This window comes from Streptomyces sp. NBC_00358 (assembly GCF_036099295.1).
In the GTDB taxonomy this organism is placed as follows: domain Bacteria; phylum Actinomycetota; class Actinomycetes; order Streptomycetales; family Streptomycetaceae; genus Streptomyces.
Map to the genome: position 1 here is coordinate 1,261,728 of NZ_CP107976.1, position 115,343 is coordinate 1,377,070.

Annotated in this window: 91 protein-coding genes and 5 pseudogenes (1 of these 96 only partly in view); 52 read left to right on the top strand and 44 right to left on the bottom strand. The window is 71.3% G+C overall.

The genetic code is table 11. From position 1 onward, the window contains the following. Positions 1–67: 67 nt before the first annotated feature. The 3 genes from OHT01_RS05305 to OHT01_RS05315 are packed head-to-tail and all read left to right on the top strand — an operon-like array spanning position 68 to position 5,926. Positions 68–877, top strand: a complete 810-nt coding sequence (locus OHT01_RS05305) for an HlyD family efflux transporter periplasmic adaptor subunit (RefSeq protein ID WP_328551945.1) — start codon at positions 68–70, stop codon at positions 875–877. Continuing rightward, positions 874–3,096: an NHLP family bacteriocin export ABC transporter peptidase/permease/ATPase subunit gene (locus OHT01_RS05310; RefSeq protein WP_328551946.1), complete on the top strand. Its 2,223-nt coding sequence runs from the start codon at positions 874–876 to the stop codon at positions 3,094–3,096. Before OHT01_RS05305 ends, OHT01_RS05310 begins: the two co-directional genes overlap by 4 nt. Position 3,097: 1 nt before the next feature. After that, entirely contained in the window at positions 3,098–5,926 is a 2,829-nt protein-coding gene (locus OHT01_RS05315; RefSeq protein ID WP_328551947.1) for an NHLP bacteriocin export ABC transporter permease/ATPase subunit, read from the top strand. Positions 5,927–5,930: 4 nt separating this feature from the next. Here OHT01_RS05315 and OHT01_RS05320 read toward each other — a convergent pair whose 3' ends face one another. Together OHT01_RS05320 and OHT01_RS05325 are read right to left on the bottom strand one after the other, a co-directional pair. Then, complete coding sequence (locus tag OHT01_RS05320; protein WP_328551948.1) at positions 5,931–6,467, bottom strand: SRPBCC family protein; 537 nt, start codon at positions 6,465–6,467, stop codon at positions 5,931–5,933. 90 nt (positions 6,468–6,557) lie between these two features. Then, a pseudogene (locus OHT01_RS05325) lies at positions 6,558–6,908 on the bottom strand (ArsR/SmtB family transcription factor); the annotation flags it as partial. A 183-nt stretch (positions 6,909–7,091) separates the two neighbouring features. Here OHT01_RS05325 and OHT01_RS05330 point away from each other — a divergent pair. After that, entirely contained in the window at positions 7,092–8,594 is a 1,503-nt protein-coding gene (locus OHT01_RS05330) for an MFS transporter (RefSeq protein ID WP_328551950.1), read from the top strand. Between the two features lie 63 nt (positions 8,595–8,657). Here the strand turns inward: OHT01_RS05330 and OHT01_RS05335 are convergent, their stop codons facing one another. Together OHT01_RS05335 and OHT01_RS05340 are read right to left on the bottom strand one after the other, a co-directional pair. Continuing rightward, entirely contained in the window at positions 8,658–10,142 is a 1,485-nt protein-coding gene (locus tag OHT01_RS05335) for a phosphatase PAP2 family protein (protein WP_328551951.1), read from the bottom strand. Between the two features lie 501 nt (positions 10,143–10,643). After that, positions 10,644–11,078, bottom strand: a complete 435-nt coding sequence (locus OHT01_RS05340; protein ID WP_328551952.1) for a protease inhibitor — start codon at positions 11,076–11,078, stop codon at positions 10,644–10,646. Positions 11,079–11,418: 340 nt separating this feature from the next. Between OHT01_RS05340 and OHT01_RS05345 the strand changes: the two genes are divergently transcribed. Then, the gene (locus tag OHT01_RS05345) at positions 11,419–11,970 is read left to right on the top strand and encodes a hypothetical protein (protein WP_328551953.1); all 552 of its coding nucleotides are present in this window, start codon (positions 11,419–11,421) and stop codon (positions 11,968–11,970) included. A gap of 98 nt (positions 11,971–12,068) precedes the next feature. Beyond that, entirely contained in the window at positions 12,069–12,524 is a 456-nt protein-coding gene (locus tag OHT01_RS05350; protein ID WP_443043355.1) for a TIGR03668 family PPOX class F420-dependent oxidoreductase, read from the top strand. Between the two features lie 116 nt (positions 12,525–12,640). Here OHT01_RS05350 and OHT01_RS05355 read toward each other — a convergent pair whose 3' ends face one another. Further along, entirely contained in the window at positions 12,641–13,819 is a 1,179-nt protein-coding gene (locus OHT01_RS05355) for a PucR family transcriptional regulator (RefSeq protein ID WP_328551955.1), read from the bottom strand. A gap of 113 nt (positions 13,820–13,932) precedes the next feature. Between OHT01_RS05355 and OHT01_RS05360 the strand changes: the two genes are divergently transcribed. Together OHT01_RS05360 and OHT01_RS05365 are read left to right on the top strand one after the other, a co-directional pair. Continuing rightward, positions 13,933–15,102, top strand: a complete 1,170-nt coding sequence (locus OHT01_RS05360) for a lactate 2-monooxygenase (RefSeq protein WP_328551956.1) — start codon at positions 13,933–13,935, stop codon at positions 15,100–15,102. Then, positions 15,099–16,073, top strand: a complete 975-nt coding sequence (locus tag OHT01_RS05365) for a 2-hydroxyacid dehydrogenase (protein ID WP_328551957.1) — start codon at positions 15,099–15,101, stop codon at positions 16,071–16,073. Before OHT01_RS05360 ends, OHT01_RS05365 begins: the two co-directional genes overlap by 4 nt. 231 nt (positions 16,074–16,304) lie before the next feature. Here the strand turns inward: OHT01_RS05365 and OHT01_RS05370 are convergent, their stop codons facing one another. From OHT01_RS05370 to OHT01_RS05380, 3 genes are all read right to left on the bottom strand, one after another. Next, a complete protein-coding gene (locus tag OHT01_RS05370; protein ID WP_328551958.1) occupies positions 16,305–18,215 on the bottom strand; it encodes an RICIN domain-containing protein in 1,911 nt (636 codons plus the stop codon). A gap of 607 nt (positions 18,216–18,822) precedes the next feature. After that, positions 18,823–19,431, bottom strand: coding sequence for a hemerythrin domain-containing protein (locus tag OHT01_RS05375; protein WP_328551959.1), 609 nt, complete (start codon positions 19,429–19,431; stop codon positions 18,823–18,825). Then, a complete protein-coding gene (locus OHT01_RS05380; RefSeq protein ID WP_328551960.1) occupies positions 19,428–21,041 on the bottom strand; it encodes an MFS transporter in 1,614 nt (537 codons plus the stop codon). The genes OHT01_RS05375 and OHT01_RS05380 overlap by 4 nt, the downstream gene beginning before the upstream one ends. Positions 21,042–21,230: 189 nt before the next feature. Between OHT01_RS05380 and OHT01_RS05385 the strand changes: the two genes are divergently transcribed. Continuing rightward, on the top strand, positions 21,231–22,205 hold the full coding sequence (locus OHT01_RS05385) for a sigma-70 family RNA polymerase sigma factor (RefSeq protein ID WP_328551961.1): 975 nt from the start codon (positions 21,231–21,233) through the stop codon (positions 22,203–22,205). Beyond that, positions 22,202–23,929, top strand: a complete 1,728-nt coding sequence (qcrB, locus tag OHT01_RS05390) for a cytochrome bc1 complex cytochrome b subunit (protein ID WP_328551962.1) — start codon at positions 22,202–22,204, stop codon at positions 23,927–23,929. The genes OHT01_RS05385 and qcrB overlap by 4 nt, the downstream gene beginning before the upstream one ends. Here the strand turns inward: qcrB and OHT01_RS05395 are convergent. After that, a complete protein-coding gene (locus tag OHT01_RS05395) occupies positions 23,840–26,935 on the bottom strand; it encodes a glycoside hydrolase family 2 TIM barrel-domain containing protein (RefSeq protein WP_328551963.1) in 3,096 nt (1,031 codons plus the stop codon). The two genes, qcrB and OHT01_RS05395, sit on opposite strands and share 90 nt — an antisense overlap. A gap of 256 nt (positions 26,936–27,191) precedes the next feature. Between OHT01_RS05395 and OHT01_RS05400 the strand changes: the two genes are divergently transcribed. The 10 genes from OHT01_RS05400 (at position 27,192) to OHT01_RS05445 (ending at position 39,115) form a co-directional block, all read left to right on the top strand. Further along, positions 27,192–29,567, top strand: coding sequence for a SpoIIE family protein phosphatase (locus OHT01_RS05400; RefSeq protein WP_328551964.1), 2,376 nt, complete (start codon positions 27,192–27,194; stop codon positions 29,565–29,567). Between the two features lie 368 nt (positions 29,568–29,935). Further along, positions 29,936–31,216: an arsenic transporter gene (locus OHT01_RS05405; RefSeq protein ID WP_328551965.1), complete on the top strand. Its 1,281-nt coding sequence runs from the start codon at positions 29,936–29,938 to the stop codon at positions 31,214–31,216. A 5-nt stretch (positions 31,217–31,221) separates the two neighbouring features. Beyond that, positions 31,222–31,734, top strand: a complete 513-nt coding sequence (locus OHT01_RS05410; protein ID WP_328551966.1) for a universal stress protein — start codon at positions 31,222–31,224, stop codon at positions 31,732–31,734. Between the two features lie 311 nt (positions 31,735–32,045). Further along, positions 32,046–32,903 carry an endo alpha-1,4 polygalactosaminidase gene (locus OHT01_RS05415; protein WP_328551967.1) on the top strand — a complete coding sequence of 286 codons (858 nt, stop codon included), beginning with the start codon at positions 32,046–32,048 and terminating at the stop codon, positions 32,901–32,903. Between the two features lie 12 nt (positions 32,904–32,915). Further along, positions 32,916–34,208, top strand: a complete 1,293-nt coding sequence (locus OHT01_RS05420; protein WP_328551968.1) for an ABC transporter substrate-binding protein — start codon at positions 32,916–32,918, stop codon at positions 34,206–34,208. A gap of 48 nt (positions 34,209–34,256) precedes the next feature. After that, the gene (locus OHT01_RS05425; protein WP_328551969.1) at positions 34,257–35,219 is read left to right on the top strand and encodes a carbohydrate ABC transporter permease; all 963 of its coding nucleotides are present in this window, start codon (positions 34,257–34,259) and stop codon (positions 35,217–35,219) included. Next, a complete protein-coding gene (locus OHT01_RS05430; protein ID WP_328551970.1) occupies positions 35,216–36,046 on the top strand; it encodes a carbohydrate ABC transporter permease in 831 nt (276 codons plus the stop codon). Before OHT01_RS05425 ends, OHT01_RS05430 begins: the two co-directional genes overlap by 4 nt. A gap of 3 nt (positions 36,047–36,049) precedes the next feature. Continuing rightward, positions 36,050–37,138: a carbohydrate kinase family protein gene (locus tag OHT01_RS05435; RefSeq protein WP_328551971.1), complete on the top strand. Its 1,089-nt coding sequence runs from the start codon at positions 36,050–36,052 to the stop codon at positions 37,136–37,138. Between the two features lie 5 nt (positions 37,139–37,143). Beyond that, positions 37,144–38,454: an alpha-glucosidase/alpha-galactosidase gene (locus OHT01_RS05440; protein WP_328558032.1), complete on the top strand. Its 1,311-nt coding sequence runs from the start codon at positions 37,144–37,146 to the stop codon at positions 38,452–38,454. 241 nt (positions 38,455–38,695) lie between these two features. Beyond that, positions 38,696–39,115: a DUF7144 family membrane protein gene (locus OHT01_RS05445; RefSeq protein WP_328551972.1), complete on the top strand. Its 420-nt coding sequence runs from the start codon at positions 38,696–38,698 to the stop codon at positions 39,113–39,115. A 43-nt stretch (positions 39,116–39,158) separates the two neighbouring features. On the opposite strand, the gene OHT01_RS05450 is transcribed toward OHT01_RS05445, so the two are convergent. Continuing rightward, complete coding sequence (locus tag OHT01_RS05450) at positions 39,159–41,813, bottom strand: LuxR C-terminal-related transcriptional regulator (RefSeq protein ID WP_328551973.1); 2,655 nt, start codon at positions 41,811–41,813, stop codon at positions 39,159–39,161. A 257-nt stretch (positions 41,814–42,070) separates the two neighbouring features. On the opposite strand from OHT01_RS05450, the gene OHT01_RS05455 reads away from it, so the two are divergent. From OHT01_RS05455 to OHT01_RS05470, 4 genes are all read left to right on the top strand, one after another. Next, on the top strand, positions 42,071–43,696 hold the full coding sequence (locus tag OHT01_RS05455) for an MFS transporter (protein ID WP_328551974.1): 1,626 nt from the start codon (positions 42,071–42,073) through the stop codon (positions 43,694–43,696). Between the two features lie 141 nt (positions 43,697–43,837). Then, the gene (locus OHT01_RS05460; protein ID WP_328551975.1) at positions 43,838–44,041 is read left to right on the top strand and encodes a hypothetical protein; all 204 of its coding nucleotides are present in this window, start codon (positions 43,838–43,840) and stop codon (positions 44,039–44,041) included. Between the two features lie 120 nt (positions 44,042–44,161). Next, a complete protein-coding gene (locus tag OHT01_RS05465) occupies positions 44,162–44,824 on the top strand; it encodes an HdeD family acid-resistance protein (RefSeq protein ID WP_328551976.1) in 663 nt (220 codons plus the stop codon). 205 nt (positions 44,825–45,029) lie between these two features. Next, a complete protein-coding gene (locus OHT01_RS05470; RefSeq protein ID WP_405915324.1) occupies positions 45,030–46,757 on the top strand; it encodes an ArnT family glycosyltransferase in 1,728 nt (575 codons plus the stop codon). Positions 46,758–46,866: 109 nt separating this feature from the next. Here OHT01_RS05470 and OHT01_RS05475 read toward each other — a convergent pair whose 3' ends face one another. Continuing rightward, positions 46,867–47,400 (bottom strand): flavoprotein, encoded by a 534-nt coding sequence (locus OHT01_RS05475; protein WP_328551977.1) that lies wholly within the window; start codon positions 47,398–47,400, stop codon positions 46,867–46,869. Positions 47,401–47,662: 262 nt separating this feature from the next. Between OHT01_RS05475 and OHT01_RS05480 the strand changes: the two genes are divergently transcribed. Continuing rightward, positions 47,663–48,295: a LysE family transporter gene (locus tag OHT01_RS05480; protein WP_328551978.1), complete on the top strand. Its 633-nt coding sequence runs from the start codon at positions 47,663–47,665 to the stop codon at positions 48,293–48,295. Positions 48,296–48,343: 48 nt separating this feature from the next. Here OHT01_RS05480 and OHT01_RS05485 read toward each other — a convergent pair whose 3' ends face one another. Further along, positions 48,344–48,961: a TetR/AcrR family transcriptional regulator gene (locus tag OHT01_RS05485; protein WP_328551979.1), complete on the bottom strand. Its 618-nt coding sequence runs from the start codon at positions 48,959–48,961 to the stop codon at positions 48,344–48,346. 171 nt (positions 48,962–49,132) lie between these two features. On the opposite strand from OHT01_RS05485, the gene OHT01_RS05490 reads away from it, so the two are divergent. Further along, positions 49,133–50,281 carry an FAD-dependent oxidoreductase gene (locus OHT01_RS05490; RefSeq protein WP_328551980.1) on the top strand — a complete coding sequence of 383 codons (1,149 nt, stop codon included), beginning with the start codon at positions 49,133–49,135 and terminating at the stop codon, positions 50,279–50,281. A gap of 167 nt (positions 50,282–50,448) precedes the next feature. Then, complete coding sequence (locus OHT01_RS05495; RefSeq protein ID WP_328551981.1) at positions 50,449–50,892, top strand: nitroreductase family deazaflavin-dependent oxidoreductase; 444 nt, start codon at positions 50,449–50,451, stop codon at positions 50,890–50,892. A gap of 221 nt (positions 50,893–51,113) precedes the next feature. On the opposite strand, the gene OHT01_RS05500 is transcribed toward OHT01_RS05495, so the two are convergent. After that, positions 51,114–52,184 carry a cation diffusion facilitator family transporter gene (locus tag OHT01_RS05500; RefSeq protein ID WP_443043357.1) on the bottom strand — a complete coding sequence of 357 codons (1,071 nt, stop codon included), beginning with the start codon at positions 52,182–52,184 and terminating at the stop codon, positions 51,114–51,116. A gap of 204 nt (positions 52,185–52,388) precedes the next feature. Here OHT01_RS05500 and OHT01_RS05505 point away from each other — a divergent pair, with 204 nt between their 5' ends. Further along, positions 52,389–52,694 carry a DUF4235 domain-containing protein gene (locus OHT01_RS05505; protein WP_328551982.1) on the top strand — a complete coding sequence of 102 codons (306 nt, stop codon included), beginning with the start codon at positions 52,389–52,391 and terminating at the stop codon, positions 52,692–52,694. Between the two features lie 43 nt (positions 52,695–52,737). On the opposite strand, the gene OHT01_RS05510 is transcribed toward OHT01_RS05505, so the two are convergent. Both OHT01_RS05510 and OHT01_RS05515 read right to left on the bottom strand, forming a co-directional pair. Further along, positions 52,738–53,130, bottom strand: coding sequence for a VOC family protein (locus tag OHT01_RS05510; protein WP_328551983.1), 393 nt, complete (start codon positions 53,128–53,130; stop codon positions 52,738–52,740). Positions 53,131–53,215: 85 nt separating this feature from the next. After that, entirely contained in the window at positions 53,216–53,962 is a 747-nt protein-coding gene (locus tag OHT01_RS05515; protein ID WP_328551984.1) for a TetR/AcrR family transcriptional regulator, read from the bottom strand. Positions 53,963–54,079: 117 nt separating this feature from the next. Between OHT01_RS05515 and OHT01_RS05520 the strand changes: the two genes are divergently transcribed. The 4 genes from OHT01_RS05520 to OHT01_RS05535 all read left to right on the top strand — a co-directional run bounded on the left by OHT01_RS05520 (position 54,080) and on the right by OHT01_RS05535 (position 58,251). Further along, positions 54,080–55,573, top strand: coding sequence for an APC family permease (locus OHT01_RS05520; protein ID WP_328551985.1), 1,494 nt, complete (start codon positions 54,080–54,082; stop codon positions 55,571–55,573). A gap of 44 nt (positions 55,574–55,617) precedes the next feature. Beyond that, entirely contained in the window at positions 55,618–57,249 is a 1,632-nt protein-coding gene (locus OHT01_RS05525; RefSeq protein WP_328551986.1) for an amidohydrolase, read from the top strand. 88 nt (positions 57,250–57,337) lie between these two features. Further along, positions 57,338–57,700 (top strand): DUF1304 domain-containing protein, encoded by a 363-nt coding sequence (locus OHT01_RS05530; protein WP_328551987.1) that lies wholly within the window; start codon positions 57,338–57,340, stop codon positions 57,698–57,700. Then, the gene (locus tag OHT01_RS05535) at positions 57,697–58,251 is read left to right on the top strand and encodes a TetR/AcrR family transcriptional regulator (protein WP_328551988.1); all 555 of its coding nucleotides are present in this window, start codon (positions 57,697–57,699) and stop codon (positions 58,249–58,251) included. Before OHT01_RS05530 ends, OHT01_RS05535 begins: the two co-directional genes overlap by 4 nt. 126 nt (positions 58,252–58,377) lie before the next feature. Here OHT01_RS05535 and OHT01_RS05540 read toward each other — a convergent pair whose 3' ends face one another. Together OHT01_RS05540 and OHT01_RS05545 are read right to left on the bottom strand one after the other, a co-directional pair. Then, a complete protein-coding gene (locus tag OHT01_RS05540; protein ID WP_328551989.1) occupies positions 58,378–59,232 on the bottom strand; it encodes a hypothetical protein in 855 nt (284 codons plus the stop codon). Positions 59,233–59,363: 131 nt separating this feature from the next. Beyond that, positions 59,364–60,311: a GlxA family transcriptional regulator gene (locus tag OHT01_RS05545; RefSeq protein ID WP_328551990.1), complete on the bottom strand. Its 948-nt coding sequence runs from the start codon at positions 60,309–60,311 to the stop codon at positions 59,364–59,366. A 71-nt stretch (positions 60,312–60,382) separates the two neighbouring features. Between OHT01_RS05545 and OHT01_RS05550 the strand changes: the two genes are divergently transcribed. Together OHT01_RS05550 and OHT01_RS05555 are read left to right on the top strand one after the other, a co-directional pair. Next, the gene (locus OHT01_RS05550; protein WP_328551991.1) at positions 60,383–61,333 is read left to right on the top strand and encodes an NADP-dependent oxidoreductase; all 951 of its coding nucleotides are present in this window, start codon (positions 60,383–60,385) and stop codon (positions 61,331–61,333) included. Positions 61,334–61,572: 239 nt separating this feature from the next. Further along, a complete protein-coding gene (locus OHT01_RS05555; RefSeq protein ID WP_328551992.1) occupies positions 61,573–61,953 on the top strand; it encodes an anti-sigma factor antagonist in 381 nt (126 codons plus the stop codon). 21 nt (positions 61,954–61,974) lie between these two features. On the opposite strand, the gene tuf is transcribed toward OHT01_RS05555, so the two are convergent. After that, positions 61,975–63,168: an elongation factor Tu gene (gene tuf, locus OHT01_RS05560; protein ID WP_328551993.1), complete on the bottom strand. Its 1,194-nt coding sequence runs from the start codon at positions 63,166–63,168 to the stop codon at positions 61,975–61,977. A gap of 116 nt (positions 63,169–63,284) precedes the next feature. Further along, a complete protein-coding gene (locus tag OHT01_RS05565; protein ID WP_328551994.1) occupies positions 63,285–64,238 on the bottom strand; it encodes a ribose-phosphate diphosphokinase in 954 nt (317 codons plus the stop codon). A 421-nt stretch (positions 64,239–64,659) separates the two neighbouring features. Between OHT01_RS05565 and OHT01_RS05570 the strand changes: the two genes are divergently transcribed. From OHT01_RS05570 to OHT01_RS05580, 3 genes are all read left to right on the top strand, one after another. Further along, positions 64,660–65,310 (top strand): DUF4230 domain-containing protein, encoded by a 651-nt coding sequence (locus tag OHT01_RS05570; protein WP_328551995.1) that lies wholly within the window; start codon positions 64,660–64,662, stop codon positions 65,308–65,310. A 296-nt stretch (positions 65,311–65,606) separates the two neighbouring features. Next, on the top strand, positions 65,607–66,275 hold the full coding sequence (locus OHT01_RS05575; RefSeq protein ID WP_328551996.1) for a VanZ family protein: 669 nt from the start codon (positions 65,607–65,609) through the stop codon (positions 66,273–66,275). Between the two features lie 137 nt (positions 66,276–66,412). Next, positions 66,413–67,660, top strand: a complete 1,248-nt coding sequence (locus tag OHT01_RS05580) for a ricin-type beta-trefoil lectin domain protein (RefSeq protein ID WP_328558034.1) — start codon at positions 66,413–66,415, stop codon at positions 67,658–67,660. A gap of 222 nt (positions 67,661–67,882) precedes the next feature. Here OHT01_RS05580 and mgtA read toward each other — a convergent pair whose 3' ends face one another. Continuing rightward, entirely contained in the window at positions 67,883–70,543 is a 2,661-nt protein-coding gene (gene mgtA / locus OHT01_RS05585; RefSeq protein WP_328551997.1) for a magnesium-translocating P-type ATPase, read from the bottom strand. Between the two features lie 478 nt (positions 70,544–71,021). Here mgtA and OHT01_RS05590 point away from each other — a divergent pair, with 478 nt between their 5' ends. Beyond that, entirely contained in the window at positions 71,022–71,540 is a 519-nt protein-coding gene (locus tag OHT01_RS05590) for a DUF2231 domain-containing protein (RefSeq protein ID WP_328551998.1), read from the top strand. A 136-nt stretch (positions 71,541–71,676) separates the two neighbouring features. Here OHT01_RS05590 and OHT01_RS05595 read toward each other — a convergent pair whose 3' ends face one another. The 4 genes from OHT01_RS05595 to OHT01_RS05610 form a co-directional block, all read right to left on the bottom strand. Further along, entirely contained in the window at positions 71,677–71,883 is a 207-nt protein-coding gene (locus tag OHT01_RS05595) for a DUF5988 family protein (protein WP_328551999.1), read from the bottom strand. Between the two features lie 203 nt (positions 71,884–72,086). Continuing rightward, positions 72,087–72,653, bottom strand: coding sequence for an Rv1733c family protein (locus tag OHT01_RS05600; protein WP_328552000.1), 567 nt, complete (start codon positions 72,651–72,653; stop codon positions 72,087–72,089). Positions 72,654–72,697: 44 nt separating this feature from the next. Then, positions 72,698–73,432: a CBS domain-containing protein gene (locus OHT01_RS05605; RefSeq protein WP_328552001.1), complete on the bottom strand. Its 735-nt coding sequence runs from the start codon at positions 73,430–73,432 to the stop codon at positions 72,698–72,700. Between the two features lie 142 nt (positions 73,433–73,574). After that, positions 73,575–75,296, bottom strand: a complete 1,722-nt coding sequence (locus OHT01_RS05610) for a sensor histidine kinase (protein ID WP_328552002.1) — start codon at positions 75,294–75,296, stop codon at positions 73,575–73,577. 296 nt (positions 75,297–75,592) lie between these two features. Here OHT01_RS05610 and OHT01_RS05615 point away from each other — a divergent pair, with 296 nt between their 5' ends. Then, the gene (locus OHT01_RS05615) at positions 75,593–77,428 is read left to right on the top strand and encodes an oleate hydratase (protein WP_328552003.1); all 1,836 of its coding nucleotides are present in this window, start codon (positions 75,593–75,595) and stop codon (positions 77,426–77,428) included. A 91-nt stretch (positions 77,429–77,519) separates the two neighbouring features. Here OHT01_RS05615 and OHT01_RS05620 read toward each other — a convergent pair whose 3' ends face one another. Both OHT01_RS05620 and OHT01_RS05625 read right to left on the bottom strand, forming a co-directional pair. Beyond that, the gene (locus OHT01_RS05620; RefSeq protein WP_328552004.1) at positions 77,520–78,350 is read right to left on the bottom strand and encodes a universal stress protein; all 831 of its coding nucleotides are present in this window, start codon (positions 78,348–78,350) and stop codon (positions 77,520–77,522) included. Between the two features lie 212 nt (positions 78,351–78,562). Then, positions 78,563–79,237, bottom strand: a complete 675-nt coding sequence (locus OHT01_RS05625; RefSeq protein ID WP_328552005.1) for a helix-turn-helix domain-containing protein — start codon at positions 79,235–79,237, stop codon at positions 78,563–78,565. Positions 79,238–79,809: 572 nt separating this feature from the next. Here OHT01_RS05625 and OHT01_RS05630 point away from each other — a divergent pair. Further along, a complete protein-coding gene (locus OHT01_RS05630) occupies positions 79,810–80,277 on the top strand; it encodes an Rv1733c family protein (protein WP_328552006.1) in 468 nt (155 codons plus the stop codon). Between the two features lie 164 nt (positions 80,278–80,441). Here OHT01_RS05630 and OHT01_RS05635 read toward each other — a convergent pair whose 3' ends face one another. The 11 genes and pseudogenes from OHT01_RS05635 to OHT01_RS05685 form a co-directional block, all read right to left on the bottom strand. After that, the gene (locus tag OHT01_RS05635) at positions 80,442–81,314 is read right to left on the bottom strand and encodes a universal stress protein (RefSeq protein ID WP_328552007.1); all 873 of its coding nucleotides are present in this window, start codon (positions 81,312–81,314) and stop codon (positions 80,442–80,444) included. A gap of 5 nt (positions 81,315–81,319) precedes the next feature. Beyond that, positions 81,320–81,466 carry a hypothetical protein gene (locus OHT01_RS05640; RefSeq protein WP_328552008.1) on the bottom strand — a complete coding sequence of 49 codons (147 nt, stop codon included), beginning with the start codon at positions 81,464–81,466 and terminating at the stop codon, positions 81,320–81,322. 23 nt (positions 81,467–81,489) lie between these two features. Beyond that, entirely contained in the window at positions 81,490–82,434 is a 945-nt protein-coding gene (locus tag OHT01_RS05645) for a universal stress protein (RefSeq protein ID WP_328552009.1), read from the bottom strand. A gap of 152 nt (positions 82,435–82,586) precedes the next feature. Further along, a complete protein-coding gene (locus tag OHT01_RS05650) occupies positions 82,587–83,216 on the bottom strand; it encodes a hypothetical protein (protein WP_328552010.1) in 630 nt (209 codons plus the stop codon). Positions 83,217–83,395: 179 nt separating this feature from the next. After that, positions 83,396–84,319 carry a carbamate kinase gene (locus tag OHT01_RS05655; protein ID WP_328552011.1) on the bottom strand — a complete coding sequence of 308 codons (924 nt, stop codon included), beginning with the start codon at positions 84,317–84,319 and terminating at the stop codon, positions 83,396–83,398. Between the two features lie 209 nt (positions 84,320–84,528). After that, complete coding sequence (gene pflA, locus OHT01_RS05660) at positions 84,529–85,257, bottom strand: pyruvate formate-lyase-activating protein (RefSeq protein ID WP_328552012.1); 729 nt, start codon at positions 85,255–85,257, stop codon at positions 84,529–84,531. A gap of 5 nt (positions 85,258–85,262) precedes the next feature. After that, positions 85,263–87,521 (bottom strand): formate C-acetyltransferase, encoded by a 2,259-nt coding sequence (pflB, locus tag OHT01_RS05665; protein WP_328552013.1) that lies wholly within the window; start codon positions 87,519–87,521, stop codon positions 85,263–85,265. Positions 87,522–87,654: 133 nt separating this feature from the next. After that, positions 87,655–87,864, bottom strand: a pseudogene (locus tag OHT01_RS05670) (pyridoxamine 5'-phosphate oxidase family protein); the annotation flags it as partial. A gap of 79 nt (positions 87,865–87,943) precedes the next feature. Then, positions 87,944–89,014 carry a zinc-dependent alcohol dehydrogenase family protein gene (locus OHT01_RS05675; RefSeq protein ID WP_328552014.1) on the bottom strand — a complete coding sequence of 357 codons (1,071 nt, stop codon included), beginning with the start codon at positions 89,012–89,014 and terminating at the stop codon, positions 87,944–87,946. 208 nt (positions 89,015–89,222) lie between these two features. Next, positions 89,223–91,853, bottom strand: coding sequence for a pyruvate, phosphate dikinase (gene ppdK, locus OHT01_RS05680; RefSeq protein WP_328552015.1), 2,631 nt, complete (start codon positions 91,851–91,853; stop codon positions 89,223–89,225). Positions 91,854–91,875: 22 nt separating this feature from the next. Beyond that, entirely contained in the window at positions 91,876–92,016 is a 141-nt protein-coding gene (locus OHT01_RS05685; protein WP_405915347.1) for a universal stress protein, read from the bottom strand. 333 nt (positions 92,017–92,349) lie between these two features. On the opposite strand from OHT01_RS05685, the gene OHT01_RS05690 reads away from it, so the two are divergent. From OHT01_RS05690 to OHT01_RS05700, 3 genes are all read left to right on the top strand, one after another. Then, positions 92,350–92,814, top strand: coding sequence for a Crp/Fnr family transcriptional regulator (locus tag OHT01_RS05690; protein ID WP_328552016.1), 465 nt, complete (start codon positions 92,350–92,352; stop codon positions 92,812–92,814). A 32-nt stretch (positions 92,815–92,846) separates the two neighbouring features. After that, on the top strand, positions 92,847–93,509 hold the full coding sequence (locus tag OHT01_RS05695) for a CBS domain-containing protein (RefSeq protein WP_328552017.1): 663 nt from the start codon (positions 92,847–92,849) through the stop codon (positions 93,507–93,509). A gap of 229 nt (positions 93,510–93,738) precedes the next feature. Next, positions 93,739–94,443: a response regulator transcription factor gene (locus OHT01_RS05700; protein ID WP_328552018.1), complete on the top strand. Its 705-nt coding sequence runs from the start codon at positions 93,739–93,741 to the stop codon at positions 94,441–94,443. 118 nt (positions 94,444–94,561) lie between these two features. Here the strand turns inward: OHT01_RS05700 and OHT01_RS05705 are convergent, their stop codons facing one another. The 4 genes and pseudogenes from OHT01_RS05705 to OHT01_RS05720 all read right to left on the bottom strand — a co-directional run bounded on the left by OHT01_RS05705 (position 94,562) and on the right by OHT01_RS05720 (position 101,007). Next, a complete protein-coding gene (locus tag OHT01_RS05705; RefSeq protein WP_328552019.1) occupies positions 94,562–97,255 on the bottom strand; it encodes a bifunctional acetate--CoA ligase family protein/GNAT family N-acetyltransferase in 2,694 nt (897 codons plus the stop codon). A gap of 278 nt (positions 97,256–97,533) precedes the next feature. Beyond that, positions 97,534–97,731 (bottom strand): annotated as a pseudogene (locus OHT01_RS05710) (glyceraldehyde 3-phosphate dehydrogenase NAD-binding domain-containing protein); the annotation flags it as partial. Next, positions 97,728–98,672 carry a universal stress protein gene (locus OHT01_RS05715; RefSeq protein ID WP_328552020.1) on the bottom strand — a complete coding sequence of 315 codons (945 nt, stop codon included), beginning with the start codon at positions 98,670–98,672 and terminating at the stop codon, positions 97,728–97,730. The gene OHT01_RS05715 and the pseudogene OHT01_RS05710, both read right to left, overlap by 4 nt. A gap of 349 nt (positions 98,673–99,021) precedes the next feature. Beyond that, positions 99,022–101,007, bottom strand: a complete 1,986-nt coding sequence (locus OHT01_RS05720) for a hypothetical protein (protein WP_328552021.1) — start codon at positions 101,005–101,007, stop codon at positions 99,022–99,024. A 405-nt stretch (positions 101,008–101,412) separates the two neighbouring features. On the opposite strand from OHT01_RS05720, the gene OHT01_RS05725 reads away from it, so the two are divergent. Together OHT01_RS05725 and OHT01_RS05730 are read left to right on the top strand one after the other, a co-directional pair. Then, positions 101,413–103,170 carry a cation:proton antiporter gene (locus tag OHT01_RS05725; protein ID WP_328552022.1) on the top strand — a complete coding sequence of 586 codons (1,758 nt, stop codon included), beginning with the start codon at positions 101,413–101,415 and terminating at the stop codon, positions 103,168–103,170. Beyond that, complete coding sequence (locus OHT01_RS05730; RefSeq protein ID WP_328552023.1) at positions 103,167–104,480, top strand: DUF2254 domain-containing protein; 1,314 nt, start codon at positions 103,167–103,169, stop codon at positions 104,478–104,480. Before OHT01_RS05725 ends, OHT01_RS05730 begins: the two co-directional genes overlap by 4 nt. 24 nt (positions 104,481–104,504) lie before the next feature. Here OHT01_RS05730 and OHT01_RS05735 read toward each other — a convergent pair whose 3' ends face one another. Continuing rightward, positions 104,505–106,328, bottom strand: a complete 1,824-nt coding sequence (locus tag OHT01_RS05735; protein WP_328552024.1) for a glycoside hydrolase family 15 protein — start codon at positions 106,326–106,328, stop codon at positions 104,505–104,507. 322 nt (positions 106,329–106,650) lie between these two features. On the opposite strand from OHT01_RS05735, the gene OHT01_RS05740 reads away from it, so the two are divergent. Beyond that, positions 106,651–106,977, top strand: a complete 327-nt coding sequence (locus OHT01_RS05740) for a carboxymuconolactone decarboxylase family protein (protein ID WP_328552025.1) — start codon at positions 106,651–106,653, stop codon at positions 106,975–106,977. Positions 106,978–107,098: 121 nt separating this feature from the next. After that, positions 107,099–107,671, top strand: a pseudogene (locus OHT01_RS05745) (DUF2252 family protein); the annotation flags it as partial. A gap of 29 nt (positions 107,672–107,700) precedes the next feature. On the opposite strand, the gene OHT01_RS05750 reads toward OHT01_RS05745, so the two are convergent. After that, a complete protein-coding gene (locus tag OHT01_RS05750; RefSeq protein WP_328557994.1) occupies positions 107,701–108,375 on the bottom strand; it encodes an alpha/beta hydrolase in 675 nt (224 codons plus the stop codon). Positions 108,376–108,579: 204 nt separating this feature from the next. Here OHT01_RS05750 and OHT01_RS05755 point away from each other — a divergent pair, with 204 nt between their 5' ends. Genes OHT01_RS05755 through OHT01_RS05765 form a run of 3 tightly spaced genes read left to right on the top strand, consistent with a single transcriptional unit; the run spans position 108,580 to position 112,522 of the window. Further along, positions 108,580–109,650, top strand: a complete 1,071-nt coding sequence (locus OHT01_RS05755; protein WP_328551034.1) for a tyrosine-type recombinase/integrase — start codon at positions 108,580–108,582, stop codon at positions 109,648–109,650. After that, complete coding sequence (locus tag OHT01_RS05760; protein WP_328551033.1) at positions 109,647–111,986, top strand: tyrosine-type recombinase/integrase; 2,340 nt, start codon at positions 109,647–109,649, stop codon at positions 111,984–111,986. Before OHT01_RS05755 ends, OHT01_RS05760 begins: the two co-directional genes overlap by 4 nt. Before the next feature lie 44 nt (positions 111,987–112,030). After that, a complete protein-coding gene (locus OHT01_RS05765; RefSeq protein WP_328551032.1) occupies positions 112,031–112,522 on the top strand; it encodes a hypothetical protein in 492 nt (163 codons plus the stop codon). Here OHT01_RS05765 and OHT01_RS05770 read toward each other — a convergent pair. Then, positions 112,489–114,069 carry an ISL3 family transposase gene (locus tag OHT01_RS05770; RefSeq protein WP_328551266.1) on the bottom strand — a complete coding sequence of 527 codons (1,581 nt, stop codon included), beginning with the start codon at positions 114,067–114,069 and terminating at the stop codon, positions 112,489–112,491. The genes OHT01_RS05765 and OHT01_RS05770 overlap by 34 nt on opposite strands. Positions 114,070–114,191: 122 nt before the next feature. On the opposite strand from OHT01_RS05770, the pseudogene OHT01_RS05775 reads away from it, so the two are divergent. Both OHT01_RS05775 and OHT01_RS05780 read left to right on the top strand, forming a co-directional pair. Further along, positions 114,192–115,052 (top strand): annotated as a pseudogene (locus OHT01_RS05775) (DUF2252 domain-containing protein); the annotation flags it as partial. A 136-nt stretch (positions 115,053–115,188) separates the two neighbouring features. After that, positions 115,189–115,343, top strand: the beginning of a protein-coding gene (locus OHT01_RS05780; protein WP_328552026.1) for a hypothetical protein. 544 nt of this gene lie beyond the right edge of the window; only the first 155 of its 699 coding nucleotides appear in the window; it begins with the start codon at positions 115,189–115,191; the stop codon falls past the right edge of the window.

The window sequence follows — 115,343 nt, forward strand, 5'->3', positions numbered from 1 at the left end:
GGAACCGCCCCACCGGTTCCGGGACTCTCGGGTGCCGTGAGCCTCTCGAACAGGTGAGAAGAGAACCGTGCAGTTCCGCCAACAGGCCCTCGCCAAGCTGCGATCGCCGGAAGAGCTCGACCTTCCGGTGCGCTTCGCCCGCCCGCAGGGCTGGCTCGTCCTGTCCGTGACGGTCGTCGCCATGGCCGCGGCGTCCGTCTGGGCCGTGACCGGCACCGTCGCCTCCACGGTCGGCGCGCCCGCCGTTCTCACCTACGCGGAGGGCAGTTACATCCTGCAGAGCCCGGTCGCGGGACAGGTCACGGCGGTCCTCGCGAAGGAGGGCGAACGGCTCCCCGTGAACGCCCCCGTACTCAAGGTCCGTACGGCGCAAGGCCGGTCGGCCGTCGTCCGCACCATCGCCGCGGGCCGTGTCACCGCGCTCGCCGCCACCATCGGCGCGATCATCCCGACCGGCGCGAACGTGGCCGCCGTGGAGAAGGTCGCCCACTCCGACGACCCGCTGTACGCGACGGTGTACGTCCCCGCCGCGAGCGCCGCCACGATTCCCGCCGGGGCCGCCGTCGATCTGGCCGTCCAGTCGGTGCCGGCCCAGCAGTACGGGGTGCTGCGCGGACATGTGCGGACGGTGGGCCGGAGCGCGCAGACCCGGCAGCAGATCGCCGCCTACCTGGGCGACAGCCAACTGGGCGAGCAGTTCACCCGGAAGGGCAGGCCGGTGGCCGTCCTGGTCCGGCTCGACCGTTCGTCCGGCACCGGGAGCGGCCTGAAGTGGTCCTCCGCCGACGGGCCGCCGTACGCGCTCGCCTCCATGACCCTCGCCACGGCCTCGATCCGGCTGGCCGGACAGCGCCCCGTCGATTGGCTCCTGCCGTGACCAGCGCACCGGACACCCGAAGCAGACGGCGCGCCGCGCCGCCCCGGCGCAGCGTGCCCAGGAGCCGGGCCGGGCGTGTCCGCACCCCCACCGTGCTCCAGATGGAGGCCGTGGAGTGCGGTGCGGCCTCCCTCGCCATGGTGCTCGGCCACTACGGCCGGCACATCCCGCTCGAAGAGCTCCGCATCGCGTGCGGTGTCTCCCGTGACGGCTCGCGCGCCAGCAATCTGCTGAAGGCGGCGCGCAGTTACGGTCTGACCGCCAAGGGCATGCAGATGGACACGGCCGCGCTCGCCGAGGTGCGCGGGCCCGCGATCCTGTTCTGGGAGTTCAACCACTACGTCGTGTACGACGGCATGGGACGCCGCCTCGGGCGCCGGGGCGTGTACGTCAACGACCCGGGCAAGGGCCGCCGTTTCGTGCCGATGGAGGATTTCGACACCGGCTTCACCGGAGTCGTGCTGGTCATGGAGCCCGGCTCCGGGTTCCGCAGGGGCGGCCGCAGACCGGGGGTGCTGGGTGCCATGCCGGCCCGGCTGCGCGGCACTTCGGGCACGATGCCCGCCGCCGTGCTGGCGAGTCTGCTGCTGGTGGTGGTCGGCGCGGCGGTGCCCGCGCTCAGCCGGACGTTCATCGACCAGTATCTGATCGGCGGCCGCAGTTCGCTGCTCGGCGTGCTGTTCGCGTCGATGGGCGCCTCCGTTCTGCTCACGGTGGTGCTGACCTGGTTGCAGCAGGCGAATCTGCTGCGCGGCCGCATCATCTCCTCGACGCTCTCCAGCGCCCGTTTCCTGCGCCACCTGCTGCGGCTCCCGGTCACCTTCTTCTCCCAGCGCAGCCCGGCCGACCTGGTGCAGCGGCTCCAGTCGAACGACGCGGTGGCCGAGACGCTGGCCCGCGATCTGGCCGCCGCGGGTGTGGACGCGGTCGTCGTCGTCCTCTACGCCGTGCTGCTGTACACGTACGACCCGCAGCTGACGGCCGTCGGCATCGGTGTCGCCCTGCTCAACGTGGTGGCGATGCGGGTGGTGATCCGGCTGCGCGCGACCCGTACCGCCAAGCTGCGCGCCGATACCGCCCGGCTGACCAACACCGCTTACACCGGGCTCCAGTTGATCGAGACGATGAAGGCCACCGGCGGTGAGGACGGCTACTTCCGCAAGTGGGCCGGGCAGCACGCCACCACGCTGGAGGAGCAGCAGCGCCTCGGGGTGCCGAGCGCCTGGCTGGGGGTGGTCGCTCCGACGCTCGCGACGCTCAACAGCGCGCTGATCCTGTGGATCGGCGGCCTGCGGGCGGTCGAGGGTCATGTCTCCGTGGGGCTGCTGGTCGCGTTCCAGGCGCTGGTCACCCGGTTCACCGCGCCGGTCACCCGGCTCAACGGCGTCGCGGGCCGCATCCAGGACTTCGCCGCCGACGTGGCGCGTCTGAAGGACGTCGAGAACTTCCGGGCCGACCCGCTCTACGCCCGCTCGGGAACCGGCGAGTCGACCCGGCGGCTGCGGGGTCGGGTGGAGCTGGAGAACGTCACGTTCGGCTACAGCCCGCTCGACAAGCCGCTGCTCACCGGGTTCTCGCTGACGGTCGGGCCGGGTCAGCAGGTCGCGCTGGTCGGCGGTTCGGGCAGCGGCAAGTCGACTGTCTCCCGGCTGATCTCGGGACTGTACGCGCCGTGGGAGGGCTCGATCCGGATCGACGGCCGGCGGCTGGAGGACATCCCGCGGGGCGCGCTCGCGGCCTCGGTCTCCTTCGTCGACCAGGACGTCTTCCTGTTCGAGGGGACGGTCCGCGACAACGTGGCGCTGTGGGACCCCTCGATCCCGGACGACGCGGTGGTCGCCGCGCTTCAGGACGCCTCGCTGTACGAGGTCGTGACGCGTCGTCCCGGCGGGATCCACAGCCGGGTCGAGCAGGACGGACGCAATTTCTCCGGCGGTCAGCGGCAACGCCTGGAGATCGCGCGGGCGTTGGTGCGCAGGCCCAGCATCCTGGTGCTCGACGAGGTGACCAGCGCCCTGGACGCCGAGACGGAGCAGACCGTCATGGACAACCTGCGCCGGCGCGGCTGCGCCTGTGTGGTGATCGCCCACCGGCTCAGCACCGTGCGGGACAGCGACGAGATCGTCGTACTCGACCACGGCTCGGTCGTGGAACGCGGGCGGCACGAGGCACTGGTGGCGGCCGGCGGTCCGTACGCCGCTCTGGTCAGGGAGCGTTGAGATGACCACGGTTCACGAGGGCGTCCATGAGCAGGACGTGGTGCTCGGCGCGCTCGGCGGCATGGGCACTCCGGTCGGCTGCGCGGGGCTGAGCCGTCTCGATCTGGAGGGTCCGCAGGTCCTGTGGCTGGTGACCGCGGGCGCCATGGACCTGTTCGCGGTCGACGCCGCGGAGCAGGGGCACTGGCATCACCTCGGCCGGCTCGAAGCGGGCTCGTTGCTGCTCGGTCCGGTGACGGGCCCTCAGCACACGCTGGTCGGGCGGCCGTTGCGCGACTGCGAGGTGCGCCGGATCGGGTTGCGGGAGCTGTATCAGCAGGCCGACACGGCGACCTGGTCGTACGACGCCTACGGCAACCCGCAGTACGTGCCGCCGACGGAGAGTCCGCTGGAGCACGCGCTCGCCCTCGGCGTCGGACGCAGTCTGTCCATCCTCATCCAGGCTCCGACGGCGGCCGGGAACGCGGCGGCGCCCACCGACGACGATGTCTTCTGGATGCGGGTCCCGCCGGGGAGCGTGCGGTACGGCTCCCTGTACGGGGCCGAGGCGGCGGCCGAGCTGCTGATGGACTCCGGGCTCTGGCAGAGCATGGTCGACCAGCAGTACCGGCTGCTGGCCACCCTCGACCGCTGGATCGAGGAGCTGGAGACCGGTCACGAGGACCGTACGGCGGCGGGCATCAAGGCCGGCGAGGACGTCCGCGCCCAGGCCGACCGTACGCTGCTCGCGTCGATCGGCAGACCGTCGGGGAAGCGTCCCACCGCGGCCGAGGCGGACGCCACGTACGCGGCCTGCCAGTTGGTCGCCCGCGCCGCCGGGATCACCCTCGCCGAGCGGGCGCAGAGCGGCACGGAGAGCGACCGGCTCGACCCGGTCGAGCGGATCGCGCTCGCCTCACGGGTCCGGGCCCGCGCGGTGCGTCTCGACGGGCGCTGGTGGCGCGACGACATCGGCCCGCTGGTCGGTCACCGGGCGGTGTCCGGGGCTCCGGTCGCGCTGCTGTGGCGGCGCGGCGGATATGTGGCCGTGCAGCCGTCGTCCGGGCGGGAGACGCCGGTCGAGAAGGCCAACGCGGCGGAGTTCGAGGCTCGGGCGGTGATGTTCTACCGTCCGCTGCCCGAGCGGAGGCTGAGCCCGCTGCGGCTGCTGCGGTTCTGTCTCACGGGCACCGGCGGCGATCTGCGCAACCTCGCGATCAGCTCCCTGGTGACCGTGGCGATCGGCGCGCTGGTGCCGATCGCGACCGGCAGGGTGCTCGGCGAGTACGTCCCGAAGGCCGAGCACGGGCTGATCGTGCAGGTCTGTCTCGCGCTCATGGTCACCAGCGTCGTGTCGGCCGCGTTCATGCTGTTGCAGAACCTCACGCTGCTGCGGATGGAGGGCCGGATCGAGGCGAGTCTCCAACCGGCCGTCTGGGACCGGCTGCTGCGGCTGCCGACGGCGTTCTTCGCGGCCCGCTCGACCGGGGAGCTGGCGAGTGCCGCGATGGGAGTCAGCGCGATCCGCCGGCTGCTCGCGGGAGTCGGGCCGACGCTCGCGCAGGCGGCCACGGTCGCCGCGATGAACCTGGGCCTGCTGCTCTGGTTCAGTGTGCCGATGGCGCTGGCCGCGATCGGCATGCTGGTGGTGATCGCGGCCGTGTTCCTCGGTCTCGGTCTGTGGCAGGTGCGCGGCCAGCGTCGTCTGGTGGTGCTGGGCAACAAGCTCAACAACCAGGCCTTCCAGACGTTGCGCGGTCTGCCCAAGCTGCGGGTCGCGGCGGCTGAGAACTACGCGTACGCGGCCTGGGCGGGCGAGTTCGCCCGCAGCCGTGAGCTCCAGCAGCAGGTCGGCCGCGTCAAGAACCTGACGGCGGTGCTGGGCGCGGTGTATCTGCCGCTGTGCTCCCTGCTGATGTTCATGCTGCTGGCGGGCCCGGCACACGGCTCGCTGTCTGCGGCGGACTTCCTCACCTTCAACACGTCGATGACGATGCTGCTGACCTCGGTCACCCAGATCACCGGCGCGTTCGTCTCCGCGGCGGCGGCGCTGCCCATGTTCGAGGAGATCAGGCCGGTGCTGGACGCGACACCCGAGGTGCGGGTGGCGAGCACCCGTCCGGGTGTCCTGTCGGGCGCGATCGAGGCGCGGCGGCTGTCGTTCCGGTACGCCGACGACGGTCCGCTCGTCCTCGACGACGTGTCGTTCGCGATCCGGCCGGGCGAGTTCGTGGCGATCGTCGGACCGAGCGGCTGCGGGAAGTCCACCCTGCTGCGGCTGCTGATCGGCTTCGACAGGCCGGTGTCGGGCAGCGTGCTCTACGACGGCCAGGACCTGGGGGCGCTCGACCAGTCCGCGGTACGCCGTCAGTGCGGTGTCGTGCTCCAGCACGCGCAGCCGTTCACCGGGTCGGTCCTCGACTGCATCTGCGGCACCGAGCCGTACACGCCGGACGAGGCGATGGAGGCGGCCGAGATGGCGGGTCTGGCCGAGGACATCAGGCGGATGCCCATGGGGCTCCACACCCTCGTCGCGGGGAGCGGCGCGATCTCGGGCGGCCAGCGCCAGCGGCTGATGATCGCCCAGGCGCTGATCCGGCGGCCGCGCATCCTCTTCTTCGACGAGGCGACGAGCGCCCTCGACAACGCGACGCAGCGCACGGTGATCGAGAGCACCAAGGCGTTGAACGCCACCCGGGTGGTGATCGCGCACCGGCTGTCGACCGTGCTGGACGCGGACCGCGTCATCGTGATGGAGAACGGCCGGGTCGCCGAGCAGGGCCCGCCCGCGCGACTGTTGGCGGACACGGGCGGACGGTTGCACGAGCTGGTGCGGCGGCAACTGGCCTGAACGCTCAGTCCGTCCCCGGGACGGGGGCGCCGGAGGGGACTCCCGCCTCGACGTAGGCCTCGTAGATCTCCTTCCAGGCCGCGATCCCGCCGGCGTGCGGGCCCTCGGACCGTTCACCCGCCGCCGTCGCGTCGAGGGCGGTGAGGCACACCTCCCAGCCGGCGCCGTTGCGGGCTGCCGTGTTCCGTTCGGCGAGCACGTTGGTGAGCGTGAAGCGGGTGCGCCGGTCGTCGAGGGCTTCGAGGTCGAAGCGCAGTTCGTCGCCGCCCCACTCGAAGGAGAGATGGCGGGGCGGGTCGACGGCGAGGACGCGGCCCGTCGACTCCGGCATGTGCGGATCGCCCCTGAACGTGATCGTGCCGCCGGGGCGCAGTTCCATCTCGGCGCGGGAGGGGAACCACGCGGCGAGTTCGACGGGGTCGGTCACGAACCGCCAGACGCGGTCGACGGGGTGGTCGTAGGTGCGGCTGAAGCGGACGGCGGGGCGGCCGTCGTCCAGGGTCAGGTAGGTCCCGGTGTGGGCGGTGGCTTCGGCGGACATGGCTCAGTCCTTCGGTGAGGGTGCTTCCGATGACGGTGCGTCCCGTGGGGGTACTTCGGCGTTCGGCTGCCTTCGGTCGTGCGGGAACGGCTCTTCGGGGTGGTCCGGCGGCTCGCCCGCCAGGCGGTCCCCGTCCCCGTCCAGCCGGCGGCCGAGGGCGTCCAGGCTCTCGTTCCACAGCGTGCGGTACGGGGTGAGCCAGGCGTCGAGTGCGGCGATCGGGGCCGGGTCGAGGGCGTAGACGCGGCGTTGCGCCTCCTGCCGCACCCGGACGAGCCCCGCGTCGCGCAGCACCCGCAGATGCTTCGAGGTGCCCGGCTGGCTGAGCCCGCACGCCTCGACGATCTCACCGACGGCCCGGGGACGCTCCAGCAGGAGCGCGACGATGGCCCGCCGGTGGGGGTCGGCGAGGGCGGCCCAGAGGGGGGCGTCGTCGGACATGCGACCAATATGCCTCGACAGTCATATGACCGTCAAGGAATGAATGGGACGGACATCACACCCGGTCACTTAGCGAAACGTTGCCGTTTCGATCGAAGGGAGTCTAAGGTCGGAACGTCGATGTGTACGAAACCGTTTCGTTTACGTGCACGTAACGAGCAACTTCCCTGGAGTGCTTCCCCCATGTCCCAGACACTGACCAAAGGCACCGGCGCGGGTGCCGCGGAGACGACGTCCGCACCCCCGTCGAAGCGACGGTGGTGGATCCTGTCGATCATCGGCATCGCGCAGCTGATGGTGGTCCTCGACGCCACCATCGTGAACATCGCCCTGCCCTCCGCCCAGGCGGACCTCGGCTTCTCCGACGGCAACCGGCAGTGGATCGTCACCGCCTACTCGCTGGCCTTCGCCTCCCTGCTGCTGCTCGGCGGGCGCATCGCGGACCTCTTCGGACGCAAGCCCGCCTTCCTCGTGGGTGTCGCCGGATTCGCCGGCGCGTCCGTCCTGGGCGGCGCCTCGACCGGCTTCGGGATGCTGGTCACCGCCCGCGCCCTGCAGGGTGTGTTCGGTGCCCTCCTCGCCCCGGCCGCCCTCTCCCTGCTCAACACGACGTTCACCGACGCCAAGGAGCGCGCCAAGGCGTTCAGCGTGTACGGCGCCATCGCCGGTGCCGGTGGCGCGGTGGGCCTGCTGCTCGGCGGCGTCCTGACCGACGCGCTCGACTGGCGCTGGACGCTGTTCGTCAACCTCGTCTTCGCGGTCGTCGCCTTCGCGGGCGGCTGGGTCCTGCTGAGCGGTCACCGTGACGCGGCCGGCTCCAAGCTCGACCTGCCCGGCACGCTGCTGGTCTCCACCGGTCTGTTCGCCGTGGTCTTCGGTTTCTCCAACGCCGAGACACACGACTGGAGTTCACCGGCCACCTGGGGCTTCCTCGTCGCGGGCGGAATCCTGCTGAGCGCGTTCACCTGGTGGCAGACCCGGGCGAAGCACCCGCTGCTGCCGATGCGCGTCCTGCTCGACCGCAACCGGGCCGCCTCGTTCCTGACGGTGCTGATCACCGGCGCGGGCATGTTCGGCGTGTTCCTCTTCCTCACCTACTACCTTCAGCTCAACCTCGGCTTCAGCCCCACCAGGACGGGTGTGGCGTTCCTGCCGATGATGGCGGCCCTGATGGTCATGGCCCAGGTCTCCACCACCGTGCTGGTGCCCAGGATCGGGCCGAAGGCGGTCATCCCCGCCGGATTCGCGGTCGCCGCGGTCGGCATGGCCTGGCTGACCGGCATCGGCGTCGGCTCGTCCTTCTCGACCGACGTGCTGCCGCAGTTGCTGCTGATCGGCGCGGGCCTCGGCATGGTGATGCCGCCCGCGATGTCACTGGCCACCGGCGGGATCGCGCCCGAGGACGCGGGCGTGGCCTCCGCGACCGTCAACACCATGCAGCAGGTGGGCGGTTCGATCGGTACGGCCCTGCTGAGCACGCTCGCCGCGAGCGCCTCGACCAGCTATCTCGCGGGCAAGGACCCGACGGACAAGCTGGTCCGGGCCCAGTCGACGATCGAGAGCTACACCACCGCCTTCTGGTGGTCGGCCGGCTTCTTCGCCGCCGGAGCACTCGTCACGCTCGTGCTCTACCGCCGCGGCAAGCCGGTCCAGGACCCGGACGCCGCGCCGGCCGTCCACATGTGACCGGATCCTGACCCGGTCACCGCCGGGCCGGGGGGCCGCCGTCCGCAGGGAGACGGCGGCCCCTCATCCGTCGGCGCCCGCGGGCCGGTACACGACCAGCGCCCGGCGCTCCTTCTCCAGCCTCAACCCGGCCGCGCCGGGGTGGACTTCACCGTCGTACGCCAGGGTGTCCGCGCCCGGGATCCCGTCCAGTTCCACCCAGGGGACCCGCTCGTCGCCGTAGACGCGTGAATGCCGCAGGGTCCCGAGCAACGTGGCGGCGACGAGGCGGGTACGGGCGAGGCGGTGATCGGCGTCCGCGAGGCGCAGGTCGAGCAGCCCGTCGTCCAGGCGCGGCCGGAAGTCGGGGGCGAGGCCCTCGGGGACGTAGCCGCCGTTGCCCGCGAGGAGCAGCCACAGGCGGCGGGGCCGGCCGTTGACGTCGAGCTCGATGGGCCGCGCGGTGCTCAGCACCCGGAGCAGAGCGGCGGCCGCCGCCGTCCGGCTGCCCCAGCGCGGCTCCAACCGCTCGTGGAAACGCATGAGTTCGGGGTACGGCCCGATGCTGAACGCGTTGAGGAACGGCATGTCCGGTCCCGTCCCGGAGCGGGCGACGCCGAGGTCCACCGTCACCGCCTGGCCCGCGGCGACCGCGGCGGAGGTGTCCTCGAAGTTCCGGGCGCCCACGTCCCGCGCGAAGCGGTTGAGGGCGCCGCCGGGGAACACGGCCAGCGCCAGCCCCCGTTCGGCGGCCGCGAGGGCGGCCGCGTTGACACTGCCGTCGCCGCCGCAGACACCGAGCGCGCCGCCGGTCCTCGCGGCCCGGTCGGCCGCGGTGGCGAGCAGCTCCGTGAGGTCGTCACCGGGGCCGCGCTCGATCAGCTCGGCCTCGGGCAGCAGCGCACGCAGCCGCGCGGCGGGCGACAGCGCCGACGCCGACGACACTCCGGCGCCGGCCAGGTCGTTGACGAAGACGACCAGGCCCTTGCCGCTCGGCAGTGCCGGTGCCCGCGCCCCGGGCCGCGCCCGCTCCGGTACGACCGTGCGCGGCGGCCACCAGCGGCAGGTGAGGGCGGCCGCGCTCGCGCCGATGGCCACTCCGGCGAGCACGTCTCCCGGGTAGTGCACCCCGACGTAGACCCGTGAGAAGGCGACGGCGGCGGCCACCGGCGCGACCAGAGCGCCGTAGCGCGTGGACTCCAGGGCGACCGCGGTGGCGAAGGCCGCGGCGGAGGCGGAGTGTCCGGAGGGGAAGGACGTGGTGTGCGGCTGACGGGCCAGGCGCCGGATCGAGGGCACGCCTTCCAGCAGCGGGCGGGGGCGCCGCGCGCTCCATTTCACCAGCGTGTTGACGGTGAACGAGGCCAGCGCCAGCGAGCCCAGGCCGCGCAGTGCCGCCCGGCGTCCCGTCGGTCCGCCGACCAGGCCGATCCCCGCGGCCGTGCCGAGCCACAGCCGTCCGTGGTTGGCCGCGTGACTGAGCCGCCGCAGCGCCGGATCGGCTCCGGGTACCCGCGCCCCGGCCACCCGTGTGAACAGCCGCTGGTCCCATTCGCCGAGTGCACCCATGCTCCACGGCTACGCCGCCTCGGCCGTACCGGCATCCCGAGTGACCCGGAACGGTGACGCGGGTGGGCCGTGCGGCGGAGGACCGGACCGGTCGAGGGGGCCGGTACCGACACGGCACCTCCTGGAGAGCCGGGTCTCCGGCGGGGCCCGACGAGGCCCGGAGATGCCCGGCGGGCCGCGGCGGGGAAGCTTCCGGAAGGGACGGGCGTCGGAGGGCCGGCGCGGAGGGGCGCCCGCCGGTGGCCGGGAGGCCCGCGTCCCGTGCTTCCGGGGGAGTCCCGCGTCCCGCTCTTTTCGGGGGAGGCCCGCGTCCCGTGCTTCGGGGGAAGGCCCGCGTACCGAGTTTTCGGGGAGTACGTGGAAATGCCGAGGGCCGGTCGACGGCCCCACTCCGTCTGACCGACCCTCGGTGCGAAATCACATGGCGCCTCGCGACGGAGCCCGCACTCCCCAGCTACGGATCCCGGTCCATGTCCGCGACCACCACGCGATCCCGGTCTCTCAGAACGCGAAGACGGTCGTCCCGTAGGAGTTCTTCACGCACTCGTTGGCGAAGGAGCGCTCGTAGGAGACGCGCTTGCCCTGCCAGACGCCGGCCACCGTGACGACGACGGGGTCGTACTGCCTGGTACAGAACACATCGTTTCTGGGTGTCAGGGCGTCGAAATCACCCTTGACGCCGCGGAGTTCGGCGCAGGCGTCGAAGGCGGCGGGATGGGTCCCGGAGGGTGTCGGAGCGCAGTTGAGGGTGACGGCGCGCTCGGGAGTGGCATCGGCCGCGGTCTGGCCGTGGCCCGTGGTGAGCACCAGGGCCGAGGGGGCGTAGAGCCCGGACGGGCCGAGGCTGGGGGCTGCGTGGGCGGACCCGACCAGGGGGCCGCAGACGGCGGTGGCCGTGAGGGTGAGAGTCGCTGCCCAACGCGCGGTGTTCGGCATTGTGTGCATCCTTCCGCTCGATCGAATGCGATACCGGCTCGGTCGTGCCGGTTCGGCGAGCGCGAGTCTGCCGAGTCCGCACAGGAAACACACATCGACCCCACGCGTTTCGGTAACTTTGAGTATTGAATCAGTGGCGTGAAGTTACAGAATTCGAACGTCCGAGGCCCGTAACTGAGCGGTTGTTGATCGGCACGGACAGCCACCTGGCCGGATTGACACGGCTCAGCAATAGGCCTGAAACATTCCGCTTCAACCGGCATGCCGCCTCGACTTCCGCTGACGGCGGACTTCCTCCGCGGCCCTTGCGCATCGAGCGCAACGGAGTAATCGTAATTACATGATTACAACGGAGCAACGCGAGAAGCTGCGCGGCTGGTTCGCCGGCCGCCTGCCCGACGATCTCTTCGAGAGCCTGTCGGAGGTGACGGTCGACCGTGAGGAGATCACGGTCGTCGGCCGCATCCCCGAGCCCAGGCTCGCCGAAGGCGCCTCGGACGCCGAGAAGGGGGCGGCCCTCCAGGCCCGCATCCAGGAGTTCCGCGAACGCACCCGCGAGGACCGCGTCGAGGTGGCCCGCGAGGCGGAGCACCAGTTCCGCAAGAAGGTCTCCTGGGGTGTGGAGTGCGGCACCGAGCGTGCCCTGTTCACGCATGTCGCCGCGCCGGTCATGACCCGGCTTCGCCAGCCCGAACGCGAGGTGCTCGACACGCTCATCGCGGCCGGGGTCGCCCGCAGCCGCAGTGACGCCCTGGCCTGGTGCGTCCGACTGGTGCAGCGGCACACCGACGACTGGCTGACCGAACTGCGCGACTCCCTGGAGCAGGTGCAGCGGGTCCGCTCGCAGGGCCCGGACGCCGAACCGCAGGACTCCCCCGGCGACGCTGAGTGACCCGGCCGGCCCGTCCCTGACGGCGACACCCCCGGGTACCGCGCCACACTGGCAGCACCGCGGGCGGTGGCCCCGCCCACGGTGGATCGGAGTCGATCGTGCCCGACATGGACGAGGAGCAGGCGCGCCGCCGCTTCCTGGCGGCGCGGGTGGCGCGGCTCGCGACCGTGGACGCCGAGGGCCGTCCACATCTGGTGCCCCTCGTGTTCGCGTGGTGCGGCGACGGACTGGTCACGGCCGTCGACCACAAACCCAAGCGGTCCCCGCTGCTGCGGCGGCTGCGCAACATCGCCGCCCGGCCGGCCGTCTGTCTGCTGGTGGACGCCTACGACGAGGACTGGGGCCGGCTGTGGTGGGTGCGGGCCGACGGCGACGCGCGCGTCGTCCCGCCACCCGGCGGGCGGGCGCCCGGTGAATTCCCGCACGGCTACGCCGCGGCGGTCGACGCGCTGCGGGACAAGTACCCCCAGTACCGGAACCGGCCGCCGGACGGCCCGGTGACCGTGATCACCGTCCGCCGCTGGCGCGGCTGGCAGGCCACACCGGAACACTGAGACTCTCCAGCACCGGCGAGGATTCAGCCCCTCCGGCGATTGAGGAGCGGGGTCTGGGGCGGAGCCCCAGGACGGGACGGGCAGGGGCGGAGGGGGCGAAGAGCAGCAGCCGGTGCTCAGTCGCGGATCGTGCGGGCGATGTCCAGGGTGAGGCGCTGCCAGGGGTCACGCGGGTCACGGCCGGTCAGTTCGTGGACGCGGCGCAGGCGATACCGCAGCGACTGCGGATGGAGGTGCAGCGCCCGCGCCGCCGCGTTCGCCGAACCCGAGTCGATGTATGCCGTGAGCGCCTCCAGCAGATGCCCCTGGGCGGCGTCGGTGAGCGCCCCCAGCACCAGCCGGGCGATGTGGTCGGGCGCGGCGGCCGGGCGCCCGGCGAGCAGGGCGAGGACCTGCGCGTCGGCGTCCGTGAGAACGTGCCCCGGCCGATGGGCGTGGGCCGGCGCGGTGTCGAGGGCGTCGGCGGCGAGCCGGTGCGCGAGCGCGACCCGGTCCAGGCTCTCGCCGGTGACGGCACATCCGCGCCAGGACCGCTCCCCCAGGACCGCGCCCGCCCGCGCCGACGCGGCGAGCGGCAGCAGCAGGACGGCCCGGGAGCCCCGTACCGTCGCGAGAGGCGTCACCTCGCCCCCGGGACCGGCCAGCGCGTCGAGCAGCCCGGTCGCCGTCTCGTGCGCGAGGTCGGGCCGGTTCGCGGCGACCGGCTCCGCCACCAGCAGGCAGTAGGGGTCCGGGAGCTGGATGCCCAGCCGGGCGGAGCGGTCGGTCAGCGCGCCCACCGAGGCGTGCCGGCCGGCGATCAGGTCGTCCAGCAGCAGCCGCAGCGCCCGGGTCCGGTCGCCGGCCAGGTCCTCGCTGGTGGCGGCGTAGGCGGTGGCCATCTCCTCGGAGAGGGTGTCGAGGGTGACGAGCAGCATGCGGGCCAGCGCGAAGGCGTCGGCGGCGGCCAGCCGGGGCGCGCGGGCGGCGACCTCGTCCGTGAGGGCGGTGCCCGCGACCCGGTAGGCGCGCAGCACCGCCTGCACCGGGCGTCCGTCCGCCGCGCGGGCCGACGCGATGCCGCGGAAACGCCGGAGATCGGCCGGTCCCAGCGTGCCGTCGGTGGCCCAGAGATGGAGCAGCCGTTCCAGGCCCCAGGCCGCGATGGCCCGCACCTCGGGCAGTCTGCTGTCGTCGAGCGCCGCGTACACCGGGACCTGTTCGTGGACGGCGGCGACGATCGCCTCCAACACGCGCGGGTCGGCGACCATTTCCTGCCGGACATGTTCCCGGACCTCGGACGGTTTGTTTGTCACAGGGTGATGATTCCAGCCGCACGTTGTGCGCACCACGGTGGACGGGACTTGTCACAGTCGCCAGGATCGACCTCGTACAGCGCGGTCTCAGGGACGAGAGGCGGGACGTACGGATGGCGAAGCACTGGGCCGACTTCCAGTACGAGATCTATCTGAACGGGATGACGGGCGCCGTGCCGCGGCTGCCCACCGATCTGACGCGGCTGGAGGAGCTCACCGAGCAGCGGCTCGGACCCGGCCCGGTCGGCTATGTGGCGGGCAGCGCGGGCAACGGCAGCACGGCCCGCGCCAACCGGGACGCCCTCGACCGGCGCCGGATCGTGCCGCGCATGCTGCGCGACGTCCACGAACGCGACCTGTCCGTGGAAGTGCTGGGGCGCCCGCTGCCCGCGCCGCTCGCGCTCGCCCCGATCGGCGTGCTGTCGATCATGCATCCGGACGCCGAGTGCGCGGCGGCGCGGGCCGCCGCCGCGCAGGGCGTGCCCTACATCCTGTCGTCCGCCTCCAGTACCCCCATGGAGCAGGTCGCCGAGGCGATGGGGGACGCCGAGCGCTGGTTCCAGCTTTACTGGGCGAAGGACCGCGAGGTCACCCGCAGCTTCCTGGACCGGGCGAAGGCGGCCGGGTTCACGGCGCTGATCGTCACACTCGACACACCGCTGCTGGCCTGGCGTCCGCGCGATCTCGACCAGGCGTACCTGCCGTTCCTGCACGGCGTGGGTACCGCCAACTACTTCTCGGACCCGGCTTTCCTGGCCGGTCTTGCCAAGCCTGTGCACGAGGACCCGAACGCGGCCGTGATGCACTTCGTGAGCATGTTCGCGGACCCCGGAAAGACCTGGCCGGACCTGGCCTTCCTGCGGGAGAACTGGGACGGGCCGATCGTCCTCAAGGGCATCCTGCACCCCGACGACGCCCGGCACGCCGCCGACGCCGGGATGGACGGCGTGGTGGTCTCCAACCACGGCGGCCGGCAGGTGGCCGGGTCGGTGGCGGCCGCCGACGCGCTGCCCCGCGTGGCCGAGGCGGTGGGCGACCGGCTCACCGTGCTCTTCGACAGCGGGATCCGCACCGGCGACGACATCTTCAAGGCACTCGCCCTCGGGGCGCGGGCGGTGCTCGTCGGACGTCCGTACGCCTACGGGCTCGGCCTCGACGGGCAGGCGGGCGTCGAGCACGTCGTCCGCTGCCTGCTCGCGGAGTTCGATCTCACCCTCGCCCTGTCCGGGCACGCCCGCCCGGACTCCCTGGGCCCCGACGACCTCATCGAGGAGACCGCATGACCGTCACGAAGAACGTGCTCGCCGTCGTCTCCCCGCACGTCGGCGGCCGTACGGCGGGAGCCGCGCTCGCCACGCTCTTTCCCGGGCAGGTCCGCGTCACCGTCGTGGAGGCGACGGACGAGGACCCCGTCGCGCTGCGCGAGGCCCATGTCGTCGTCACGGGCCTCGGCCCGGTGACCGCCGGACACATCGCCGCGGCACCGGACCTGGAGCTGATCCAGTGCGCGAGCCACGGCTTCGACTACGTCGACCTGGACGCCGCGCGCGACCGGGGCGTACCCGTGTGCAACATCGGTTCCAGCGGGGCCGAGAAGCAGAACGTGGCCGAGCAGACCTTCGCCCTCATGCTCGCGCTGGCCAAGCAACTGGTGCCCGCCCACACCGCGTTGACCGAGGCGGACTGGGCGCTGCCCCGGCTCCAGCAGTCGATCACCGAGTTGTCCGGCAAGACACTCGGCATCGTGGGACTCGGCCATATCGGCGAGGAGGTCGCCCGGCGCGCGGTCGCGTTCGACATGAGCGTCGTGTACGCCGGTCCGACGCGTGCGTCCGCCGAGACGGAGGCCCGGCTCGGGGCCCGCCACGTCGAACTCGACGAACTCCTGCGCATATCGGACTACGTCAGCCTGCACGCGCCGCTCACCGGGGCGACCCGGCATCTGCTGGACGCCGAGCGGCTCGCGCTGCTCAAGCCGACCGCGTTCGTCGTCAACACCTCTCGGGGCGCCCTGATCGACCAGGACGCCCTCGCGGACGCGCTGCACGCGGGCGCCCTCGCCGGGGCGGGCCTCGATGTCTTCGACCCCGAACCGCCCACCCCCGCACTGCGGTTGCTCAAGGCGCCGAACGTCGTGCTCTCGCCGCACGTCGCCGGTGTGACCCGCGAGACCCTCGTACGGATCGCGCTGGCCGCCGTCCAGAACGCCGCGGACTTCGTGGCGGGCAAGGCGCCCCAGGACGTCGTCTCCTAGGGCGTGTTTCGAAAGTAGCGTCGTCCGCCCGGAGGGCGGGGCTCGCGGCGTCTGGTGCGGTGCATCGCAAGGCGGAGGGTCGTCCGCGTACTGGGCGTACTCGGGCGATCCCGACAACGCGGCGAGGTGCCGTGCCAGGCGTCGCGAGCCAGACGGGACTTTCGAAACACGCCCTAGCCGCGCTCCCGTCGGCCCCGCGTCCGCGACGGGCGACGGCGGATCGGGGTCTCGCTAGCGGGCCTCGGTCCGCCAGCGCTGTATGTCGGAGTAGTCGCGGACCTTGACGACGATGTCGGCGCCGGGGTCCGCGGACGCGGGTGCGACGGCCAGCCCGTCGCGCCCGCGGGACAGCAGCTCGCCCTCCTCGGTGAGGTCGTAGCGCATGTCCTCGCGCTGCTTCGCGTCCTCGCCCGCGCAGGGGTCCAGCAGGAGGACACCGTCGTCGGCCCGCGCGTCGAGACAGAGTTCGGGACTGGCGACGCTGCGCAGCAGTCCGTCCCGCTCGTACACCCACTGCTGGGTCCCGGCGGACGAGCACGCCTCCAGCGTGGCCTCGGCGCCTTCCACGGCCCTGGAGTCCCGGACGTCGAGGCACAGGTCGGCGTCCACGTTGCGCAGCCGGGCCCGGTCCCCCTTGAGGAACACTCCGGCCGCGGTGGACGGGGTGGACTTCACGGGCGGGACCTGAGCCCCCTGGGTGGGTGACAGTGTCCGGCTGCTGCTCGCGCCGATCGCTGCGGCGGGGTCGCTGCCGCCCTCCTCGTTCGGCCACAGACTGACCGCGAGGACGGTCGCCAGCAGGGCGGCCGAGAGACCTGCCCCGGTGACGAGCGCCTGCTGCGGTACTTCCGTCGGCCTGGCGGCGCGGCGCCCCGTCGGGGCGGACGGGGACACCCGACGACGACGGCCGCTCGCCCCGGCACGCCCACCGTCCGCCGGGCGCCCACCGCCTTCCGCGCGCACGTCGCCTCCGGAGCGTCCGCTCGCGCCGGATCGCCCATCGTCCGCCGGGGTCCCGCCACTCTCCAGGCGGACCTCGTCCCCGAAGCTCTCGCCCACACCCGGAAACCCTCCGTCCGCCGGGGTCCCGCCACTCTCCAGGCGGATCTCGTCCGCGGAGCGCTCACCGACACCCGGAATCCCACCACTCTCCGGGCGGACCTCGTCCGCGGAGCGCCCGCCTCTTGCGGCTCGCTCACGGCGTCCCAGACGTCCGTCGTCCACGGGACGTCCGGCCTTTCCGGGGCGTTCACCGCCTCGCTGCCGTCGGCCGCCGAACGGGGACACGCTCCGGTGGCGCAGTACTTGGCGCCCGCGGCTGCGGCGGGAGTCGAAGTAGCGACGGGCGCCCCAGCCGAGCACGGAGTCGGCGATCAGGACCCCCAATCCTCCCTCGAAATGGCTGAGTTGCTCCGCCGCGTAGCGGCAGTAGGAGCACTCGGCCAGATGCTGCTGGACATCGGGCAGCAAGGCTCCGCCGCGCCGGATCGGCACGTCGAGGAGCCTGTTGTGGAAACCGCATTCCCTGGTCGGGGCGAGTTCCAGATGGGCGCGCAGGCAGGCCTGGCGAAATTGCTCGCGGGCCTGATCCCAGGCGGCGAACGCGGTGTCGGCGTCCATGCCCAAAAGGCCGGCCGGCACGGACAGCGACTCGTCCTCCACCTCGGTGTGCCACAACAGGCATCGGGCGGCGCCCGGAAGGGCGAGGAAAGCGTGTTCGGCGAGCTTGCGGTTTTCGGCCGTCATGGACTTCGCCAGGCGCATACCGCGGCCCCCCGCGGGTTTTCTCAGGGCGGGCAGGGCTTCCGATATCCGGTCGTCCGCCGCCCAGCTCCGGACCGTGTCGCGTACGGCCACCAGGAGTCGGGGCCGCAGCGCGAGAGCCTGCTCGCCCTCGGCGAGGCGGTCGAGCACGTGGTGGAAGGACGCCTCGGTGACCATGGAGGCGACCTGCGACGAGGTGGCGAGGCAGATCACCGCGTAGTCGTACGCCGGCCTCCAGTGCCGCGCTGTCAGCAGAGCGACGGGACGGGTGGTGTCAGCCTCCGCCCCGCCTCTCAGCACAGCGGCGAGACCCTCGTCGGGTTCGCCGAAATATCCGCCGGGCGGATGGGCGGGAAGCGGTGGGTGGGGGGTGCGCACGGGAGCGGGTTCCTTCCGAGGTGCAAGGTGGCACAGAAAGTGCTTGCCCGTCGAAAAGGAGTCCCGATTGGCATAGACCTTTTTGACGGAACGCCGGGAAAACGGCCGGGGACGAAGGCCGTGCGGCGACCGTCGGTCAGGAGCCGCTTGAGCTCGTCGACAGCCGGGAATGGCGAACAGCGATTCAGACCCGGCCCTTGACCAAGCGCGGGAGGCTCACCCTCGCACAACACACTCGTGACCAACAAGGCGAACGAGCGAGATCGGCCTTATTGAAAGAATGTCAAAAGGAGTTCGGCAACTCGCCCGGGCCGTACCGGCATTCGATATTCCATGCGCCCCGTGTGAACCGCGCGCACACAGCGGGCCCTCGCGCACGCTCCCGGCGCACAGAACTCCGTAGTCCACTGGGACCGGCCCTTCTCGAAGGCCCCGCACGGGACGGCGGCTCTCCCGCGCGAAACCGGCCGCCGACCCCGTTCCTCCCGCCCTCGGTCGGCGGCCCCGAGAAGGCTCCGGTTTCCCGTACGGCAGCGCGGTCACCGGTACGGGCATCCGCGCCCCGGCGCCCGTACGGTCGCGCCCCGAATCCGCCGGCGTCGCCGGGTCAGCTCCCCCAGCGACCGCGCCTGCGGTAGCCCGGCTCCCAGAACAGCCGGTTGAGGACGCGGGCCGGCGCGGGCAGCGAGCCGAGGAGGACGGCCCGGTCCGCGGGCGGGACGCCGTCCACGATCCACGGTACGAACACGGCCGCCCCGCGCAGACCCTGCGTCCTGCGGATGGCTCCCGTGAAGGCGCCCCAGTCCGCGGGGGTGAGCACCTCCTGGATGAGCGGCAGGGCGCTCGCCTCCTCGTGCTCCAGGTGGGCGTCGAGCGTGGCGGTCAGCGTCCTTACCAGTTCGGGGAGTTCGGCCGAGTTGTCCCGCAACGCCTCTTCGACCGCGGCCAGTTGCGGATCGATCTGTGCGTGCTCTGCCGCCATCTCCGCGAGCAGGGCGAGGTCCCGGGGGCGGCCCTCGGCCCTGTGCTGTACGCGCGGCCACAGGTCGCTGTCCTCGGCGGTGTGGTGGATGTGCAGCTGGTGCGTGAAGTCGGCCCAGCCTGCGCGGACCGGTGGTGTGAAGGCGGTGCCGTCCGCGGCCGCCTTCCCGAGGCGGTCCAGGTCGCGCCGGAAGGCGTCGTGGGCGGCGTACATGATGGTGAGGTCGAGGCTCATGAGGTCGCTTCCTCCAGTTCGGGCTCGTACACGGGCAGGGCGTGCGGGTTGGCGGACGGGCCGCGGTGACGGCGTACGGCGAGACAGGCGAGCGCGCCGGTCAGCAGGACTCCGGCGGAGACCAGGACGGCGGGGCCCATCGCGTCGACGAAGCCGTGGCCGAACACCTGGCCGCCGAGTTCCCGCATGCGGTCGGCGATGTCGTGCGGCACCCCGGCCGGGGTGCCGGTCGCCCGTCGGGCGGACACGTCGGACTCGGCCCGGGAGAAGGCGGCGACGAAGCCGTCGCGGTAGCCGGCGGGAAGCTGTCCGGCGCGCTGTCGCGCCTGGTCGGCGAGCGTGTGCGCGAGCCGCGCCTGGAGCACGGCCCCCACGACGGCGCCCGCGAGGACCGAACCGACCTGCCGCAGCGCGTTGTTCACGCCCGAGGCCGCTCCGGACAGCCGGGCCGGGACGTTGCGCATGACCTCGGTGGCCATCGGCGCGAAGGTGCAGCCGGCGCCCAGTCCGGCCAGGAAGAGCGGGAAGGCGACCGTCGTCCAGCTCGAACCGGCGTCGGCCGCGGCCACGATCCACACCAGGGCGGCGGCCCAGGCGAGCAGCCCGGTCATGAGGATGTACTTGCCGCCGAGCCTGTCCGCGAGGACGCCCGCGGGTCCGGCCATCACGAACGAGCCGAGGGCGAGCGGCAGCATCACGAGCCCGGCCTTGAGCGCGCTGAAGCCGAGGACGGACTGGAGGTAGATGGTCAGCGGCAGGAACATCCCGATGACACCGAAGGACACCGTGACGCCGACGAAGTTGATCACGGTGAAGTTGCGGTCCTTGAAGAGCGAGAACGGGACGAGCGGATCACGGGTCTGCAGGCCGCGTTCATGGGCGAGGAAGGCGGCGAAGAGTGCCGCGGCCACGCCGAACAGCGAACAGATCCAGCCGTTCCAGTCGTAGCGCTGCCCTTCGGTGAGCCCGAAGGCCAGACAGAACAGGGCACCCGAGGCGAGCAGGACGCCGAAGGTGTCGAAGCGGTGCCGTACCGGGCGTCGTGAGCCCGGGATGATCGCCAGGGCGAGGACCAGCACCAGGACGCCGAGCGGCAGATTGACGTAGAAGATCCAGCGCCAGTCGAGACGGGTGATCAGCGCTCCGCCGATGATCGGCCCGAGGGCGCCGGAGATCCCCGCGACGGCGCCCCACACGCCCATCGCCGCGCCCCGCCGGTCGGCAGGGAACACCTCGGCGATGATCGACAGGGTCTGCGGCATGAGCAGCGCGGCGCCGAGACCCTGGACCGCGCGGAAGGCGATGAGCTGCGCCGGGTTCTGCGCGAGGCCGCAGGCCAGGCTCGCGAGGGTGAAGAGCGCGACGCCCGCGACGAACAGGTTCCGTTTGCCGCGCAGGTCACCGAGGCGTCCCGCCGTGATCAGCAGGACCGCGAGGGCGAGGGTGTAGGCGTTGACGACCCACAGGATCTCGTCGAGGGAGGCGCCGAGGTCCTGGGCCATGTCGGGGATCGCGATGTTCACGATCGTCAGGTCCAGCAGTGTCATGAAGAACCCGAGCGAGAGGGTGACGAGGATCGCCCATGGGTTGCCGTGCCATTTCTTGAACACGATGCGTGTCTCCTTGTGCCGGGGCATCGGAGTGCCGCGTGGGCGGACTCGCGTTCAAGAGGGCGGCTCGCGCGGCCGGTGTGACGCGCGGAACCCGACTTGAGACGTGCGTCACATTTCGACCGTCGGATGTCACATTCGGGCCCCCTCCTCCCCTCGCAGTGGTGAGCGCACCAAGGGAGGCGAGCCATGTCCGAAAGCTCCGAGGCCGTCGTCGACGGTCCGACGCGGGTCTTCGTCGAGCACCGGGAACTGCTGTTCGCGATCGTCTACAACATCCTCGGAACCGTCGCCGACACCGAGGACGTGCTCCAGGAGACCTGGCTGTCATGGACGGGCCGCGCCCGCCGCTCCCCCGTCGAGGACATCGGCAACCCGCGTGCCTACCTCGTGCGCATCGCGGTCAACCACGCCCTCGCCCGGCGCGCCGCCATCACCCGGCGCCGCGAGTCGTACGTGGGGCCCTGGCTGCCGGAGCCTCTGCTCGACGAACCGGCCGCCGACGAGCGCGCCGACGACCGCGCCCTGCGCTCCGAGTCCGTCTCGCTCGCGATGCTGGTCGTCCTGGAGTCGCTGACCCCGCTGGAGCGCGCGGTCTTCGTCCTCAACGAGGTGTTCGGCTATCCGCACACGGAGATCGCTCAGGTCATCGACCGCAGTCCCGCGGCGGTGCGCCAGCTCGCGCACCGCGCCCGGGAGCACGTGCACGCCCGCCGTCCGCTCTACCGGGCCCATCCGCGGGTCCGCAGGCAGGCGACCGAACGCTTCGTTGACGCGGCGCTCGGCGGTGACATCACCGCCCTCATGGAGATCCTCGCACCGGACGTCACGGTGTGGACGGACGGCGGCGGCAAGGCGGGTCGTGGGGCCGGTCTGCGGCCGGTACGGGGCCGGGACAAGGCGGCACGGCTGCTGGCCGGTTACGCCACGCGCCGGGGGGCCGGCCTCGACGTCCGCTACCGGCGGGTCAACGGCGACGACTCCGCGGTGGTCTTCGACGGTTCTTCGCCCTACGCGGTCATGGTCATGGACCTCACCCCGGACGGCGAGCGGGTCTCCGACGTCTACATCGTCACCAATCCCGAGAAGCTGACGCACGTCAGGCTCGACGAGGAAGCCGACGCGGACGGGTTCAGCGAGACGGCCGAGGGGAGGCGCGCATGACGGCCACCGGCACCGGAGGAACGGGCGGGCGACCGGCCTCCGGCGAGCGGGTCGCCTCCGGGGCCCGGGCGACCTCAGGGGAGCAGGCGACCTCCGGGGACCGGGCGACCTCGGGCGAGCGGGTCGCCTCCGGGGAGCAGGCGACCTCGGGCGAGCGGGCGCCCTCCGGCTGGCGCGCGGCCTCCAGGGAGCAGGCATCCTCCGGGGAGCGGGTCGCCGAGTGGCTCGACGGGCGCGTCGGTCTGAATTCCCTCGGCAGGCGGTATCTGCGCAAGGTCTTCCCCGACCACTGGTCCTTCCTGCTCGGGGAGATCTGCCTGTACAGCTTCGTCGTCCTCGTCCTCACCGGCGTCTGGCTCACCCTGTTCTTCCATCCGTCGATGAACGAGGTGACCTACCACGGCGGTTACGTCCCGCTGAACGGCATCCGGATGTCCGAGGCGTACGCCTCCACCCTCGACATCAGCTTCGACGTGCGCGGCGGGCTGCTGATCCGGCAGCTCCACCACTGGGCCGCGCTCGTCTTCCTCGCGGCGATGCTCACGCACATGATGCGGCACTTCTTCACGGGTTCGTTCCGCAAGCCCCGCGAGCTGAACTGGGTGCTCGGCTGGACACTCCTGCTCCTCGGCATGTTCGAGGGCCTGTTCGGCTACTCGCTGCCGGACGACCTGCTGTCCGGGACGGGGCTCAGGTTCGTGGACGGCGCGCTCCTCGCGACACCGGTCGTCGGCACGTACCTGTCCTTCTTCCTGTTCGGCGGGGAGTTCCCGGGCCATGACATCGTGGCCCGCTTCTACGCGCTGCACGTCCTGCTGATCCCGGGCATCATGGCGGCGCTCGTCGTGGCCCATCTGATCCTGGTCGTGTACCACAAGCACACCCAGTTCGCGGGGCCGGGAAGGACCGAACGCAACGTCGTGGGAACGCCGTTCATGCCGGTCTATCTCGCGAAGGCGGGCGGTTTCTTCTTCCTGGTGTTCGGCGTCCTCGCACTCCTCGCGGCGGTCGCCACCGTCAACCCGGTCTGGGCGTACGGCCCTTACCGCGCCGACCAGGTGTCGACGGGCGCCCAGCCGGACTGGTACCTGGGGTTCGCCGAGGGGCTGGTGCGGGTGATGCCGGGCTGGGAGATCGACGTGTGGGGCCACACCCTCGTGCTCGGCGTGCTCATCCCGGTCGTCGTCTTCCCGCTGCTCCTGGTCGCCATCGGTGTGTACCCGTTCGTCGAGGCCTGGATCACGGGCGACCGACGCGAGCACCATCTGCTGGACCGGCCCCGCAACCGGCCGGTGCGCACCGCGCTCGGGGCGGCCTGGATCAGCCTGTATCTGATCCTGCTCGCGGGCGGCGGCAACGACATCGTCGCGACGCGCTTCCATCTGTCGATCAACACGGTGACGTGGACGGTGCGGATCTCCCTGCTGGTCGTTCCCGTCGTCGTGTTCGTCGTGACACGGCGCTTCTGTCTGGGTCTGCAGTTGCGGGACCGTGAACTGGTGGCGCACGGCCGTGCGACGGGCGTCGTCAGACGCCTGCCGCACGGCGAGTACGTCGAGGTGCACCGCCCGCTGGGCCCGGCCGAGCTCCACACGCTCACCGAGCACGAGCGGCGGGTCCTGGCCCCCGGCCCGTCAGACGACCGGGACCTCCAGCCGGCTGATCCGCAGTCCGCCGTCGGCGGCGCCCGGGTGCCCGCTCGCCAGGACGAGGCGCAGCCGTGAGCCGCGTACCGCCTCGAAGGTGATCACGGTCGGCGCGTCCGACGTGGTGGCCCAGTCGACGACCGCCCCTCGCACCGGTGCGTACCGCTCCCCGTCCCACACCGACACCTCGGCGGAGGCCGGGCGGGCGTGGGTCGCGTCGACGGTGAACGAGACCTCGACGCGGTCGACGCGGCGGGGGCGCGCCCAGGCGACCGAGACCCAGTCCTCGGGGCGGGCCCCGCCGAAGGCCGGGAGCAGCGCGGTCGCTGACTTGTAGAAGGCGTTGGACCAGCCGGTGGCCGCGTCGCCGTCGAGCATCGCGGCCGGCAGCGAGTCCGGGCGGCCCGAGTAACTGGCGTCCGTGCGGGGGTAGTCGGTGGCTGCCGGGTGCTCGGGCGGGAACGATGTCACCGGGGTGGTCGCCCGGGACCCGGCGGGGGTGGCGCGTACGGTCGTGGAGCCCGTCCGCAGTCCCGGCGCCCGCGCGGTCACCTTCACGGCGCCTGCCCGCGTGCCGGAGCGGACGACGGCGAGGGCCTTGCCGTGGAAGGCGGTTCGGGTGCTCGCCTGATAGCGCTCGGCGCTCTCCTGGCGGCCGTTGTCCAGGCCGGCCAGCGATCCGCCGTCGACGGCGAACGCGATCAGGTCCTCGGCGTCGGGCACGACGACACCATGGGCGTCGACCACGTCGGCGGTCACGAACACCAGCGAACGCCCGTCCGCCGCGAGCGAGGTGCGGTCCGGTGTCAGACGGATCGCGTGCGGGGCCCCGGCCGTGCGCAGCACATCCGTCGCGACCACCCTGCCGTCGCGCCGGGCCACCGCCTTCAACTCTCCTGGCGCGTAAGGGACTTCCCAGGTGAGATGCAGTTTGCCGGCGCTGCCGTTCGGACTGGTGTAACTCCCGGGGTACGGGCCGTCGGTGAAGGTCTTGTCGTCGCCGGTCGCTTCCGTGGTCTCCAGGTACGTACGCCCGTCGGTGGTCTTCTTGGTGTCGAACGTCCGGGTGCCGAGGGACTTCCCGTCGAGGAACAGCTCGACGGTGCCGACGTTCGCGTAGGCCCAGACCTCGACGGTGTCCCCCACCGTGTGGTTCCAGCTCATCGGCAGCAGATGGACCATCGGCTCGCTCGTCCACTGGCTCCTGAACAGGTGGTACATGTCCTTCGGGAAGCCGGCCGTGTCGACCGCGCCGAAGAAGGAGGCCTTCACCGGAAAGACGTCGTACGGCGTGGGCTCGCCTATGTAGTCGATGCCCGACCACAGGAACTGGCCCGCGAACCAGGGACGGTCACGGTCCTTCTTGTGCCCGTACTCGCCGCTCATCGTCCAGGAGGCGAGGTTGTTGTCGTAGGAGGAGACCGCGCGCCTGCCCGGGGTGTGGTTCTCACCCGTGTTGAGGTGTTCCGGCTCCTGGTACGCGGAGCGGGTGGAGGTCTCGGACGACGACTCGGACTCGAAGAGGAACAGGTGGGGGTAGGCGGCGTGCAGGGCGTCCACCGACTTGGCGGTGTTGTAGTTGAGGCCGAGGCCGTCGAGCTTGGCGAGCATGAGGTCGGCCGCGGAGCCCTTCGCGGGCAGCCGGCGGTACTTGTCGGAGCCGATGACCAGCGGGCGGGTGTCGTCCGCCGCCCTGATGGCGCCGATGATCCGGTCGGCCATGGCGAGCCCCGCGGTGGAGGTGGAGTCGGGGATCTCGTTGCCGATGGACCACAGCACGACGGCGGGCGAGTTGCGGGCCGCGAGAACCATCTCGGTGGCGTCCTGCTCGCACCACTCGTCGAAGAAGCGGCCGTAGTCGTGGGCCGTCTTGCCGGTCCGCCAGCAGTCGAAGGCCTCCACCATCATCACGATCCCCAGTTCCTCGCAGACCTGGACGATCTGCGGCGAGGGCGGATTGTGCGAGGTGCGGAAGGCGTTGACGCCCATCGACTTCATGATGGTCATCTGGCGGCGTACGGCGTCGAGGCTGATCGCCGACCCGAGCGCGCCCTGGTCGTGGTGCAGGTCGACGCCCTTGATCTTGGCGTGGACGCCGTTGAGGTGGAAGCCCTCGTCCGGGTCGAAGCCGAACGTGCGGATGCCGAACGGCGTACGGAAGGTGTCGACGACGGTGTCGCCGACCCGCAGTTCCGTCTCCAGGACATAGCGGTGCTCCGGAGTCGCGAAGTCCCACAACTTCGGCTTTTCGACGACGAGTTCATGGGTCTCGTCGGCCCGGTCGCCGACGGTGACCGTGGTGGCGGCGCGAGCGGCGGTCCGGCCGTCGGGGCCGACGATCCGCGAGGTCACCCGGACGTCGGCCGGGGTGCCGGTCTCGTTGACGAGGGTGGCCCGGGCCCGTACGACCGCCCGCTCCGCGCCGGTCTCCGGCGTCGTGACGCGGGTCCCCCAGCGCGCTACATGGATCGCCTCGGTCACGACCAGCCGGGCCTCGCGGTAGATGCCGCTGCCCGAGTACCAGCGGCTGCTGGGGAGTTGGTTGCGTACCTGGACGGCGATGACGTTCGTGGTGCCGCCGTCCGTGTGCAGCAGACCGGTCAGGTCGAAGGCGAAACCGGTGTAGCCGTAGGGGTGGCGGCCCACCTCCTCGCCGTTGCAGTAGACGGAGGCGTCCATGTACACCCCGTCGAACTCCACGGAGATCCGTTTGCCGGCGAAGGCGGGCGGCAGGGTGAAGGAGGTGCGGTACCAGCCGAGGCCGCCGGGGAAGAACCCGGTGCCGCTGGTGGTGCCGTACTCGGTGGTGGGGCGCTGCTCGATGCTCCAGTCGTGCGGCACCGCCACGGTCCGCCACGCCGAGTCGTCGTAGCCGGGCCGCTCGGCCCCCGCGTAGGCGCCGGTCGGGTCCGTGAGACCGCCCGGATCGACCAGCGCGAACCGCCAGCCGTCGCGCAGCGCGAGTGTGCGGCGTCCCCGGGTGTCCTCGGGTGCCGCGGCCCAGGCGTCGGCGGCGCCGGAGAGCGCGCCCGCGGTGGGCAGGGCCGTTCCTGCGATCAATACCGATCTCCGAGTGACCGTCACGCCGACTCTCCCTCATCAAGACCCATAAGTCATCACAACTGATCGAGAACAAACAGATTCTGACGGGGAGACGGGCGGGGTCGTCAAGGGTCGGGCGGTCACTTCCGTCCCGCGAACCGCATCGGCCTGGAGCGCACCGTACGAATGGCTGTCCGGACCGAGCCCGATCGGGGGTGCGCGGGACGCCCAGCCACTAGGCTGGAACCCGGACGACGCGCTTGTTCACTGTGAGTGTGCACAAGGGAAAGTGGCGACGATGAGCCCGGTCCACCCTCTCGACGAGACCGCCACCGCACGGGCGGTCATCGACGGGAACGGCACCTTGATCCACTGGAGCGAGGGCGCCCGCCGGCTCCTGGGACATGTGCCCGAGGAGGTCGAGGGCCGCCCGGCGGCGGAACTCCTCTCCCCCGCGGGCAGCGCCCCGCCCGCGGGGTCCGCCGGCAACCGCTGGAACGGGGTGCTCGCCCTGCGGCACCGCGACGGCCGGGTGCTGTCCGTCTGGGTGCTCGCACACCGCCTCGGCCAGGACGAGGGCTGGCTCGTCCTCACCCCGCTGGACGGCCGAGCGCCACGCACCCTGGACGACCCGCTGATCCGCGCGGTCCTCGCCCAGGCGCCCTGCGCCCTGGCCGTCTACGACGAACGGCTGCGGCTGTACGGCCTGAACGACGCGATGTCCGAGGTGGTCGGCCTTCCGGAGGACCGCATCCGGGGTCTGCGGGTCTCCGAGATCGGCGACCGGCAGCCCGGTGAGCAACTGGAGCGGGAGATGGCCGAGGTCCTCCGCTCCGGCCGGGGGCGTGACGTGGAGACGTACGCGCGCACCGGGGGCGAGGACCGGGCACACCACTGGCTGGCGCGGATCGCCCCGCTGACCGACACCCATGGACGGGTGCTCGGCGTGTGCGTGGCCGCGCACGACTTCACCGAGCAGTTCCGGGCCCGTGAGCGGCTTCAGCTGGTCAACGAGGCGAGCGTGCGGATCGGCACCACCCTCGACGTCACCCGGACCGCCCAGGAACTGGCCGACGTCTGTGTCCCGGCGCTCGCCGACTTCGTCAGCGTCGACCTGCTGGACCCCCCGGAGAACGGCGGCGAGTACCGCGTCGAGCCGCCGGCCGCCCCGATCACGCTCCGCCGCGCCGCCCACCAGTCGGTGAACCCGGGGAGCCCGGAAGCGGTCGTCGCACCGGGCGACGTCGACGTCTATCCCGCCTCCTCCCCGCAGGCCGACTCGCTGATCGCCGGCCGGCCGCTCGTCGCACCGAACGCGGACGGCACGCTGGAGGAATGGCTGAGCTGGGACCCACTCCGCGCCAAGCGCATCCGGGAGTACGGCATCCACGCCGGCATGTCCGTGCCCATCCGGGCCCGCGGCCGGACCCTCGGGGTGGCCGTCCTGAGCCGCTTCCGCCGGGCCGATCCCTTCACCGCCGACGATGTGCTGCTCGCCGAGGAGGTCACGGCCAGAGCCGCCGTCTGCATCGACAACGCCCGCCGCTTCTCCCGCGAGCGGCAGACCGCGCTGGCCCTCCAGCGCAGCCTGCTCCCCCAGTCCCTCCCCCGGACGGCCGCCCTGGAAGCCGCGTCACGCTATCTGCCCGCCGCGCGGGCCGGGGTCGGCGGCGACTGGTTCGACGTGATCCCGCTCTCCGGGATGCGGGTCGCCATGGTCGTCGGCGATGTCATCGGCAACGGCATCCAGGCCTCGGCGACGATGGGCCGGCTGCGCACCGCCGTCCGCACCCTCGCCGACATCGACCTGGCCCCCGACGAGCTGCTCACCCACCTCGACGACCTCGTCGTACGGCTGTCCGCCGAGGCCGGCTCCGAAGGCGTCACCGGAGAGGTCGGCGCCACCTGCGTCTACGCGGTGTACGACCCGGTCTCCCGGCGCTGCACCCTCGCCAGCGCCGGCCATCCGCCGCCCGTCGTCCTGACGCCGGACGGTCCGCCCCGGCCGATCGACGTGCCGCCCGGTCCGGCGCTCGGCCTCGGCGGGCTGCCCTTCGAGTCCGTCGACCTGGACCTGCCCGAGGGCACGGTGCTCGCGCTCTACACCGACGGGCTGCTGGAGAGCCGCGAACGGGACGTCGACAGCGGCCTGCGGCTGCTGTGCCGTGCGCTGGAGCAGTCGTCCCAGTCCCTGGAGGGGGCTGCCCACTCGATCCTCCAGGCGCTGCTGCCCCCGGGCGGCGCGCCGGACGACGTGGCGCTGCTGCTCGCCCGTACCCATGGCCTCGCCGTTTCCGACGTCACGACCTGGGACATTCCCGCCGACCCCGCCCTTGTCGCGCCGATCCGCAGGCAGGTCGCCGATCAACTGGACGTCTGGGGGCTGACCGTGGCCACGTTCACCGCCGAGCTGGTGGTGAGCGAACTGGTCACCAACGCCATCCGCTACGGCGAGCCGCCCATCCGGCTGCGGCTCATCCACGACTCCGAGACCCTGATCTGCGAGGTCTCCGACAGCAGCCACACCGCCCCGCACCTGCGCCGGGCGAAGACCTTCGACGAGGGCGGGCGCGGACTGCTCCTGGTCGCCCAGCTCACCCAGCGCTGGGGCAGCCGGCACACCCCGGAGGGCAAGACCATCTGGGCGGAGCTGTCGCTCGTCGGCGAGGAGTGAGAGCCGCTCGGGTGCGGGGAGCGGGGCGGGTCGCCGTCGCCGTGCCAGGAGCGGCCAGGACGCGGCGCGGGACACTTCACCGGCCCCCGTGCGAGGACCGTCCGGGGTGTGGCGCGGGGCGGTCGCCGATTCGGGGCGGGGGGTTCGCGGGCGGACCGGTTCGTGTCTGATGTGATGGAGGGCGCCGCCATCACCGCCCGGAGGATCCCATCCTGAACAGCCCACTCGTCCAAGGCATCCCCGGCGCGGCCGGCACCTCCCTCGCCGGGGCGTTCGCCGCCCGTCCCGGAACGCCCCTCTCCGACGCGCTCACCAGCGGTGCCGGCGCCCCGTCCACCCCGTCGCTCGCCGGAGCTCTGGGTCCCCACGTGTCCGGGCCGTTCACCGCGGCTCTCGGCGGCCCGCTCGCCGAGTCGCTGTCCGTCGTCCTGCTCGCGGCCGTCCTGATCTGCGCGGTGGTGCGGCCGTTCGACTGGCCCGAGGCGGTGGTGGCGGTGCCCGCCGCCGGCCTCGTCCTGGCCACGGGCGCGATCTCCTGGGACCACGTCCGCGCGGAGGCCGGACACCTGGGCCCGGTGATCGGCTTCCTCGCGGCCGTCCTCGTGCTGGCCAAGTTCTGCGACGACGAGGGGCTGTTCCAGGCGTGCGGCGCGTGGATGGCCCGCTGGGCCGCGGGACAGCCCGGGCGTCTGCTGACCGCGGTCTTCGTGCTCGCCTCGGCGATCACGGCGGTGCTCAGCCTGGACGCCACCATCGTGCTGCTGACCCCGGTCGTCTTCGCGACGGCCGCGCGGATGGGAGCCCGCCCGAAACCGCATGTGTACGCGTGCACCCATCTGTCGAACACGGCCTCGCTGCTCCTGCCGGTCTCCAACCTGACCAACCTGCTCGCGTTCACCGCCAGCGGTCTGAGCTTCACCCGGTTCGCCGCGCTGATGGTGCTGCCCTGGCTGGTCGCGATCGGTGCCGAGTACGTGGTCTTCCGGCGCTTCTTCGCCCGCGACCTCGGGGCGGGCGCACTCCCCCGGCGGGCGGAGGAGGCTCCGGAGCTGCCGCTGTTCGCGCTGATCACCGTGGGCTGCACGCTGGCCGGTTTCGTGCTCACGTCGGTGATCGGCGTCGACCCGGCCTGGTCCGCCACGGCGGGGGCGCTCGTCCTGGCCGTCCGGGCCCTCGTCCGCCGTCGTGCCACCCCCCTGACCGTGGTGCGTGCCGCCGCTCCGTCGTTCCTCGCCTTCGTCCTCGCGCTCGGCATCGTCGTCCGCGCGGTGGTCGACAACGGTCTGGCCGACGCCCTCGACGGCCTCCTCCCGGAGGGCGGTTCGCTGCCGGCGCTGTTCGGCATCGCCGCGATCGCCGCCGTGCTGGCCAACCTGATCAACAACCTGCCCGCGGTCCTGGTCCTGCTGCCGCTGGCCGCCGACTCGGGCGCGGGCGCGGTGCTGGCCGTTCTGCTCGGCGTCAACATCGGGCCCAATCTGACGTACGCCGGTTCCCTGGCGACGCTGCTGTGGCGACGTATCGTGCATCAGCACGAACACGGCGTCGACCTCAAGGAGTTCACCCGGCTGGGCCTGATCGCCGTACCCGCGGCGCTGGTCCCCGCCGTACTGGCGCTGTGGTTCTCGCTCCACGTCATCGGAGGCTGATGGGTATGCGGGTGGTCGTCTGGCTGGTCGAGGGAACCTGGCCCGCGTGCGTGGACGCCGTGCGTTCGCACGCTCCCGGTGCCACGGACGTGGTGCTCCTGCATGTCGCGGACCCGGGGGTCCCCGGTCTCGCGCACGGTGCCTTCGCGGGGCTCCTCGGCCGCGCACGCTCCGAGCCCGATCCGGGTGACCTCCTGGAGACCCTCGGTACGACGTCGGGCGCCGAGCTCCTGGAGGCCGCGGCCGAGCGGCTGGGCGCGCCCGCGACGCGGGTGGAGCGAGTCGGCCGGGTCGAGCGGGAAGTGGTCGCGGCGGCGGAGGGCGCGGGTCTGCTGGTCCTCGCCCGCGACGGGGACCGCGGCCGGCTCGGCCCGCACAGTCTGGGACCGGCCGGTCGTTTCGTCGTCGACCACGCGCCCTGTCCGGTGCTGCTCGTCTGGCCCGAACCGGCCCCGGACGTCACGACGATCCCGCCCCCGCCACCGCATCCGCATCCGCATCCGCATCCGCACTCTTAGGGCGTACGCCTCGGGTCGCGTCCCGGTCGCACGGTGGCCGGTCGTCACCATCGGCGGCCGCCCTCGGAATCGGCCGGTACCCTCGCGAAGTGCCGCTCGGCGGGCACCGGTTCGGCCGCGGACGCTCTCCGGCGGAGGCGGGGCCTTGACGAGGGTCGGGCATGCGCGATTTGATCCTGGCGTGCCGTGGTGCGACCCGGTACGCAGAGGTACGCCCAGCCGGTAACGGACCAGGTTCAAGTCCGGCCAAAGTCGCCAGGAACGCGCGCAGCGTCCGAGGCGGGGACGTACTCGCGATTGATGGAGCGGACATGCCCCCCGTCAAACGTGTTCTCCTCACCCGGTCCCTGGGCACAGCCACGGCCCTCGCCGGTCTTCTGACACTCGCCGGCTGCGCCGCGGTCAAGGGCACGAACGCCTCGCCGAAGGCCTCGCCCCGGCCCGGCCGGACGGCGACCGCCGTGGAACTCCCGCCGCTGCACGCGGGGTTCGACTACCAGATCGGCGGGGCCTACCCCCCGGCGGCCGGTGTGCGCATCGTGACCCGCGACCGCTCGTCGTCCCCGGTGCCCGGTCTGTACAACATCTGCTACGTCAACGCCTTCCAGGCCCAGCCCGAGGAACGCGCGCAGTGGCCCGCCGACCTGCTGCTGCGGGACGCCGACGGCAAGGCCGTCGTGGACAAGGACTGGAACGAGGCGCTGCTGGACATCCGGACGCCCGCCAAGCGCGAGCGGGTCGCCGCGCGCGTCGACCGGTGGTTCGACGGATGCGCCGCCAAGGGTTTCGACGCGGTCGAGCCGGACAACTACGACAGCTACACCCGCTCCCGCAAGCTGCTGACCCCGGACGACGCCACCGCGTTCATCACCCTGCTGGCGCGGCACGCGCACGCCCGGCATCTGGCGATCGGGCAGAAGAACACCGTCGAACTGGCGGGGCTCGGATCGCGGGCCGGGCTCGACTTCGCGGTGGCGGAGGAGTGCGGCGAGTACGACGAGTGCGGCGCGTACGCGAAGGCGTTCCACGACCGGGTGGTCGTCATCGAGTACACCGACAGCGGTCTGCGCAAGGCCCGTTCGGCCTTCGGTGACCGGCTGAGCATCGTACGCCGGGACGTCATGGTCTCGACACCCGGCAGCGCGGACTACGTCCGCAGGACCCGCTGAGGGGCGGCCGGGATGACACGCGCGATCGCGCGACGCGGGCTGCTCCTGGGCGCCGCGGCGGCCGGGGCCCTCGCGGGCTGCGGCGGCCCCTCGGACGGCGTCGGCGCCGACGGCAGGGTGACCGTCGAGCTGTGGCACGGCCAGAACGACACGGCCAGGAAGGCCGTCGAGGCACTGGTGGCCGAGTTCAACCGCACACATCCACGCATCCGCGTGGACAGTTCGGGCGGCGGGGTGCTGGCCGACGCGATGCTCCAGAAGGTGACGGCCGCGCTGGCCGCCGGCTCGTACCCGGACATCGCCTACATCTTCGGCTCGGACCTGGCGAGCGTCGCGCGCAGCCCCAGGGTCGTCGACCTGACGTCCGCGCTGCACCGGGGCAATCCGCCGTGGAAGTCCTTCTGGGCTCCGGTACGGGACGCGGTCACCGTCAACGGCAAGGTGCGCGCCGCCCCGGCGGTGCTCGACTCGCTGGCCGTCGTCTACAACAAGAAGCTGTTCCGGCAGGCCGGCGTCCCCTACCCGAAACCGGGGTGGAGCTGGGACGAGTTCGTCGACACCGCTCGGCGGCTGACCGACTCCGGGCGCGGGGTGTTCGGCACGGGCTGGCCGGGCACGGGCGACGAGGACACCGTCTGGCGGCTGTGGCCGATGATCTGGGACCTGGGCGGCGAGGTGGTCGCGGCCGACGGCAAGAGCATCGGCTTCACCGAGCAGGGGACCAGGGCCCTGGGCACCCTCGCCCGGCTGGCCCACGACAAGAGCGTGTACGTCGACCCGAAACCCGGCAGTGAGCAGATGTACCAGGTCTTCCTGGGCGGCCGGATGGCGATGGTGGCCACCGGGCCCTGGGAACTGCCGGACATCATCACCGCGAAGGTCGACTACGACGTCGTCCCGCTGCCCACGTACAACGGCCGCCCGATCACCATCTCCGGGCCGGACACCTGGACCGTGTTCGACAACGGTCCCGCCCGTTCCCGGGCCGCGGTCGAGTTCGTGAGCTGGATGATCCAGCCGGCCCAGGACGCGCGCTGGGGCATGTCGGCCGGCAGCCTCCCGCTCAGTTCGGCCACCGCCCGGCGGCCCGAGTGGCGCGAGCACGCCGCGGCGACGACGGGACTCGACGTGTTCACCGACACGCTGGACTCCGCCCGGGTCCGGCCCGTGCACGCGGCCTACCCGCAGATCTCCCAGGCTCTCGGCGAGGCGATCGTCTCGGTCCTGCTCGGCAAGGACTCCCCCGCCCACGCCGTCCGCCGGTGCGCCGACACGGCCGACGCGGCCCTGCTCATCCCCCGGTGACCTCGACTTCAGACGTTCCCAGCTGACTTCCAGCTGAAGGAGGCCGTCATGTCCACCCTTCCCCGTGCCCTCACGCTCGCACCCGGCGCCGCGCCGGTCCCGGCCGCCGCACGGCGCGCCGCCCGCCGCCGAAATCGTCGCGAGACGGCCACCGCCTGGTCGTTCATCAGCCCGGCGGTCGTCGTGATCCTCGGTCTGAGCATCGTGCCCGTCCTCTGGTCGCTGCTGCTCTCCTTCCGCGCCGACGATCTGGTCACCCCCGGCCGCTGGGTCGGCCTCGACAACTACCGGGCCCTGTTCCAGGACCCCAACTTCCGTACGGCTGTCGGCAATACGCTGCTGTACACCGCCCTGTACGTGCCGCTCAGCCTGGTCGGCGGGCTGGCGCTCGCCCTGGCGCTGAACCGCCGTATCCGGTTCATCGGCCTCTACCGCACGCTGGTCTTCGTCCCGTTCGTGGTGTCGGCGACCGCGCAGGGGGTGCTGTTCTCGTTCATCCTCGATCCGGAGTTCGGGGTCGCGAACTCGCTGCTGCACAAGGTCGGGCTCTCCCCGCAGGGCTTTCTGACCGACCCCGACCAGGCGATCTATCTGCTGGTGCTGATCTCGCTGTGGAGCGGTGTCGGTTTCTGTGTCGTCGTCTACCTGGCCGCGCTCCAGGACGTGCCGCCCGAACTCGTGGAGGCCGCCCGGATCGACGGGGCGGGCCGCTGGCGGGTGCTGCGGCACATCGTCGTGCCGACCCTCACACCGGTGACCGTGTTCCTGCTGCTGTGGCAACTGATCACGGCGCTCCAGGTGTTCGACCTCATCTATGTGACGACGAAGGGCGGCCCGCTCGGCTCGACCGGCGTGGTCGTGTACTTCGTCTGGCAGCAGGCGTTCCAGATGTTCACGGCGGGTTACGGGGCAGCGGCCGCGTACGTCCTCGCCCTCGCCCTGCTGGTGGCGGGCGGGGCGCTGCACCTCGCACGGCGCCGCCAGGGACGTATCGAAGGAGCGGTCCGATGAACGCACCCGCCGTTTCCCGGAGGCCGAGCGGCTGGCATCTGCTGCTGGCGCCGCTGACCCTGTGCTTCGCGCTGCCGCTGGTGTGGCTGGCGCTCAGCTCGGTGATGTCCGACCCGGAGATCAACCGGTTCCCGCCCGCGCTGTGGCCCAAGGGCATCGACCTGGGCGGCTACCGGTATGTGCTCGGGAACGCGATGTTCCCCCGCTGGTTCGCCAACTCGCTGATCGTGGCGGGCGCGGCCGTGTGCTCGAATCTGCTGCTGGGGGCGCTCGGCGGCTACGCCTTCGCACGGATGCGGTTCGCCGGGTCGCGGGCGCTGCTCGGGCTGATGCTGGCGACGATGGTGATCCCGTTCCAGCTCACGATGATCCCGACCTTCCTGGTGATGAAGGAGCTGGGTCTCATCGACACGCTCGGCGCGCTGATCGTGCCGTCGCTCGTGACCCCGTTCGCGGTCTTCCTGTTCCGGCAGTTCTTCCTCGCCCTGCCCAGGGAGATGGAGGAGGCCGCCTGGATCGACGGGTGTTCGCGGCTGCGGGTGCTGTTCTCGATCGTGCTGCCGCTGGCCCGGCCGGCGTTGGCCACGGTCGCGGTCCTGACGTTCCTGAGCACCTGGAACGACCTGTCCTGGCCGCTCATCGCGATCAACCACGACACCCAGTACACGCTGCAGCTCGGTCTGACGACGTTCCAGGGGCAGCACCACACACGGTGGTCGGCGGTGATGGCGGGCAATGTGATCACCGTGCTGCCCGTCCTGGTCGCGTTCCTGCTGGCACAGAAGACCTTTGTCCAGTCGCTCACTTCGAGTGGTCTGAAGGGCTAGGACGTGATGAGAACCTTCGATCTCCTGGTCGTCGGCGACGCCAACCCGGACGTCGTGATCGGCCCGCTGCACGGTCCGCTGGAGTTCGGGCAGCGCGAACAGCTCGTCGAGCGGGCCGGGCTGGTGCTGGGCGGCTCCGCCGCGATCATGGCGTGCGGGGCGGCGCGGCTCGGACTGCGGGTCGCGTTCGCGGGCCGCGTCGGGGACGATCCCGCGGGTGCCTTCGTGCGCGAGGCGCTCGCCGGGCGCGGTGTCGACGTCGGCTTCCTGGTCACGGACCCGGTCCTGCCCACACCGCTCACGACGGTCGTCACGGCCGGGGACGGGGACCGGGCGGTCCTCACCGCGCCGGGCTGCCTGACGGCGACGGGCCCCGAGGACGTACCGGCCGACCTGATCGCGGCCTCCCGGCATGTGCACGCGGCCTCCTTCTTCCTGATGCCCCGTCTGGCGCGTTCACTGGCCTCGGTGTTCGGCCGAGCGCGGGAGGCGGGCGCGACGACGTCGCTCGACACCAACGACGATCCGGCGGGGCGCTGGGACCGCGAACTCCTCGACCCAGTAATGAAGTTCACCGACTTTCTGTTGCCGAACGCGGCCGAGGCCCGTGCGCTGGCCGGGGAGCGCGACCTGCTCCGGGCGGCCACCGTCCTGGCCGGCCGGGGACCGGCGGTCGTCGTCAAGGACGGCGCGGACGGCGCCCTCGCCTGCGCGGGGGGACTCCTGTCGCGCGCGCCGGCCGCGTCCGTCGAGCCGGTGGACACCGTGGGCGCGGGCGACAGTTTCGACGCCGGATTCGTCGCCGCGATCCTGCGGGGGCTCGACCTGCGCGGCGCGCTCGCCGTGGCCGCCGCCTGCGGTTCGCTGTCGACACGGGCGTCCGGCGGTACGGCGGCACAGCCCACGTGGGACGAGGCACGCGCCGCGGCCGGCGCGCACTCCGCGGACGTACCGGCAGGCCCGGACAACCCGGCCACCCCGGACACCCCGAATTCACCGGACCACCCGGACCACCCGAACTCCTCGAACTCCCCCGCAGAAAAGGGAATTTCGTCATCCCCCAGCACCCGCGACACCAGGAGCCGTTCGTGAACGACATCACCACCGCGAAGATCGCCTTCATCGGAGCCGGGAGCGTGGTGTTCACCCAGGGACTGCTGACCGACCTGTTCACCTTCCCCGAACTCGCGCACGTGCGGATCGCGTTGCACGACATCGACCCGGAGCGGCTGGCCACGGCGGAGGGCGCCGCCCGGTACATCGCGGGCGTCCGCGGCGCCAAGCCCACGATCACCGCGCACCTCGACCGCCGCGCGGCCCTGGAGGACGCCGACTTCGTCATCAACATCATCCAGGTCGGCATGGACGGGGCGACCCGCACCGACTTCGACATCCCGGCCCGCTACGGACTGCGCCAGACGATCGGCGACACCCTCGGCATCGGTGGCATCTTCCGGGCACTGCGGACCTTCCCCGTGCTGCGCTCCCTCGCCTCCGACATGGCCGAACTCTGCCCGGACGCGATGCTGTTGAACTACACCAACCCCATGGCGATGAACGTCCTGTACCTGAGCCGCATCGCCCCGGCCCTGCGCGTCACCGGCCTGTGCCACTCGGTGTACTGGACGATGCACGACCTCGCCCATATCGTCGGCGTCCCCTTCGAGGAGGTCACCTATCTGGCCGCCGGGGTCAACCACCAGGCGTGGGTGCTGCGTTTCGAGCGCGCGGGCCAGGACCTCCACCCCTTCCTGGACGACGCCGTCGCCCAGGACCCCGGACTGCTGCGCCGGGTCCGCTTCGACATGTACCGCCGCCTCGGGCACTACCCCACCGAGACGAGCGAGCACTCCTCGGAGTACGTGCCCTGGTACCTCCACCACGACAGCGAGATCGAGCGGCTCAGGCTGCCCGTGGGCGCCTATCTGGAGATCATCGAGGAGAACGCGGCCAGCTACCGGCGCACCCGCGAGGCGCTCGCCGCCGGGGCGCCCCTCCACGTCGAGGGCACCCTGGAGTACGCGCCGCAGATCATCCACAGCACCCTCACCGGTACGCCGCGCACGGTCTACGGCAATGTGCCCAACCGCGGGCTGATCGACAATCTCCCGGCGGACTCGGTCGTCGAAGTCCCCTGCCAGACGGACGCTTCGGGAATACGGCCGACCCGTGTCGGCGCGTTGCCGCCTCAGTGTGCGGCACTGAACAGCGCGTACATCGCCGTGAACGACCTGGTGGTCCGTGCCGCCACCGACAACGAGCCGCGCCATGTGCGGCACGCCGCGATGGCCGACCCCGCGACGGCCGCCGCCCTGCCCGTCGAGCGCATCTGGGACCTGTGCGACGACCTGGTACGGGCTCACGGCGATCTGCTCCAGCCCGAGCTGAGGGTGCTGCTGGGCCACTGACCCCGCGGCCCGCGGCTCTCGGCCCGGGACAGGGACCGGGCCGGGGCCGCGGTCCGGTGGGGCCGCGGGCCTGACACGGGGACGAAGCCGGAGTCCCGGCCGTGGGACGAAGCCAGGGTCCCGGGGCAAGGGGCGGGGTCCGTTCATCGTCACCCCCAGGGGGTGAGGCCGGAGGGGCCCGTGTGTCGCAGGCTTTTCGGTGAGTGGCTGCGGTCGCAGCCCGTGCAACGGAGGTTCTGCCATGGCAACCACCCAGCATCACCCGCACTCCAGGACCACCATGACGGCGGCCGGCGGCTTGATGGTCTTCGCCTCGGTGATGCTGTTCGTCTCCGGCGTCCTCGACATCCTGCGGGGCGTCATGGCGATCGCCCAGGACGACGTCTTCGTCACCAGCCCGAACTACGTCTTCAAGTTCGACCTGACGAGCTGGGGCTGGATCCACCTGGCGCTCGGCGCGGTCGCCGTGGTCGTGAGCCTCGGCCTGTTCTCGCGGGCGACCTGGGCCCGCGTGATCGGCGTGGGCATCGCGGCGCTGCTGATCATCGCCAACTTCCTGTCCATCCCGTACTACCCCGTCTGGTCGCTGACGCTGATAGCCCTGTACGGATTCGTCATCTGGGCGCTCTGCGTCGCGGGTCCGGACACGGACACCGAGTAGGCGGCGGCAACGACTGCGGGACAGCACGGGACGGGTCCGCGGCTCACAGGATGTGCAGGTCGCGGGCCCGTCGTACGGCCTCGCCCCGACGGGTGGCGGCGAGCTTGCGGTAGACGCTCTTGAGGTGGGTCTTGACCGTGTTGACGGACAGATGCAGGTCGGCGGCGATCTCGTCCCTCGACATCATCTGCGCCAGCCGCTCCAGCACCTCCTGCTCGCGCTCGCTGAGCGGTTCGGTCACCGGCGCGTGATCGGGCCGCGGGCCCGGTCCGGTGCCCCGGACCGCGGCCGTCACCGGGAGCCATTCATGGCCCTGGCCCAGCGCGGGCCGATGCCGTACGAAGGTCCGCAGCCAGGGGCCTGCCTCCACGAACGGCCGCCGCAGATGCTCCGGCCTGGCCAGCCGCAGGGCCCGCGCCACCAGCCGCTGGGCGGTGGAGTCGTCGCCCAGCGCGTCCGCCGTCTGCGCCCGCGCCAGCAGCACCCGGACGGCGATGCCCGGCCCCTCGTCCAGCTCGGTCGGGAGCGCGTCCAGGAGAGAGCGTGCCGCCTCCCGGTCGCCGGTCGCGAGCCGGGCACGGGCGGCGGCCGCCGTGGCCTCCGGCCCGGTGGCGGCTCCCTCCTCCGCCAGCACCTCCGTCGCGGCGAGCGGATCGCCCAGCGCCAGGTACGCGGTGGACATGGCCAGCCCGGCCCGGCCGCTGACCCACGGCGAGGGCTCGACGCCGTGCGGGGGACGCCTCAGCTCCTCCAGGACGCGCAGCGCCTCCTTCGGATGCCCCTTGGCCAGCAGCATCCGGGACCGCAGCAGGGCGAGGCCCGCCATGGCGACGGGATCGTGCGAGGGCGTCCCGGAGGCGGTCGCCTGGTCCAGGTGCGTCTGTGCCGCCGCCAGGTCGTCACGGTCGACGGCGACCGCCGCCAGGACGAGCTGGGCGACCCCCGTCCGGGCGGCGGGCGGCAGGCCGGAGCGCTCCGCCTCGGCGACCGCCGCTCCCGCGTGCCCCTCCGCGCGGCCCGGACGGCCGCACAGGAAGTCGATCAGCGCGAGCCGGCTGAGCGACTCGTGCCGGGGGTAGGCGGTGGAGGGTCCGTCATCCACCTGTGCGGCGGCGGACAGCGAGGTCCGGGCCTCGTCGAACCGTCCCGCCCACAACTGCGCCGATCCCAGGTCCGTGAGCATCAGGGCCGGCAGCTCCGGGTGCTGTTGCAGCCGCTCGGCCGGAAGCAGCAGCTCCGCCGCCCTCATGTCCTCGGCCGCCGCCTCCGCCCGCTCGGACGAGCCGGTCAGCCGGGCGGCGAACACCCGCAGGAGCGCGTGGCTCAGCCGCAGGGCCGCTGTGTCGGCGCCCTCGCCGGTGAGGGTCTCCCCGGCCCGGCGCAGGAAGTCGAGTCCCCGGTCGACGTCGTGGCGGACCAGTTCACGGGCGGCGCGCACCAGGCACGCGGCCGGACCGGCGGCGTCCGGAGGCATGGCGGCGAAGAGCCCGTCGAGGCGCTCGGCGTCGAGTCCCGTCAGCAGTTGCCCGATGGCCAGCTCGTCGATGAACCGACCCGCCGCGAGCTCCCATTCGCCCGACCCCGCCGCGTGCGGCAGAGCCTCCGCCAGCAGTCCCGCGTCGCTCAGCCAGCGGGCGGCCCGCCGGTGCAGCTCGGGCTCCAGACCCGGATGGCGTACCCGCAGATGGACCCGCAGGATCTCCGCGAACAAGGGGTGCAGCCGGTACCACGAGTGGCCGATGGCCTCGGCGAACGCATTGGCGTGCTGCAGCCCGGCCAGGATGGGTTCCGCGTCGTCCCGGCCCGTCAGGGCGTTGGCCAGATCGGGGTGGATCTGTTCGAGGATGCTCGAACGCAGGAGCAGGTCCTGTGTCTCGTCCGACTGCGCTTCGAGCACCTCGGCCAGCAGGAAGTCCGCGAGCGTGGACTGGCCGGCCTCGAAGTTCTTGATGAAGGTGTCCGGATCGTCCACGTGCTGCGCCGCGAGGATGCACAGCCGCAGCCCGGCGGCCCAGCCACCGGTCCACTCCGTCAGCGACCGCGCGCCGTCGTCGGACAGCCGGATGTCGTGCCGGCTGAGCAGGGCGGCCGTCTCGCCCGGAACGAACGCCAGGTCCGCGCCCCGTACCTCGGCCACCGCTCCGGCCGCCCGATAGCGGTGCAACGGCAGTTGCGGCTCCGTACGGCTGACGATCACCAGACGCAGACCGCCTCCCGCGTGCCGCAGGACGAACTGGAGCTCGTCGGCGACCTCCGCGGAGGCTCCCACCCGGTCGAACTCGTCGAGCACCAGGATCACCGGGTCCGCGCGCTCGCTCAGCCAGGCCGCGAGCCGGGTCAGCAGGGAGTGGTCCACGTCGCCGGGGCTGGAGGGGCTGCCGATGTCGTCCGGAACGGCCGCTCCGTGGCGTCGCAGGGATTCCAGGACGTACGTCCAGAAGATGCCGGGGCCGGTGTCCTCGTGCTCCACGGTCAGCCAGGCCACATCACCCGGATGGTCCATCGTGGAGATCCAGTGGGCCACCAGGAGCGTCTTCCCCGCGCCGGCCGGCCCGTTCACCAGGGTCAACGGGCCCTGAACGCCCTCGGCGAGCCGTCCGACCAGGCGCGGCCTGCGCACGAAGGTCTCCGTCAGGTCCGGGACGGTGAACCGGACGGCGAGCAGGGGGTCACCACCTGGGGTCAGCAGCCCGGCCATGGGGTCCTGCCTCCGCGATCTCTCGGCTGCGGCGACGCGTTCGATCCGATGTGGTCCGGGTCCACGGTTCCCTCCCCGGCTCAACCCCCGCACACTGATCGTCACCCGCTGTGCCGGAAGTCGCAAGGCAGGCTCCGGTCGCCCGCGACGGGTGAGGCGGAAGGCCCCGTCTTCGGGTCTCATGGGAGCAGAGCAGAGGCCGGACGCCACTGTTCGGCGCACCAGCGTCGCGGGCCGACTCGATGAGGTGGTTACCGGTGAAGCACTGGCGCGCCCTGATGGTGCTCGGCACGGCCCAGTTCCTGATGGTCCTGGACACCTCCGTCATGAACGTGTCCATCAGCCAGTTGGTCGAGGACTTCGACACCGAGGTCACCGCCATCCAGGCCGTCATCACGCTCTACGCCCTGGTCATGGCGGCGTTCATGGCCACCGGCGGGAGGCTCGGTGACATCCTCGGACGCCGTCGCCTGTTCATCATGGGGCTGATGGTCTACGGCGTCGGGTCCGCCCTGACCGCCGTCGCTCCCACCGTCTGGGTTCTCGCGCTCGGCTGGTCGGTCATCGAGGGGCTCGGTGCCGCGATGGTGCTGCCGGCCATGGCGGCCCTCGTGGCGGAGGCCTACCGAGGACGGGACCGGGCCGTCGCCTACGGCGTCATCGGCGGGCTCGCCGGAGCGGGTATCGCGGTCGGACCGCTGCTGGGCGGCTATGTGACGACGTACCTCACCTGGCGCCTGGTCTTCGCGGGCGAGGTCGTGGTCGTCGTCGCGATGCTCCTGTGCCGCCGGGCGATCACCGAATCGCCCCGGCCCGATCCCCGCCCCCGACTGGACGGCGTGGGCTCCGCCCTGTCCGCGGCCGGACTGGGCCTGGGCGTGCTCGGTGTTCTCCAGAGCGGTTCCTGGGGGTGGGTGCAGCCCCGCAACCCGCCTTTCACGATCTTCGGATTCGCTCCGACGCTGTTCGTCGTCGCCGCGGGCGTGCTCGTCCTGGCCGTCTTCGCCAAGTGGGAACGCCGGCGCGAGGAGCACGGCGCCGACCCTCTGATCCATCTGTCACTGCTGCACAAACTCCCCCTGCGCTCCGGTCTGCTGACGCTGCTCAGCCAGAACCTCATCCTGCTGGGACTGTTCTTCGCCATCCCGCTGTATCTCCAGGTAGTGCAGGGCTTCGACGCCTTCCAGACGGGGCTGCGGCTGCTGCCGGTGTCCGTCACCATGCTGCTGGCGTCCGTACTGGCGTCCAGGCTGGGGCGGGTGATGGGTCCGCGCCAGGTGGTCAGACTCGCCCTGCTGACCCTGCTCGGAGCCATCGCGTGGCTGCTGGCCAGTATCAAGCCGGCCATCGACGACGCCCAGTTCGCCGGGGCCATGGCCCTGCTGGGCGTCGGCATGGGCCTGCTGGCCTCGCAGTTGGGCAACGTGGTGCAGTCCAGCGTCGGCGAGCAGGAGCGCAGCGAGGTCGGCGGCCTCCAGTTCACCGCCCAGAATCTGGGCTCCGCGCTGGGTACGGCACTCATCGGATCGATCCTCATCGGCGCCCTGGCGCAGGCCTTCACCACCCAGGTGGCGAAGAACCCGGATGTGTCGCAGGAGGCGCGCCAACAGACCGGCGTCGCGCTCGAAGCGGGCATCAGTTTCGTCCCCACCGACGAGGTGCGCTCGGCGGCCGAGGAGGCCGGGCTGCCGCCGGCCGAAGTGGCCGCCGTCACGGACTCCTACGCGACGGCGCAGCTCAACGGGCTGAAGGCGGCGATCCTCGCCGCCGGCGGCATCACGCTCGCCAGCTTCCTGGTCACGACGCATCTGCCGACAGGGCGGACGGGCCGGCGGAAGTCCACCGGCACGGGCACCCCGGCCGGCTCACTCGGACAGGAGTGAGCACGCGAGGGTCGCGGCTCGGGCCGGCGGCTCGGGCCGAGGTTCACCTGTTGCGGGTGAGGGCGGACGGGGCGGGGCGCCGGATGATCGTAGGGAAGGGCCGTCCGCCTGCCCCAGGCCGCCCGCCGGGGGGAGCCCCACATGCACTACGAGATCCGTGTCGAGGGACATCTGTCGGAGACGCTGTCCGAGGCGTTCCCGGAGATGGAACACGTGCTGATTTCCGGCCAGACCATCCTGTTCGGCCCGGTCGTCGACGAGGCACACCTGTACGGGCTGCTGGCCCGCTGCCGGTCGCTCGGGCTGCGGGTCGTGGAGATGCGCCAACTGCCGGAACAGCCTTGAGGATCACCCGCCGGGGGTGACCCGCCGGACGCGGGCGCACGGGAGGCTGGAAGCCGGGAATCCACCCACCGTCCCGTCGGCGGTCCGGCAATGGTCCGCTCGACCGCGTGAGGAGGAGCCATGACCGATTCGCATGGTCCGGCACCGCACACCGGACCCGAACCCGGGCCCGGGGGCTCGGCGTCCGCGCCCCCGGGAGACCCCGCGGTACTGCTGGACCGCGTCGGCGCGTCCTGGACCTGGCTCCTCGGCTCGGCCGTGGCGACGCTGATCCCCGGCATCCTGGTCCTGGTCTGGCCGGAGGAGACCCTGCACATTCTGGCGGTCCTCCTCGGTCTGTATCTGCTCGTGATCGGCGTGTTCCGTTTCGTGTCGGTCTTCGGCCACCGGGAGCAGGGAAGCCGCTTCGCCGCCCTGCTCATCTCGGTGCTCTATGTGCTGGCAGGCGTCCTGTGTCTGCGCAATCCGATGCAGACCATCGCCGCGCTGTCCCTGATCCTCGGTGTCGTCTGGCTCGTGTCCGGCGTGCTCACCGGGTACACGGCCCTCGCCAGCAGGGACCTGCCGCACCGGGGCTTCGTCCTGTGCGGTGCGGCGATCGGCATCATCGCGGGCATCGTGGTGCTGGCCCTGCCGACCGAGTCGGCCCGTGCCCTGACCCGGCTGCTCGGTCTGTGGATGGTGCTGATCGGCCTGGTCGAGCTGGCCGTGGCCTTCGCCTGGCGGGCCGCCCTGCGCAGGGCGGTCTCGGTCGGGCCGCGTGACCCGGCCTCCCCGTACTGAGGGAGGCCGAGGCGGAGGAGGCCGGGTATGTCCCGCTGTTCGCACACAGCCGCCCGAGATTCCTTGAGTTGTGCGGAAGGCCGGGCATACTCGTGACTCCCCTGCCTGGGCGCCGGCCGGATCATCCGGCCGGCGCCTCGACGCGCACCCGAATCCGTGGGCCGGCCGATGAGCAGGCTCGTACGGAGCGGACGTAACAAAGGGCATGCCGACATTCCTGGCCAGCAGGCACGACGACCGCGTACCGGTGAGCGGCGCGGTGGCGCCGCCGAGGCTCATCGAGCGGCTGCGGCGCCACCGGCGGGCGCTGTTCGTCGTGGCCGTGGTCCTGCTGCTGGCCCAGATGGCCGTCGCCATGGTCAGTACGGCCGTGGAGCAGACGCCGACGATCGACGAGCCCGTGTACGTGGGTACGGCGACGGTCTACGTCCAGCAGCACGACCTGACGTACAACCCCGAGCATCCGCCGCTGGGCAAACTGATCATCGGGAGCGGTCTGCTGTTCGCCCATCCGCACCTCGACCCCGGCTTCAGGGGCGACCAGACGGAGCTCGGGCGGCAGGTGCTGTACGAGTCCGGCAACGATCCCTGGCGGGTCATGCTGTGGGCGCGGCTGCCGGTGATCGTCCTGACGCTGCTGTTCGGTCTGGCCGTCCTCGCGTTCGCCCGTGAACTCGTGGGCCGGGTGGGCGCGTTGGTGGCCCTGTCGCTCTACTCGTTCTCGCCGGACGTGATCGCGCACGGTTCGCTGGCCACGCTCGACGTGCCGGCGTCGGGCTTCCTGCTGACGTCGGTGTGGCTGGTGTGGCGGGCCAGGCGGCGGCCGTTCCTGTACCTGCCGCTCTCCGCCGCGGCGCTCGGCGCGGCGGTGGCGACGAAGATGAGCATGCTGCCGGCCGTTCCGCTGGTGCTGCTCCTCGCGGTCGTGTCCGTGTGGCACGCGGGCCGCCCCGCCCCCGGCGCGGCGCCGTGGAGCGGCCCGCGGGCGAAGGCGCGGCTCCTCGGACTCGGTGCCGCGTCGGCCGCGGGCATGGCCGTGCTGGCGGTCGCGGTGGTGTGGGCGACCTATCTGGCCGTCGATCCCCGGCTGCGCTGGACGACGCCCGCGGACCTGCCCGCCGTGCACGGACTGCGCGCGTTCCTCATCGACCACCTGCCGGTGCCGCGGCCTTACCGGGACGGGATGCGGATCCAGTTCGGCTTCGAGAACGCCAACTGGCAGGGCTTCCTCTTCGGCCACCTCTACCAGGGTTCCCGCTGGTACTACCTGCCGGCCGCGCTGCTGGTGAAGACCCCGATCGGCATGGCGGCGCTGTGGGCGGCCGGTTCGGTCGCGCTGCTCGCCGTACGGCGGCTGCGGCCCGCCGCTCCGTACGTCCTGGTCCCTCCGGCACTGCTGCTGGCCTCGGCGATGACCGGCTCCCGCGATCTCGGCGTGCGCTACGCCCTGTTCGTGCCGGTGTTCCTCGCGGTCGCGGCGGGCTGCGTCGTCGCCGGACGCCGAAGGTGGGCGGGGTGGGCGGGGATCGTCACGGCGGCCCTGGTCCTGTTCGTCGCCGTCAGTTCGCTGCTGACGTACCCGTACTACCTGCCGTACTCGAACGAGGCGTTCGGCGGCCCGGAGAAGACGTATCTCCGCCTGCACGACTCGAACGTCGACTGGGGCCAGGACCTGGGCCGGCTCGCCGACCGGCTGGCGGCGGACCACCCGCACGAGAAGGTGTGGCTCGTGTACAAGGGTGCCGGTGTGCCGTCCGCCTACGGCATCGACGCGGCCGATCCGCGCACGGTGCCCGCCGGCCGCGTGCACGGGCTGCTCGTCGTGTCCGACACCGCGATCGACAAGGCGGACGCCCGGCTCAAGGCCCTGATCCGCACGAGCCGAAGGGTCGACGAGGTCGGCCACTCGATCACCCTCTTCCGGAGACCGTGAGCCGACCCGCCGCCACCGGGCCGTACACGAACCGGCCCGGCGTCGCGGGTGCGGGTGCGGGTGCGAGCCGGCCCGGCGTCGCGGGTGCGGGTGCGGGTGCGGGCCGGCGTCACCCGCCGGACTTGAGCAGATCGAGCACCCGCTCCCACTGGAAGTCGATGCGCCCGCCGTCCTGTTGGACCTCTCCCGCGTACGGGTCACCGAAGCGGACACCCATGCCGCGCAGCCGCTGGACACTCGCGCGGTAGGCGGGATGAGCCGCCAACGCCTCGTTCACACAGGGCAGTACGGCGATCGGGACGCCAAGTCCGTATGCCTCGCACAGTGTTCCGAGGGCGAGGGTGTCGGATATGCCCGCCGCCCACTTGTTGACGGTGTTGAAGGTGGCCGGCGCGAGGGCCACCGCGTCCGGTGCGGGAAAGGGGCGCGGGTCGCCGGGGGCCCGCCAGGCGGAGCGGATCGGGCGGCCGGTCAGCTCCTCGGCCGCCGCCACGTCGAAGAAGCCGAGGCCCTGGGGCGTGGCGATGACGCCTACCTCCCAGCCCCGCCGCCGCGCCGCGGTGATCAACGTGCCGACGTCCGCGGCGATGCCCGCGGCACAGACGACGACATAGAGGAAGGGCTTGTCGGTGGGTTCGCTCATCCGGGAAACACTAGTGAGGGTCCGATCCCGCCCGCCGGAGGGAAGGCTCACCCGGTGAAGGCGAAGGTGAAGGTCTTCCCCGCACCTCGCTCACGGATCAGAACGGCCGTTCCGAAAACCGGTTGCGTGGGCGTGTCCGGTGGCCCGAACATCGGCCCATGCTCACGATCGAAGCCTTCCTGCCGCCGACCTCCGCCGCCGTTCGTCCGGTGCGGGTCCAGCAGCAGCCCGGCCGACCGCGGAGGCCCGAGCTTCCCCGGCCGTGACCGCCGCGCTCGTCGCGGGGCTTCTCGCGGGCTACGGCATCGCCATGCCCGTCGGAGCGGTCGCGACCTACCTCGTCTCCCTCACCGCCCGGACGTCCCTGCGGATCGGCGCCTCGGCCGCGCTCGGTGTCGCGACCGCCGACGGGCTGTACGCCCTCGTCGCCGCCCTCGGCGGTACGGCGCTCGCGGCCGAGCTGCGGCCGGTGCTCCTGCCCCTGCGCTGGACCTCCGTGCTGGTCCTCGCCGTGCTGGCGGTCCGCGGTGCGCTCGGCGCCGTACGCCAGTACCGCGAGCGCCGGCGCGCCGAGCGGACCGGACAGGATCCCCCGCACCCGGCCCGCGCCTATCTGGCACTGCTGGGGATCACCCTGCTCAACCCCACCACGGTCGTCTATTTCGCCGCGCTGGTGCTCGGCAGCCGTACGGCCGAGGCGGTGCGTCCGCTGGACCAGGTGGTGTTCGTCCTCGCCGCGTTCGCCGCGTCCGCGAGCTGGCAGCTCCTGATCGCCGGGGGCGGCGCACTGCTCGGCCGGACCCTGACGGGGCATCGGGGACGACTGGTGACCGGGCTCGCGTCGAGCGGCGTCATCATGCTGCTGGCCGTACGCATGCTGGGGGCCCCGCAATGAGAAGCAGGCATGAAGGGCTTCGCGGACAACCGCGTCCACCCCGACGATTCAGCCCTGCTGAGAGCCGGTGATCCCGTCGCCGGAATCGCGCTGCGCCCGCCAGCCGTGGATCAGGAGGTCGAACACCGTCTCCACGGCCGCGCGTGGATCGTGCCGGCCCCTGGCCAGGGTCGGCAGCTCCAGGACGAACCGGGCGAGCGCCGAGCATGCGAGATCGTCCACCTCCCGGCCCAGTTCCTCCGCGATCACGGCGCCGAGGGCGCTCGCATGGCGCATCCACATGCGCTCCGCGTACTCGCGGAGCGCGGGCGTCCGGTCCACCAGCGCGGTGAGCTGACGCAGACGGGGATCCGACGTCAGCGGCACCCAGGACTGCAGGGCGTGGGCGCGGAGCGCCTCGACCACGTCCTGGCCCGCCGGTCGTTCGCGGACGGCGGCGGCCAGCTCGGCGTCGACGTCCGCCTCGCGGTCGAAGACCAGCGCCTCCTTGCTCGGGAAGTGCGCGAAGAGGGTCGTCGTCGACACGTCGGCCCTTTCGGCGATATCGCGGACGCTCACCTGTTCGAAGCCGTGCTCCAGGACGAGCTCCAGGGCGGCGTCGGCGATGGCCTGCCTCGTCGCGGCCTTCTTGCGCTCGCGACGGCCAACGGTCGGGGATTCGGACATGGCATCACTGTACTTCATTACTGAAACGAAGCAGAAACTGGAACAGTTGCACTTATGGACTCGTTTCTGCTTTGGTGGTCACCGTAGGGGTTGCCGCCCCGTGGGGTCGCGGCACCGGTCGTCGCCGCGCCCTGGCGTCACCGGGACCCCGACCGACGAAAGGAATCCACCGTGGAATCTCCGACGCCCGCCGACGCGCGGATCAGCATCATCGGGGCCGGGCCGGGAGGCCTCACCTGCGCCCGCATCCTGCAGCGGCACGGCATCGCGGTGTCGGTGTACGACCGCGACCCCGGGACGAACTCCCGGAACCAGGGAGGCTCGCTCGACCTGCACGAGGAGGACGGTCAGCTCGCACTCCGTGAAGCGGGCCTGCTGGAGGAGTTCTTCGCGCTCGCCAGGCTCGAAGGGCAGGAAATGCGCCAGATGGACCGAGCGGGGCGCGTCCTTTCCCACCATCTGCCGGACGAGGGCGAAACGGCCCGTCCCGAGATCGACCGCGGACAGCTTCGCGATCTCCTGCTGCACTCACTCGCCGCGGGAACGGTTCAGTGGGGGCGCACGCTCGAATCGGTGAGCGGACCGGCCGACGGACCGCGAACGCTGACGTTCACCGACGGCTCGACCGTCGAGACGGATCTCGTGATCGGTGCGGACGGAGCCTTCTCGCGCGTCCGCGCCGCCGTGTCACCCGCGACACCGCGCTACACCGGGGTCAGCTTCTTGGAGGCATGGTTCGACGACATGGAACACACGCACCCCGAGCTTTCCGACCTGGTCGGCAAGGGCAGTGCCCACATCGCCGACGGCGAGCGCGGCCTCTTCGCACAGCGGAACAGCGGCGGTCACATGCGCGTGTACATCATGCAGCGCGTTCCCGTGGACTGGATCGCGGCGCATGGGCTTCGCCCCGAGGACACCAAGGGCATCCGCGGCCATCTGCTGGGCGAGTACGCGGCCTGGTCGCCGCAGATACTCCGGATGATCGCCGACAACGACGGCGCCTACGTCGACCGTCCGCTCTTCGCCCTGCCGGTGCCGCACACATGGGAGCACTCGCCCAGCGTCGCGCTCCTCGGAGACGCCGCACACCTCATGCCGCCGCTCGGCGTCGGCGTCAACCTCGCCATGCTCGACGCCGCCGAACTCGCGCTCGCACTCGTCGGCTCCTCCACCATCGACGGCGCTGTGGACACCTACGAGAAGTCGATGCTCCCTCGCTCGGCCCAGATGGCCCAGTCACTCGAAGGCGGCGCCGACCATCTTCTGTCCGCGCCCGGCGCCGACGAGAACGAGCTGTTCGGTCGAAGCCGGCCCTGACACGCGCTTCGGGCTCGGTGCGCCTTCGGGAACGACGGTGCGCCCGCCCGGGGAGATCGTCCCGGCTCGGGAAGCCACGCGGGGCGCCGTTGCGGAAGATTCGCGTCCGCGCTGGTGTTGAATCGTGGCGAGACACGACCAGTCGACGCGACGATGGGACGGAAGTCATGCCGCTTGAGGGCGAGTACGAGCCCAGCCCCGCGCAGTGGGTGCGGGACCAGGTGGAGTTGTACGAGGGTTCCGGCGGGACCAAGGGAACGACGCTGATGGACACGGGGCTGCCCGTCATCATTCTCACGACACGCGGTGCCAGGAGCGGCAAGATCCGCAAGACCCCGCTGATGCGCGTCGAGCACGACGGACGCTATGCGGTGGTCGCCTCGAAGGGCGGCGCGCCCGAGCACCCGGTCTGGTACTTCAACGTCACGTCCGATCCTCGCGTCGAGCTCCAGGACGGGCCCGTGCGCAAGGAGTTCACGGCCCGGGAGATCACCGGCGAGGAGAAGGCCCAGTGGTGGGAGCGCGCGGTCGCCGCGTATCCCCCGTACGCCGAGTACCAGACGAAGACCGACCGGGAGATCCCCGTCTTCGTGCTGGAGCCGACCGGCTGACCCTGGACGCACCCGCACACCGGGGAAGGGCCCGTACCGGCGAACACGCCGGTACGGGCCCTTCCCCCGCGTCCCGCCGAACGACGGCGGTCACCGCGGCTGTCGCGCGGCCATGGAACGCCCCGGATGTCCGCGGCATCGGTGTGCATGGACGGCGGGGCGTAGGGCACCCGTACGTCAGGCCCCGCCGCACTCCCCCGTTGCGGCGGGGTTTCCCGTTGTCATCCGCCTGTCGGGTCGCCCGTCCCCTCGCCCGTGCGCACCTGGTCGCTCGCCCCGCTCTCGCCCCGGCGCGCGGCCGCTCGCGCCGTTCGGGCGTCGGTCACGTCGAGGAAGATCTGGTCGGCCTCGGGGAAGGTGTGGGCGACCGAGCGCTTGATGCGGACGGCGACCTCCTCGACCTGCTCGCTGTCGAGCCCCGGGACCAGGTCGATCCGGGCGGCCACCAGCGTCGAGTCGAGGCCCAGCTCCATGGTCAGCAGCGCTTCGACGCTGTCGATCTCGGGCTGCGCCTTGAGCAGTTCGCGGATCCGTCCGCTCTGCTCCTCGTCGACGGCGCGTCCGATGAGCTGCTCGCGCGCGTCCCGGCCGAGCCAGAAGGCGATGCACACGAGCAGCAGCCCGATGGCGAAGGAGGCGGAAGCCTCCCACACGACCTGGCCCGTGACCATGTGGAGCACCATCCCGACGATGGCGAGGCTCACGCCGAGCACCGCCGTGCCGTCCTCGGCGACGACGGTCCGCAGGGCGGGGTCCCGCAGGCCGCCGGCTCCGCCCTGTCCGCGTACCTGGTGCAGTGCCCGCAACAGCGAGCCGCCCTCGGCGAGCAGGGCGACGACGAGCACCGCGATGCCCACCAGGTAACCCCCGAAGGATTCGTCGGCGCCGTTGCGAAGCGCCTCGAAGCCCTGGAAGAACGAGAAGCAGCCGCCCATGACGAAGATGCCGACGGCCGCGAGCAGCGACCAGAAGAACCGTTCCTTGCCGTAGCCGAACGGATGCCTGCGGTCGGCGGGGCGGCGGCTGCGACGGAGCGCGGCCAGCAGGAACACCTCGTTCATGCTGTCCGCCACGGAGTGCGCGGCTTCCGAGAGCAGCGCGGGCGATCCCGCGATCAGGCCGCCCACCGCCTTGGCCACGGCGATCAGCAGGTTGGCGCCCAGCGCCACGATCACGGTGACCCGGGTGCTGCTGTCCGAACCGTCCTTCTTCTTCCGCTCCGGCTCCTTCCGCGGCGCCGGACACTCCTGCCCTGTCTGACGCTCATGCCGCTTCCGCGGCCCCCGCCGCACCGGAGGGTCGCGATCCGTCCGTTCTGCCGTCTCTGTCGTCTCTTCACCGCTCACTCCGGCCGGTTTCCCCTGGCTCCCCACCTCACACCGGACGGGCCGACAGAATCGGACCGAGGGGTACCGAGGCCGCACATCGGGCACCCGTACCCGGTGGGAGGAGGCCGGCGCACGCCCGCGGCCTCGGGAGCGAAGAAGGAGCCTCAGGTGTCCAAGAAGCAGAAGAAGCGCAAACTGTCCCTGGCCTACAAGCCGATCGGCTTCGTGCTGAGCTGGGCCGGAGGTTCGCTCGCCGGACTCGCCTTCCAGAAGACCTGGATGGCGATACGGCACGAGGAGGACGCTCCGGACGCCCTGGACAAGGACCGCGGCTGGGGCGAGGTGCTGCTCGCCGCCGCCCTCCAGGGCGCGATCTTCGCCGTCGTACGCAGCGCGGTGGACCGCTCGGGCGCCAAGGCGATCGAGCGCTCCACAGGCGTTTGGCCCTCCGCCGGCACATCCGGCCGCGACTGACCGCCGCGCGGTGCGGGGCCCGGCCGGACCGGTGCCGGGCCCGTCAGCCCTGTTTGGGGGCCGTCGACCGGACGCAGCGCAGGGTGAAGGAGTGTCCGGCCGGGTCGGCGTAGCCGCGTTCCTCGTACGGGCCGGACGCGTCCTTGGTCTCCAGCGGGCGTCCGCCCAGGCCGACCACCCTGAGCTCCATCTCGTCGAGATCGTCCACATGGAAGTCGAGATGGGCCTGGAACGCGTTCTCGGGACGCGGCCAGCTTGGCGGCGTGACGTTCACGTCGCGGCGGAAGGCCATCCGCATACCGTCGGTGCCCTTGATCTCGACGCGGTTCACGCTCGCGTCCGTCTCGTGCGCGTCGAGCAGTTCCCGGTAGAAGGCGGCGAGCTTCTCGGGCTCGGCGCAGTCCAGCACCACGACAGCCGCGGTGACCAGTGCCATGTTTCCTCCGCAAGGGGTTCGGGGACGGCGGGGCGGCATCCGGCCGCCACCGCTCTGTCGTCCCGGGTTACCCGGTCCGGCGGATTCAGTCGGCCGCCGACGACGCGCCGTCCGCGCCCCTGGTGATCTCCGCGAGCCGGGCCGCCGCCGCGCTCAGGAGCATGTCGAGCGCCGTCGGATAGGCGCTGCGCCGCATGTCGTGCACCAGGTGGCGGGCCGTCGCCGCGATGTTCGGGTGGCTGCCGACGGGCAGCCGGGCGTACGTCGCCCGCCACACACCGGCCTCGGCGTCGCGCGCGGCCGGTGGCAGGGCGACGCTCGCGGCGTCCAGTGCGGCGAACGCCAGCGCCTGGTCGACGAAGGCGTGGTAGATCCGTACGGCCTCGGGGTCGGGGAATCCGGCGCCCCGGAGCACGCCGATGATCGTCTCCACGGCCTCGATCTCGTGCACCCGGCCGGTCACCCGGTAGGAGCTGAGCACGGCGGCCTGCGGGTGGGCGAGGGACCCGGAGTGCACGCGCAGCCCGAGGTCCCGGAGGTCGGCCCGCCAGTCCCCGGTGGGGTGCCAGGTGCGCAGCGTCCGGCCGATGAGCTCGTCGGCGATGGCGAGCAGCAGGTCGTCGGTGTCGCGGAAGTAGCGGTACAGGGCGCTCGGGTCGGCGCCGAGCGCGAGGCCGAGGCGGCGGACGGTGAGGGCGTCGGCGCCGTGTTCCTTGAGCAGGCGCAGGGCGGTCTCGACGATCAGCTCCCCGGAGAGGACGACGCCGGTCTTGGTGGGGCGTCTGCGCCGCCGGGCGGCGGGTGGGACGACGCGGTCGTTCGTGGACGTCATGGTGTCTCCCTCCGGTGCGGGCACCTTATGACAACAGCGTTGACCTGTTAAGGCCCCGGGCAGTTTCATTCCGGTCATCGGGCCGGAATCAGGCCCCGGGTGCGATCGGAGCAGGCCATGATGCAGAAGCCGTACGGTGTGGATCCCCCGTCCTTGCGCAGGACGCTCGGCGTGATGGACGGTGTCGCCATCGCCGCGTCGAGCACGGCGGCGACGACCAGCATCGGCATCGGGCTCGGGGTGACCGCCGGGGTGGTCGGGCTGCATCTGCCCGCGATCATGCTGCTGGCGTTTCTGCCGATCCTCGGGATCGCGGGTGCCTTCTCCCGGCTGAACCGGGTCGAGCCGAACGCGGGCAACGGGTATGTGTGGGTGGGCCGTTCGCTCAGTCCCTGGCTCGGCTTCCTGGTCGGCTGGGTGAGCATCGTGGCCACGGTGGCGTTCCTGGCGTACACCACGGCGGTGACGGGTTCGGCGATGATCCAGCTCGCCGGCGAGGCGGGCCTGCACACGGTGGCCGGTGTGTCGCTCGATCCGGGCTCGACCGCGCAGACGACGGCCGTGGGCGTCCTGGTCCTCGTCGCCGTCACGCTCACCGCGGTGACCGGGGTCAGGAGCGCGGCCCGGCTCCAGGGCGGACTGCTGGTCTTCGAGTACGTCGTCCTGCTGGGCTTCTGCGGCTACGGCATCGTCACCGGCCCGCACCCCTTCAGTCTGAGCTGGTTCGACCCGTTCGAGATCCCGTCGGCGGCGGCGCTGGCGCAGGGGCTGCTGCTGTCGGTGTTCTGTTACTGGGGCTTCGAGTCGGCGTTCAGCGTGAACGAGGAGGTGCGCGATCCGCAGGACGCCTCGCGGGCCGGGACCATCACGCTGGTGACCATGCTGGGGCTGTTCGTGCTCGGCTCCGTGGCCTTCCAACGCGTGCTGTCCGAGGACGAGTTGGCGGGGCACGGCGCCGAGGGGCTGGCCTTCCTCGGGAACCGGCTCGCCGACCAGCCGCTGGCCGCGCTGCCCCTGGTGGCGCTGATGTTCTCGGCGGTCGCCTCGTTGCAGGCGGGGGTGATCCCGACGGCGCGCGGGATGTTCGCGATGAGCCGGGACCGTACCCTCGGGCCGGTGTGGTCCAGGGTCAGCGCAAAGTACGGGACCCCTGCGATCGGCACGCTGCTGATCGGCGCGATGGCCGTGGTCGTGGCCACACTCTCCCTGGTGACCCCCCGGCTCGCGGACATGATCATGGCGACGGTCAACGCGGTCGGGATCGTGGTGGCGCTGTCGTACGCGCTCATCGCTCTCGCGGCGGCGGCCCGGTTCCGCGGTCTGCTCCGCGAGAACTGGCGGGAGGGGATACGCGCGGTCGTCCTCCCCACGCTGAGCGCCCTGGCGCTGCTCGGCCTCGGCGGCTATCTGGCCTGGTCGTTCTACACCTCGACCGACCACTTCGAGGTCAGCGCGGACAACGGCTGGTTCCTGCTGCTCGCCCCCACCGTCATGATCGCCTCGGGCTTCCTGGCCGCCGCGTGGGCCAAGTGGGTCCGCAGATCCCCGTACTTCACCACGGGACAGGGAACGGACGCGGACGCGCCCCAGCTCCTGGCCACGCCCAACTGAAGCGACCGAGGGCCTTTGGCCTCTCCGACGAAGGAAACGGAACCATGCACGCTGACCTTCTCTTCACCGGCGGCCCGGTGTTCACCCCCGAGGGCCGATCCGCGACCGCGGTGGCCGTCACCGGCGAGCGGATCACCGCCGTGGGGAACGCCGAGGTCCACGACCTGATCGGCCCTGGCACCGAGGTAGTGGACCTGGCCGGGCGGCTCCTGCTGCCCGGATTCCAGGACGCGCACGTCCACCCGGTCCCGGCGGGCCTGGAACTCGCCCAGTGCGATCTCACCGGCGCGAAGACGGCAAAGGACACCGTGGCCGCCGTCCGCGCGTACGCCGACGCGCACCCCGAGCGGGAGTGGATCACCGGCGGCGGCTGGTCCATGGAGGCGTTCGCGGGCGGTACGCCGACCAGGGAGCTGCTGGACGCGGTCGTACCGGACCGGCCGGTGTACCTGCCCAACCGGGACCATCACGGCGCCTGGGTCAACAGCCGCGCCCTCGAACTCGCGGGTGTCGGCCGCGATACACCCGACCCGGCCGATGGGCGGTTCGAGCGGGACGCGTCGGGTGAGCCGACCGGCATGCTGCAGGAGGGGGCCATGCAGTTCGTGGGCCGGCTCACCCCCGCGGCCACGCCCGCCGACCGGCTCGCAGCGCTGCTGCACGCCCAGCGGCATCTGCACGCGCTCGGCATCACCGCCTGGCAGGACGCCATCGTCGGCACCTTCCTCGGCATGGAGGATCCGTCCGAGGCGTACCTGACGGCGGCCCGCGACGGCTCGCTGACCGCGCGGGTGGTCGGCGCCCTGTGGTGGGACCGGGCGCGGGGCGCCGAGCAGATCCCCGAACTCGTGCAGCGGCGGGTCGCGTTGGAGTACGGCAGGTTCCGGGCGACCAGCGTCAAGCTGATGCTGGACGGGGTCGCGGAGAACGGCACCGCCTCGCTCATCGACCCCTATCTCGACAAGTGCGGCTGCGCCACGGCCAATCGGGGCAAGAGCTTCATCGACCCGGCCCATCTGCCCGCGTACGTGACCGAGTTGGACGCGCTGGGCTTCCAGTGCCATTTCCACGCGCTCGGCGACGGGGCCGTACGGCACGCGCTGGACGCCGTGGAGGCGGCGCGGAAGGCGAACGGACCGAGCGACACGCGTCCGCATCTGGCGCACCTCCAGGTCGTGCACCCCGACGACGTGCCCCGCTTCGCGCCGCTCGGCGCCACGGCGAACATCCAGCCGCTGTGGGCCGCCCACGAACCGCAGATGGACGAGCTGACCATCCCGTTCCTGGGGCCCGAGCGCGCCGCCTGGCAGTACCCGTTCGGTTCGCTGCTGCGTTCCGGCGCGCGCCTGGCGGCCGGCAGCGACTGGCCGGTCAGCAGCCCCGACCCACTCCAGGGCATCCATGTCGCGGTCAACCGGGTGAGCCCGGACGAACCGGGGCCGGTGTTCCTGCCGGCCGAACGCATCGGTCTGGCGGCCGCGTTGACGGCGTACACCGCGGGAACGGCGTACACGAACCATCTCGACGACACCGGCAGCGTGCGGGTGGGCGCCCTCGCGGATCTCGTCGTCCTGGACCGCGACCCGTTCGCGGGACCACCGGAGGCGATCAAGGAGACCGGGGTCGCGCTCACGTACGTCGGAGGGGAGCGCGTGTACGCGGCGCCGGACGCCTGACCGACCTCGCCGTGGCTTCTTGGACAGTCGTCCAGCTATAGTGGACACCTGTCCAAGAAGTCACGAGACGTATCGGAGCCTGCCGACGATGGAAACGGTCGCGAACGTGCTGGTGGGCCTGGTGGCCGCGCTGCACGTGTACATCCTGGTGCTGGAGATGTTCCTGTGGGAGCGCAAGCCGGGGCGGGGGCTTCACGGATTCGACGCGCCCATGGCACGGGCGACCGCGCCGCTCGCCGCGAACCAGGGGCTCTACAACGGGTTTCTGGCCGCGGGCCTGGTGTGGGGGCTGATCGCGGCGGACCCGGTCGGCCATGACGCGCAGGTCTTCTTCCTGTGCTGTGTCGTGATCGCGGGCGTGTACGGATCGGTCACCGCGAACCGCCGCATCCTCTTCGCGCAGGCCCTGCCGGGCGCGCTCGCCCTGGCCGCCGTCCTGCTCGCCGGATGACGCCCGAGGACCCGCGCGCCGCCCGGACCCGCGCGAAGCTGCGGCAGGCGCTGCTGGCGGAGTGCGCCGAGCAGCCGCTGGAGGAGATCGGCGTCGCCGCGCTGGTGCGGCGGGCCGGGGTCGGCCGGGCCACCTTCTACGTTCACTACGCCGATCTGGAGGCGCTTGCGGTCGACGCGTGCGCCGATGTCGTACGGGAGGCCGTGGAGGCGCTGCACGCCTGGCGCGGCCGACCCGACCCGGTGTCGGCGCCGACGGCCCTGCGCGCCTTCTTCACCGGACTCGCCCCGCACACCGCCCTCTATCGCACGCTGCTGAGTCCGGGCGGCGGCGGCCCGCTGGGCCGGGTGCTCCACCGCGACCTGCGGGCCCGCAGCCTGGCCGAGCGCACCCTCGCCGGCGCGCCGGACGCCCCGCTCGTGGCCTCCGCGGTGGCCGCCACTTTCGCGGGCGTCCTCGCGGACTGGCTGCACGGCCTGCTGGAGGGCACCCCGGACACGGTCGCGGACCAGGTCTGGCAACTGCTCGTCGCCCTGCACAGGAGCCGGTGACGCCCTCAGCTCAGGGGCCACCGAGGCGGGGCCCCGGAGCCGGCGGCAAGCCTTCCGGGAGCCAGGAACCGGGATGCCCGGTTCCATGAGCCGGCTGACGGGACGCCCACCCGGATCGACGGCCCCTCACATGCACCCGAGACCTGACCTCGCCTCAGGCCACGCCTCCACCCCGTCGGAGGTGCGGACGTACGCCGTCGACCTGTCCGGCGTCAGCCAGAGGTGCCAGTCGCGGTAGTGGTAGCCGGTGTCCCGCGCGCCGGCGGGCATGCGGACGTCTCCGTCGTACTCGGCCTTGAGCGACTCGTTCCCGAAGAGCCCGCGCGGATCGCGCACGTACTGCCGGGAGTTTCGGCCGCTGCCCAGATCGAGGAAGTGCGCGCTCTGCCAGTCGCAGTGCTCGCCGCCTGCCGCGCTGCTCACCTTCGTGGTCGGCACGCGGCGGCCTTCCCGGTCCTCCCAGATCTCGTATCCCTTCGACTCGGTGTAGCTCGCCGGAAGCTCCGAAGGGTCACACGACGCGCTGGTCTCCAGGCCCCAACCCGGGCGCCGGGGCTGGTCCTTGGCGACGACGACGGCGACCTTGGTCCGGCCCTCGACGTCGAAGGAGAAGAGGACGCGGTCGCCTGCGCGGCGCTCCGTCCGATAGCCGTAGTCCGGCACCTCGGGCTGATAGATGTCGAAGTACGCTTTCAACCCCTCCTCGGGGGTCGAACCGCCGTCTCCCTTGCTCCACCCGTCGCCCGTGTCGCCCGCGTGGATCGAGCCGTCGCACTCCAGTGCCCGGCCGGCCGCACCCGAAGCCTCGCCGGCCTCCCGTTCCCCGCCGTCCGGGCTCTCCTTGAACGGCAGGTCCAACCGCCCGGCGTACGGACTGGCGGGCGGCGTGCCCTTGACCACCAAGCCGTCACAGTGCCCCCCGCCGCACCCCGCCGCCGCGAGCCCGACCAGCGCCGCCGCCAACGCGATCCCCTTGCGCATCCCCACCCCTGTTCGTCCGCCCCGCGTTCGTCCTCCTACGACGCACGGGTGCAGACGTTCGTTCGCTGGTCGGCGTGCGGACAAGGGTCCGGCGGTCCGCGCGCGGCCTGGTGTCGACGAAGGTCCGGTGGTCAGCGGCTCGTCTGGAACGTGCGGCGGTACGTCTGCGGCGAGACGCCGATCGTCGCCTGCAGATGCTGGCGCAGCGAGGCGCCCGTGGCGAAGCCGACCTCGCCCGCGATCCGGTCCACCGACAGGTCGCTCGCTTCCAGCAGATGGCGGGCGCGGGCCACGCGCTGCTGGACGATCCAGCGGCCGGGGCTCAGGCCCACCTCGTCGTTGAAGCGGCGGGCGAAGGTACGCAGGCTCATTCCGGCGTGGGCGGCGAGATCGGTCAGGGTCAGCGGGTCGCCGAGGCGGGCCAGTGCCCAGTCGCGGGTGGCGGCGGTGCTCGCCGTCGAGGGCTCCGGCACGGGCTGCTCGATGTACTGGGCCTGGCCGCCCTCGCGCAGCGGCGGGACGACGCAGCGCCGGGCGACCCTGTTGGCCAGTTCGCTGCCGTGGTCGCGGCGGACGATGTGCAGGCAGATGTCGATTCCGGACGCGGCGCCGGCGGAGGTGAGGATCTCGCCGTCGTCGACGAACAGGACGTCGGGGTCCAGCTCCACCCGCGGGAACATGCGGCGGAACAGGTCCGACACGTGCCAGTGCGTGGTCGCCCGGCGTCCGTCCAGCAGCCCGGCGGCGGCCAGGACGAACGCGCCCGTACAGATGGAGACGACCCGGGTACCCGGGCGGATGAACGCCAGGGCCGCCGCGACCTCGTCGGAGAGCGCGGCGGTGACGCGGGCCGGGGTGACGGCCGCGATCACCACCGTGTCCGCCGTCCCCAGGACCTCGGGGCCGTGCTCGACGGTGATGGAGAAGTCGGCGTCGGTGCGGACCGGTCCACCGTCGACGGTGCAGGTCACCACCTCGTAGCGGCCTTCCGCGGCGCCGAAGATCCGGCTGGGCATGCCCAGCTCGAAGGGATAGACGCCGTCGAGCGCCAGGATCACGACCCGCTCCACATGCTGCATGGCACGATCTTATCGAAGGTTGGCAATTCTGCCATTTTCAGATGGCGCCCGCCCCGGCAGGCTGGTTCACCATGAGCACTGTGAACACCATGCGAGCCATCAGCCAGAACGTCCTCGGCGGTCCCGAGGTCCTTGAGGAAGTGACCCTGGAGCGGCCCGCGCCGCGAGCGAACGAGATCCTGGTCCGGGTACGGGCCGCCGGGGTCAACCCGACCGACTGGAAGCACCGCGAGACCGGCGGATTCCTCGGCGAACCGCCGTTCGTCCTGGGCTGGGACGTCTCCGGCGTGGTCGAGGCGACCGGGATCGGCGTCGCCCACGTCAAGCCCGGGGACGAGGTCTTCGGCATGCTGCCCTACCCCTACGGCCACGGATCGCACGCCGAGTACGTGACCGGTCCGGCCCGCGCCTTCACCCTGAAGCCGTCCGTGATCGACCACACGCAGGCCGCCGCGCTCCCGCTGGTCTCCCTGACCGCGTGGCAGGCGCTGACCGAGCGGGCCGACGTGCGGCCGGGGCAGCGGGTGCTGATCCACGCGGCGGCGGGCGGGGTCGGGCATGTGGCCGTGCAGATCGCGAAGAGCCTCGGCGCGTATGTGATCGGCACCGCGAGCGCGGGCAAGCACGACTTCCTGCGGTCCATCGGCGTCGACGAGCCGATCGACTACACCGCCGTCGACTTCACCGAGGCCGTGCGCGATGCCGACGTCGTACTGGACACGATCGGCGGCGAGACCGGACTGCGCTCGCTGCGCGTGCTGCGCCCCGGCGGCGTGGTCGTCTCGATCCTGCCGGTCGGGACCGACGAGTTCTACGAGGAGGCCGAGCGGCTCGGGGTCCGCGCGGTGCGGATGCTCGTCGACGCCGACCAGACCGGGATGAAGGCGGTCGCGGACCTCGTCGAGAAGGGGGCGCTGCGCCCCACGATCGCCGAGACCTTCCCGCTGGCCGACGCCGCCAAGGCACATGCCCTGGGCGACACCGGCCGGACGGCGGGAAAGCTCGTCCTGGTGGTCGACTGACGGCAGGGGCTGGCGTGCACCGATGGCCAACTCGCCGCTCACAGCGGAGACATATGTCAATCGAACATGCTGGAATTCACTCCAACGAGGGTAACTTGCAGAGCAAGGAACCGTTTTGCATCCACCGGTGCCCGGGGTCGTGTCCAGTGGTCACATGACGTATCGTCGCCCCGGCCCCCGGTGACCCCGCCCTCCTGCCCTCGGGAGCAGGTCGACAGTCGGCTGGAAGTGATGTCCGCGTGGCGAGCCACCCCGCACCGTCCACCAGGCATCTGCGCATCCACCATGACCAGGGTCACGTGGTGCTGGAGCTGCACGGGGAGATCGACCTGCTCACGGCGACGGAGGTCACCCCGCTCCTGGACTCGGTGACCTCCGGCCCGGCACCGCAGGTCGTGATCGACCTGCGGTGCGTGGAGTTCTTCGACTGCTCGGGCCTGCGCCTGCTCTACCGTGCCAGGCGCCGCGTCCTGGAACGGGGCGGCCGGCTGCGGCTGGTCTGCACCCATCCGCTGACGCTGCGCATGTTCCGGCTGACCGGCCTCTCTCGGGTGCTGCCGCCGTCGGCCTCGCTGGAAGAGGCGCTGAGCCGCCCGGAGGCCACTTCGGACGCGCTCTGAGAAGACCGTCCGCCCGGTCCGCTACTCCCGGATCTTCGTGACCTGCCCGGCGCCGACCGTCCTGCCGCCCTCGCGGATGGCGAACTTCAGCCCTTCCTCCATCGCGATCGGCTGGATCAACTGCACCTCCATGGTGGTGTTGTCGCCGGGCATGACCATCTCCGTCCCCCTGGGCAGCGTCACGACTCCGGTCACGTCCGTCGTACGGAAGTAGAACTGCGGGCGGTAGTTGTCGAAGAACGGCGTGTGCCGGCCGCCCTCGTCCTTGGAGAGGATGTAGGCGCGCGCCTCGAACCGGGTGTGCGGGGTCACCGAACCCGGCTTGATGACGACCTGCCCCCGCTCCACGTCCTCGCGCTTCACTCCCCGCAGCAGCAGGCCGACGTTCTCGCCCGCCCGGCCCTCGTCGAGGAGCTTCCGGAACATCTCGACGCCGGTGACCGTGGTCCGCGTCTTCTGCTCGTGGATGCCGATGATCTCGACCTCGCTGTTCACCTTCAGCACCCCGCGCTCGATCCGGCCGGTGACGACCGTGCCGCGGCCCGTGATGGTGAAGACGTCCTCGATCGGCAGCAGGAACGGCCGGTCCACGTCACGCACCGGTTCCGGCACGAACGCGTCGACGGCCGCGAGGAGTTCGAGGATCGTCGCGCTCCACTCCGGGTCGCCCTCCAGCGCCTTCAGCGCGGAGACCCGCACGACCGGGACGTCGTCGCCCGGGAACTCGTACTCGCTGAGCAGCTCGCGCACTTCGAGCTCGACGAGCTCCAGGATCTCCTCGTCGTCCACCATGTCGGTCTTGTTGAGCGCGACGACGATGTACGGCACGCCCACCTGCCGGGCCAGCAGGACGTGTTCCTTGGTCTGCGGCATCGGGCCGTCGGTCGCCGCGACCACGAGGATCGCGCCGTCCATCTGCGCGGCGCCCGTGATCATGTTCTTGATGTAGTCCGCGTGACCGGGGCAGTCGACGTGCGCGTAGTGCCGGTTCTCCGTCTGGTACTCGACATGGGCGATCGAGATCGTGATGCCGCGCTGCCGTTCCTCGGGCGCCTTGTCGATCTGGTCGAAGGGCGTGAACGGGTTCAGGTCAGGGAACCGGTCGTGCAGCACCTTGGTGACGGCGGCCGTCAGCGTCGTCTTGCCGTGGTCGATGTGCCCGATGGTGCCGATGTTCACATGCGGCTTGGTCCGCTCGAATCTCGCCTTGGCCACTGCGAGCCCTCCTGATCGCCTGGGTGACGCCGAGCGTTGCTCCGCGGCTTCCCGGCCGGGCACGGTGGCCGCTCCGGACGACCGGGCGGTAGGAGGGAAGTTCCGCTCCCTCCTGTCTATTCGTTCCGTGGCGCGTCGAACAGGGCGCTGACGGACTCACCGTTGTGAATGCGCCGCACCGCCTCGGCGAGCGCCGGGGCGATGGACAGCACGCTCAGCTTCTCGGTGTACTCCTCCGCCGGTATCGGCACGGTGTTCGTGCAGACGATCTCCAGTACGTCGGGCTGCTCGCTGAGCCGCTTGAGCGCACCCGCCGCGAACAGTCCGTGGGTACAGGCGACCCGGATCGACCTCGGCCCCAACTCGCGCAGCCGCTCCAGGAGTTCGAGGACCGTGCTGCCCTTGGCGATCTCGTCGTCCAGCACGATGACATCGCGTCCGGAGATCTCACCGATGACGGAGCTGATGCTCACCCGGTCGTCGGCGAACCGCTGCTTGGCACCGGCGGCCACCTGGGCCCCGATCAGCCGCGCGAACGCGGCGGCCTCCTTGGCGTTGCCGAGATCGGGCGAGACCACCGTGGTACGCGACAGGTCGTTGCTCCGGAAGTGCGCGGCCAGTTCCCGCAGGGCGTGCAGATGGTCGACCGGCACCGAGAAGAAGCCGTGCACCTGCGGGGAGTGCAGGGTCATCGCCAGGACCCTGCTCGCACCGGCCGCCACCAGCAGATCCGCCACGAGCCGGCCGCCCATGGAGATCCGCGGCATGTCCTTCTTATCCGAACGGGCGTACGAATAGTGGGGCATGACCACGGTGATCCGCCCGGCGGAGGCGCCGCGCGCCGCGTCGCACATCATCAGCAGCTCGACGAGATGCTCCTGCACCGGAGTGACCAGCGGCTGCACCAGGAAGACATCACGCTCGCGGCAGTTGGCCTGGAGCTGCACCTCCAGGCAGTCATTGGCGAACCGGCTGACCCGGGTCGGACTGAGGGGCACACCGAGGTGCGCGCAGAGCTCGGCCGCGAGCTCGGGATGGGCACTACCGCTGAACACGGCGATGTCACGCACGACCGCTCCTCGCATGATCGAACCGGGTTGTGTCGCCAGTTGGCAAGATCGTCCCGGAGTGCGTATCTCATGCTACTGGGCACCTTTCGGGCCTTCGACCGGGGGGAATTCCGGTTGCCGATCCGGTCGGGGGATGCCGGGCCGGTCCGGGACACACCGTCGGCCGGCCGCACCCGGCCGCCCGGTCCGTGACGACGTACACCCCGGCGCACCGGGCACGGCGCCCGCGACCCGGCGCCCGGGACCGCCCGGCCCACCCCGCTCCCTTGCCCACCCACCGCCCGTCGGGCCGCACTCCGGTCCCGAGGTCCTCCGGCCCCTCCGTTCCTCCGGTCGCCGGGCGGAGGAATCCGTCCGCCAACCGGGCTGCCTGCCAAGGGGCTTGGGGGGTACACGGACAGTTGAAAGGAGGACCGTCGACATGACGACGTCCATCAAACGCATGCCCGGCTGGGCGAAGGTGGTCTGCGCCTTCGTGCTGGTGCTCGTGGTGCTCTTCGCCGGGCTGCGGCTGGCCGTTCTGCCGGGGCTGCGCGATGTGTTCGGCACGGAGACCCGCGACAATTCGGGCCCCGCACTCCTCAAGTCCATTCAGGACATGAGCCGTTACGACGCCGCGTCGGGCAACTTCCAGGTGGTCGTGGACCTGGAGAAGGACGCGAAGTACCTGCCCGACGCGATCCGCGGCACCCGCACGCTGTACGTGGGGGCGGGCACGGTCGACGCCTATGTCGATCTCGGGCACCTCGGCCAGAAGGACGTGACGGTCAACGCGGACCGCACGTCGGCCACGCTCCGTCTGCCGCACGCGGCGCTGGGCAAGCCCGCTCTCGACCCCGACCACTCCTACGCCGTCTCGAAGCAGCGCGGTCTCCTCGACCGGATCGGCGACATCTTCTCGGACAACCCGAACGACGAACGGTCCGTGCAACGGCTCGCTGCCAAGCACATCGGCAAGGCGGCACGGGACAGCCGACTCACCGCGCGGGCCGAGGCGAACACCACCGGCATGCTCGAAGGCCTGTTGCGTTCACTCGGCTTCAAGGAGGTGACGGTCACCTACGGCGGCTGAGTCCTGGCGGTACCGCAGGCGCCGGGGCGCGCGAACGGTCGCGCCCCGGCGCCTCCGTCAGCGCCCGGAGCGGGACACCCCGGGGAAGCGCCGGTTCGGCCGAGGTGAGGCGGTCCGCCGGCGCGGGGCCGGACCGGCGGGACGGGGGACGGCGGCCCCGATGGCGCGGGGCCGGACCGGCGGGACGGCGGCCCCGATGGCGCGATGTCCTCCCTACCCCCGAAGCCCCGGGCATTCACCGGCCCATCGGGGGTAAGCGGGCTGCACCAGAGAGCAGTTGAAAAGGGGAGGGTCTCATGGTCCGCACCGCGTTGCGCGCACGTGCAGCGAAGGCCGGTCGCCGGAAACCGGCGCCGAAGTCGGGATCGGACCGCGGAAAGTCCGCGTCGAAGGCCGAACGGAGCAAGCCGGCGTCGAAGAACGAGCGGGGGAAGACGGCGACGTCGCGGTGGATCTTCGGGCGCGGGACGCCACCGCCCGCGCCGACGCCGGCGCCGGAGACCAGGTCCCTCGCCCTGCCGTTGCGGCTACTGGCCATGCTGATCGCCTTCGCCGCCATGGTGGCCTTCGCGGTGGCGCTGGCCCGGCTGACGCTGGAGCCCTCACCGGCGTCGACAGCCCTGATCCACAACAATCTTCACCCCGGGCGCTCCCTGAAGGCCTACCTCGACCAGCCGGAGCTGCGCGACGCCGTCAAACAGATCGGCGGGAACATCGTGCTCGGCGTGCCCTTCGGCGTGCTGCTGCCGGTGGTGTTCCCGAAGACCCGCGGCATGCTGCGCGTCCTCGCGCTCACCGCCGCGGTGATGCTCCTGGTCGAGCTCGTCCAGGGAGCCCTCATCACCGGACGCTCCTTCGACATCGACGACGTCATCCTCAACACGACCGGGGCGCTGGTGGGTTACCTGCTCCTGGGACGACGGCTCGGCCGGGCGGTGCACCCCCGGAAACGTCTTCGCGCCTGAGCCGCTGCCTCAACTGCTGGTCCGGACCAAAGTATTGACACCCCGTTACCTCACTCCTTAAATCAAGAGGCGAAGCATGCACCCCCCACCTCAGTCGGTGCACCCTCCCCCCGGGTGACCGTACGGAAATGAGAGTCATGGACTCCTCGCGCCTGCTCCGAAGATGTCTCTTCGCCGCGCTGTCCGCCACGCTCGTCGCCTCCGCCTCGGCCGTCGTCGCTCCCGCTCACGCGGGTCCGGCGGCGGCCACCGCGTCCGTGACGTTCGACGACACCTTCGACGGGCCCGCCGGTTCGGCCGCCGACTCCTCCAAGTGGCAGATGGAGACCGGCGACAACGTCAACAACCACGAGCGGGAGTACTACACGTCGGGCAACAAGAACGCCGCGCTCGACGGACAGGGCCATCTGGTGATCACGGCCCGCAAGGAGAATCCGGCCAACTACCAGTGCTGGTACGGCACATGCCAGTACACCTCGGCCCGGATGAACACCTCCGGGAAGTTCACCACGGCGTACGGCCATGTCGAGGCCCGGATGAAGATCCCGCGCGGGCAGGGCATGTGGCCGGCGTTCTGGATGCTCGGCGGCGACATCGGGCAGGTCGGCTGGCCGAACTCCGGTGAGATCGACGTCATGGAGAACGTCGGCTTCGAGCCGTCCACCGTGCACGGCACGATCCATGGCCCCGGCTACTCCGGGTCCGCCGGTATCGGCGCCGGGTACTCCCTGCCGAACGGCCAGGCCTTCGCGGACGCCTTCCACACCTTCGCGGTCGACTGGGCACCGAACTCGATCACCTGGTCGGTGGACGGCACGGTCTACGAGCGGCGGACGCCCGCCGATGTGGGCGGCAACACCTGGGTGTTCAACAAGCCGTTCTTCCTGATCCTGAACCTCGCGGTCGGCGGATACTGGCCCGGTGACCCCGACGGCTCCACCGCCTTCCCGCAGCAACTCGTCGTCGACGAGGTCAAGGTGACGACGAGCGACAGTGCGGGCGGCACCAGCGGTCCGATCAAGGGCCTCGCGGGCAAGTGCGCGGACGTCGCCGCCGCCAACTCGGCCAACGGCACCCCCGTACAGCTCTACGACTGCAACGGGACCGGCGCCCAGCAGTGGACCGTGTCCTCGGACGGCACGATCCGCGCGCTCGGCAAGTGCCTGGACGTCACCGGCAACGGTAGGGCGGACGGCACGACGGTCCAACTGTGGGACTGCAACGGCGGACCCAACCAGAAATGGACCGTCACCGCGGCTCACGACATCGTGAACCCGCAGGCCGACAAGTGTCTCGACGTCACCGGCAACAACTCGGCCAACGGCACACGACTGCAGATCTGGACGTGTTCCGGCGGAGCCAACCAGAAGTGGACGGTGGGCTGAGGGACAGCGCGGGCGATGCGCGTTCGCACCTGAGGTGTCCCCTATCCGCTGAGCGATCTCCGACCCGGCTGTGACGCCGGGGTGTTGGTGAGCACGGGCTGTACGGAACGACGAAGCTCCTGGTGGACGGGTTCTCGACCGAGATCGCCCGTGTCCGCCAGGAGCTTCGGCCCGGCAGCCGACGGCGACCGACGGGAGCGGGTCGAACCCGGAAACGTCGCGTCACCGCGCGTCATCGGCCGGTGTGGAGAGGGGCGCGGCCGTGCTGAAGCGGGACGCGCGGCGCCGCAGGTGCCGGTGGCCCGCGTAGTGCCCGGGGGGCGGCGAGGTGGTGGCCGCGGCGCCGTAGAACAGCCGCTTGCCGACCTCGATGAGGGCCAGGTAGGCGACGATCATGCCGACCAGGGTGGCGAAGAACGCCATGGGAAGCGGTTGGAAGCCCAGCGTATGGGCGAACGGCATGGCCGGCAGCAGCGCACCGACCGTGACGACGCCCAGCGCCGCCAGTGTCAGCGGCAGGCTGGGGTGGCTGCGGAAGAACGGGATGCGGCGCGTTCGGATGGCGAAGATCACCAGCGTCTGCGTGGCCAGCGATTCCACGAACCACCCGGTCCGGAACTGGGCCGGCCCGGAGTGGAAGACCCAGAGCATGACGCCGAAGGTGACGAAGTCGAACACCGAGCTGAGCGGGCCGAAGGCGATCATGAATCGGCGGATGAAGGCGATGTCCCAGTGCGAGGGCTTCCGCAGTTGCTCCTCGTCCACGTTGTCCGTCGGGATGGCCAACTGGCTGCTGTCGTAGAGCAGGTTGTTCAGAAGGATCTGTGACGGGAGCATCGGCAGGAACGACAGGAAGAGCGAGGCTCCCGCGGCCGAGGCCATGTTGCCGAAGTTGCTCGACGTACCCATCAGCACGTACTTGATGGTGTTGGCGAAGATCCTCCGGCCCTCGCTCACCCCGTCGGCGAGGACGTTCAGGTCCTTCTCCAGCAGGATGACGTCGGCCGCGTCCTTGGCGACATCGGTGGCCGAGTCGACGGAGATGCCCACGTCGGCGGCATGCAGGGCGAGGGCGTCGTTCACCCCGTCGCCCAGGAACGCGACGCCCCCGCGGCTGAGCCGTTGTGCGTGCACGATGCGTGCCTTGGCCTCGGGACTCACCCGCGCGAACACCGTGGTGCCGGCGATCGCCTCGGCCAGTCGTCCGTCGTCCAGGGCGTCGACCTCGCCGCCGGTCATCACTCCCGCGTCGGGCAGACCCAGGTCGTGGCAGACCTTCGCGGCGACCGCGGCGTTGTCGCCGGTGACGACCTTCACCGCGACGCCGAGCCCGGACAGCCTGCGCAGCGCCATGGCGGCATCCGGCTTGGGCGGATCCATGAACACCAGCAGGCCGACAAGGGTCAGCCCCCGTTCGTCCTCGGGCCCGACACCCTGCGTTGCGGTGACATCGGACCGGGTGGCGACCGCGACCACCCGGTTGCCCGCCGAGAACTCGACCGCCAGTGCGTCACGTGCCGCGGGCGGGACGTCGAGGCAGCGGTCCAGGACCGTCTCCGGAGCGCCCTTGGTGACCAGGCGGAGACGGCCGTCGCCGTCCCGCAGCAGAACGGACACCATGCGTCGTCCATGATCGAACGGCAGCACCGAGACCTGCGTGAACCCGTCCAGGCCGGCCCGCTCACCGGCCGTGGCCGGGGATCGCCAGAGTGCCTGGTCCAGCGGGTTGCCTCCGACGTCCCGCGCGTCGCGCGCCTCGTTCTCCGTGGCGAGCAGTCCCCAGCGCACCACCGCCCCGGCGTGGTGGCCACCGGCGGGCACGGCGCGCATGTACTCGATCCGGCCCGTGGTGAGCGTGCCGGTCTTGTCGGTGAACAGGACATCGACATCGCCCAGGTCCTCGATGCACACCAGCCGCTTGACCAGGACCTTGCGCCGGCTCATCCGCCGCGAACCCGCGGCCAGACTGGTCGATACGACCGCGGGCAGAAGCTGCGGGGTGATGCCCACCGCGATGGCCAGCGAGAACAGCAGCGCGTCGATGATCGGCTTGTGCAGGGCTACGTTGATCACGAAGATCGAGGTCGTCAACGCGCCCGCGACGCAGACCAGCAGCATGGAGAAGCGTCGCAGGCCGACCTGGAACTCGGTGTCGAGCGGATGGGTGTCGAGCCCGGCGGCGATCTTGCCGAATTCCGTACGTGCTCCGGTGGCCACCACGACGCCATGGGCGGCCCCGGTACGAACGACCGTACCCATCAGGGCGCAACCGGACAATTCCGCGAGCGGAGTCCCGGCCGCGACCGCCGCGAGACCCTTGTCCACCGGAAGCGACTCTCCGGTCAGCACCGACTCGTCGCACTCCAGACCGGTGACCGCGATCAGCCGCAGATCGGCCGGCACGATGTCACCCAGCCGCAGTTCCACCACGTCACCGGGGACCAGCGCCGTGACATCGACGAGCAGGGCCTTGCCGTCGCGCAAGGCCACGGCCTGATGGCGGATCTGGGAGTGCAGCGCCTCGGCCGCCCTTTCGGCCCGGTATTCGTTGACGAATCCCAGTCCCACCGACGCGCTCACGATCAGCCCGATGATCACCGCGTCGCTTCGCTCTCCCACCAGGAACGACACGACTGCGGCTGCCGCCAGCAGTCCGAGCAGCGGTGAGCGGAGCTGATGCCACAGGACGGGGAACCCCCGGGCACGATGGGTTGCCACCGCGTTGGGGCCGAACTCCGCCTGGCGTCGCAGAACCTCCGCGCCGCCCAGGCCTTCCCCCGCGACGACGTCGAGCGTACGAAGGACTTCGTCCGCCGGAAGAACCGCGGCGGACATCACCCCCTGCGCGGGCGCCGGCGGCTGCGCCGGAGTAATGACACTCACCTTGCTCCGCCTCCGGAGTCGGGGGAACGGTGCTGCGGGCACGTGCCGCTTCCGCCATCCCGGCGAAACTTCCTGATCAGGCACATCGCGGCTCCGGGTCTCGCCGGGTCCTCCGCGGACATCGTCCAGAACTCCGGCAGGTGACTCGTACCCACTGCTCCCCGCTCCCCCGCGCGCCGTTGTCGCCTTTCGCCTCCAGTCAACTCCGGCGGGAATCAAGGCACATGAGCCAAGAGGAACGAACTGGGGTACGACAGGCCCTTGCGCGGCCAGGCCTGCGCGTGACACGGGCGGCGGCGCCCTCGGGCTGGACGGCCACCCTGAGGATCGCTCCCCGCGCCGGGCCGCCCGAACCCCGATACGCAGTGATCGAGGTGAAGCTCAGAGAGAACTGAGAAGTCCCTGTGAAAAGGTGCGCGGGTTCCTCCGAAGATCCAGTACGCGCTTCCGGTCCGACCACCCCATGGAGAAAGCCCACATGAGTCTCACGATCGTCAACGGACTGCCCGCACACATCTTGTTCGTGCACTTCGTCATCGTGCTCGTGCCTCTGAGCGCCCTGGCACTCATAGCGTGCGCGGTGTGGCCCGGCGCAGCCCGGCGGCTCGGTCTGATCCTGCCCGCCCTCACGCTCGTGACGTTGGCGACCGTGCCGTTGTCCACGCACGCCGGTGAGTGGCTGGAACGGCACGTCGGCAGCGACCCCCTGGTGCGCAAGCACGCCGAACTCGGCGACGGACTGCTGCCGTGGGCGCTCGGCCTCTTCGCGGTCTCGGCCGTCGTCTGGTGGACGGCCCGCCGCTCGGCGCCCGCGGCGGACGGCACGTCGGGCGCCTCACGGGCTCTCCCGGTACTGGTCCGGGGCGCGATAGCGGTCCTTTCGGTCGTCGTCGCGGTCGGCGCCGTGGTGGACGTCTACCGGATCGGCGACTCGGGCGCCAAGGCCGCCTGGCACGACAACTACTCGAAGACGGCCACGCAGCGCGGAAACGGCTGACGGACGAGACCGGTGTCGGGCCCCGTCCCGGACACGATCCGGGCCCGTTGCCGTGACGGCGGCCGGGGCCGGGGCCGGGCGCGCAGTGCACTACGTCGTGACGACGCCCGTTCGATCGCAGGCTCCGTGCGGCCGCCTACCCCGGGAGCTCCGTGCGCTCCCACCACTCGTAGACGGGCAACTGGCCCTGCTCGGTCTCCTGCTGACGCGTCGTGGCCCGGAAGTGCTCGTACCCTCCACGGAACGCCACTTTGATGTCGGGGCCGGGCGCCGGAACCGAGACGATCCGCTCAGGAAGATCGTCAGGGCCGCCCTCAAGAACTGCTGTTGTCGCGTCGGTCATGACCCGATCCTCTCTGCCCCTGCCGGAGCCCGACCCCGCGACGCGCCGAGGTGTACTCCGGCCGTTCGCGTGGGGGATGCCGACCGGGCTTGCCGCCGTGGGACCGGTCTTCACCTCGATCGGGGTCATCGGCCCTGTGGAACGGGAAGTCCCGGCCCGGTGCGGCCTGCCGCGATGCGCCGGCGGCCGCACGGGCTCGGCGGTCAGTCCCTTCCTCCGCTCAGGTTCCCCCACTGGGGGCCGACCTGCCGCCACTCCGCGTCCCATTCGGCCATGCGCCGCCGATCCAGTCGCGTTCGGGCCAACCGTCCCGCGGCCCAGACCGCGGCACCGGCCGAGGAAGCGACGAGGGCGCCGGTCAGGGCCGCCTCCAGCGTCGCCTCCGTACCGGTCACCGGCGCCGGCACCACATGGTCCGTCCGGTCCGTCCACACCGTGACACGCGTGCCGACCGGGGCCCCCGGCAAGACCTTGGCCTTGCCGGCGTGGACCGTTCCGTCCGGGGTGGTCCATCGCACGGCGGCCCACACCCGTTGGCCACTCCCCCCGACGGCGGTGGGGGCACTCGGTGCGGCGACGGTGAGGACGGCGGGCACGGCGTGCACCCGGGCCGCCTGTGCCGACAGGCCGGTGCCGACCGCCTGAGCCGCCACCACGCCCGCGAGAACTCCGAGGACGACCGCCAGCGTCCCGGTGACGAGCACGATCCAGGCCTCGATGACGTCGCTGTGCCGACGCAGCGGGTTACTGCGCCAGCGCCACGTCCCCACGATGGTCCTCCCGCCCCTCTTGCCGGAGGGTGTCCGTGGCATCGTCACCGCCCCCCGCGCCGTACCGACGGCTCCGCCTCACTCCGTGCCGGGTGGTCGGCTTCGGGAAGGTCGGGGTCGAGGTTCGGGTGTCTGGGCGGCCCGGCCGGCGCGCATCGCACGTCGACCACTCCCGGCACCTCCCGGGCAAGCCGGGCGGCCGGCGGGATGAGGGCGGTCTCGTGGACCCGGCCGGAGAGCGTGACGACACCGTCGCGCACCTCGACCCGGATCGTCGAGGTGCGCGTACCGAAGAGCCGTGGGACAACCTGCCGGCGCACCTCCTCGGCGATGTCCTTGTCCTGCCGCAGGAAGACCTTCAGCAGGTCGGAGCGGCTGACGATGCCCTTCAGGGTGCCGTCGCGGCCGACGACCGGCAGCCGCCCGACCCGGTTGCGGGCCATGACGCGGGCGGCGTGGGCGAGGGTGGTCCCGGGCGCCACGGTGACGGCCGGGGCGGTCATGAGTGCGCCCGCGGTCACCGCATCGGCCTTGCGGAGCTCGGATAGGTGCTCCACCTGGCCGTACCGACCGATGTCGCGGTCGCTGTACTGCTCCTTGGGCAGCAGATCGGCCTCGGAGACGACGCCGATGACCACTCCGGAGTCGTCCAGCACGGGGAGTGCGCCGACCTGCCATTCGTGCATGGCCTTCACGATGTCCTTGAAGGCGGCTCCAGCACGGAGGCCGACGACCCGCTCGGCCATCACGTCGTTCACGAAGGTCGGAGTGCCGCTCATGGCATCCTCCAAAGGCTCGGCCACCGTCACGAGACACCTTCAGCCTGGGGCCTCGGGACGGTCCGCGTCATGGGCCGAGCGGGCCGAAACGTACCCCTTCGGCCCCCGAGCCGGACTCCGGCCCCGTACCTTCGGGCACTGCCTACTTCACCGGCAACGGGACCTGCCAGTCGACCACGGCACCACCGGTGCCGGAACCGGAGACCTCCAGACGCCCGCCGAGCTGCTCGGCCCGCTCGGCCATGTTGCGCAGTCCGCTGCGGCGGCCGTCCGCCGGAATGCCCACGCCGTCGTCGGAGACCTTGAGACGCAGCTCACGGCCGTCGGTCGTCAGCACCACGTCGGCCCGGCCGGCGTGGGCGTGCCGGGCGATGTTGGTCAGAGCCTCGACGAGCACGGCCAGGACATGGCCGGCGATCTCGCGCGGCACGTCGGTGTCGAGCAGACCCTCCATGCGCACGCTGGGCGCGAAGCCCAGTCCCGGCCTGGCCTCGTCGGCCGCCCTGGCGACCTCGGCCCGCAGTCCGCCGCCGGTCGCGTCGTCCTCACGGGTCCGGAGGCCGAAGATGGCCGACCTGATGATCTTGATGGTCTCGTCCAGGTCGTCCACAGCCCGCAGCACCCGCTCGGACGCCTCGGGGTGGGTGATGAACCGGCCCGCGCTCTGCAGCGTCATCCCGGTGGCGAAGAGTCGTTGGATGGCCAGGTCGTGCAGGTCACGGGCGATCCGGTCGCGGTCCTGGAGCACGGCGATCCGCTCGGCGTCCTGCCTCCGTTCGGCCAGTTCCATCGCGATCGCGGCCTGCACGGCGAATCCCTGCAGCATCCCGGTCTCCCTGCCGGAGAAGACCGGTTGACCGGACTCACGGGCCAGCAGCACCACTCCTCGTACGTCACCGGCGCCGGTGCCGATGGGGACCGCCACCGCTGGGCCCAGCCCTTGGAAGCGCGGCGGTTCCGGGGAGATCCGCTCGTCCTGGGTGACGTCGTCGCTGTTGACGGGGGCGGCGGTGGAGAACGCCAGTCCCACCAGGGTTTCCTTCAGCGGCAGCACCAGTCCCCGGTGCTCCTCCGCGTCCACTCCGACGGCGATCTCCACGCTGAGCGACCTGCCGCCCCCGACGGGCATCGCGACCGCCGCCAGGGCCGAGCAGGAGATGTCCCGGGCGTGCTCGGCGATCAGGTTCAGCGTCTCGGCGCGTTCGCTGCCGGACATCAGGCGGTGACTGATCTCCGCGTTGGCCTTCAGCCAGCGTTCGCGGAGTCGGGAGTCCTCGTACAGGCGGGCGTTGTCGATCGCCACGCCGGCTGCGACGGCCAGCGTGGACAGCAACGACTCGTCCTCCCCGTCGAACGGCGCCCCGCCGCGCTTCTCGGTCAGATACAGGTTGCCGAAGACCTCGTCGCGTACGCGGATGGGAACGCCCAGGAATCCGTTCATCGGCGGATGGCCGGCCGGGAAGCCGTATGAGGCCGAGTGCTGCGAGAGCTTCTCCAGACGCAGGGGCTCGGGATGGCGGATCAGCTCACCGAGGATGCCGTGCCCCTCCGGGAGAGAGCCGATGTCGGAGATCTGCTGTTCGCTGAGGCCGATGGTGTGGAACGCCGACAGGCTCGTGCCGTCGGGTCCGATGACACCGAGCGCCGCGTACTGGGCGTCGACCAGCGTCGCAGCCGCCTCGACGATGGAGAGCAGTGCCTGTTCCAGGTCCAGTTCCCGGCCGACGGCGAGGACCGCTTCGAGCAGGCTCTGCACCCGGTCGCGCGTGCTCCGGGCCACGTCCAGCCTGGCCTGCAGCTCCTCCAACAGCTCGTCGGACTTCAGTTGCGGCAGTACTCCGCGGAGCTCGTCCGGGGTTCCCACGCTGTTCCTCCCGGCCTCTCTGTGTGTGTGTCCCGGCCGGCGTACGGTTCCGCCGGTTCCGCGCGCAAGGGGACATCATCACGGTAGCCCGCCCCGACCTGGGCCGGTATCCGGATCCGGGCGCCAGGGCCGGACGTCCCGGGAAAGGGCTGGACGGCCCCTGCCACCGCCGGACGGCGGGGACGCCTCCGCGCCGGGCGTGGCCAGGCCCCGTACGCCTCGGGGGGGCCGCCAGACCGAGAAGGCTGCCCAGTCCTGGGACGACGGACACCTGGCGGCGGCCCCGCCGTGGCGCGGTGCGAGCGAGCGGCCGTCCTCCGCCGCGGAACCCGGCGGCGCGGCGGAGGACTCCCCCACGGCGTGATCCCTCCGTCACGACAGGTCCGGTCGGTCACCGTCCACCGACCGGGCCTACCGCCGCCTGCGGACGATTCGCCGGTGCCGGCTCCGAGGGCCGTCCGGACCGGCGAGGTGACCAACGGCCCACAGAAACAGGTCCGGCGGCGGGAAACCGTTGGAGCCGCGGTACCGATCGACCAGCGAGAACGAGGAGTTGTGCGATGGCGAAGGCATATCTGGTGGGCAGCGGGATCGCGGCCCTGGCCGCGGCGACGTTCCTGATCCGCGACGGCGGCTTCAAGGGTTCCGAGATCCACCTCTTCGAGGAACAACGGAACCTCGGCGGCAGCCTGGACGCGGGCGGCACACCGGACGCGGGCTACACGATGCGCGGCGGGCGCATGTTCGAGGCCGAGTTCCGCTGCACCTACGACCTGCTGTCCGGCATCCCCAGCCTCGACGACCCGGCCGTGTCGGTGACCGAGGAGATCCTGGCCGGACATGAGGACTTCGCCTGGGACGACATCGCCCGGCTCGTCGACGGGGACGGCAGGATCGTCGACACGTCCTCGATGGGATTCTCCGAACATGACCGGCTGGAGCTGGTCCGCTGCCTCGCCACCCCCGAAGCGCACCTGGACGGCAAGCGGATCACCGACTGCTTCGGCGAACACTTCTTCACCACCGCCTTCTGGTTCATGTGGTGCACCACGTTCGCCTTCCAGCCCTGGCACAGCGCGATCGAGTTCCGCCGCTATCTGAGGCGCTTCGTCCACCTGTTCTCCGAGTTCGCCTCCATGTCGGGCATCCACCGGACCCGTTACAACCAGTACGACTCCATCGTCCGGCCCCTGACCGCCTGGCTCCACGAGCGCGGCGTCACCGTGCACACCGGCTGCCACGTCACCGACCTCGGCTTCACCCCTGGCGTCAGGAGCGGCACGGTCGAGACCATCCACCTGAACCGGGGCGGCAACGACGAAACGGTCACCGTCACGCCCGAGGACCTGGTCCTGGTCACCAACGGGTCCATGACCGATGCCTCCAGCCTCGGCTCGCACACCTCCGCGCCCCGGCCGGCTCCGCATCGCTCGGACGCCTGGCTGCTGTGGCACCGACTGGCCCGCGGCCGCGACGACTTCGGCGACCCCGACGTCTTCGACAAGCACGTCAAGGAATCCCGCTGGGAGTCGTTCACGGTCACCGCCAAAGACCCCGCCTTCCTGAAGGCACTCGAAGATTTCAGCGGCCGGCCGACCGGAAGAGGCGGACTGATGACCCTCACCGGGTCCAACTGGCTGCTCACCATCGTCGCCAACCGCCAGCCCGTCTACCGTGACCAGCCGGAGGACGTCGGGGTCTGGTGGGGCTACGGCCTCTTCCCCGGCCGGGCGGGCAACCACACGCCCAAACCGATGACCATGTGCACGGGCCGCGAGATCCTCGACGAGGTCCTGCACCACCTTCCGTTCGACGAGCGGACGGCGGCCCGGATCCGGGAGACCTCCACCGTCGTGCCCTGTGTGATGCCGTACATCACCAGTCAGTTCCTGGCCCGCCGCCGCGACGACCGGCCCCGAGTGGTCCCGAAGGGGTCCGTCAACCTCGCCTTCATCGGGCAGTTCGCCGAGGTGCCCGACGACGTCGTCTTCACCGTCGAGTACTCCGTACGCACCGCCTGGACGGCGGTGGCTCGGCTCCTGAAGCTGGACAAGCAGCCGCCGCGGGTCTACAAGGGCCATCACGACCCCCACGTACTGGCGGCCGCCCTGGAGACCATGCACCGTCGATAGGCGAGGGAGCTACGAGGGCGCTCCGGCGCAGACGGGTGGGCGGGCGCGGCGAAGCTCCACCGGGACCGCCCGTTGTCCGCCGGCCGGTGAGTCATCCATGGGGTACGACGACCACCGGGCAGTGCGCCCGGTGCAGCAGGGTGCGGGCGACCGGACCCAAGCGCGGCCCGAGCACGCTCGTGCGGCGGTGCGCGCCGATGACGACCACGGCAGCCTCCCGGGTCGCCGCCAGCAGTTCGGCCGCGGGAGCGGCGCGGACCGCGCGGATCTCCACCGTGACACCGGGGTACCGGTCCTGAAGTTGTGTGAGGGCGTAACGGGGTACGGCCTCCTCCGCCAGGGCCTCGATGGCCGGCCGTTCCTGGCCGGGACCGGGCGTCGGCACAAGGGAGGGAAGCTCGGGGGTGATGTGCCGATGGCTCCAGGAATGCAGCACACTGAGCCTCGCACCGCGCCGCTCGGCCTCTTGGAAAGCGTAGGCCGCCGCGTGCGTGTCCGTGTCGTCCGCGAGTCCGAGCAGCACGTCCTGCCCGTCGTCGCACGGGTGGTCCCCGCGGACGACCAGGAGCGGTCCTTGCGCGAGCGCGGCCAGCCTCAGACTCACGGAACCGAGCGTCGGACCGGTCAACGCTCCCAAGCCGCGTGTTCCCACGACGATGAGGGCCGCGTCCGCGCTCTCGCGCGCCAGCGAACGCACCACCCCTCCCTCCGCCGCGACGGCCTCCACCGGCAGTTCCGGATACCGCGCACGGGTGCGTGACACGGCATGGCTCAGGACCGGTGCGGCCTCGTCGCGGTCGGGAACCGCGTACAGCACGCGCAGTCCGGTGCCGTGCCGGACGGCCTCGGCGGCGGCCCAGTCCAGGGCCCGTACGGAGATCAGAGACCCGTCCACTCCGACGACTATGTGATGCGAGGTCATGGCTGCACCCGTCCCTTCCCTGGACGACCGATCGACGGAAGCGACGCTCGACGAACGCAGCGGCCTCCGCGAACGATGCTCCTCGCGGGTTGGCGCCTCGGGCAGCGGCCGGGAGAACCCGTGGAGACGCCGAACGGCCCTTGTTTCAAGGGCCGTTCGGTCCGGAAGAGGGAGGGCGGTGAGGTCCTGAGAGTTCCCGGGAGAGACCCGGTTCAGACCACGATGCGGCGTCCGGTGAGGGCATACGGTTCGATCCGCACCCACATGTCGCGCCTGCCACCGGGCCACGGCGCGCTGTACGCCTGCTCCCCGAGCCGGTGCTCTTCATCGGTGTCCGTCACCTCGCGTGCGTACCCGCGCGCCAGCACGCTCCAGCCCTGGCTGAAGGTGTCGTCGACACGGTCGACCTCGAAGGCGACCAGGCTGCCGGACGCCAGCGACGGCGTGGCGCCGCGGGCGGTTCTGAAGACGATCGTGTCATCGACGACGCTGTAGTTGACAGGAACGATCACCGGTCCGAGCTCCGTGGACACCGCGACCCTTCCCACACCGTGCGTCGACAGCAGCTCAGCACACTCGACCCTGCTCAACTCGGTGAATTCGGGAGAGCGCCCGGCCTGTTCACGGCCGGACGGCACATCGGCGTCACCGCCGGTGAGCTCCGAGACCGTGGTCCGCAGGGCTGCCGCCAGCGTGAGCAGTGCGCTTCGGCCGGGCGCGGCGTCAGGGTGCCGTTCCAGGTGCGTCACGTAGCTGGGGGCCATGCCCGCCCGGGCGGCCGTCTCCTCTGTCGTCAGCCCGAGTTGGGCCCGGCGGGCGGCGATTCGGCGGCCCAGGTCACCCGAGGGCAGACCCTTCGTCCCGTTCGTCTGCGTCTGTCCGGTCACGGCTCGTCACGTCCTCTCGTCGGGCCGCCGAATCGGCGACCGCCTTGGGCGACGGCTCGCCGAGACCGCCTTGAGGGCTCCGGTGCCGGCGGTGCGGGCGAGGACGTCGCGGACCTCCTCCCTGCGCTCCGGGGGGAGGTGCGGGTGACCGGCGGCGCGGTGGGCAGCCGGTCGGCGGCGTCCGTGCGCAGCACGACAGGCCCGTCTTCCGAGTACCGAGATGCCTGATACATCCATATTGCCCAGTATTCACCCGGCCCGCTTGGGCCATCCGGCCCTATCACTCCGCGAACGTCCCTTGCCGTCGGTCCGGCGGCGAGGAGGCGGCCCGACAGGCGCAGCCGTCGGACGGCTGGGTTCTCCCCTGCGGCCCCGTGCGCCGTGTCCCGCTCCCCTCAGGGGCAGGAATCCCGGGCAGGGCTCCGGCGGTCTCGCGACCTCTTGGACTGAACGGCCCTTTCCGACGGTTGAGTTGACCCGAGCGGCCCTGCGGTGACACCTGCTCGGCCCATGCCGCGGCACGGCCTCGGCTGTCACCGTCGGAAGTGTCACGACGAGGAGGAGGCGGGCCCATGCCCAGGGTCAGGTACGCGAAGAAGCGGCTGTGGCGGTGGCGCGGCAACCCACTGCGACGACGCGATGACCTCGTCGAGGCCTGGATCGTGCCGGCCGCGTGGACGGTCTTCGCTGTGGGCGGTACCGTCGCCGCGCTGGTGACCGCTCATGGCGCGTACGAGATGTTCGCAGAGCAGCGAGCCGAGCGGCAGTCCGCCCGAGCCACGCTCCTGAACGCGGTTCCCATCAGCACTCCGACGATCGGTGGCACCCCCGATCACAAGGCGGCAGCCGTGCGCTGGACGGCGTCCGACGGCTCCACCCGCACCGGCCGGACCCAGGTGAACACCGGACTCACGGCCGGATCAACGGTAACGGTCTGGCAGGACCGCCGCGGCCGTCTCACTGCCGCACCCCTGAACTCCACCGATGCGGCGATCGAGTCGGGCTTCCTGGGCGCCGCGTCCGCGTCCGCACCTGCCTGACCTTCGATCGTCCGGAGGAGCGCCCGGGAGAGCCATGGCAGGCGAAGATCACCGGCTCGTCGCGGGTGAACAGACATGTGCGAGCGGGACGAGATACGTTCCCGATCCCGGTGCGGGCCTCTGAGCAGTTGCCCGCCTCTGTCACGCCTTCTCCAGTACTACTGTCACGCCTTCTCGGGTACGACCGCGACGGCACAGGCGGCGTGGTGCAGCACCCCGTGGGCGACACGCCCCAGTTGGAGCCCGAGGTGTCCCGTGTCGCGGCGCGCCCCGACCACCAACAGGTCGGCTGCGTCGGACGCGTCCAGCAGGACCCTGCGGGCCGGACCCTCGACCGTGCGCCGGCGCAGGTCCACATCCGCGGGTACGTCTTCCAGGGCCTTCTCCAGGACCTCGCCGGCATGCAACTCGTGCAGGCGCGCGGGTTCCCCGGCGAGCAGGGGGTGGTCGGTGGTCTCGTGCGCCGGGCACCGCCAAGCCCGTACGGCGTCCAGGGGCGCGTGGCGCAGCTTCGCCTCCTGAACAGCGAAGTTCAGGGCGGCGGAGTCCGTCGTGCTCTCCCCGATGCCCACGACGACGCGACCGTGCGTCCGGGCGCGGGCCTGGTTGTCGTGGCTGCCGCGGAGCACGATCACCGGGCAGTCCGCACGGGCGGCGACCGTCAGGCTGACCGATCCGAGCAGCATCTCGACGATGCCGCTGCGGCCGCGGGTGCCGAGCACCAGCGCGGCGGCCTCGCGTCCCTCGCGGACCAGCGCGTACTCGGGCTCCTCCGGCAGTACGTCGGTGGAGATCTTCAACTCGGCCCGGCGCGAGCCGGCACGCTGTGCGGCGGTCCGTACGATGCTCTCGGCCGTGACCTGTTCGGACGGCTTGGCGAGGTCCTGTGCGAGCGCGGCGCCCTCGTAGCGCTCCCAGAGGGAGGCGTACACCAGCCGCAGTGGTGCCCCGCGCAGGGCGGCCTCGTCGGCCGCCCAGTCGACGGCTCGCAGGCTGGGTTCGGATCCGTCGACGCCGACGACGATCGGGAGAGCCATCGGTCTCACCGTCCCGCGCCGAGAACGAGGACGATCCGGGCCTCGCCCTCGACGCGCGGCACCTCGCCGGTCGAGTCGTCGACGGTTGCGACGGGGCGGGCCTCGTGGATGGCCAGGGGTTCACCTGGCGCTCGTACGACCACTGTCTTCATGGGTCTCTTCTCCTCGGGCTCGGTCAGCTGTGCGGGACGACGGCGACGGGGGCGGTGGAGTGATGCAGGACGGAGTGCGTGACGTGTCCGATGTGGGCGCCGAGGGAGCTGCGCCGGATGCGCTGGCCCACGACGACGAGCGAGGCCTCGCGCGAAGCGTCCACGACGAGTGCGGCCGCGCTGCCGTAGCGGGAATCCTCGACGGCCTCCACGTCCGGGAACTTCTTCCGCCATGGGCCCAGCACTTCGGCCACGGCTTCGGACGCGCTCAAGGACAGCGCCTCGTGCAGGGCGGGATTGACGGGCGTGCCGTACGCGTAATAGGGCGGCGGGTACCAGCCGTGGACGACCCGCAAGGACGTCGCACGGCGCTTGGCGGCGTCGAACGCGAACTCGATCAGCGTCTCGTCGGGGTGCTCGACGTCGAGTCCGAGAACCACGGGCCGGAACGGCGTAGCGACGGACGGAGCACCCCCCGGGGCCAGTTCGTGCTCGTCCGCGGCTGTCTCCCGTGCCCGGATCATCACGACCGGGCGGTCCGCCTGAGCGACGGCGGACAGCCCGGCCGATCCGACCATGAACCCGCCGATCCCGCCGAGGCCGCGCGAGCCCAGGACGAGCAGTTCGGCGCTCTTCGCCACCTCCGCCAGTGCGTCACCCGGGTGACCGGAGAGCTGCTCCGTGCGCACCTCGACGCCGGGGTGACGCAGCCGGACCCCCTCCGCGGCCTCCTGGGGAATCCTCCCCCCGCCTCCGGCCGGGGGTACCCCCATCCCGCTTCGCCCGGTCCGGTGCCGCTGGGTCTCGGCCCCCAGGAGCGGGGCCTGAACCATGGGCTCCGGCACCGGCTCCCACACGTGCGCGATCTTCAGCGGCAGGCCGCGCAGTTCCGCCTCCCGGGCCGCCCATTCGGCGGCGGCCCGGCTCTCCTGCGAGCCGTCGAGACCTACGGTGATGGTGCGGAGCATGATCTCTGCCTCCTGGGGCTGGGGACGGGACTCCGGAGTCGGTTTCGAGGGGTTCCCAGTGCGGGGGCCGCGGCTCCCGAATCCGGGCCGCCCGGCTCCCCGCACGGCGGGGCGTGGTGGACCGGGTGATCGGTCCACGTCGGCGTGGGTCCTCAGCGCAGCCAGCTGTGGTCGCGGACGAAGGGCAGCCCGGCCCAGAGCCTGCCCGCGCCAAGGGTGTCGCCGGCGGCGACGGCGGCCAGGACGATCAGGGCGACGGCGTAGATCACGTGGTAGTCGACGAACGGGTTCGTCGACATGCTCGGCGTGCCGTCCGAGAGGTGCTTGACCGGCGGCCACTCTGCGATCCACATCAGCGCCATCATCGAGGTGCCGGCGACGGCGGCGATACGCAGCGCGACACCGCCGACCAGGGCGAGGCCGATACCGAGGAGCCCGAGCATGAACAGCCAGTCGGCCCACGGGTCACCGGCCCAGGAGTGGAAGGCCGACTCCATCGGCCCGGCGGCGACGGAGCCGAGGAAGCCCTTCGTCGGCGAGCCGCCGTCGGTCCACCCCTTGCCGGAGGGCGTGGCGTAGCCGAACCCGAAGGTCTTGTCGAGGAAGGCCCACAGGAAGACGAACCCCGTGAGCAGGCGCAGGGACGCGAAGGCGTAGGCACGCGCTGAGTGCGTCGCGGCGTCTGCCGACACGGCCGGCCCGGATGCGGGAGCGGTCCGGTTCCTGCGGAACGACGGCAGGTGGAAGCCGGAGCTCCGGTGAGGCTGCTCGTGCACGGCCATGGTCGGGATTCCCTTCGAGGGCGGTCGGGTCGGTGTCTGACACCCCTCACCCTGGCCCTGTCCGCCGGTCGGCGACCGATGCCGAAGGTCCGCGACCGGGGGCCGAACGGCCCTCTTTTCAAAGGCTGTTGGAAGTTGTGACGCACGGATGACGTTGGGGGTGGTGCCGCGCCTGCCGGTCAGCCGGCCGCGAGGTCGGGGCGGATCAGGGTGCCCGACCGGCCGTGCACGATCTCGTACGCCGCGTCCAGGGCTCCGATGGCGGCGAGGCCTCCGGTCCGTTCCACGAATCGAGCGGCCGCCTCGGCCTTCGGCCCCATCGAGCCCTCCGGGAGACCCTTGCGGCGCAGCTCCGCCGGGGTGGCGTCGAGCACGGGTCGCTGGTCAGGGATCCCGAAGTCCTCGTAGACGCACGGGACGTCGGTGAGGATGAGCAGGAAGTCGGCCTTGAGGTCCTCGGCGAGCAGGGCCGCGGTCAGGTCCTTGTCGACGACGGCCTCCACGCCGGTCAGCGCGCCGGTGTCGTGGTCCGCGGTGACGGGTACTCCTCCGCCGCCTGCGCAGATCACGAGGGTGCCGCGGTTCAGCAGCTCGTGGACGGTGTCGGTCTCCACGATCCGTTCCGGCACCGGGGAGGGGACGACGCGGCGCCACCCGGTGGTGTCCCGCGCGATGTGCCAGCCTCGCTCGCGGGCGAGGGAGCCCGCCACCTCCCGGGGGTAGACCTGGCCGACGAACTTGGTCGGCCGTGCGAACGCCGGATCGTCGGACCGTACGAGGGTGTGGGTGACGAGAGTGGCGATGTGGCGGTCCGGGAGAGCGGCGCGCAGTGTGCAGGCCAGCAGGGAGCCGATCATGCCCTGGGTCTGGGCGCCGAGCAGATGGAGCGGGTAGGGGGCGGTGAGTGCCGGGTCGCTCGCGCTCTCCACGGCGAGCAGGCCGATCTGGGGGCCGTTGCCGTGGGTGATCACGAGCTCGTGCTCGTGGGCCAGCGCCGCGAGGGCGGTGGCGACGCGGTCGATGTTGGCCTGCTGGACCGCGGCGTCAGGCCGTTCACCGCGGTGGAGGAGGGCGTTGCCGCCGAGGGCGACGACGATACGCATGGCTTCAGTCCTTCGGGGTGGCGACGAGCACGGCCTTGTCGGTGCGCAGCCGGCTCTCGGTCTGGTCGAAGACGATCGATTCGGTGCGAGTCCCGATTCGTGTCGGAGCGGGCTGAACGGCGCCCTCCGGAGATCCCTCAGCGCCCGGACTCCGGACGGATCCGAGGTGCGGTGGCCGGCGACCGTACCCGGCTCTCAGCCATCAACTCTCAGTAGGCGGACAGGCCGCGGGCCCTGAACTGTTCGCGGACCCGTTCGGTCAGGGCGGGTTCGGGAACCGGGTTGTCCCGCAGGGGGAAGGGGATGCCGAGGGTCTCGTACTTGGAGGCGCCCAGTTCGTGGAAGGGCAGGACGTCCACGCGGTCGACGTTGGTGAGGCCGGAGAGGAAGCGGGCGAGTCCGTCGATGGGTTCAGGGGCGTCGGTCCGGCCGGGAACGAGGACGTAGCGGATCCACACCGGGATGCCGAGACGGTCGAGGCGGGTGGCGAAGTTGAGTGTGGGGGCGAGTTCGCCCCCCGTCAGTTCGCGATAGGCGGCGACGTCGAAGGACTTGATGTCGAGCAGCACCAGGTCGGTGTCGGCGAGGAGCCGGTCGGTGGCACGGGAGCCGAGGAAACCGGAGGTGTCCAGGGCGGTGTGCAGTCCGGCTTCCTTGCACCTGCGCAGCAGGGCCGCGGTGAAGGCGGGCTGGAGGAGGGGCTCGCCACCGGTGATGGTCACGCCTCCCCCAGCGGTGGTGACGAACGGGCGGTACTTCTCGATCTCCGCCATCACCTCGTCGACGGTGGCCTCCTTCCCGTCGCGCATGTGCCAGGTGTCGGGGTTGGCGCAGTAGAGACAGCGCAGGGGGCAGCCGTTGACGAAGAGGACGAACCGGGTCCCCGGACCGTCCACGCCGGTGGACAGGTCCCAGGAGTGGATCCGGCCCGTCGTCATGGTCCTCACAGCGTTCCGTGGAAGGTGCGGCTGATCACGTCGAGCTGCTGTTCACGGGTCAGGCGGACGAAGTTGACCGCGTAGCCGGAGACCCGGATGGTCAACTCCGGATACTTGTCCGGGTGTTCCATGGCGTCCTCCAGGGTGGCCCGGTCCAGGACGTTGACGTTCATGTGGAAGCCGCCGGAGGCCGTGTACGCGTCGAGGATGCCGACCAGGTGGCCGACCCGCTCGCCGGGCACGTGTCCGAGGCCCTCGGGGGTGATCGTCGTCGTCAGCGAGATGCCGTCGCGGGCGTGCTCGTAGGGCAGTTTGGCGACGGAGAGCGCGGAGGCGGCCACCCCGTGCCGGTCGCGGCCGTTCATCGGGTTGGCGCCGGGGGCGAAGGGCTGTCCGGCGCGGCGGCCGTCGGGGGTGTTGCCGGTGTGCTTGCCGTAGACGACGTTCGAGGTGATCGTCAGGACCGACTGGGTGTGTTCGGCGTCCCGGTAGGTGGGGTATTCGCGCACCTTGGTCATGAACGAGTCCACCAGGCCGACGGCGATGGTGTCCGCCCGGTCGTCGTTGTTCCCGTAGGCCGGGTAGTCGCCCTCGATCTCGTAGTCCACGGCCAGCCCCGTCTCGTCCCGGATCACCTTGACCCGGGCGTACTTGACGGCGGACAGGCTGTCGGTGGCGACGGAGAGGCCGGCGATGCCGCAGGCCATGAAGCGGTGCACGGGATGGTCGTGGAGCGCCATCTCGACGCGCTCGTAGGCGTACTTGTCGTGCATGTAGTGGATGACGTTGAGCGCGTTGACGTACGTCTCCGCCAGCCAGTCCAGCATCCCGTCGTACGCCTTCGACAACTCCTCGTACTCCAGGTACTCACCGGTCAGGGGCGGTGTCTCGGGGGCGATCCGCTCGCCGCTGATCTCGTCCCGGCCGCCGTTGACCGCGTACAGGAGGGCCTTGGCGAGGTTGACCCGCGCCCCGAAGAACTGCATCTGCCGGCCGACGGCCATCGCGGAGACACAACAGGCGATCGCGGTGTCGTCGCCGGTGCGGGGACGCATCAGTTCGTCGGACTCGTACTGGACGGCGCTGGTGTCGATGGAGACCTTGGCGCAGAACTCCTTGAATCCGGACGGCAGTTGCGGCGACCAGAGCACGGTGAGGTTCGGCTCGGGTGCCGGACCCAGGTTGTAGAGGGTCTGCAGGAAGCGGAACGAGGTGCGGGTGACCAGCGGGCGGCCGTCCTCGCCGATGCCGCCGATGGATTCCGTGACCCAGGTCGGGTCACCGGAGAACAGCGCGTCGTACTCGGGGGTGCGCAGGAACCGTACGATGCGCAGCTTGATCACGAAGTCGTCGATCAGTTCCTGGGCACGGGTCTCGTCGAGAGCACCGGCCGCCAGATCGCGCTGGAGGTACACGTCCAGGAAGGTCGACGTGCGGCCCAGCGACATCGCCGCGCCGTTCTGCTCCTTCACGGCGGCGAGATAGCCCAGGTAGAGCCACTGCACGGCCTCCTGGGCGGTGCCGGCGGGGCGCGAGACGTCACAGCCGTAGGTCGCGGCCATCCGGGTCAGCTCGTCCAACGCCCGCATCTGCTCGGCGAGTTCCTCGCGGTCTCGGATGATGTGCTCGGCCGAGGGCGCGGAGTCGAGTTCGGCGCGCTCCGCCCTCTTGGCGGCGATGAGCCGGTCCGTGCCGTACAGCGCCACCCGCCGGTAGTCGCCGATGATCCGGCCGCGGCCGTACGCGTCGGGCAGCCCCGTGATGATGCCGGCCTTGCGGGCGGCACGCATGGCGGGGGTGTACGCGTCGAAGACGCCGTCGTTGTGGGTCTTGCGGTAGGTCCCGAAGACGCGGGTGACGAAGTCGTCGGGCTCGTAGCCGTACGCCTTCAGTCCGCTCTCGACCATCCGCAGACCGCCGTTGGGCATGATGGCGCGCTTGAGCGGCGCGTCGGTCTGCAGGCCGACGATCAACTCCCGCTCGCGGTCGATGTATCCGGGCGCGTGCGAGGTGATCGTCGAAGGGGTCGCGGTGTCGACGTCGAGGATTCCCCTGCGCCGCTCCTCCGGGAAGAGCGCGCCGACCGTGCCCCAGACGGCCCGGGTGCGCTCCGTGGGGCCGGTCAGGAAGGCCGCGTCTCCTTCGCAGGGCGTGTAGTTGGCCTGGATGAAGTCACGGACGTCGATGTGCTCGCGCCACGCCGTCCCGGCGAAGCCGTGCCACGCCTCGCCCGTCCGGCCTCCAGCCGTCACCGTTGTGGTCATCGCCGGTCTCCCCTCACGCTGCTCGGAATGTCCTGCACTGTCGATACTTGTCGTTCGGGGTGACCTCGACGAGGGCCGGACGGTACCGGGCGGGACGCCGAACGCCCTCGTCCGTGGGCCTTTCGGCCCACCCCGCGATCGCGGAGCCGCCGATGGAGCGGGCCAGGTCCGAGTCCGCCGACGTACGCAGTACGACGGCGGACTCGGCGTCGAGACAGAAATTGACCGGCAGGACGGCGGGCAGGGCGTCCCGGGTGTGGACGACCCTGCCGACGGGCGCGTCACCGAGCCGGTCCAGGCATTCCTGCCGGCCGAGTTCACGAAATCCGTCGTCGGGATTCATCAGCGCAGTCAACTCGGAGTCTGCGCGCGGTGCCTGGATCAGCGCACCGCGATCCGGCGCCCGCTGATCCGGCCCCCGTTCAGGGCGTCCTGACCGTCAGAACGTCGTGCTGCGGTTCGCCGAGGACCACCTTGAGCGCGCCCGTGTCGGCGGCCCGCGCGAAGACGTCGTACGCCTCCTCCATGCGGTCCAGCGGGAACGTGTGGGTGACGAGGGAGGCGGCCGGGAGCCGGCCCGCGGCCATCATGCGCAGCAGGGTGGGTGTGGAGTGCGTGTCGACCAGCCCGGTGGTGATCGTCACGTTCTTGATCCACAGATTTTCGAGGTGCAGGGTCGCGGGCTTGCCGTGCACGCCGACGTTGGCGACGTGTCCGCCGGGCCGCACCATGCGCGTGCACGTCTCGAAGCTCTCCGGGACACCGACCGCTTCGATGACGACGTCGGCGCCGAGGCCGTCGGTGAGGTCGGAGACGAGTTGCTCGGCCTCTTCGCCCGCCGTCGCGACGGCGTCGGCGCCGAGGCGCTTGGCGGCGTCGAGACGGGCCGGAGCGAGGTCCACGGCAATGATCTTCTCGGGCGAGAAGAACCCCGCCGTCGCGATCGCGGCGAGCCCGACGGGCCCCGCTCCTACGACGACGACGGTGTCTCCGGGACGTACCCGTCCGTTGAGCACGCCGACCTCGTAGGCGGTGGGGAAGATGTCGGCCAGCAGGACCGCGTCCTTGCTGTCCACGGCCCCGGGCAGGAGATGGGTGGACAGGTCGGCGTGCGGGACGCGGACGTATTCGGCCTGGGTGCCGTTGATCAGGTGGCCGAGGATCCAGCCACCGTCGGCACGGCACTGGCCGTAGGCGCCCTCCCGGCAGAAGCGGCAGCGGCCGCACGCCGTGATGCAGGAGACCAGGACGCGATCGCCCGGTCGGACCGTACGGACATCGCCGCCGACCTCGACGATCTCACCGACGGCCTCGTGGCCGAGGACCGTGCCGGGGGCTACCTCCGGCACGTCGCCCTTGAGGATGTGCAGGTCGGTGCCGCAGATGGTGACGGTGTCGACCCGGACAACGGCGTCGGTGGCCTCCTGGATACCGGGATCGGCCACGCTCTCCCACGCGGACTCTCCCGGACCGTGGAACACGAGTGCCTTCATGACAATCCCTTCACGTCGTGACGTGACCTGGTGGTTCCAGCCTGACCGGCGCGGATGCCGCCCGCATGGGCCGGTCGGTCCCCACCCCGGGACCGGGCGGCCCCTGCCGGCTCGCCGCCCGCGCTCTCGGACACGGCGACCGCGGACACACCGCGCTCGCAGGCAAACCACCCACCGGCCGCGTCCCCAGCCTCAGAGGGCGATGCTTCTAGGTCGCGGCCGAAGCGGCGTCCCCGCCGTCGGCGAGCGAGGCCCGGCCCGCTTCCAGGCGGGCGGCCGGGACGCGGAACGGCGAACAGGAGACGTAGTCGAGGCCGATGTCGTGGAAGAAGTGGATGGAGTCGGGGTCGCCGCCGTGTTCGCCGCAGACGCCGATCTTCAGACCCGGGTGGGCGGCGCGGCCCTCCTCGGCGGCGATGCGCACCAGCCGTCCGACGCCTTCGCGGTCGAGGGTCTCGAAGGGGGAGACCGCGAAGACGCCCTGGGCCAGATAGGCCGGGAAGAAGGACGCCTCGACGTCGTCGCGGGACAGGCCCCAGGCCGTCTGGGTCAGGTCGTTGGTGCCGAAGGAGAAGAAGTCGGCGGCCTCGGCGATCCGGCCCGCGGTCAGCGCGGCCCGGGGCAGCTCGATCATCGTGCCGATCGGGCAGTCGACGGTGATCCCGGACTCCTGTGAGACGTCGGCGAGGACGCGCTCCGCCGTGGCACGGACGATCCGCAGTTCCTCGACGGTGCCGACCAGGGGGACCATGATCTCCGCCCGGGGGTCTCCCCCTGCGCGCAGCCGTCCGGCCACGGCCTCGGCGATCGCCCGTACCTGCATGTCGACGAGACCGGGGACGACGAGCCCCAGGCGGACGCCGCGCAGTCCGAGCATGGGGTTGGACTCGTGCATGCGCTCGACGGCGGCGAGCAGGCGGCGGTCGTGCTCGGTGGGCCGGGTGGCGACGCGAACAGCCAGTTCGGTGCGGTCGGGCAGGAACTCGTGCAGCGGCGGGTCGATGAGGCGGATCGTCACCGGGAGTCCGTCCATCGCGGCGAGGATTCCGGTGAAGTCGGCCCGCTGGAGGGGCAGGAGGGCGTCCAGGGCGGCGGCCCGTCCGGTCTCGTCCTCGGCGAGGATCATCGCCTCGACGAGACTCCGGCGCTCGCCGAGGAACATGTGCTCGGTGCGGCACAGCCCGATGCCCTGGGCGCCGTAGCGGCGGGCGCGGGCCGCGTCCTCGGGGGTGTCCGCGTTGGCGCGCACCTCCAAGTGCCGTACGGAGTCGGCGTGCTGGAGGGTGCGGGCGACCGCGTCGGTCAGTGCGCCGTCGCCCTCTCCGGTGTCGAGGAAGTGCCCGACCGGGGAGTCGGTCAGGGGCAGGGCGCCGAGGTGGACGGTGCCCGCCGTACCGTCCACGGAGATCACGGTGCCCTCGGTGAGCACGGTCCCGTCGGGTGCGGTGAGGGTGCGGGAGGTGACGTCCACCGTCAGTTCCTCGGCACCGCACACACAGACCTTGCCCATCCCGCGGGCGACGACGGCCGCGTGGCTGGTCTTGCCGCCCCGGCTGGTCAGCACGGCCTCGGCCGCCACCATCCCGGGCAGGTCGTCGGGCGTCGTCTCGCGCCGTACGAGGACGACGTGCTCCCCCGCGTCCGCGCGCCGTACGGCCTCCGCCGAGTCGAAGACGATCGCGCCGACCGCCGCGCCGGGCGAGGCGGGGACACCGTGCGCCAGCGGCGCGGCCTCGGCATGCGCCTCGAACCCGGGGAACATCAGCCGGGCCAGTTGCGCCCCACCGACCCGGGCGAGCGCTTCGTCCTCGTCGATCAGCTTCTCGTCGACGAGCGCCTCCGCGATCCGGAAGGCGGCCTCGGCGGTGCGCTTGCCGACCCTGGTCTGGAGCATCCAGAGCCTGCCGCGCTCGACGGTGAACTCGATGTCGCACAGGTCGCGGTAGTGGTGCTCCAAGGTCGCCATGTGCCGCAGGAGTTGACGGTAGGAGGCCGGGTCGAGGCGTGCCAGTTCGGCGAGCGGGACGGCGTTGCGGATGCCGGCGACGACGTCCTCGCCCTGGGCGTCGGGAAGGTAGTCGCCGTAGACGCCCCGGGCACCGGTGGCCGGGTCACGGGTGAAGGCGACGCCCGTGCCGGAGTCCGGGCCGAGATTGCCGAGGACCATCACCTGGATGTTGACGGCGGTCCCGAGGTCGTCGGGGATGTGCTCACGACGGCGGTAGAGGCGGGCGCGCTCGCCGTTCCAGGAGTCGAAGACGGCACGGATCGCCCGCTGGAGCTGTTCGGCCGGGTCCTGTGGGAACTCCTCGCCGGTCGTGTCGCGGATGATCTGCTTGAAGTGCTCGACGAGCGCCACGGGCCCGTCCCCGGCAGCGTGCCGGCCGAAGCGTTCCGGTGCGATGCCGAGCACCGTGCGACCGTACATCTGGAGGAGTCTGCGGTAGGAGTCCCACGCGACGTGCTCGCTGCCGGTGATCTTGGCGAGGCCGAGGACGGACTCGTCCCCGAGACCTACGTCGAGGATGGTCTCCATCATCCCGGGCATCGAGAACTTGCTGCCCGAACGGACCGAGAGCAGCAGCGGGTTGTCCCGTCCGCCGAGTTCGCGACCGGTAGTCCGCTCCAACTCGGCGAGCGCGTGGACGACTTGTGCGCCCAGCTCGCCCGGTTCCTCGCCGGTGGCCAGGTATTCGCGGCACGCGGCGGTGGTGACGGTGAAGCCGGGCGGGACGGGAAGTCCCAGCCGGGTCATCTCCGCGAGGTTGGCTCCCTTGCCGCCGAGCAGGTCCGCCATGTCACGGCCCCCGTCCGCGAATTCGTACACGTATCGGGTCATGTCCTTCACCCTTCGGGTGTGTTCAGGCGTGCGGAACGACGGCGACGGAACAGTCGGCGTGGTGCAGCACCGCGTGGGCGACCGATCCGAGGCAGGTGCCGAAGCGGGTCTCGCGTTCCCGGCGTCGCACCACGATCAGTGCGGCACCCGCGGAGGGCTTCACGGGCCGCCCGGTGCGCCGCGGCCGGACTCTCCGGGGACCCGTCGATCCCCGCCACGACCGGTCGAAGCATGATCCGCACCTCCAGCGTCGTGCGCTCGGCGGAGACTCCACGGGCCGGGCGACGGTCACCGCCGACCGCGGAATCCCTTGTCCCATCGAGCCTGGTACCGGGCGAGGCGCTCGCGCAGGGGCCGGGCAGTACCTTCCGCCGGGCCGGTCGGCCCCGGCCGATGGCATGCGGCCCCCGGCGGGGGCCGGGTGGCCCATGGCGGCGGGCGGGACACGGGCGGAGATTGGGGGTGGGAGGATCACGCGCCAGGAAGAGGCAGGATCATGAACGCTTCCACCACATCCACCATGGTGCGGGCGCTGCCCGCCGACCACCGGGAACGGCTGATGCAGGTGGCCCGCGAGGTGTCGTTCCCCGCAGGCACCCGGCTGTTCGAGGAGGGCCACCACGCGGACCGGTTCTGGATCGTCCGGACCGGCACGGTGGCCCTGGACCTGCGGGTGCCGGGCCGCCGCGCGGCCGTCGTCGAGATCCTCGGACACAACGAACTCGTCGGCTGGTCCTGGCTGTTCCACCCGCACACCTGGCACCTGGGCGCCAAGGCGACGAGCCCGGTGCGCGCCTACGAGTTCGACGCCGAGACGGTCCTGGCCATGTGCCGGGCCGATCCCGAACTGGGGATGGCCGTGACCCGGTGGACCGGCGAGATCGTCGCCCACCGGCTCCAGTCCACCCGGACCCGGCTGCTCGACCTGTACGCCCCCTACGGCAGCGGCGACCCCCGCTGACCGACGTATCCGGACCCGACCGAGGAGCCACCGTGCACGGCAGTCCGCACATCGTGAGCGACGTGATGACCCACACCGTCGCCGCCATCGGCCGTGGGGCCGGTTTCAAGGAGATCGTGCAGTTGATGGAACAGTGGCAGGTCAGCGCCCTGCCCGTCATCGAGGGCGAGAGCCGGGTGATCGGGGTCGTCTCCGAAGCCGATCTGCTGCCCAAGGAGGAGTTCCGCGACGGCGACCCCGACCGCTCCACGCAGTCGCGGCGTCTGAATGATCTCGCCAAGGCCGGCGGGCTGACCGCGGAGGAGCTGATGACGTCTCCGGCGGTCACCGTGCCCGCGAACGCGACCCTCGCCCAGGCGGCCCGCATCATGGCGCACGCCAAGGTCAAGCGGCTGCCCGTCGTCGACGAGACCGGCGGCCTGCAGGGCGTCGTCAGCCGCGGCGACCTCCTCAAGGTGTTCCTGCGCAGTGACGAGGACATCGCCGAGGAGGTCCGCAGGGAGATCGGGTCCTACCTCTTCCACGGGTCGCCCCCGCCGGTCCGCGTCCAGGTGGCGGGCGGTGTCGTCACCCTCACCGGACGCGTCCGCGACACCGCGCTGGTGCCGGTGGCCGCCCGGCTGGTGCGGGCCGTCGAAGGAGTGGTGGACGTCGGATTCGACCTCACGGGCCCGGAGCGTTTGCGGAACCGGTGAGACGACCGCGAGCGCAGCGCCGCAACAGGTCCTTCCGGGGCCCGTTGAACCATCGTGCGACGGCACCCGGCACGGAAGCGGCTGAATCTTCAAAGGGTCGAAAGGATCGACACGGTCCCGAAACAGGCTCGGGTGGGGCCGATCGGCCCTGGTGCGTCCGGGCCTGAGGGGTAATGATCGGCGTGAGCGGGCTCGCGGTCCGTGGTCCATCACTGAACAAGGGGTCGCCATGGCCGAGGCGCGTACGTTCTCCGAGCAGAACCCGATCCGGGTCTTCCTGCTGGACGACCACGAGGTCGTACGCCGCGGTCTCACCGACCTGCTGGACAGCGAACCGGACATCTCGGTGGTCGGCGACGCGGGCAGCGTCGCGCACGCCCTGGCGCGCGGCCCGGCACTGCGCCCGGACGTGGCCGTCCTGGACGTCCGCCTGCCCGACGGCGACGGCATCAGCGTCTGCCGGGAGCTGCGCAGCCAGATGCCCGAGCTGTCCTGTCTCATGCTCACCTCGTTCGACGACGAGGAGGCGCTCCTCGACGCGATCATGGCCGGGGCGGCCGGCTACGTGCTGAAGCAGATCAAGGGATCCGACCTGGTCTCGGCGGTCCGTACCGTCGCGTCCGGCCAGTCGATGCTGGACCCCACGACCACCGCCCGCCTGATGCGCAAACTCCGCGCCGATCCGGCCGAGGAACCGGCCCTCTCCCCCGAACTCGCCAGTCTCTCGCCGCGCGAGCGGGACATCCTCGCGCTGATCGTCGACGGCCTCACCAACCGCGAGATCGGCAAGGAGCTGTACCTCTCCGAGAAGACGGTCAAGAACCACATCTCCCGCCTGCTCGCCAAGCTCGGCGTCCAGCGCCGCGTCCAGGCCGCGGTACTGGCCAACCACCTCGAACACCCCGACACGAGGGACCAGCACCCCACCCGTTGAGTCCTCGATCGGCTCGCGGCCGGCCTGTCTCGGGCGGTCAGCCTGTCGGGGCCGCCGCCCGGACGACGTCCGTCGTCATCACGGATCCGACCTTGTCGTTCTTCATGGCTGTTCCTCCTCAACGCAGTCGGCGCAGGTAGGGGTCCTGGGCGCGGCGCGGCAGCAGGCGGACGCGTGCGTCGAGCACGCTGACCGCGCCGGGGGTCGCGAGGACGGGGTTGAAGTCGGCCTCGGCGAGCTGCGGAAGATCGCTCGCCATGCGGGACAGGCGCAGCAGTACCTGTTCCAGACCTTCGAGGTCCACGGGTCCGGCGCCGTGCGCGCCGAAGAGCAGGGGCGCGCAGCGCGGCGACGTGATCAGGTCATGGACGTCGTGGTCGGTCAGTGGGGCGAGGCGGGCCGCGTGGTCGGCCAGTACCTCCGTGGCCGTACCGCCGAGACCGAACAGCACCAGGGGTCCGAAGACTTCGTCCTGGACGACCCCGGCGAACAGTTCGGTGCCGCGCGCGGCGAGCGGCTGGACGACGACTCCGGTCAGGAGTCCGGCGAACCGGGTCTCGAAGTCCCGGAAGGCGGCGCGTACTTGGGCGTCGCCCTGGAGGTCGAGGTGAACGGCGCGCTGTTCGCTCTTGTGGAGTACGCCGGGCCAGTGCGCCTTCATGACGACACGGCCGTCGGGCCCGCGCAGCCGTTCGGCGGCGAGGACGGCGTCGTCCTCGGTCTCGGCCCACGCCCAGTCGAGTTGGGGGATGCCGTAGCAGGCGAGCAGTTCCGCGCAGGTGCGGGGGTCGAGCCAGCCGCCGTCGGGGTGCGCCGCGAGGAAGTCCTCGGCGACCGTCCGGGCGCGCCCGCTGTCGATGTCGGCGAGGTCGGGGACGGTACCGGCGGGCCGGCTCAGCCAGGCCGCACGACGGGCGGCGTGGGCCAACGCCCGTGCCACCGCGCCCGGTTCGGAGTACGACGGGATGGTGCCGCCGTCCGCGACGGGCAGCAGCTCGACCGGCAGGGCCTGCTCCAGCCGCACGACGGCGACGGGACGTTCCCGGCGTGCGGTCCCGTCGGTGAGCGCCCGGACGAGATCGTCGCCGGTCGCGGCGGCGACGGCGGTGGGGACGAGCGCCACCAGGACGGCGTCGATGCCCGGGTGCCGCGCGACCCGGTCCAGGCAGTCCCTGAGCTGCTCCTCGCTGACGGCGGCGGTGACGTCGACGGGGTTGCCCACGGCGGCACCCTCCGGAAGCACAGCGAGCAGGTCGTCCACGAGTTCGGTCGTCAGGGCCGGGAGGGCGAGTCCGGCCTCCGCGCAGGCGTCGGCGGCGAGGACTCCCGCGCCGCCCGCGTTGGTGACGATCGCGACGCGGCTGCCGGAGGGCAGCGGCTGGGCGTGCAACAGGGCGGCGGTTTCGAGCAGTTCGCCCACCGAACGGGTGGCGGTGATGCCGGCCTGGGTGAACAGGGCCTGCCGGGTCATGGTGCGGGTGGCGGCGGCCGCGGTGTGCGAGGCGGCCGCCCGCCGGCCCGCGTCGGTGCGGCCCGCGTCGACCGTGAGGACGGGCATACGGCGGGTCACCCGGCGGGCGGTGCGGGAGAAGGCGCGGGGGTTGCCGAACGACTCCAGGTGCAGCAGGGCGAGGTCGGTGCGGTCGTCGCTCTCCCACCACTGGAGCATGTCGTTTCCGCTGACGTCGTACTTGTCGCCCAGCGAGGCGAAGGTGGAGACGCCGATGCCGAGCCGCGACAGCCCGTCGAGCAGGGCGATGCCGACGCCGCCCGACTGCACGGCGACCCCCGCCGTACCGGGGCGCGGGTGGCCGGCGGCGAAGGTGGCGTCGAGGGCGAGTTCCGGGTCGGTGTTCGAGACGCCGAGGCAGTTCGGGCCGACGAGCCGCATGCCGTACGCGCGGCACGCGTCCAGCAGTCCCCTGCCCTGGCCGGCGTCCAGCCCGGCCGTCACCACCAGCAGCGCCCGAACCCCGGCCTTGCCGCACTCCTCGGCGGTGGCGGGTACGGCGGCGGCCGGGACGGCGAGGACCGCGAGGTCGGGGACGAGGGGCAGGGCGGTCACCGACGGGTAGGACGGCACACCGAGGACCGAGTTCACGCCGGGGTTCACGGCGAACAGCCGCCGGGTGAAGCCGCCCGCGTGCAGATGGTGCAGAAGGGCCCGGCCCACCGACCCGGGCCGGCGTCCCGCGCCGATCACGGCCACGGCATCGGGGCGCAGCAACGGGTCCAGGCTCGCCACGTCGGCGCCCGTGCCTCGGGTCTCGACCGCCGCGAGGTAGGTGTCGTCCTCGGCCAGTTCGATGGTGCAGCGCACTTCGGGGCCCTCGAAGTGCCGGGACGTGCGCAGGCCGAGGTCGGCGAACAGGCGCAGGACCTCGTGGTTCTCCGACAGGGCGTCGGCGGTGAAGGTGCGGATGCCCTCGGCGCGGGCGGCGGAGACCAGATGCTCGACGAGCAGGGTGCCGACGCCCCGGTGGTGCAGCCCGTCGGCGACCGCGATGGAGATCTCGGCCGTGCCCGCGCCGTCACCGGTCTCGGCCTCGTACTCGGCGAGCCCGATGACCTGGCCGTGCGTCTCGGCGAGCAGCGCCCGGTAGCCGGGGCGTGACGGGGCACAGGCCCTGTCGGCGGCCGTCTCGGCGGAGCGGCGGCTCGCGGCGAAGAAGCGGAGGCGGAGGTTGTCCGGGGACATCTCCTCGTACAGACCGTGCAGTTGCTCGTGGTCACCGGGCAGCACGGAGCGTATGCACACCGTGGTGCCGTCCTGAAGCAGCGCGTGCGCCTGGGGGCGGTCGTCGTCCGTCATCACTGGCCTCCTCGAAACCTGTCGACACTTCGAGCATCCAGCGATCCGGGGTCACGCCCCAGGGGCTGACCGGTGCACCGCATGGGCCGGTCGGCCCCGTTCCCGACCTCCACCGGAAGCACACCCGGGCTCGTTCCATCCGAGACGACGGGTGCCGAGCCGTCCTCGACGGGCGCGCGGACCGCGATGCCGTCCAGTGCTCCGGCCGGCTCGGGCAGGACCAGTCCGCCGGTGCGGGCGGCCGCCGACGCGACCCGCTCGGCGGCGCGGTCGTAGGTGTCGTTCAGTACCTGGCGCCCGGGACGTCCGAACGCCGGGTCGTACGCGAGGAGACGGGCCAGGGTGGCGGGCGGTGCGACGTCGTTGATCGCGACCACCTCGGCGTACCGGGTGCCCGCCTCGGCCCGGTCCAGTGCCGCGCGTGAACAGGTGCGGCCGGTGCGGCCGAAGCCGTACGGGCGGTGCGAGGTCGTCAGTCGTGCGGCACGACGGCGACCGGGGCGGTGGAGTGGTGGAGTACGGCGTGCGTGACGGGGCCGATGTGGGCGCCAGGCGCGGCACGGCGGACACGGCGGCCCACGACGACGAGCGAGGCCTCGCGGGAGGCGTCCACCAGGTGATGGGCCGCATTCCCGGACAGGGTGTCCCCGATGATCTCCACGTCCGGGAACTTCTCGCGCCAGGGCCGCAGCACCTCCGTCACGGCGTCGGCCTCCTGCCCGGCCAGCCGGGCGTTCAACTCCAGGTCCTGAGGCAGGCCGTACGCGATGTAGGGCGGCTCGTTCCAGGCGTGCACGACCCGCAGCGCCGTGGCACGCAGGAGGGCGGCCTCGAAGGCGAAGCCGATCAGGGTGTCGTGGGGGCCGACGGTGTCGAGGCCGAGGACGACAGGCTTGAAGGGGGCCGCGGCGGACGGGACGCCCGAGGAATCCGTCAGGTGCTCGTCCGCGGCCTGTTCTCCGGCGCGTACGAGGACGACGGGTCGTCCGGCGTGCGCGACGACGGCCAGTCCGGCCGAGCCGACCATGAAACCGTCCATGCCATTGAGTCCACGGGTGCCGAGTACGAGGACTTCGGCGTCGTCAGCGGCCTTGAGCAGCGCCTCCGCGGGCCGGCCGGTGCGCTGCTCCATGGTGACCCCGACTCCCGGGTGGCGCGCCCGCAGGTCTTCGGCCGCTTCGCGCGGGATCGTCCTCCGCCCTTCGGACGGGGGTACCCGCGTCTTGCTTCGCTCGCTCCGGTGCTGGTGGGGCTCGGCGCCGAGCAGCGGTGCCCGCGCCATGGGGTCCGGGACCGGTTCCCTCACATGGACCAGCTTCAGCCGCAGTCCGCGCATCCGCGCCTCACGGGCAGCCCACTCGGCGGCGGCGAGGCTCTCCGGGGAACCGTCGAGGCCTGCGGTGACCGTACGCATCATGTCCGCCTTCCGGATCGAAGGTCCGGGTCCGGTTCAAGCCTCGTGTCCGGTGAGCTCGTTGTGCAGGGGCCGCAGGTCCCTGGGAGGGGCCGGTCGGCCCTTGACGGGACCTGCGGCACGGGCGGCGGAAGGGACGAGCCTCTCCGGGAGCCGCCGGCGCTCCTGCGGTCACCGCAGCGGATGCCGAAGGGCCGTGCCTCTTGGGCTGAACGGCCCTTTCCTGCAACCTGGTTGGCCCATCGGCACCGCCACTGCGTGCGAACCAGGCGCCGGGTGAGGGGTGTTCGCCGACCGGCGCCACGGCACGCCGTCGAAGCAGACCGGCGGCAGACCTGCCGCCGGCTCGCCGCTAGGGCAGACCTCCGACGGGGACGGTCAGGGCCGTGGCTTCGGCCTCGGTCTCCGGGGTCACGAGGCTGTCCGGTGTGCGGAAGCGGTAGAGCAGGACGAGGGCCACGGCGGGGACGACCAGGTAGAGGAGCAGGACGATCAGGGCCTGTGTGGTGCCGTGGCCGTCGAAGTAGATCGTGTTGCGGAGCAGGATGTAGGCGTTGCGGGGTGGCAGGTACGGGCCGATGGCGCGCCAGAACGCCGGCAGGTAGGGGACTCCGTTGGCTCCGCCGGAGGACGGGTTGCCGAAGAGCATGACCACGATGACGGTCACGAGGGTTCCGGCGGCTCCGAGGAGCTTTTGCAGGACGGCGGCGACGAGGGCGACCGCCGCGATGACCAGGGCGAGGATGGGCCAGACGATCCAGAACTTCGGGGCCGGGTAGCCCTTGAGCCAGGTACAGACGACGACGTTGACCAGCAGCGCGGCGAGGACGGCGAACCCGGTGAGTGCGGGCAGGCGCCAGCGGCCGACCGATGTCCCGGTCGTCGCTCTGAGCATCGTCGCTCCCATGTAGCCGCCGACGAGCAGCGGGATCAGCATCAGCGAGGAGACCAGGCCGAAGGGGTCCTTCTTCGCCAGCGGATGAGGCGCGTACTGCTCGACGTGGAGCGGCTGCCGCAGGTTCTTCGCGGCCTCCTCGAAGTTCCCGGCCAGGTCGAGGGGCGCGACGTCGCTGATGGTGGGGACGACGAGCAGTGTGGTCGAGGTCGGTCCCGGGATGAGTGCGCCGTAGATCTTGGCCTGGTCGATCGCGTCCTTCACGGCGGATTCGTCGGAGTACTGAGTGACCTTGAGGGAGAGGTTCTTGCGGGCCGCGTTCAGGATCGGGGACGCTCCGGTGGTCCCGATCGGGAGGTCGGTCGCGACAGGCTCGTGGGCGGAGCTCATGTAGTTCGCGGTGAACAGGCACTGCATCACCGCGGCGACGGTCAGCGCGGCCAGTACGGCCACGACGGGACGCCCGGAGGACGCTGTGGGGGTGGAGTCCGCCCGGTGGGAGGGAGCTTGCCCGCCGACCTTCTTGACGGGTCGCCAGCGGCCCAGGTAGCCGATGATGACACCCCCGACCAGCGTGTACAGGCCGAGGACGATGAGCGGTGTGGTGATGTTGTTGCCGCCGAAGTAGATGACGTTGCGCAGCAGGATGATGCCTTGCTGGGGCGGGAAGATGGCGCCGAGGTGCTGCCAGTAGACGGGGAGCAGGGAGACGCCGACCCCGCCGGCGGCGGAGCCGCCCACGATGATGAACAAGGTCGCCACCAGGAGTGTGCCCAGCGGTCCGACCAGGCGTTGGAAGGCCGCGGCGGCGAGGGTGACGGAGGCGGCGATCAGGATGAAGCACGGCAGCAGCGGCCAGAAGTGGCTGTTCTCGTAGGCACCGATACCTGGCCCGGCGATGAGGTCGGTCAGGACGGCGCCGACCGTCGAGTAGCCGAGGAGCATCGCCACATGCCAGGGCGCGGCGGCCGTCCTGGTCGCTTTGAGTACCAGGACGGCGGCGAGATAGCCGCCGATGAGCAGTGGGATCAGGAGCAGTCCGGAGACACCGCCGAGCCGGTCGCTCTTCGGCAGCGGCTTGACGGTCTTCACCGTCAGGGGTCTGTGGAGCTTCTTGGCCGCGTCTGCGAACGCGGCTTCCAGTTCCACCCGGCCGAAGAAGCTCTTGGCCGGGACGACGATCAGCGTGTCGCTCCTGGGGCCGGGCAGGTAGGCGCCGTAGAGCTTGCTCTGGCCGATCGCGTCGAGCACGGCGGACTCGTCCTGGTAGCTGAGCGTCTGGAGTGAGACCTTCGATGTCACCGCCTTCACGACCAGGGACGGACCGGTCACGCCGATCGGGGCGTTGCGCAGCACGAGCAGTTGCAGCGAACTGACCAGACAGAGCGCGAAGAGGCTCTGCAGGACCAGCACGACGCCGAGCGCGACCAAGATCTTCTTCATCACGGGAACACCACCGGCCGTCCGCCGAGTGTGAAGCGACCCGGAGCGCCCACGGGTCGGCCGCCTCCGCCTCGAACGAGCGGCCCGGGCCTTCGGGTGATGCCACCGGATTCGACCCGTCGACTACGTATCGTGCCCATATCGGCACGTTACGTCGCCGTCCCGGGCCGGGCATTCCGGGCGGGTGTCCCGGACGGGGTCCCGGACAGGGGATCCCATGCCGGGATTCCCCGCCGTCGGCGTCTCCCCCGCTGCCCCGGCCGGCCGCCAGGGAGCGAGCGGCAGGGGCTGCGCGGGGGCCGATCGGGTGGTCGGGCACGCGTCGCGCCGCGACAGGCGGGTGCGGGGCGCGGGGTCGCGATTGAATCCCACGGGCTCCCCCGCGTCAGAAGGAGGACGAGCACTATGACGGGCGAGGACATCCTCCTGGGCATCGCCCTGACCGTCGCTCTCGCCACGGGCTCGCAGATCCTCGCGAACAAGCTGCGCGTCCCCGCGCTGATCGTCCTTCTGCCGGTCGGCTTCACGGCGGGCGCCCTGACCGACGTCATCCACCCCGCACGGCTCGTCGGCCCGGACTTTCCCGCGCTGGTCTCACTGTCCGTCTCGGTGATCCTCTACGACGCGGGGCTCGGGCTGAACCTGCGCAATCTCACCGGCCGCACCCGCTCGACCGTCGTCCGGCTGCTGGTCATCGGCATCCTGGTCACCTTCTTCGCCGTGGGGGGTATCGGACCGGCCCTGTTCGGCATCCCGCTGCGGGGGGCCGCGATGATCGGCATGATCCTCGTCGTGTCCGGCCCCACCGTCGTCGGCCCGCTGCTCGAATACGTCCGGCCGACGGACAGGCTGCGCCGCATCCTGATCTGGGAAGGGACGCTGACCGACCCGATCGGCGCCATCCTCGGAGCCGTCGTCTTCCACGCCGTCGCGACCTCTCACCGGGTCGACCTCGGCCGGGGCTACCAGATCGGGCAGTTCCTGATCAGCATGGGAGTCGGTCTCGCGGGCGGTGCGGTGGGCACCGTCATCCTGTGGCTGACCCTGCACAAGCTGCGGCTCGGCGAGACACTCGGCACCCTCGCGCAGTTGGCGACGGTGATCCTCGTCTCCGCGGGCTGCGACATCGCTCGTGACGACACCGGCCTCATCGCCGCCATCTTCACCGGACTCGCCATCACCAACCTGCGGGGGATGGACATGCCGGCTCGCCGGCCCTTCCTCGAAACACTCGTCCAGATGATCATCGGCCTGCTGTTCATCTCCATCTCCTCCGCCGTCACCCCTGACTCCGTGGTGCCCGTGCTCGTCCCCTCGCTGATCCTGATCGCCGTACTCGTCCTCCTGGTCCGGCCGCTCATCGCGTACGCCTCCGCATGGGGTTCCGACCTGACCGTGGGCGAATGGGGCTTCATCGGGTGGATGGCGCCGCGTGGCATCGTCGCCGCGTCGACCGCGTCCGCGTTCTCCGCCACCCTCGTCGCGAAGGGGCTGCCCGGCGCGGCCAAGATCCTGCCGATCACCTTCCTCGTGATCGTGGGGACGGTCCTGCTCTACGCCCTGACCGCCGCGCCCGTGGCGCGGAGACTCGGTGTCGTCCGTTCGGCGCGGACCCGGCCGCTCCTGGTGGGCGGGGCCCCGTGGGTCATCGGCCTGGGGAAGGCCCTGGAGACCGCCGGACTCGACGTGCTGATGTGGGCCGGGCTCGAGGAGGAACGCGAGCGGATCACCACAGCAGGAATCGAACTCGCCCACGGGGAGATGCTCGCGACCGCGACCAACCCCCGCGCCCGCCTGGAGGGCGTCACGGCAGTGTTCCTCCTCACCGACGACGACGATTTCAACGCCCTCGCCTCAACCGTCATCAAGGACAACGTGCGAGGGCCCGTCTACCGGGTGGGGCCGCCGCGGGACAGCCACGGTGTGGTAGCCCCCTATACGGGCGGCGACATCCTCTTCGGTCACCCGCTCGTCCGGCATCGTCTGGCGGCCCGCTACGAGCACGGCGCCCGCTTCCATGTGCAACCCGGATCCGAGCCCGTCCCCCCGGACCGCGACATCCTGTTCGTGGTCCGCGCCGACGGCCAGTTGGTCCCGGTCACCGGGACCCGGACGATCACACCGCTGCCCGACGACACCGCCGTGCTGATGGGCTCCGGATGACCTCGTGGGCCACCCGCTTCCGGCTGCGGCAGTACGCCAAGGCGAGCCTGTGGATCGTCCCCCTGTTCGGGCTCGTGCTCGGCGTCGCCCTGGCCGAGGCGGCGTCCGCCGTGGACGGGGCGTCCTGGCTGCCGAGGACCTGGAACTACTCTGCCTCGACCGCGAGCAGCGTCCTCAGTTCCGTGGTCGGCGCGATGATCGCGCTGCTCGGATTCGTCGTCACCATCGGGGTCCTCGTCATCCAGCAGGCCACCGGGACCCTCTCACCGCGCTACATGCGGCTCTGGTACCGCGACCGGCTGCAGAAGGCCGTGCTCGCCACCTTCACCGGCACGTTCGCCTTCGCGTACACACTGCTCCGGAGCATCGAGACCGACTCCGTGCCCAACCTCGGCGTGACCCTGGCCGGCATCGCCGTATCCGCGAGCCTCCTGCTCCTGCTGATCTACCTCAACCGCTTCACCCACAACCTGCGGCCGGTGGCGATCGCCGACATCGTGGGACGCCTCGGCGAACAGGTCCTCGACCACGCGGCGGCGCGCGTACGGAGCGGCGCGGCCTCCGACGGGGCGCCGGGCACGCCAGCTCCGGTGACCCGCATCCGGACCGGACGCGGCGGTGTCATCCAGGCGTTCGACGCGTCCGGCATGGTCTCGCTCGCGGCCCGGCACGACTGCGTGTTCGTGCTGGCCGCCTCGGTCGGCGACTTCGTGCCGCCCGGCGGCACCGTCGTCGAGATCCACGGCGGCACGTCTGCGCCCGACCCGCGCCGGGTGACCGGGCTCCTCGCCCTCGGTCCCGAGCGGACGATCGAGCAGGACCCGGCCTTCGCCCTGCGCATCCTGGTCGACATCGCCATCCGCGCCCTCTCCCCCGCGGTCAACGACCCCACCACGGCCGTCCAGGTGCTGAACCACGTCGAGGCGTTCCTGTACGCCGTCGGACGCGTCGGACTCCGCGGCCGGTACGTCCTCGCCGACGACCGGGGCCGGCCGCGCCTCGTGCTGCCGGGCCGGTCCTGGGAGGACTACCTGGAGCTCGCCGTCACCGAGATCCGCGACTACGGTGCGAGCTCGGTCCAGGTCTGCCGACGGCTGCGGGCCCTCCTCGAAGGCCTCCTGACGACACTGCCGGAAGCCTGCGGGCCCGCTCTCCGTGCCGAACTCGGACTGCTCGACCGAGCGGTGGACAGTGCGTTCGCCGACGCCCCCAGCCATGCCGTCGCGCTGACGCCCGACCCCCAGGGCATCGGAGGACGGCACCGTCGGGGCGGAGCCCCCGGCGGCTCACCGCCCCGGCTCCGCCCGTAGGAACTCGGCCGTCCGTGCCCGGTGTCAGCCCCGCTGGCGTTTCCGGTCGATGGCCTCGTCCAGGGTCGACGCGGCCATGATGAGGGACAGGTGGGTGAACGCCTGCGGGAAGTTGCCCAGTTGCTCACCACTGGGGCCGATCTCCTCGGCGAACAGGCCGACGTGGTTGGCGTAGGTATGCATCTTCTCGAAGGTGTAGCGGGCCGGACGGACCCGTCCGGCCCGGGCCAGGGCGTCGACGTAGAGGTAGGTGCAGAGGCTGAAGGTGCCCTCCGAACCGCGGAGGCCGTCCGGGGAGGCGGCCGGGTCGTACCGGTACACGAGGCTGTCCGAGACGAGCTTGCGTTCCATGGCGTCCAGGGTCGAGAGCCAGCCGGGGCTCTTCGCGGAGAGGAACCCGACGCGCGGGATCAACAGCAGCGAGGCGTCCAGGACGTCCCCGCCGTAGTGCTGGACCAAGGCCTGCTCGGTCTGGCTCCAGCCCTTGTCCATGACCTGTTCCAGGATGCTGTCCCGGGCGTGGCGCCAGCGCGGGATGTCGGCGGGCCGGCTGAGTTCCGTCGCCAGGCGCAGCCCCCGGTCGAAGGCGACCCAGCACATCACGCGGCTGAACGTGAAGTCGTTGCGGCCACCGCGGGTCTCCCAGACGCCCTCGTCCGGGCGGTCCCAGTTGTCGGACAGCCAGTCCAGCGTCCGGGCGAGCCCCTTCCAGCCGTGGAATCCCAGTTCCTCGCTGACGTCCACGCCCTCGGCCATCGCGTAGAGGGCCTCGCCGTAGATGTCGAGCTGCAACTGGTCCGCGGCGGCGTTGCCTGCCCGGACTGGCCTCGATCCCCGGTAGCCCTCCCAATGGTCGAGGATCTCCTCGGTCAGATACGGGTCCCCGTCGACCCGGTACATGATCTGCAGGCGTTCGCCCGGCAGGTCGGCCCGGTCGCGCATCCGCTCCCCCAGCCACTTCATGAACGCCGACGCCTCCTCGGCGAACCCGAGGTCGAGCAGGGCCCGCACCGAGAGCGAGCCGTCCCGCACCCACGAGTACCGGTAGTCCCAGTTGCGCTCGCCGCCGACCTGCTCCGGCAGACCCATGGTGGCGGCGGCGACGGGCGCGCCGGTCGGGTGGTAGGTGAGGAGTTTGATCGTGATGGCGGAGCGGTTCACCATCTCGGCCCAGCGGCCGCGGTAGTGGGAGGTGTGCAGCCACTTCTGCCAGAAGTCCACCTCGTGCCACAGCGCCTCCGTCACGCCGTCGACCGTGAGCGGGGGCGGCGCCTCGCCGTCGACGGCGCAGGTGGTGAACACCGCGACGGCCTGCTCGCCGATTCCGAGGGTCACCGCGCCCTTCACGTCCTTCCCGTCGCGCTCCAGCGGGAAGGTGGCCTGCAGGTGACCGGCGATTCCGGGCCCCCGGAACACCGCCCCCTGCGGCCGCAGATCGAGTTCGTGGTCAGCCCGGCCGTAGTCGAACCGCGGCCTGCACTCCAGGAGGAACCGCACGGTGCCGCGCACCACGCGGATCACCCGCATCAGGCTGTGGCGGTCGGTGGGGGTGCGGCTGGTGTTCGCGGGCATCCAGTCGACGACCTCGCCGACGCCCTCCGGTGACATGAACCGCGTGACCAGGACTCCGGTGTCCGGGTAGTAGAGCTGCTTGCACGTCACGTCCGAGTGTTCGGGTGCCAGCCGGAAGTACCCGCCGCGATCGTGGTCGAGGAGCGAGGCGAACACGCTGGGCGAGTCGAACCTCGGCGAGCAGAACCAGTTCACCACGCCCTCGGACGACACCAGGGCGGCGGTCTGGAGGTCGCCCACCAGACCGTGGTTGGCGATGGGGGGATAGCGGTCCATGGGCGTCCAATCCGGGAAGTGCCGACGCGGTCCACTCTCCGACAAGGCGTATACGGGCGCTTCCCGGGGCCGCAGACGGGTGAATCCGGCCGTGAGCGGCTCGACAAGGCCGTTCAGCAGGCTGCCGCCGAGGTCGCCTGATCCGCCCGTTCCCGTCCCCGGGGCCACCCGTTCGTCGACGGCCCCCGGCTCTCGTCCCGCGCCGCCATGCGGGGTACCCGGGACGGATCTACCGTTGAGGGGAAGTCCGGCGCTCGCGGATGCTCGATGCTCCGCCACCGTTCCCACGTCGCGCCGGAAGCCCACGGGAAGGCACCCGAACATGGCCACTGCGTCGGAAACACCTGTCCTGGACACGCTCGCCGCGATGACGGTCGACTCGATCGAACGCTGCGGGCTGGCCCCGGACATGCTGCTGCTCACGCGCATCGCGGCCCTGGCCGCCTCGGACGCCCCGCCGATCTCCTACATGGCCCATATCGGCCCCGCCATGGAAACAGGCATCACCGCGGCCCAGTTGCAGGACGTCCTGGTCGCCATCGCACCCATCGTGGGCACGGCCCGTGTCATGACGGCAGCGGGCAACATCACGGCGGCACTCGGCATCGCGATCGCCGTCGCCGACGCCGCGATCGAAGACCAGGGCTGAGAGCAGACGCCACCAGGAACGGACGACCGGCGCGGCCCACGAACAGGGGACCACGGCAGCACTCCGGCTGCCGTGTCCCCGGTCGCTCCGGAGGCCGCGGGGCCAGGCAGGAGAGCCGACGATGCCCAAGCATGCGAGCACCGCGATGCGTACGTCACCCCACGCGACACCCGCGGAGCGCGTGGCACTCGGCAAGGAGGCGCGGCGCCGCTGTCCGCGGTCGGGCCACGCGGTCTACAAGCCCGGTCCGAAGAGACCGGACCCGCTGGCGATCCTGGAGGGGCAGTCCGCGGCCCGGGTGCGGGAGTTGGTGCCGATCCGGTACAGCAGGATGACCGAGTCCCCGTTCCGCTTCTACCGCGGCGCCGCCGCGATCATGGCGTCCGACCTGGCCGGCAGCCCCGTCTCGGGAATCACCGCCCAGCTCTGCGGAGACGCCCATCTGCTCAACTTCCGCCTACTGGCCTCGCCGGAGCGGAAGTTGATGTTCGACATCAACGACTTCGACGAGACACTGCCGGGCCCCTGGGAGTGGGACGTCAAGCGGCTGTCGGCGAGCTTCGTCATCGCCGCGCGGGCGAACGGCCTCGACGACGCCGAGCGCGCCCGGATCGTGAGCGCCACCGTGCGCTCGTACCGCGAAGCGATGATCCGCTTCGCCGGCATGAGCAACCTCGACGTCTGGTACGCGAGAATCGGCTCTGGCTCATTTTCCGTGATCGGTCACTGAGAGTGTCCGGTGCTGGGAAGAAGCAAGCTCCGTAGTACGGCGGCGACGCTGCCGGGCTGGCTGATGAAGGGTGAGTGGCTCGTGTGCCACGTCAATGTGCTGGAACAGCGCCTGCTCATCTCCCTCTGCAGGTCGGGTTCAATCGCGCGATCCTGAGTGCAGATGACGTAGGTGGAAGGTGTGTTCTGCCACGATTGGCATTCCGGTACGCCGCGGCCACATCCCGGTTTCTGGGGTCGCAGCAACGACGCTGCCCAGGTCGCACGTTCGATCGGGGCGTCGGCGTAGAACACTTCTATGGCCGCCGCGGGATCCACGTGGGTCACGCCGTCTCCGTCTTGCACGATGGAGGAGGCGAGGATCTTGGTCGAACCACCGAGACGAGCCGCGCTCTCGCCCTCAGCAGGCACAAAGGCTGCCAGGTACACCAAATGAGCAGCACCTGTCAGGCCGGTGATGACTGACCCGCCGTAAGAGTGGCCTACAACCAGGGGCGGCTGTTCCATGGCATCAACGACTGCTTGCACCGCTTCGGTGTCGGCCTGAAGCGAGCCACGATGCAGTTCCGGAACAGCGACCTCGACTCGGGCAGCAGCCAACTCCCCGACGACCAGGTTGAAGTGCTGGGGGTCGTGGTACAGGCCGTGTACCAACACCACACCACTCACGAAGATCCCCCGATTCAGCAGAGCATTCACTTCTCCCGCAGCCATGATCACCTGCGCGCCGCCGATCACGCCAGAAGCACACGTTTGCGCAGGAGGGCGAATCCGGCTCGGCCGAACATCTGGCGCTTGAGCATCTTAAAAGTTACGTGGAATCTGCCGGGGTGATCATGTCTCCCTGGTGTAGCCACGAACTTGGGAGACGGCTTGAGCGCCGCTGTGGGAGTGACGGAGAAGTGGCCGGTGCTGGGGCGCCACGAGAGGGCAGCGGGCTGGCTGCAAGTGTGGTGCGATCTTGGCCGTGCGCCTCGGACGATCGATGCCTACGCCCGCGGGCTGGCCGAGTACCTGGTGGTGTGCGAACGAGAGGGGGTCGACCCACTCGCTGCCAGTCGGGCTCATATTGCCCTTTATGTAAGGGAGTTGACTGCGCGGCCGAGCCGTCGGGGCGTGAACGTGGTCTCGATCGATTCGGGGTCGGGTCTGGCGAACGCCACGATCCAGCAGCGGCTGGTGCCGGTGCGGTTGTTCTACGACTTCCTGATGGAAGAGGGACTGCGGGAGTCCAATCCGGTGGGTCGGGGCCGTTATACGCCGGGCCGTCGTTGGGGTGGGCACCAGCGTGGCCTGGTGCCGCGGCTGACGAAGCTGCCGTGGATCCCCAGCGAACAGCAGTGGTTGGGAATCTTGGAGGTCGCGCGGGGGGAGCCGGTCCGCAACCGGGTGATGCTGGCTTTGGCCTACGATGCCGCGCTGCGGCGCGAAGAGCTGTGCTCGCTGCGGACCGATGACCTGGATCCGGCTCACCGTACGTTGCGGGTACGCGCGGAGACGACGAAGAACCGACTGGAACGGGTGGTGCCGTACTCGGCGTCGACCGGCGTGCTGATGTCGGCCTACCTTGCCCACCGGGCCACGGTCAGCCGGGCGAGAGGCCCGCTGTTCCTCTCCGAATCACGGCGCAACTACGGCCAACCGCTGAGCCTGTGGACGTGGTCGAAGGTGATACGGCGGATCGCCGTGACGGCCGACGTCCCGCAGTTCTCCACGCACACCACCCGGCACCTGTGTCTGACCGATCTGGCCCGGATGGGCTGGGAATTGCACGCGATCGCATCCTTCGCCGGCCACCGTCACACCGACTCCACGCTTCAGTACATCCACCTGTCCGGCCGGGACCTGGCCGATAAGCTCGCCCGCGGCATGGAGCACATCCACGCGTGGCGAATAGAGGCGCTCGCCTCCTCGAACGGCACGTTGCCGGAGGTGGCACGGTGAGTACATCCCGGCTGGCCCTGCCTGAGGAGAACGGCCCCGAACGCTGGTCCTGGCCGATCATCCCAAACCACTACGACACTGCTGTCGAGATCCGGCCCGCCGAGGTACTGGCAGTGAGCGAACTCGGGGTGCGGAATCTGCGCCGGCTCAAGGACCACGACCCGTCTGCTGCCAGCTGGCGAGTGATCCGCCGTCTGCTGGTCCCGCTGGAGGCGGTCAACGCCGCTCTGGACTCGCCACCCACCCCACACCGTCGGCGCGCCATGCTCGACGTGATCGCTGTGCTGCTGACACGTTGCGCGGAGACCGGCCGAACCTTTTGGGGATGGACCTCGCAGGAGTGGATCCATCTGCTCGGCCGCAACCAGACCGAGTTCCACCAGCACGCCCCGGGCTGGGTCAACGACGAGGTCCGCCCCTATCTTGCCGCGCACGCCTACCTGTTGGGCTCCTTCAACGAATTCCACCGACTCGGCAGCTTCCAGCGACTCACCCTGTCCTGGCGGATCTTCGGACGCGGCCTGGTGAGCAGCGAGATCGCCCGCATCCGCGCGGTCCTCGCGTCCTGGGGCTATCAACTGGGGCGGGACGACGACACGCTGCTGCCGATGGTCGTCTGCCAGCTGCTTCTCCTCAACCGGAGCCCGCATCTGGAGGATCTCGACACCTCGCTGTTCGACCGGGTCCGGCGCGAGAAGATGCTGGCCGGCTCACAGCGCTACACGCTGCACGCCACGCAGCGAGCGGTTGCCGAACTCGGGTTCTGTGATCCTCCGCAGCCCATCACTGGCCGCCAGTCGGTACGGGCGACCGGCGGCGCGAAGACGTGGGAGCAATGGGTCGATCGCTGGTACGCCACCTCTACGCTCACCCCGGGCGTCCGTGGCGCCATGCGTTCCGCCCTCCTCAGGGTGGGCCGGTGGATAGCCGCGGAAAAGCCCGACGTTGCTGACCCGACGGACTGGACGCGGCAGACCTGCGCGACCTGGATCGCCGCAGTGGACCGGATGAGGGTCGGTGACTACGTTCAGCGGACGGCTGGCCTGGGGGACCGTCTCGGCAAGCCGCTCGAAGCGGCGACCAAGGCCGGGCAGATCACCGCGCTGCGAACGTTCTTCAGGGACTGCCAGGAATGGGAGTGGCTGCCCCGCAGCTTCGACCCACTGCGCTCGTTGGCGATCCCTCGCAGCATCACAGCCCTCCTCGGCCCTGACCCGCGGGTGATCGCCGATGAGGTCTGGGCGAAGCTTCTGTGGGCGGGTTTGAACCTGGAAGCCGCTGATCTCCCGCAGTCCCAGGCCGGGCAGTTCTACCCCTTCGAACTGGTCCGCGCAGTCACACTGACCTGGCTGTTCTCCGGTCAACGCAGCAACGAGATAGCCCGATTGAGGGTGGGCTGCATCCGTTGGCAGCACGACGGCACCCCCATCACCGGTGACTCGCAGCAGGTCCTAGCCCGCGACACCGTCTGTCTCCTCGACGTCCCGCCCCACAAGACCGGCACCGCCTTCAGCAAGCCGGTCGACCCGATCCTCGGCCAGGCCGTCGATGCCTGGCAGGCCGTCCGCCCGGATCAACCGAAGTTCACTGACCGCCGCACCGGCGAGCGCGTCGACCTGCTGTTCGCCATCCGGGCCCGCCGCGTCTCCACGCACTACATCAACAACACGGTCATCCCGATGCTCTGCCGCAAGGCCGGAGTCCCGGACGCCGACGTCCGCGGGAACATCACCAGCCACCGGGCCCGGTCCACCATCGCCAGCCAGCTCTACAACGCCAAGGAACCGATGACGCTGTTCGAACTGCAAGCCTGGCTCGGACACCGATCACCGCAATCCACCCAGTACTACGCGAAGATCACCCCGAACACCCTGTCCAAGGCATACTCCGAGGCGGGCTACTTCGAGCGGAACGTCCGCACGATCGAGGTCCTGGTCGACCGGGACGCGGTCGCCTCCGGTGCCGCCGCTGGCGGTGAGCCCTGGCAGCACTACGACCTCGGGCACGGCTACTGCAGCTACACCTTCTTCGAACAGTGCCAGCACCGCATGGCCTGCGCACGCTGCGACTTCTACACCCCAAAGGAATCCACGCGATCCCAACTGCTGGAAGCCAAAGGAAACTTGCAGAAGACGGCCGTGTCCATCCCGCTGACCGACGACGAGCAGGCAGCCATCGAGGACGGCCAGGCGGCCCTAGACCGGCTACTTGACCGCCTCGCCGACACACCCACTCCGGCCGGCCCGACACCACGCGAACTGGACGTGCCAGCGACAACCCGCCTCCTGCCGCTTGTCGACGTCCGACAGGGCGGGACGGGTTGCGCATCGCGCTGATATCGGAGTGCGCACAGGCGCGGAAGAGTGTCACAGTCACTGCCGTGACCTTGATGAACGTGCTCGTCGACTTCGCTCGAACTGGCAGGATCGGGCCGCTTCACTGCGGAATGCCCCTGACCGAGGCCGAGGATCTCCTCGGTCGCGGGCGCCCCCACCCCGCCCTCCTCATGAAGGGCCCCGACATCGATGGCTATCCCTATGCATGGGGAGGCCTTCGACTGGTCGTCACCCAGAGGGCTGTCAGCGGCATCTGGATCGACCTCTGGCCCGGATCAACGGCGAGTCTCCCGCCGCTCGTCCTGCCTGATTCCGAGTCGTTCGAGGCCACTGTGCTCCGTGAGGAACTGATCACGGCCCTCGACACCGCAGGCTGCCACAACGAGGTCAACCCCGTCCTCACCTTCGGCGAGCAGTCGAGCATCCCCACCCAGCCCGCCGAGGTCTGCGCTGTCTTCAGCCTGCCCGGCCGGGACCACCATGTTCCACACCGCGATCGGCACTACCTCGACGTGATGCACAAGCACACGGCTTGACATCGCTGATTCCACAGAATGATGCGGTTGACGTGTCCTTCGACGACGCCGGAACTCCAGGGCAGGGTGAGGCCGGCGATGACCGCATCGCGGTCACGGTCGATGCCGGCGGCGAGTGTGTGGAGGCCAGGGAGATCGTCTCGCCGGACTGCATCGAGCCACTGCGGCAGCCGTTCACCTTGGCGCTCAGTGAGCATCTGGCCGAAGGAGCGGACGTGGCCGGTGAGGGCGTCCAGTTCAGGGCAGTGGACCAGAACGGCTTTGAGCCGAAGGTGCTCCGTCTCGTTGAGAGTCTCCGGCCGGCGAAGGATCCATCCGGCGACGACGCGGGGTGACGGTGGCCGAGCTGTGACGGGGCCCGACGAGAGCCGCTTCTCCCGGAAATAGGCGCGAACCCGCTGGTAGCTGCCCTGGTAGCCGAGTGGCACGATCTCTTCCCACACGGTCCAGGCGTTCGTGCAGCCCTGGTTCCAGCGGTCATCCAGGTAGGGCTTGAAGGCGTCGAGTTTGGACGGCCGGCCCTGCCATTGGCCGTGGAACAGGTCCTCCGGGGTGGCTGCGTCGGCCAAGAGTTTGACGGTGCGGGAGGTCATACGGAGTTGGCGGCCGATCGCCCTCCGGCTGAGCCCGGCGGCGAGTAGTTCGTGGACGGTCGCGTGCTTGGCGCGGGTGCGGTCGGCGAAACGATGCCCGGTAGGCCACGGCGAGCCGGACGGGTCTGTGAACTTCTCCGGCTGGGGGACGGACTGGGCTGGATCCGGCGCCAGGACCCGCAGGCACCCGCGGTGGTCTGCGACACAACGCTCAGCGGCCTCGCTCAGGTTGTGCCAGAGGTGCCACCTGTCCGCGACCTGCACCGCCTGGGGCGCCCCGGCGGTGGCCCCTTCGGCGAAGAACGGTGCCCGGTCGCGGCATACGACCTCCACCCCGGGCCGCTTCGCGAGCCAAGCGGCCAGACTGGAAGCCTCCCGGTCGGGCAGCAGGTCCACCGGACGCCTGCTTTCGACGTCGACCAGGACGGTCCCGTAGTGACGCCCTTTGCGGGTCGCGTACTCATCGACCCCGACCACGCGCGGGGCGGGAACTTCCGGGTCGGGCAAAGCTTCGACCAGCCTCAGCACCGTGCTGCGGCTGACGGACACGCCAAAGACTCTCGCCATGCGGGCCCCGGCCCGTCCGGCGAGCGCGAGGCCGACCGCGGCCAGCGCCGACCGCAGGCGCTCGGTGCGCCGGCCGTATCGACGGGTCAGCCCCTGCATCTGCTCAGCGAAGGTCCGGCGCCCGCAGGAGATGACCGGGCAGAGGAACCTGCGGACACGCAAGCAGAGGACGACCCGTCTGCCACCGCTGGGCACGTCAGCGGGAAACCGCAGGTAGGAGCTGTGAATCCGCCGTGACCAGCACAGACAGCCCGGGCAAACGGACTCGGCCGCCGTGCTCCGAGCCTCGATGCGCACCGACTCATCGTTCACGTCGACCGACAGCACCGCCACGTCCGCGATCGACGGGAACAGCAACTCCTCCAGCCGTAGCACCACTTCTTCCACGAGCCGAACCGTCAGCCACACCGAACCGGAGGCAGGCTATTTTCGGGCAACCTGCCCCGGGCCTGCTCGCCCAACAATCGTCACTCAGCGTGGATAGTCCACGGAAAGTGCGCCAGAGCCCGAGAATCGACGCCGAGCGACTGCGGGACCTCACAACGGGCCAGCTCAGCAAGGGCGGCCAGAAGAAGCTGGACCACGCCCTGGCGAAGGCCCGTTCGCGCGACACCGTGCAGGTCTTCGAGAAACTCACGCAGCAGGTCGACGGGCGCCCGATGATCGCGCCGGACCCCCCGCTGCTCGTGCCCATCGCCGATCTGCTTCCCGACTCCCAACGCGCCATGCTGGAGCGCCAGTTCAGAGGACTCATCGAGCGGTACGGGATCACCCTGCCGTCCGACCGGCGCTTCCTCCTGGACGACTACCAACTCGCGGACGTCGCCCGCAAGGTGGTCGGAGTCGGCAGTGTCGGCACCCGGTGCTGGATCATCCTGCTCCTCGGACGGGACGGCCGCGACCCGCTGTTCCTGCAGGCCAAGGAGGCCGACACCTCCGTCCTCGCCGACCACGTCGGGGCCAGCCAGTACCGCAACCAGGGCGAACGAGTGGTCGCGGGACAGCGGTTGATGCAGGCGGCGAGCGACATCTTCCTCGGCTGGGAACGGGTGGACGGCATCGACGGCAAGCGCCGCGACTTCTACGTCCGGCAACTGCGCGACTGGAAGGGAATCGCGATGCCGGAGATGATGTCGCCCCTTCAGCTGGAGACCTTCGGCGGCCTCTGCGGCCTCACCCTCGCCCGCGCGCACGCCCGGTCCGGCGACCGGATCGCGATCGCCTCCTACCTCGGCAAGAAGGATTCCTTCGACCGGGCTCTCGTGACCTTCGCGGAGGCGTACGCCGACCAGAACGAGCGCGATCATCAGGCACTCGTCGACGCGGTGCGGGCGGGACGGCTGCCCGCGGAGGACGTCCCGGCCGGTTGACCGGCCCTCGCCGACCGGCCCTGCGGACGACGCACCACGACCCCGGCCGAAACGGCTCGCGTGGATACGTTGCACGCCTCGGAACGGACCGAACTCGTCCGCAGCAGAGGGATCACCGACACCGGAGGAACGAACGATGCCCGCTTCCGGTACCGGCCCAGCGGCGGCCTCGGCCGGCGGCTGGAACACCCGCCTCTACTGGGAGTGGATCGGCTACAACACGCTCGCCTTCGTCACCGTCCTGACCGCCGGTTTCGTGCTGGCGCTGCTCGGCAGCGACGCCCTCCACCT

What these genes read in the sequence shown, in the direction of transcription:
- OHT01_RS05315 (WP_328551947.1), top strand. Translation starts at nt 3,098, where the DNA reads ATGACCACGGTTCACGAGGGCGTCCATGAGCAGGACGTGGTGCTCGGC.
- OHT01_RS05320 (WP_328551948.1), bottom strand. Translation starts at nt 6,467, where the DNA reads ATGTCCGCCGAAGCCACCGCCCACACCGGGACCTACCTGACCCTGGAC.
- OHT01_RS05330 (WP_328551950.1), top strand. Translation starts at nt 7,092, where the DNA reads ATGTCCCAGACACTGACCAAAGGCACCGGCGCGGGTGCCGCGGAGACG.
- OHT01_RS05335 (WP_328551951.1), bottom strand. Translation starts at nt 10,142, where the DNA reads ATGGGTGCACTCGGCGAATGGGACCAGCGGCTGTTCACACGGGTGGCC.
- OHT01_RS05340 (WP_328551952.1), bottom strand. Translation starts at nt 11,078, where the DNA reads ATGCCGAACACCGCGCGTTGGGCAGCGACTCTCACCCTCACGGCCACC.
- OHT01_RS05345 (WP_328551953.1), top strand. Translation starts at nt 11,419, where the DNA reads ATGATTACAACGGAGCAACGCGAGAAGCTGCGCGGCTGGTTCGCCGGC.
- OHT01_RS05360 (WP_328551956.1), top strand. Translation starts at nt 13,933, where the DNA reads ATGGCGAAGCACTGGGCCGACTTCCAGTACGAGATCTATCTGAACGGG.
- OHT01_RS05365 (WP_328551957.1), top strand. Translation starts at nt 15,099, where the DNA reads ATGACCGTCACGAAGAACGTGCTCGCCGTCGTCTCCCCGCACGTCGGC.
- OHT01_RS05375 (WP_328551959.1), bottom strand. Translation starts at nt 19,431, where the DNA reads ATGAGCCTCGACCTCACCATCATGTACGCCGCCCACGACGCCTTCCGG.
- OHT01_RS05385 (WP_328551961.1), top strand. Translation starts at nt 21,231, where the DNA reads ATGTCCGAAAGCTCCGAGGCCGTCGTCGACGGTCCGACGCGGGTCTTC.
- qcrB (WP_328551962.1), top strand. Translation starts at nt 22,202, where the DNA reads ATGACGGCCACCGGCACCGGAGGAACGGGCGGGCGACCGGCCTCCGGC.
- OHT01_RS05400 (WP_328551964.1), top strand. Translation starts at nt 27,192, where the DNA reads ATGAGCCCGGTCCACCCTCTCGACGAGACCGCCACCGCACGGGCGGTC.
- OHT01_RS05410 (WP_328551966.1), top strand. Translation starts at nt 31,222, where the DNA reads ATGCGGGTGGTCGTCTGGCTGGTCGAGGGAACCTGGCCCGCGTGCGTG.
- OHT01_RS05415 (WP_328551967.1), top strand. Translation starts at nt 32,046, where the DNA reads ATGCCCCCCGTCAAACGTGTTCTCCTCACCCGGTCCCTGGGCACAGCC.
- OHT01_RS05420 (WP_328551968.1), top strand. Translation starts at nt 32,916, where the DNA reads ATGACACGCGCGATCGCGCGACGCGGGCTGCTCCTGGGCGCCGCGGCG.
- OHT01_RS05425 (WP_328551969.1), top strand. Translation starts at nt 34,257, where the DNA reads ATGTCCACCCTTCCCCGTGCCCTCACGCTCGCACCCGGCGCCGCGCCG.
- OHT01_RS05430 (WP_328551970.1), top strand. Translation starts at nt 35,216, where the DNA reads ATGAACGCACCCGCCGTTTCCCGGAGGCCGAGCGGCTGGCATCTGCTG.
- OHT01_RS05445 (WP_328551972.1), top strand. Translation starts at nt 38,696, where the DNA reads ATGGCAACCACCCAGCATCACCCGCACTCCAGGACCACCATGACGGCG.
- OHT01_RS05450 (WP_328551973.1), bottom strand. Translation starts at nt 41,813, where the DNA reads ATGGCCGGGCTGCTGACCCCAGGTGGTGACCCCCTGCTCGCCGTCCGG.
- OHT01_RS05460 (WP_328551975.1), top strand. Translation starts at nt 43,838, where the DNA reads ATGCACTACGAGATCCGTGTCGAGGGACATCTGTCGGAGACGCTGTCC.
- OHT01_RS05465 (WP_328551976.1), top strand. Translation starts at nt 44,162, where the DNA reads ATGACCGATTCGCATGGTCCGGCACCGCACACCGGACCCGAACCCGGG.
- OHT01_RS05470 (WP_405915324.1), top strand. Translation starts at nt 45,030, where the DNA reads ATGCCGACATTCCTGGCCAGCAGGCACGACGACCGCGTACCGGTGAGC.
- OHT01_RS05475 (WP_328551977.1), bottom strand. Translation starts at nt 47,400, where the DNA reads ATGAGCGAACCCACCGACAAGCCCTTCCTCTATGTCGTCGTCTGTGCC.
- OHT01_RS05485 (WP_328551979.1), bottom strand. Translation starts at nt 48,961, where the DNA reads ATGTCCGAATCCCCGACCGTTGGCCGTCGCGAGCGCAAGAAGGCCGCG.
- OHT01_RS05495 (WP_328551981.1), top strand. Translation starts at nt 50,449, where the DNA reads ATGCCGCTTGAGGGCGAGTACGAGCCCAGCCCCGCGCAGTGGGTGCGG.
- OHT01_RS05510 (WP_328551983.1), bottom strand. Translation starts at nt 53,130, where the DNA reads ATGGCACTGGTCACCGCGGCTGTCGTGGTGCTGGACTGCGCCGAGCCC.
- OHT01_RS05515 (WP_328551984.1), bottom strand. Translation starts at nt 53,962, where the DNA reads ATGACGTCCACGAACGACCGCGTCGTCCCACCCGCCGCCCGGCGGCGC.
- OHT01_RS05520 (WP_328551985.1), top strand. Translation starts at nt 54,080, where the DNA reads ATGATGCAGAAGCCGTACGGTGTGGATCCCCCGTCCTTGCGCAGGACG.
- OHT01_RS05525 (WP_328551986.1), top strand. Translation starts at nt 55,618, where the DNA reads ATGCACGCTGACCTTCTCTTCACCGGCGGCCCGGTGTTCACCCCCGAG.
- OHT01_RS05530 (WP_328551987.1), top strand. Translation starts at nt 57,338, where the DNA reads ATGGAAACGGTCGCGAACGTGCTGGTGGGCCTGGTGGCCGCGCTGCAC.
- OHT01_RS05535 (WP_328551988.1), top strand. Translation starts at nt 57,697, where the DNA reads ATGACGCCCGAGGACCCGCGCGCCGCCCGGACCCGCGCGAAGCTGCGG.
- OHT01_RS05540 (WP_328551989.1), bottom strand. Translation starts at nt 59,232, where the DNA reads ATGCGCAAGGGGATCGCGTTGGCGGCGGCGCTGGTCGGGCTCGCGGCG.
- OHT01_RS05545 (WP_328551990.1), bottom strand. Translation starts at nt 60,311, where the DNA reads ATGCAGCATGTGGAGCGGGTCGTGATCCTGGCGCTCGACGGCGTCTAT.
- OHT01_RS05550 (WP_328551991.1), top strand. Translation starts at nt 60,383, where the DNA reads ATGAGCACTGTGAACACCATGCGAGCCATCAGCCAGAACGTCCTCGGC.
- OHT01_RS05570 (WP_328551995.1), top strand. Translation starts at nt 64,660, where the DNA reads ATGACGACGTCCATCAAACGCATGCCCGGCTGGGCGAAGGTGGTCTGC.
- OHT01_RS05575 (WP_328551996.1), top strand. Translation starts at nt 65,607, where the DNA reads ATGGTCCGCACCGCGTTGCGCGCACGTGCAGCGAAGGCCGGTCGCCGG.
- OHT01_RS05580 (WP_328558034.1), top strand. Translation starts at nt 66,413, where the DNA reads ATGGACTCCTCGCGCCTGCTCCGAAGATGTCTCTTCGCCGCGCTGTCC.
- OHT01_RS05590 (WP_328551998.1), top strand. Translation starts at nt 71,022, where the DNA reads ATGAGTCTCACGATCGTCAACGGACTGCCCGCACACATCTTGTTCGTG.
- OHT01_RS05595 (WP_328551999.1), bottom strand. Translation starts at nt 71,883, where the DNA reads ATGACCGACGCGACAACAGCAGTTCTTGAGGGCGGCCCTGACGATCTT.
- OHT01_RS05605 (WP_328552001.1), bottom strand. Translation starts at nt 73,432, where the DNA reads ATGAGCGGCACTCCGACCTTCGTGAACGACGTGATGGCCGAGCGGGTC.
- OHT01_RS05620 (WP_328552004.1), bottom strand. Translation starts at nt 78,350, where the DNA reads ATGACCTCGCATCACATAGTCGTCGGAGTGGACGGGTCTCTGATCTCC.
- OHT01_RS05630 (WP_328552006.1), top strand. Translation starts at nt 79,810, where the DNA reads ATGCCCAGGGTCAGGTACGCGAAGAAGCGGCTGTGGCGGTGGCGCGGC.
- OHT01_RS05635 (WP_328552007.1), bottom strand. Translation starts at nt 81,314, where the DNA reads ATGGCTCTCCCGATCGTCGTCGGCGTCGACGGATCCGAACCCAGCCTG.
- OHT01_RS05640 (WP_328552008.1), bottom strand. Translation starts at nt 81,466, where the DNA reads ATGAAGACAGTGGTCGTACGAGCGCCAGGTGAACCCCTGGCCATCCAC.
- OHT01_RS05645 (WP_328552009.1), bottom strand. Translation starts at nt 82,434, where the DNA reads ATGCTCCGCACCATCACCGTAGGTCTCGACGGCTCGCAGGAGAGCCGG.
- OHT01_RS05650 (WP_328552010.1), bottom strand. Translation starts at nt 83,216, where the DNA reads ATGGCCGTGCACGAGCAGCCTCACCGGAGCTCCGGCTTCCACCTGCCG.
- OHT01_RS05655 (WP_328552011.1), bottom strand. Translation starts at nt 84,319, where the DNA reads ATGCGTATCGTCGTCGCCCTCGGCGGCAACGCCCTCCTCCACCGCGGT.
- pflA (WP_328552012.1), bottom strand. Translation starts at nt 85,257, where the DNA reads ATGACGACGGGCCGGATCCACTCCTGGGACCTGTCCACCGGCGTGGAC.
- pflB (WP_328552013.1), bottom strand. Translation starts at nt 87,521, where the DNA reads ATGACCACAACGGTGACGGCTGGAGGCCGGACGGGCGAGGCGTGGCAC.
- OHT01_RS05675 (WP_328552014.1), bottom strand. Translation starts at nt 89,014, where the DNA reads ATGAAGGCACTCGTGTTCCACGGTCCGGGAGAGTCCGCGTGGGAGAGC.
- ppdK (WP_328552015.1), bottom strand. Translation starts at nt 91,853, where the DNA reads ATGACCCGATACGTGTACGAATTCGCGGACGGGGGCCGTGACATGGCG.
- OHT01_RS05690 (WP_328552016.1), top strand. Translation starts at nt 92,350, where the DNA reads ATGAACGCTTCCACCACATCCACCATGGTGCGGGCGCTGCCCGCCGAC.
- OHT01_RS05700 (WP_328552018.1), top strand. Translation starts at nt 93,739, where the DNA reads ATGGCCGAGGCGCGTACGTTCTCCGAGCAGAACCCGATCCGGGTCTTC.
- OHT01_RS05705 (WP_328552019.1), bottom strand. Translation starts at nt 97,255, where the DNA reads ATGACGGACGACGACCGCCCCCAGGCGCACGCGCTGCTTCAGGACGGC.
- OHT01_RS05715 (WP_328552020.1), bottom strand. Translation starts at nt 98,672, where the DNA reads ATGATGCGTACGGTCACCGCAGGCCTCGACGGTTCCCCGGAGAGCCTC.
- OHT01_RS05720 (WP_328552021.1), bottom strand. Translation starts at nt 101,007, where the DNA reads ATGAAGAAGATCTTGGTCGCGCTCGGCGTCGTGCTGGTCCTGCAGAGC.
- OHT01_RS05725 (WP_328552022.1), top strand. Translation starts at nt 101,413, where the DNA reads ATGACGGGCGAGGACATCCTCCTGGGCATCGCCCTGACCGTCGCTCTC.
- OHT01_RS05730 (WP_328552023.1), top strand. Translation starts at nt 103,167, where the DNA reads ATGACCTCGTGGGCCACCCGCTTCCGGCTGCGGCAGTACGCCAAGGCG.
- OHT01_RS05735 (WP_328552024.1), bottom strand. Translation starts at nt 106,328, where the DNA reads ATGGACCGCTATCCCCCCATCGCCAACCACGGTCTGGTGGGCGACCTC.
- OHT01_RS05740 (WP_328552025.1), top strand. Translation starts at nt 106,651, where the DNA reads ATGGCCACTGCGTCGGAAACACCTGTCCTGGACACGCTCGCCGCGATG.